This is a genomic window from Pseudomonas sp. TE4620 (assembly GCF_056279045.1).
This window is the reverse complement of sequence record NZ_JBWBQO010000001.1, coordinates 1,526,627-1,636,447: the sequence shown is the minus strand read 5'-3', so window position 1 is coordinate 1,636,447 and position 109,821 is coordinate 1,526,627. Positions and strand designations below refer to the sequence as shown.

111 protein-coding genes and 1 riboswitch (2 of these 112 only partly in view) are annotated in these 109,821 nt (G+C 64.1%); of the genes, 56 read left to right on the top strand and 55 right to left on the bottom strand.

The features are described 5' to 3' along the window. Positions 1–829, top strand: the final stretch of a protein-coding gene (locus tag ACZ9A3_RS07805; protein ID WP_476252333.1) for a TonB-dependent siderophore receptor. It extends 1,589 nt beyond the left edge of the window; the window shows 829 of its 2,418 coding nt (coding positions 1,590–2,418); its start codon lies beyond the left edge, outside the window; its stop codon occupies positions 827–829. A gap of 59 nt (positions 830–888) precedes the next feature. Here the strand turns inward: ACZ9A3_RS07805 and ACZ9A3_RS07800 are convergent, their stop codons facing one another. From ACZ9A3_RS07800 to ACZ9A3_RS07785, 4 genes are all read right to left on the bottom strand, one after another. After that, positions 889–1,368 (bottom strand): VOC family protein, encoded by a 480-nt coding sequence (locus tag ACZ9A3_RS07800; protein ID WP_093384203.1) that lies wholly within the window; start codon positions 1,366–1,368, stop codon positions 889–891. Positions 1,369–1,429: 61 nt separating this feature from the next. After that, complete coding sequence (locus tag ACZ9A3_RS07795; RefSeq protein WP_213601648.1) at positions 1,430–2,794, bottom strand: TolC family protein; 1,365 nt, start codon at positions 2,792–2,794, stop codon at positions 1,430–1,432. Further along, on the bottom strand, positions 2,791–4,926 hold the full coding sequence (locus ACZ9A3_RS07790) for a peptidase domain-containing ABC transporter (RefSeq protein ID WP_476253323.1): 2,136 nt from the start codon (positions 4,924–4,926) through the stop codon (positions 2,791–2,793). The genes ACZ9A3_RS07795 and ACZ9A3_RS07790 overlap by 4 nt, the downstream gene beginning before the upstream one ends. A 44-nt stretch (positions 4,927–4,970) precedes the next feature. Next, complete coding sequence (locus ACZ9A3_RS07785) at positions 4,971–6,224, bottom strand: HlyD family secretion protein (RefSeq protein ID WP_476252332.1); 1,254 nt, start codon at positions 6,222–6,224, stop codon at positions 4,971–4,973. Positions 6,225–6,506: 282 nt separating this feature from the next. Between ACZ9A3_RS07785 and ACZ9A3_RS07780 the strand changes: the two genes are divergently transcribed. Further along, on the top strand, positions 6,507–6,725 hold the full coding sequence (locus tag ACZ9A3_RS07780; protein ID WP_093384216.1) for a hypothetical protein: 219 nt from the start codon (positions 6,507–6,509) through the stop codon (positions 6,723–6,725). A 73-nt stretch (positions 6,726–6,798) separates the two neighbouring features. Here the strand turns inward: ACZ9A3_RS07780 and ACZ9A3_RS07775 are convergent, their stop codons facing one another. Next, positions 6,799–6,972, bottom strand: coding sequence for a hypothetical protein (locus ACZ9A3_RS07775; RefSeq protein WP_176794272.1), 174 nt, complete (start codon positions 6,970–6,972; stop codon positions 6,799–6,801). A 141-nt stretch (positions 6,973–7,113) separates the two neighbouring features. Here ACZ9A3_RS07775 and ACZ9A3_RS07770 point away from each other — a divergent pair, with 141 nt between their 5' ends. Then, positions 7,114–8,139, top strand: coding sequence for a DUF1176 domain-containing protein (locus tag ACZ9A3_RS07770; protein ID WP_093384220.1), 1,026 nt, complete (start codon positions 7,114–7,116; stop codon positions 8,137–8,139). 66 nt (positions 8,140–8,205) lie between these two features. Beyond that, positions 8,206–9,351, top strand: a complete 1,146-nt coding sequence (locus tag ACZ9A3_RS07765; protein ID WP_093384225.1) for a hypothetical protein — start codon at positions 8,206–8,208, stop codon at positions 9,349–9,351. Between the two features lies 1 nt (position 9,352). Here ACZ9A3_RS07765 and ACZ9A3_RS07760 read toward each other — a convergent pair whose 3' ends face one another. The 4 genes from ACZ9A3_RS07760 to ACZ9A3_RS07745 all read right to left on the bottom strand — a co-directional run bounded on the left by ACZ9A3_RS07760 (position 9,353) and on the right by ACZ9A3_RS07745 (position 14,384). Continuing rightward, positions 9,353–9,982 carry a DUF3885 domain-containing protein gene (locus ACZ9A3_RS07760; protein ID WP_213601658.1) on the bottom strand — a complete coding sequence of 210 codons (630 nt, stop codon included), beginning with the start codon at positions 9,980–9,982 and terminating at the stop codon, positions 9,353–9,355. Positions 9,983–10,069: 87 nt separating this feature from the next. After that, positions 10,070–12,067 (bottom strand): peptidase U32 family protein, encoded by a 1,998-nt coding sequence (locus ACZ9A3_RS07755; protein ID WP_258597435.1) that lies wholly within the window; start codon positions 12,065–12,067, stop codon positions 10,070–10,072. A 172-nt stretch (positions 12,068–12,239) separates the two neighbouring features. After that, a complete protein-coding gene (locus ACZ9A3_RS07750; protein WP_123567614.1) occupies positions 12,240–12,620 on the bottom strand; it encodes a RidA family protein in 381 nt (126 codons plus the stop codon). A gap of 51 nt (positions 12,621–12,671) precedes the next feature. Beyond that, positions 12,672–14,384 carry an amidase gene (locus ACZ9A3_RS07745; RefSeq protein WP_476252331.1) on the bottom strand — a complete coding sequence of 571 codons (1,713 nt, stop codon included), beginning with the start codon at positions 14,382–14,384 and terminating at the stop codon, positions 12,672–12,674. A gap of 333 nt (positions 14,385–14,717) precedes the next feature. Between ACZ9A3_RS07745 and ACZ9A3_RS07740 the strand changes: the two genes are divergently transcribed. Beyond that, complete coding sequence (locus ACZ9A3_RS07740; RefSeq protein ID WP_476252330.1) at positions 14,718–15,947, top strand: DUF1444 domain-containing protein; 1,230 nt, start codon at positions 14,718–14,720, stop codon at positions 15,945–15,947. Between the two features lie 93 nt (positions 15,948–16,040). Next, positions 16,041–16,595 (top strand): UPF0149 family protein, encoded by a 555-nt coding sequence (locus ACZ9A3_RS07735; RefSeq protein ID WP_258597430.1) that lies wholly within the window; start codon positions 16,041–16,043, stop codon positions 16,593–16,595. 92 nt (positions 16,596–16,687) lie between these two features. Here the strand turns inward: ACZ9A3_RS07735 and katG are convergent, their stop codons facing one another. Next, positions 16,688–18,958: a catalase/peroxidase HPI gene (gene katG, locus ACZ9A3_RS07730; RefSeq protein ID WP_213601669.1), complete on the bottom strand. Its 2,271-nt coding sequence runs from the start codon at positions 18,956–18,958 to the stop codon at positions 16,688–16,690. Between the two features lie 203 nt (positions 18,959–19,161). Here katG and ACZ9A3_RS07725 point away from each other — a divergent pair, with 203 nt between their 5' ends. Continuing rightward, the gene (locus ACZ9A3_RS07725; RefSeq protein ID WP_213601671.1) at positions 19,162–19,773 is read left to right on the top strand and encodes a M41 family metallopeptidase; all 612 of its coding nucleotides are present in this window, start codon (positions 19,162–19,164) and stop codon (positions 19,771–19,773) included. 108 nt (positions 19,774–19,881) lie between these two features. Beyond that, positions 19,882–21,864, top strand: coding sequence for a GIY-YIG nuclease family protein (locus tag ACZ9A3_RS07720; RefSeq protein ID WP_093384259.1), 1,983 nt, complete (start codon positions 19,882–19,884; stop codon positions 21,862–21,864). Positions 21,865–21,889: 25 nt separating this feature from the next. On the opposite strand, the gene ACZ9A3_RS07715 is transcribed toward ACZ9A3_RS07720, so the two are convergent. After that, positions 21,890–22,393, bottom strand: a complete 504-nt coding sequence (locus ACZ9A3_RS07715) for a GNAT family N-acetyltransferase (RefSeq protein WP_093384263.1) — start codon at positions 22,391–22,393, stop codon at positions 21,890–21,892. A gap of 120 nt (positions 22,394–22,513) precedes the next feature. Next, complete coding sequence (locus ACZ9A3_RS07710) at positions 22,514–22,927, bottom strand: RidA family protein (RefSeq protein WP_093384267.1); 414 nt, start codon at positions 22,925–22,927, stop codon at positions 22,514–22,516. Positions 22,928–23,072: 145 nt separating this feature from the next. Here ACZ9A3_RS07710 and ACZ9A3_RS07705 point away from each other — a divergent pair, with 145 nt between their 5' ends. Continuing rightward, positions 23,073–23,498, top strand: coding sequence for an SUKH-3 domain-containing protein (locus tag ACZ9A3_RS07705; RefSeq protein ID WP_213601679.1), 426 nt, complete (start codon positions 23,073–23,075; stop codon positions 23,496–23,498). 90 nt (positions 23,499–23,588) lie between these two features. Then, positions 23,589–23,918: a hypothetical protein gene (locus ACZ9A3_RS07700; RefSeq protein ID WP_045201294.1), complete on the top strand. Its 330-nt coding sequence runs from the start codon at positions 23,589–23,591 to the stop codon at positions 23,916–23,918. Here ACZ9A3_RS07700 and ACZ9A3_RS07695 read toward each other — a convergent pair. Next, the gene (locus ACZ9A3_RS07695; protein ID WP_093384276.1) at positions 23,893–24,363 is read right to left on the bottom strand and encodes an NUDIX hydrolase; all 471 of its coding nucleotides are present in this window, start codon (positions 24,361–24,363) and stop codon (positions 23,893–23,895) included. The two genes, ACZ9A3_RS07700 and ACZ9A3_RS07695, sit on opposite strands and share 26 nt — an antisense overlap. Positions 24,364–24,420: 57 nt before the next feature. Here ACZ9A3_RS07695 and ACZ9A3_RS07690 point away from each other — a divergent pair, with 57 nt between their 5' ends. Both ACZ9A3_RS07690 and ACZ9A3_RS07685 read left to right on the top strand, forming a co-directional pair. Further along, positions 24,421–24,846 (top strand): GFA family protein, encoded by a 426-nt coding sequence (locus ACZ9A3_RS07690; protein WP_045201292.1) that lies wholly within the window; start codon positions 24,421–24,423, stop codon positions 24,844–24,846. A 31-nt stretch (positions 24,847–24,877) separates the two neighbouring features. Then, positions 24,878–25,270, top strand: coding sequence for a lysozyme inhibitor LprI family protein (locus ACZ9A3_RS07685; RefSeq protein ID WP_213601684.1), 393 nt, complete (start codon positions 24,878–24,880; stop codon positions 25,268–25,270). Between the two features lie 4 nt (positions 25,271–25,274). Here the strand turns inward: ACZ9A3_RS07685 and gstA are convergent, their stop codons facing one another. The 10 genes from gstA to ACZ9A3_RS07635 all read right to left on the bottom strand — a co-directional run bounded on the left by gstA (position 25,275) and on the right by ACZ9A3_RS07635 (position 35,306). Next, a complete protein-coding gene (gstA, locus tag ACZ9A3_RS07680) occupies positions 25,275–25,886 on the bottom strand; it encodes a glutathione transferase GstA (protein WP_195883725.1) in 612 nt (203 codons plus the stop codon). Positions 25,887–25,983: 97 nt separating this feature from the next. Continuing rightward, a complete protein-coding gene (locus ACZ9A3_RS07675) occupies positions 25,984–26,895 on the bottom strand; it encodes a LysR family transcriptional regulator (protein WP_195883724.1) in 912 nt (303 codons plus the stop codon). A gap of 99 nt (positions 26,896–26,994) precedes the next feature. Further along, positions 26,995–28,131, bottom strand: a complete 1,137-nt coding sequence (locus ACZ9A3_RS07670; RefSeq protein WP_476252329.1) for an AAA family ATPase — start codon at positions 28,129–28,131, stop codon at positions 26,995–26,997. A gap of 1 nt (position 28,132) precedes the next feature. Beyond that, a complete protein-coding gene (locus ACZ9A3_RS07665) occupies positions 28,133–29,002 on the bottom strand; it encodes an RNA ligase family protein (RefSeq protein WP_093384299.1) in 870 nt (289 codons plus the stop codon). 401 nt (positions 29,003–29,403) lie between these two features. Then, on the bottom strand, positions 29,404–30,750 hold the full coding sequence (locus ACZ9A3_RS07660) for an MFS transporter (protein ID WP_093384303.1): 1,347 nt from the start codon (positions 30,748–30,750) through the stop codon (positions 29,404–29,406). Positions 30,751–30,822: 72 nt separating this feature from the next. After that, a complete protein-coding gene (gene kce, locus ACZ9A3_RS07655) occupies positions 30,823–31,755 on the bottom strand; it encodes a 3,5-dioxohexanoate:acetyl-CoA acetone transferase (protein ID WP_476252328.1) in 933 nt (310 codons plus the stop codon). Between the two features lie 59 nt (positions 31,756–31,814). Next, a complete protein-coding gene (locus ACZ9A3_RS07650) occupies positions 31,815–32,603 on the bottom strand; it encodes an SDR family oxidoreductase (protein WP_093384317.1) in 789 nt (262 codons plus the stop codon). Further along, positions 32,600–33,319, bottom strand: a complete 720-nt coding sequence (locus ACZ9A3_RS07645) for a GntR family transcriptional regulator (protein ID WP_045201285.1) — start codon at positions 33,317–33,319, stop codon at positions 32,600–32,602. The genes ACZ9A3_RS07650 and ACZ9A3_RS07645 overlap by 4 nt, the downstream gene beginning before the upstream one ends. Before the next feature lie 87 nt (positions 33,320–33,406). Further along, a complete protein-coding gene (locus ACZ9A3_RS07640) occupies positions 33,407–33,862 on the bottom strand; it encodes an N-acetyltransferase family protein (RefSeq protein WP_476252327.1) in 456 nt (151 codons plus the stop codon). Positions 33,863–33,917: 55 nt separating this feature from the next. Then, positions 33,918–35,306: an MFS transporter gene (locus ACZ9A3_RS07635; protein WP_093387591.1), complete on the bottom strand. Its 1,389-nt coding sequence runs from the start codon at positions 35,304–35,306 to the stop codon at positions 33,918–33,920. Positions 35,307–35,429: 123 nt separating this feature from the next. On the opposite strand from ACZ9A3_RS07635, the gene ACZ9A3_RS07630 reads away from it, so the two are divergent. Together ACZ9A3_RS07630 and ACZ9A3_RS07625 are read left to right on the top strand one after the other, a co-directional pair. Beyond that, positions 35,430–36,326, top strand: a complete 897-nt coding sequence (locus ACZ9A3_RS07630; RefSeq protein WP_213601689.1) for a LysR family transcriptional regulator — start codon at positions 35,430–35,432, stop codon at positions 36,324–36,326. A gap of 153 nt (positions 36,327–36,479) precedes the next feature. After that, entirely contained in the window at positions 36,480–37,715 is a 1,236-nt protein-coding gene (locus ACZ9A3_RS07625) for a DUF1835 domain-containing protein (RefSeq protein WP_093384324.1), read from the top strand. 25 nt (positions 37,716–37,740) lie between these two features. Here the strand turns inward: ACZ9A3_RS07625 and ACZ9A3_RS07620 are convergent, their stop codons facing one another. Continuing rightward, positions 37,741–38,496 (bottom strand): SDR family oxidoreductase, encoded by a 756-nt coding sequence (locus ACZ9A3_RS07620; RefSeq protein WP_045201279.1) that lies wholly within the window; start codon positions 38,494–38,496, stop codon positions 37,741–37,743. A 151-nt stretch (positions 38,497–38,647) separates the two neighbouring features. On the opposite strand from ACZ9A3_RS07620, the gene ACZ9A3_RS07615 reads away from it, so the two are divergent. The 3 genes from ACZ9A3_RS07615 (at position 38,648) to ACZ9A3_RS07605 (ending at position 39,656) form a co-directional block, all read left to right on the top strand. Further along, positions 38,648–38,983 carry a hypothetical protein gene (locus ACZ9A3_RS07615; RefSeq protein ID WP_038994655.1) on the top strand — a complete coding sequence of 112 codons (336 nt, stop codon included), beginning with the start codon at positions 38,648–38,650 and terminating at the stop codon, positions 38,981–38,983. A 175-nt stretch (positions 38,984–39,158) separates the two neighbouring features. Then, positions 39,159–39,470 carry a hypothetical protein gene (locus tag ACZ9A3_RS07610; protein WP_093384338.1) on the top strand — a complete coding sequence of 104 codons (312 nt, stop codon included), beginning with the start codon at positions 39,159–39,161 and terminating at the stop codon, positions 39,468–39,470. 3 nt (positions 39,471–39,473) lie between these two features. After that, entirely contained in the window at positions 39,474–39,656 is a 183-nt protein-coding gene (locus ACZ9A3_RS07605) for a DUF1289 domain-containing protein (protein ID WP_045201277.1), read from the top strand. A 4-nt stretch (positions 39,657–39,660) separates the two neighbouring features. Here ACZ9A3_RS07605 and ACZ9A3_RS07600 read toward each other — a convergent pair whose 3' ends face one another. Continuing rightward, entirely contained in the window at positions 39,661–40,572 is a 912-nt protein-coding gene (locus ACZ9A3_RS07600) for a LysR family transcriptional regulator (protein WP_213601693.1), read from the bottom strand. Positions 40,573–40,698: 126 nt separating this feature from the next. Between ACZ9A3_RS07600 and ACZ9A3_RS07595 the strand changes: the two genes are divergently transcribed. Both ACZ9A3_RS07595 and ACZ9A3_RS07590 read left to right on the top strand, forming a co-directional pair. Next, complete coding sequence (locus tag ACZ9A3_RS07595) at positions 40,699–41,439, top strand: SDR family NAD(P)-dependent oxidoreductase (RefSeq protein WP_476252326.1); 741 nt, start codon at positions 40,699–40,701, stop codon at positions 41,437–41,439. A 19-nt stretch (positions 41,440–41,458) separates the two neighbouring features. After that, positions 41,459–41,668, top strand: a complete 210-nt coding sequence (locus ACZ9A3_RS07590) for a tautomerase family protein (RefSeq protein WP_213601697.1) — start codon at positions 41,459–41,461, stop codon at positions 41,666–41,668. Positions 41,669–41,706: 38 nt separating this feature from the next. On the opposite strand, the gene ACZ9A3_RS07585 is transcribed toward ACZ9A3_RS07590, so the two are convergent. Genes ACZ9A3_RS07585 through ACZ9A3_RS07575 form a run of 3 tightly spaced genes read right to left on the bottom strand, consistent with a single transcriptional unit; the run spans position 41,707 to position 45,104 of the window. Continuing rightward, the gene (locus tag ACZ9A3_RS07585; protein WP_213601699.1) at positions 41,707–42,801 is read right to left on the bottom strand and encodes a carboxylate-amine ligase; all 1,095 of its coding nucleotides are present in this window, start codon (positions 42,799–42,801) and stop codon (positions 41,707–41,709) included. Further along, positions 42,798–43,748, bottom strand: a complete 951-nt coding sequence (locus ACZ9A3_RS07580; RefSeq protein WP_476252325.1) for a methyltransferase — start codon at positions 43,746–43,748, stop codon at positions 42,798–42,800. The genes ACZ9A3_RS07585 and ACZ9A3_RS07580 overlap by 4 nt, the downstream gene beginning before the upstream one ends. A 12-nt stretch (positions 43,749–43,760) precedes the next feature. Further along, positions 43,761–45,104 carry an iron-containing redox enzyme family protein gene (locus ACZ9A3_RS07575; protein WP_476252324.1) on the bottom strand — a complete coding sequence of 448 codons (1,344 nt, stop codon included), beginning with the start codon at positions 45,102–45,104 and terminating at the stop codon, positions 43,761–43,763. A gap of 158 nt (positions 45,105–45,262) precedes the next feature. Between ACZ9A3_RS07575 and ACZ9A3_RS07570 the strand changes: the two genes are divergently transcribed. Then, complete coding sequence (locus ACZ9A3_RS07570) at positions 45,263–45,985, top strand: GNAT family N-acetyltransferase (protein WP_476252323.1); 723 nt, start codon at positions 45,263–45,265, stop codon at positions 45,983–45,985. Here ACZ9A3_RS07570 and ACZ9A3_RS07565 read toward each other — a convergent pair. Then, positions 45,982–46,869 (bottom strand): LysR family transcriptional regulator, encoded by an 888-nt coding sequence (locus ACZ9A3_RS07565; protein WP_093384371.1) that lies wholly within the window; start codon positions 46,867–46,869, stop codon positions 45,982–45,984. The genes ACZ9A3_RS07570 and ACZ9A3_RS07565 overlap by 4 nt on opposite strands. Before the next feature lie 111 nt (positions 46,870–46,980). On the opposite strand from ACZ9A3_RS07565, the gene argC reads away from it, so the two are divergent. From argC to ACZ9A3_RS07550, 3 genes are all read left to right on the top strand, one after another. Further along, positions 46,981–47,913 (top strand): N-acetyl-gamma-glutamyl-phosphate reductase, encoded by a 933-nt coding sequence (argC, locus tag ACZ9A3_RS07560; protein ID WP_258597403.1) that lies wholly within the window; start codon positions 46,981–46,983, stop codon positions 47,911–47,913. 179 nt (positions 47,914–48,092) lie between these two features. After that, on the top strand, positions 48,093–50,744 hold the full coding sequence (locus ACZ9A3_RS07555; protein ID WP_476252322.1) for an excinuclease ABC subunit UvrA: 2,652 nt from the start codon (positions 48,093–48,095) through the stop codon (positions 50,742–50,744). Positions 50,745–50,802: 58 nt separating this feature from the next. Next, positions 50,803–52,245 (top strand): SulP family inorganic anion transporter, encoded by a 1,443-nt coding sequence (locus ACZ9A3_RS07550; protein WP_476252321.1) that lies wholly within the window; start codon positions 50,803–50,805, stop codon positions 52,243–52,245. Positions 52,246–52,251: 6 nt separating this feature from the next. Here ACZ9A3_RS07550 and ACZ9A3_RS07545 read toward each other — a convergent pair whose 3' ends face one another. Continuing rightward, on the bottom strand, positions 52,252–53,103 hold the full coding sequence (locus tag ACZ9A3_RS07545) for a CAP domain-containing protein (RefSeq protein ID WP_258597399.1): 852 nt from the start codon (positions 53,101–53,103) through the stop codon (positions 52,252–52,254). Between the two features lie 134 nt (positions 53,104–53,237). Here ACZ9A3_RS07545 and ACZ9A3_RS07540 point away from each other — a divergent pair, with 134 nt between their 5' ends. After that, entirely contained in the window at positions 53,238–53,852 is a 615-nt protein-coding gene (locus ACZ9A3_RS07540) for a cell wall hydrolase (protein WP_093384391.1), read from the top strand. Position 53,853: 1 nt separating this feature from the next. Here the strand turns inward: ACZ9A3_RS07540 and ACZ9A3_RS07535 are convergent, their stop codons facing one another. Further along, entirely contained in the window at positions 53,854–54,549 is a 696-nt protein-coding gene (locus tag ACZ9A3_RS07535; protein ID WP_045201267.1) for a DUF1963 domain-containing protein, read from the bottom strand. A gap of 96 nt (positions 54,550–54,645) precedes the next feature. Further along, positions 54,646–55,236, bottom strand: a complete 591-nt coding sequence (locus ACZ9A3_RS07530; protein ID WP_258716834.1) for a TetR/AcrR family transcriptional regulator — start codon at positions 55,234–55,236, stop codon at positions 54,646–54,648. Between the two features lie 89 nt (positions 55,237–55,325). Here ACZ9A3_RS07530 and ACZ9A3_RS07525 point away from each other — a divergent pair, with 89 nt between their 5' ends. Next, entirely contained in the window at positions 55,326–55,925 is a 600-nt protein-coding gene (locus ACZ9A3_RS07525; protein WP_045201265.1) for an NAD(P)H-dependent oxidoreductase, read from the top strand. A gap of 6 nt (positions 55,926–55,931) precedes the next feature. On the opposite strand, the gene ACZ9A3_RS07520 is transcribed toward ACZ9A3_RS07525, so the two are convergent. Further along, positions 55,932–56,441 (bottom strand): RrF2 family transcriptional regulator, encoded by a 510-nt coding sequence (locus ACZ9A3_RS07520; protein ID WP_045201334.1) that lies wholly within the window; start codon positions 56,439–56,441, stop codon positions 55,932–55,934. Positions 56,442–56,633: 192 nt separating this feature from the next. Between ACZ9A3_RS07520 and ACZ9A3_RS07515 the strand changes: the two genes are divergently transcribed. Then, the gene (locus ACZ9A3_RS07515) at positions 56,634–57,839 is read left to right on the top strand and encodes an NAD(P)/FAD-dependent oxidoreductase (protein WP_195883703.1); all 1,206 of its coding nucleotides are present in this window, start codon (positions 56,634–56,636) and stop codon (positions 57,837–57,839) included. Between the two features lie 5 nt (positions 57,840–57,844). Here ACZ9A3_RS07515 and ACZ9A3_RS07510 read toward each other — a convergent pair whose 3' ends face one another. After that, entirely contained in the window at positions 57,845–58,738 is an 894-nt protein-coding gene (locus tag ACZ9A3_RS07510) for a GNAT family N-acetyltransferase (RefSeq protein WP_176794273.1), read from the bottom strand. A gap of 164 nt (positions 58,739–58,902) precedes the next feature. On the opposite strand from ACZ9A3_RS07510, the gene ACZ9A3_RS07505 reads away from it, so the two are divergent. From ACZ9A3_RS07505 to ACZ9A3_RS07495, 3 genes are all read left to right on the top strand, one after another. After that, positions 58,903–59,409 carry a sigma-70 family RNA polymerase sigma factor gene (locus ACZ9A3_RS07505; RefSeq protein ID WP_045201262.1) on the top strand — a complete coding sequence of 169 codons (507 nt, stop codon included), beginning with the start codon at positions 58,903–58,905 and terminating at the stop codon, positions 59,407–59,409. Then, on the top strand, positions 59,406–60,389 hold the full coding sequence (locus ACZ9A3_RS07500; protein ID WP_045201261.1) for a FecR domain-containing protein: 984 nt from the start codon (positions 59,406–59,408) through the stop codon (positions 60,387–60,389). The genes ACZ9A3_RS07505 and ACZ9A3_RS07500 overlap by 4 nt, the downstream gene beginning before the upstream one ends. Before the next feature lie 86 nt (positions 60,390–60,475). Then, a complete protein-coding gene (locus tag ACZ9A3_RS07495; protein ID WP_093384417.1) occupies positions 60,476–62,926 on the top strand; it encodes a TonB-dependent siderophore receptor in 2,451 nt (816 codons plus the stop codon). A 90-nt stretch (positions 62,927–63,016) separates the two neighbouring features. Here the strand turns inward: ACZ9A3_RS07495 and thpR are convergent, their stop codons facing one another. Further along, positions 63,017–63,556, bottom strand: a complete 540-nt coding sequence (thpR, locus tag ACZ9A3_RS07490) for an RNA 2',3'-cyclic phosphodiesterase (protein WP_045201259.1) — start codon at positions 63,554–63,556, stop codon at positions 63,017–63,019. Positions 63,557–63,801: 245 nt separating this feature from the next. Between thpR and lpxO the strand changes: the two genes are divergently transcribed. The 4 genes from lpxO to ACZ9A3_RS07470 all read left to right on the top strand — a co-directional run bounded on the left by lpxO (position 63,802) and on the right by ACZ9A3_RS07470 (position 68,394). After that, a complete protein-coding gene (lpxO, locus tag ACZ9A3_RS07485) occupies positions 63,802–64,701 on the top strand; it encodes a lipid A hydroxylase LpxO (protein ID WP_476253322.1) in 900 nt (299 codons plus the stop codon). A 165-nt stretch (positions 64,702–64,866) separates the two neighbouring features. Next, positions 64,867–65,211 (top strand): carboxymuconolactone decarboxylase family protein, encoded by a 345-nt coding sequence (locus tag ACZ9A3_RS07480; RefSeq protein ID WP_045201258.1) that lies wholly within the window; start codon positions 64,867–64,869, stop codon positions 65,209–65,211. A gap of 92 nt (positions 65,212–65,303) precedes the next feature. Continuing rightward, entirely contained in the window at positions 65,304–65,861 is a 558-nt protein-coding gene (locus tag ACZ9A3_RS07475) for a GNAT family N-acetyltransferase (RefSeq protein WP_045201257.1), read from the top strand. A gap of 76 nt (positions 65,862–65,937) precedes the next feature. Next, positions 65,938–66,143, top strand: a riboswitch (cobalamin riboswitch). A 109-nt stretch (positions 66,144–66,252) separates the two neighbouring features. Next, the gene (locus tag ACZ9A3_RS07470; RefSeq protein WP_476252320.1) at positions 66,253–68,394 is read left to right on the top strand and encodes a TonB-dependent receptor; all 2,142 of its coding nucleotides are present in this window, start codon (positions 66,253–66,255) and stop codon (positions 68,392–68,394) included. 60 nt (positions 68,395–68,454) lie between these two features. On the opposite strand, the gene ACZ9A3_RS07465 is transcribed toward ACZ9A3_RS07470, so the two are convergent. Beyond that, positions 68,455–69,366: a LysR substrate-binding domain-containing protein gene (locus ACZ9A3_RS07465; protein WP_045201255.1), complete on the bottom strand. Its 912-nt coding sequence runs from the start codon at positions 69,364–69,366 to the stop codon at positions 68,455–68,457. 99 nt (positions 69,367–69,465) lie between these two features. Here ACZ9A3_RS07465 and ACZ9A3_RS07460 point away from each other — a divergent pair, with 99 nt between their 5' ends. From ACZ9A3_RS07460 to ACZ9A3_RS07430, 7 genes are all read left to right on the top strand, one after another. Continuing rightward, positions 69,466–70,557, top strand: coding sequence for a tartrate dehydrogenase (locus ACZ9A3_RS07460; RefSeq protein ID WP_045201254.1), 1,092 nt, complete (start codon positions 69,466–69,468; stop codon positions 70,555–70,557). A gap of 197 nt (positions 70,558–70,754) precedes the next feature. After that, the gene (locus tag ACZ9A3_RS07455; RefSeq protein WP_476252319.1) at positions 70,755–72,353 is read left to right on the top strand and encodes a BCCT family transporter; all 1,599 of its coding nucleotides are present in this window, start codon (positions 70,755–70,757) and stop codon (positions 72,351–72,353) included. Between the two features lie 171 nt (positions 72,354–72,524). Continuing rightward, positions 72,525–73,646 carry an aromatic ring-hydroxylating oxygenase subunit alpha gene (locus ACZ9A3_RS07450; RefSeq protein WP_045201252.1) on the top strand — a complete coding sequence of 374 codons (1,122 nt, stop codon included), beginning with the start codon at positions 72,525–72,527 and terminating at the stop codon, positions 73,644–73,646. A gap of 51 nt (positions 73,647–73,697) precedes the next feature. After that, positions 73,698–75,146 (top strand): NAD-dependent succinate-semialdehyde dehydrogenase, encoded by a 1,449-nt coding sequence (locus tag ACZ9A3_RS07445; protein ID WP_476252318.1) that lies wholly within the window; start codon positions 73,698–73,700, stop codon positions 75,144–75,146. A gap of 57 nt (positions 75,147–75,203) precedes the next feature. Next, the gene (locus ACZ9A3_RS07440; protein WP_093384445.1) at positions 75,204–76,175 is read left to right on the top strand and encodes a PDR/VanB family oxidoreductase; all 972 of its coding nucleotides are present in this window, start codon (positions 75,204–75,206) and stop codon (positions 76,173–76,175) included. A 138-nt stretch (positions 76,176–76,313) separates the two neighbouring features. Continuing rightward, positions 76,314–77,396 (top strand): helix-turn-helix domain-containing protein, encoded by a 1,083-nt coding sequence (locus tag ACZ9A3_RS07435; protein ID WP_093384448.1) that lies wholly within the window; start codon positions 76,314–76,316, stop codon positions 77,394–77,396. 31 nt (positions 77,397–77,427) lie between these two features. After that, positions 77,428–78,117: a YoaK family protein gene (locus ACZ9A3_RS07430; RefSeq protein WP_093384453.1), complete on the top strand. Its 690-nt coding sequence runs from the start codon at positions 77,428–77,430 to the stop codon at positions 78,115–78,117. 6 nt (positions 78,118–78,123) lie between these two features. Here the strand turns inward: ACZ9A3_RS07430 and ACZ9A3_RS07425 are convergent, their stop codons facing one another. Beyond that, on the bottom strand, positions 78,124–78,474 hold the full coding sequence (locus tag ACZ9A3_RS07425; protein ID WP_045201247.1) for a DUF2322 family protein: 351 nt from the start codon (positions 78,472–78,474) through the stop codon (positions 78,124–78,126). A 219-nt stretch (positions 78,475–78,693) separates the two neighbouring features. On the opposite strand from ACZ9A3_RS07425, the gene ACZ9A3_RS07420 reads away from it, so the two are divergent. Next, positions 78,694–78,849 (top strand): YceK/YidQ family lipoprotein, encoded by a 156-nt coding sequence (locus tag ACZ9A3_RS07420; RefSeq protein WP_176794274.1) that lies wholly within the window; start codon positions 78,694–78,696, stop codon positions 78,847–78,849. A gap of 12 nt (positions 78,850–78,861) precedes the next feature. Here ACZ9A3_RS07420 and ACZ9A3_RS07415 read toward each other — a convergent pair whose 3' ends face one another. From ACZ9A3_RS07415 to ACZ9A3_RS07405, 3 genes are read right to left on the bottom strand one after another with little or no spacing between them, the layout of a single operon-like run. Then, complete coding sequence (locus ACZ9A3_RS07415; protein ID WP_213601731.1) at positions 78,862–79,686, bottom strand: methyltransferase domain-containing protein; 825 nt, start codon at positions 79,684–79,686, stop codon at positions 78,862–78,864. A 26-nt stretch (positions 79,687–79,712) separates the two neighbouring features. Continuing rightward, positions 79,713–80,075, bottom strand: coding sequence for a DUF1641 domain-containing protein (locus ACZ9A3_RS07410; RefSeq protein ID WP_195883694.1), 363 nt, complete (start codon positions 80,073–80,075; stop codon positions 79,713–79,715). A 26-nt stretch (positions 80,076–80,101) separates the two neighbouring features. After that, complete coding sequence (locus ACZ9A3_RS07405; RefSeq protein ID WP_476252317.1) at positions 80,102–81,292, bottom strand: NAD(P)/FAD-dependent oxidoreductase; 1,191 nt, start codon at positions 81,290–81,292, stop codon at positions 80,102–80,104. Positions 81,293–81,491: 199 nt separating this feature from the next. On the opposite strand from ACZ9A3_RS07405, the gene ACZ9A3_RS07400 reads away from it, so the two are divergent. Continuing rightward, complete coding sequence (locus tag ACZ9A3_RS07400; protein ID WP_213601735.1) at positions 81,492–81,911, top strand: RDD family protein; 420 nt, start codon at positions 81,492–81,494, stop codon at positions 81,909–81,911. A 1-nt stretch (position 81,912) separates the two neighbouring features. Here the strand turns inward: ACZ9A3_RS07400 and ACZ9A3_RS07395 are convergent, their stop codons facing one another. Both ACZ9A3_RS07395 and ACZ9A3_RS07390 read right to left on the bottom strand, forming a co-directional pair. After that, a complete protein-coding gene (locus ACZ9A3_RS07395) occupies positions 81,913–82,047 on the bottom strand; it encodes a hypothetical protein (RefSeq protein WP_476252316.1) in 135 nt (44 codons plus the stop codon). 21 nt (positions 82,048–82,068) lie between these two features. Further along, positions 82,069–82,311: a hypothetical protein gene (locus ACZ9A3_RS07390; RefSeq protein WP_476252315.1), complete on the bottom strand. Its 243-nt coding sequence runs from the start codon at positions 82,309–82,311 to the stop codon at positions 82,069–82,071. A gap of 139 nt (positions 82,312–82,450) precedes the next feature. Between ACZ9A3_RS07390 and ACZ9A3_RS07385 the strand changes: the two genes are divergently transcribed. Next, the gene (locus ACZ9A3_RS07385) at positions 82,451–84,280 is read left to right on the top strand and encodes an SLC13 family permease (protein WP_093384471.1); all 1,830 of its coding nucleotides are present in this window, start codon (positions 82,451–82,453) and stop codon (positions 84,278–84,280) included. Here the strand turns inward: ACZ9A3_RS07385 and ACZ9A3_RS07380 are convergent. After that, positions 84,252–84,959, bottom strand: coding sequence for a DUF3313 domain-containing protein (locus tag ACZ9A3_RS07380; RefSeq protein ID WP_093384474.1), 708 nt, complete (start codon positions 84,957–84,959; stop codon positions 84,252–84,254). The two genes, ACZ9A3_RS07385 and ACZ9A3_RS07380, sit on opposite strands and share 29 nt — an antisense overlap. Positions 84,960–84,961: 2 nt before the next feature. Then, entirely contained in the window at positions 84,962–85,273 is a 312-nt protein-coding gene (locus tag ACZ9A3_RS07375) for a hypothetical protein (protein ID WP_476252314.1), read from the bottom strand. A 120-nt stretch (positions 85,274–85,393) separates the two neighbouring features. Here ACZ9A3_RS07375 and ACZ9A3_RS07370 point away from each other — a divergent pair, with 120 nt between their 5' ends. The 3 genes from ACZ9A3_RS07370 to ACZ9A3_RS07360 are packed head-to-tail and all read left to right on the top strand — an operon-like array spanning position 85,394 to position 87,896. Continuing rightward, positions 85,394–86,146, top strand: coding sequence for a response regulator (locus ACZ9A3_RS07370; protein WP_093384480.1), 753 nt, complete (start codon positions 85,394–85,396; stop codon positions 86,144–86,146). After that, positions 86,143–87,474, top strand: a complete 1,332-nt coding sequence (locus tag ACZ9A3_RS07365; protein WP_093384483.1) for a sensor histidine kinase — start codon at positions 86,143–86,145, stop codon at positions 87,472–87,474. The genes ACZ9A3_RS07370 and ACZ9A3_RS07365 overlap by 4 nt, the downstream gene beginning before the upstream one ends. Beyond that, complete coding sequence (locus ACZ9A3_RS07360; protein WP_476252313.1) at positions 87,471–87,896, top strand: hypothetical protein; 426 nt, start codon at positions 87,471–87,473, stop codon at positions 87,894–87,896. Before ACZ9A3_RS07365 ends, ACZ9A3_RS07360 begins: the two co-directional genes overlap by 4 nt. Positions 87,897–88,114: 218 nt before the next feature. Here the strand turns inward: ACZ9A3_RS07360 and ACZ9A3_RS07355 are convergent, their stop codons facing one another. The 3 genes from ACZ9A3_RS07355 to ACZ9A3_RS07345 all read right to left on the bottom strand — a co-directional run bounded on the left by ACZ9A3_RS07355 (position 88,115) and on the right by ACZ9A3_RS07345 (position 89,914). After that, positions 88,115–89,380 carry a hypothetical protein gene (locus tag ACZ9A3_RS07355; protein WP_476252312.1) on the bottom strand — a complete coding sequence of 422 codons (1,266 nt, stop codon included), beginning with the start codon at positions 89,378–89,380 and terminating at the stop codon, positions 88,115–88,117. Between the two features lie 3 nt (positions 89,381–89,383). Further along, positions 89,384–89,569, bottom strand: coding sequence for a hypothetical protein (locus ACZ9A3_RS07350; RefSeq protein WP_143013292.1), 186 nt, complete (start codon positions 89,567–89,569; stop codon positions 89,384–89,386). Positions 89,570–89,668: 99 nt separating this feature from the next. Further along, positions 89,669–89,914, bottom strand: a complete 246-nt coding sequence (locus ACZ9A3_RS07345) for a DUF6021 family protein (protein WP_093384492.1) — start codon at positions 89,912–89,914, stop codon at positions 89,669–89,671. A 332-nt stretch (positions 89,915–90,246) separates the two neighbouring features. Here ACZ9A3_RS07345 and ACZ9A3_RS07340 point away from each other — a divergent pair, with 332 nt between their 5' ends. Both ACZ9A3_RS07340 and ACZ9A3_RS07335 read left to right on the top strand, forming a co-directional pair. Next, complete coding sequence (locus ACZ9A3_RS07340; RefSeq protein ID WP_052676555.1) at positions 90,247–90,489, top strand: hypothetical protein; 243 nt, start codon at positions 90,247–90,249, stop codon at positions 90,487–90,489. A gap of 46 nt (positions 90,490–90,535) precedes the next feature. After that, entirely contained in the window at positions 90,536–90,952 is a 417-nt protein-coding gene (locus ACZ9A3_RS07335; RefSeq protein WP_093384495.1) for a glycine zipper domain-containing protein, read from the top strand. A 51-nt stretch (positions 90,953–91,003) separates the two neighbouring features. Here the strand turns inward: ACZ9A3_RS07335 and ACZ9A3_RS07330 are convergent, their stop codons facing one another. Together ACZ9A3_RS07330 and ACZ9A3_RS07325 are read right to left on the bottom strand one after the other, a co-directional pair. After that, on the bottom strand, positions 91,004–91,732 hold the full coding sequence (locus tag ACZ9A3_RS07330; protein WP_093384498.1) for an aspartate/glutamate racemase family protein: 729 nt from the start codon (positions 91,730–91,732) through the stop codon (positions 91,004–91,006). A gap of 22 nt (positions 91,733–91,754) precedes the next feature. Further along, the gene (locus ACZ9A3_RS07325; protein ID WP_045201230.1) at positions 91,755–93,272 is read right to left on the bottom strand and encodes an NCS1 family nucleobase:cation symporter-1; all 1,518 of its coding nucleotides are present in this window, start codon (positions 93,270–93,272) and stop codon (positions 91,755–91,757) included. Positions 93,273–93,726: 454 nt separating this feature from the next. Between ACZ9A3_RS07325 and ACZ9A3_RS07320 the strand changes: the two genes are divergently transcribed. The 3 genes from ACZ9A3_RS07320 to ACZ9A3_RS07310 all read left to right on the top strand — a co-directional run bounded on the left by ACZ9A3_RS07320 (position 93,727) and on the right by ACZ9A3_RS07310 (position 96,667). Continuing rightward, on the top strand, positions 93,727–94,413 hold the full coding sequence (locus tag ACZ9A3_RS07320; protein WP_045201229.1) for a GntR family transcriptional regulator: 687 nt from the start codon (positions 93,727–93,729) through the stop codon (positions 94,411–94,413). A 121-nt stretch (positions 94,414–94,534) separates the two neighbouring features. Beyond that, the gene (locus tag ACZ9A3_RS07315) at positions 94,535–95,734 is read left to right on the top strand and encodes an amidohydrolase family protein (protein ID WP_476252311.1); all 1,200 of its coding nucleotides are present in this window, start codon (positions 94,535–94,537) and stop codon (positions 95,732–95,734) included. Positions 95,735–95,830: 96 nt separating this feature from the next. Further along, positions 95,831–96,667, top strand: a complete 837-nt coding sequence (locus ACZ9A3_RS07310; protein ID WP_195883681.1) for a bifunctional allantoicase/(S)-ureidoglycine aminohydrolase — start codon at positions 95,831–95,833, stop codon at positions 96,665–96,667. A gap of 71 nt (positions 96,668–96,738) precedes the next feature. Here ACZ9A3_RS07310 and ACZ9A3_RS07305 read toward each other — a convergent pair whose 3' ends face one another. Next, entirely contained in the window at positions 96,739–97,572 is an 834-nt protein-coding gene (locus ACZ9A3_RS07305; protein ID WP_258716818.1) for a 5'-nucleotidase, lipoprotein e(P4) family, read from the bottom strand. A gap of 151 nt (positions 97,573–97,723) precedes the next feature. After that, positions 97,724–98,314, bottom strand: coding sequence for a phosphorylase family protein (locus tag ACZ9A3_RS07300; protein ID WP_476252310.1), 591 nt, complete (start codon positions 98,312–98,314; stop codon positions 97,724–97,726). A 162-nt stretch (positions 98,315–98,476) separates the two neighbouring features. Between ACZ9A3_RS07300 and ACZ9A3_RS07295 the strand changes: the two genes are divergently transcribed. Further along, positions 98,477–99,655, top strand: coding sequence for a GGDEF domain-containing protein (locus tag ACZ9A3_RS07295; protein ID WP_476252309.1), 1,179 nt, complete (start codon positions 98,477–98,479; stop codon positions 99,653–99,655). 16 nt (positions 99,656–99,671) lie between these two features. Here the strand turns inward: ACZ9A3_RS07295 and ACZ9A3_RS07290 are convergent, their stop codons facing one another. Continuing rightward, positions 99,672–100,547, bottom strand: a complete 876-nt coding sequence (locus ACZ9A3_RS07290) for a LysR substrate-binding domain-containing protein (protein WP_045201224.1) — start codon at positions 100,545–100,547, stop codon at positions 99,672–99,674. Positions 100,548–100,675: 128 nt separating this feature from the next. Here ACZ9A3_RS07290 and ACZ9A3_RS07285 point away from each other — a divergent pair, with 128 nt between their 5' ends. Both ACZ9A3_RS07285 and ACZ9A3_RS07280 read left to right on the top strand, forming a co-directional pair. Further along, on the top strand, positions 100,676–101,308 hold the full coding sequence (locus ACZ9A3_RS07285; RefSeq protein ID WP_371128682.1) for an ankyrin repeat domain-containing protein: 633 nt from the start codon (positions 100,676–100,678) through the stop codon (positions 101,306–101,308). A gap of 75 nt (positions 101,309–101,383) precedes the next feature. Further along, positions 101,384–104,641, top strand: coding sequence for a dermonecrotic toxin domain-containing protein (locus tag ACZ9A3_RS07280; RefSeq protein WP_476252308.1), 3,258 nt, complete (start codon positions 101,384–101,386; stop codon positions 104,639–104,641). An 11-nt stretch (positions 104,642–104,652) separates the two neighbouring features. On the opposite strand, the gene ACZ9A3_RS07275 is transcribed toward ACZ9A3_RS07280, so the two are convergent. Both ACZ9A3_RS07275 and ACZ9A3_RS07270 read right to left on the bottom strand, forming a co-directional pair. Beyond that, positions 104,653–105,513 carry a LysR family transcriptional regulator gene (locus tag ACZ9A3_RS07275; RefSeq protein WP_045201220.1) on the bottom strand — a complete coding sequence of 287 codons (861 nt, stop codon included), beginning with the start codon at positions 105,511–105,513 and terminating at the stop codon, positions 104,653–104,655. Positions 105,514–105,587: 74 nt separating this feature from the next. Further along, positions 105,588–106,679 carry a DUF3616 domain-containing protein gene (locus ACZ9A3_RS07270; protein ID WP_093384521.1) on the bottom strand — a complete coding sequence of 364 codons (1,092 nt, stop codon included), beginning with the start codon at positions 106,677–106,679 and terminating at the stop codon, positions 105,588–105,590. Positions 106,680–107,651: 972 nt separating this feature from the next. Here ACZ9A3_RS07270 and ACZ9A3_RS07265 point away from each other — a divergent pair. Together ACZ9A3_RS07265 and ACZ9A3_RS07260 are read left to right on the top strand one after the other, a co-directional pair. After that, positions 107,652–107,993: a DUF6124 family protein gene (locus ACZ9A3_RS07265; protein ID WP_476252307.1), complete on the top strand. Its 342-nt coding sequence runs from the start codon at positions 107,652–107,654 to the stop codon at positions 107,991–107,993. Between the two features lie 189 nt (positions 107,994–108,182). Then, positions 108,183–109,055 carry a universal stress protein gene (locus ACZ9A3_RS07260; protein ID WP_476252306.1) on the top strand — a complete coding sequence of 291 codons (873 nt, stop codon included), beginning with the start codon at positions 108,183–108,185 and terminating at the stop codon, positions 109,053–109,055. A gap of 88 nt (positions 109,056–109,143) precedes the next feature. Here ACZ9A3_RS07260 and ACZ9A3_RS07255 read toward each other — a convergent pair whose 3' ends face one another. Beyond that, positions 109,144–109,821, bottom strand: the 3' portion of a protein-coding gene (locus ACZ9A3_RS07255) for a helix-turn-helix domain-containing protein (protein WP_476253321.1). The gene runs 210 nt beyond the window's last position; only the last 678 of its 888 coding nucleotides appear in the window; its start codon lies beyond the right edge, outside the window — the gene reads right to left on this strand; the stop codon is at positions 109,144–109,146.

Below are 109,821 nucleotides of genomic sequence, written 5' to 3'. Positions count from 1 at the left end.
CCAGCGCCTGTTGCTGACCCTGGGTGCGCGCTGGCAGCGGGTCCAGGTCGATGACTGGAGCGATGGCATCAAGGGCGACACCGCCTACGACGAAGAGAAGCTCTCGCCCTCGGGCGGCATCCTGTTCAAGCTCAGCGACCAGCTGTCGCTGTATGCCAACTACATGGAAGGCCTGAGCCAGGGCAAGATCGCCCCGTCGACCTCGATCAACGAAGACCAGATCTTCGCGCCGTTCATTAGCCGCCAGGTAGAAGTCGGCGCCAAGTACGACCTGGGCAACTTCGCCCTGACCGCCAGCGCCTTTCGCATCAAGCAGCCGGCCTACGAGACCAACGCCACTACCCGGGTGTTCGGACCCAATGGCAAGCGTGAGAACAAGGGCATTGAACTCAATGTGTTCGGCGAGCCGCTCAAGGGCTTTCGCCTGCTCGGCGGGGTGATGTACATCGACAGCGAACTGACCGACACCGTCGGCGCCAGCTTCGACGGTAACCGCGCCCCGGCAACGCCGGAGTACAACCTCAGCCTGAGCGCCGAGTATGACGTGCCTGCCCTCGCCGGCCTGACCCTGACGGCCCGGGGCATCCACTCAAGCTCGCAGTACCTGGACCAGGCCAACAGCAAGCAGATCGACGGCTGGGAGCGTTACGACCTGGGGGCGCGCTATGCCTTCAAGGTCGATGACAAGGCCATCACCCTGCGCGCCAGTGTCGAGAATGTGCTGGATGAGCACTACTGGGCTTCGGCGGGCGCCTCGGATGACAGCGAGGCCGGGCTGACGTTGTCGACCCCGCGCACCTACCTGGTGTCAGCGACCCTGGGGTTCTGAGGGCAACGCTGTTGCTGCAACAGGATCTGTGCGGGAGCTGGCAAGCCAGCTCCGGCAATTCAACCCCTGACCGCCGCCGCAATCGCCGCGATATCAATCTTGCGCATGCCCATCATCGCATCGAAGGCGCGCTTGGCGGCGGCACGGTCAGTGCTGGTAATTGCCTCGACCAGCACCCGCGGCGAAATCTGCCACGACAGCCCCCACTTGTCCTTGCACCAGCCACAGGCGCTTTCCTGGCCGCCATTGCCGACAATGGCGTCCCACAGGCGATCGGTTTCGGCCTGATCCTCGGTCGCCACCTGAAACGAAAACGCCTCGCTGTGGGTGAACATCGGCCCGCCGTTAAGCCCCACGCAGGGGATGCCCAGCACGGTAAACTCGACGGTCAGCACATCGCCCTCTTTACCCGAGGGAAAGTCGCCCGGCGCCCGGTGCACGGCACCGACCTTGCTGTCGGGGAAGGTCTTGGCATAAAAGGTCGCAGCCTCCAGCGCGGTGCCGTCGTACCAGAGGCAGATGGTATTTTTAGGGCTCATCCTGGTTCTCCACGGTTGGTGAATGGCAGGTAGAGTCTAGTCAGAAAGACCGCGAACACACTCACAACGCACCATTCAACTGCCCCAGGTCCGCCGCCAGTTGCAACCTGGCGGTGTACCAGTTGACCAGCGATTCCACGCGCCGCTGCTCGGCAAGCGCCAGCTCGTTCTGCGCCCTGAGCAGTTCGATGATGCTGCCCACCCCAGCCTTGTAGCGCCCCAATGCCACTTGATGGGATTGCCCGGCGCTGGCGACGAAGCTGCGGCTGATGGCCAGGGCGCGGGTGCGCGCATCCAGGGCCTGGCGGCTTTTCCAGACGTTGAGGGCCACGCTGCGTTCGGCCTGCTCCAGGGCCTGCTCGCGGGCGCCGGCTTCATAATCGGCGGCGCGGGCACGCCGACGGCTGAGGAAGCCGTCGAAGATCGGCACGGTAATCTGCACGCCCACGCTCCAGGTCTCGATCTGCTGGCGTGTCGACACCTGGTCGATCGGCGTGTCTTCTTGCTGGTAGCTGCTGAACAGCGACACCTTGGGCCGCCCCTCGGCACGCGCTTCATCCGCCCTGGCGCGGGTGGCGAACCAATCGGCGCGGGCCTTTTCGATGGCCGGGTGCCGGGCCCGGGCTTGCTCCATCAAGGCATCGACACTGGCCATGAACTCATCCTCCTGCCCCGCCGGCTCGTTCAAGGCGGTGAGTGTCAGCGGCGCCGAGGGTGACAGCCCGAGTGCACTGGCCAGGGCGCCCTGGGCCGTCGCGTAGTCACCTTCAGCCAGCACCCGTTCAAGCTGCGCCTGGTCGTGAGTCGTCTGGGCCTGCAGACGGTCGCTCTGCTCGCCGGCCCCGGCCTGGTACTTGGCGGTGGCCGCCTTGAGGCTGCTGGCCGCCAGGGACTCGGCGCTGCGCTTGGCCGCGAGCAAGGCGGCGTTGGCCTGGACCTGGTAGAAGGCCTTGCTGGTGGCGAGCACCGTGGCCTGGATTTTCTCCACCCGACTGCTGCTGGCCGCGTTCAACAGCTGGCGGGCGCCCTCGACTTTCGCCGCGCGCAGGCCAAAATCATAGAGCACCCAGTTGAGGTTCAGGCCATAGCTGTTGGTGCGGGTGTTGAGGGTCGAGTCAGCCTCGGGAAAGTTGTCAAAGCGCGTCTTGCGGCTCGCCCGCCCGCTGCTGGCCTGGGCTTGCACAGTCGGCCAGTAGGCCGAGTACTCGGCATCCAGGCTGGCCTGGCTGCTCAGTTGTGACAGCCAGGCTTCGCGCACTTGCGGATCGGCGCACAGGGCGATGGCCACGGCACTGGACAACACCAGTGGCTGTGCAGGGCTTAACCTGCCTGGGCAGGCATCGAGGGCTTCGGCGGCCATGCCCGGTAGCACCGTCCAGGCCAGCAGCAAGGCAGCCAGACACAGCCTGGTCAGGTGACGGTTCATGACGAAGACGCCGTACCACAGGCACGTTCATCTGGCTCGGCTGGCGCTTGCTCATCGGCCTCGATCAGCGGCCCGTCATACACCACCCGGCCGTTGTCCAGCGCCAGCACCCGGCGCGCCGAGCGAATGGTATCGGGGCGATGGGCAACAATGATGCGGGTGATGTTCAGCGCCTGCAGCGCCTGGTTGACCGCCGCCTCGCGGTCGATGTCGAGGTGGCTGGTGGCTTCGTCGAGAAACAGCAGCTTGGGCCGCCGGTACAGCGCCCGGGCCAGCAGGATGCGTTGCTTCTGCCCACCCGACAGCACCGTGCCCATGTCGCCCACCAGGGTGTTGTAGGCCATGGGCATTTGCGCGATGTCGTCATGCACCGCCGCCATGCGCGCGCACTGCTCGACCCAGCGCGGGTTGGCCTCGGCGCTGAAAAAACTGATGTTGTCGGCAATCGAGCCGGCGAACAGCACATCATCCTGAAGCACCGTGGCGCTGATCCGCCGCAACCGCTCCAGGTTATGGCTGTCGATGGCCACACCGTCGAGGAACACGCTGCCGCTGCTGGGGCTGAGAATGCCGAGCATGACATTGAGCAAGGTGCTCTTGCCGCCTCCCGAGGGGCCGACGATCGCCAGCGAATCGCCGGCTTCGATGCGCACCGACACTTCATCGAGCACATAGGGCTCGTGCTCGCAATAGCGAAACTTGAGCTGGCGCACTTCCAGGCTCGGCACGCTGTCGACGGCGTCGTTGTCGTCAGGTTTCTCAGGCGCTCTGGGTTCGGGCACCTGCAGCAGGATATCGGCCAGGCGCTCGCCATGCAGGCGCAGCATCAGCACATCGACCAGCTTGTCGATCAGCCCGGCTACGCGACTGTTGAACTGCTCCTTGTAGGCGTTGAAGGCAATCAGCATGCCGGCGCTGAACTGGCCATCGAGCACCAGCCTGGCACCGAGCCAGATCACCAGCACGGTCACCAGACCGAACAGCAGGCCATTGAAAGCGCGGTAAGCCAGCGCGAGCTTTTGCGGACGCAAGCCGGCGTTGATTTCTTCGACCAGCAGGCTGCCCCAGGCGCTGGCGCGTTGCTCCTGATGGCCGAACAACTTGATGGTGCGCACCCCGCGCACGCTTTCCAGAAAGTAACTCTGCTGGCGGGCGGCATGCACCAGCTCCTCTTCGCTGGCGCGGCGCAGCGGGCCGAACCAGGCCCAGCGGGCCAGGGCATAGATGACCATGGCCAGCAGCGCGATCAGTGCCAGCGGCGGGCTGTAAGCGAACATCAGGCCCAGGGTTACCAGGGTCATCAGGCCATCGAGCAAGGCTTCGACAAACGAGGTGGTCAGGGTGTGCTGGATCGACTTCAACGAGCCAAAACGCGAGACGATATCGCCCAGGTGGCGGCGCTCGAAAAACGCCACCGGCAAACGCACAAGATGGCTGAAGACGTTAATCTGCCATTGCGCGCTGAGCAGGGTGCCCAGGTACATCAACGCCCAGGAGCGCCCCAGCGCCAGGGTTTGCTGCATCACCAGCAGCAGACCGAAACCGATGGCCAGCACCGCCAGCAGGTCGAGATCGGCGCTGACCAGCACCTTGTCGATCACCGTTTGCAAAAAAAACGGGCTGAGCACCATGCACAGCTCCAGCGCCGCCGCCAGCAACAGCACATGGCTGAGCACCCCGCCAAAGCCCTGTACCCGGCCCAGCAACTGGCGCAGGCGCAGCGGCGGATTGGCCGCGCCCTGCTGGAAATCGCTCTGTGGCCACAGCTCCAGGGCCACGCCGGTGAAGGCTGCCGAGACTTCTTCGAACGACAGCTTGCACACCCCGCGCCCCGGATCGTGCAGGGTCACCCCGCGCGGCCCGACCTCCTTGAGCACCACGAAATGGTTGAAATTCCAGTGCAGCACACAGGGCAAGCGCAGTTGCCCGAGTGCTTGCAGTTCCAGGCGCAATGGCCGGCTGGCCAGGCCCAACTGGCTGGCCATGGCCATCAGTTGCTTGAGGGTCGCGCCCTTCATCGACGGCGACAGCTTCTGGCGCAGCGAGAACAGGTCGTGACGCTGGCCGTGAAAGCCGGCGATCATCGCCAGGCAGGCCTGGCCGCACTCGGCGGCTTCGGCCTGGAGCACCATGGGCAACTTGCGGCCAATGCCGAAAGCCAGCGGTTGGCGAATGTTCAAAGGCGTTTCCCTATGCCGCGCAGGGGTTCGAGCAGCCACTCGTAGAGGGGCATGTTCTCCTGCAGGATGTCGGCGTCCAGTTGCATGCCCGAACGCAAGCGCTCGTTCAGCCCGCGTCCGCGCATGGCTTGTTGTTCAAGGGTGACCCTGACCCGATACATCGGGCCTTGCTCGCGCTGCTGCTCGGAGACGCCGCCCACGCTCATGATTTCGTCGGCTGGCAGCGCGCTGCGCGACACCGACGCTACCGTGCCGCGTGCCAGGCCGAAGTGCTGGTAGGGATAAGCCTGGTAGCGCAACAGCACGGCATCGCCGCTGCGCACAAAACCGGCCGAACGGCTGGGCACATAGAGTTCGGCGTACAGCTGGGCATCGCTGGGCACGATGTTCAACAGCGGCCGGTTACTGTCGGCGCGGGTGCCGTTGACCACGCCCACCGCCGTCACCTCGCCACTGGCCGGGGCGGTAATCACCACCTGGCGTTTGACTTCGCTTTCCAGCAGGTTGCCCTGGCTTTGCGACAAGCGCCGCTCAAGCTCGGCCAGTTGCTTGCCCTGGTTGAACGGCAACTCGGCAAGCTCGGCGCGCAAGGTGGCGATATCGTTGCGCAGCGACAGCAACGAACGGCTCAGTTCTTCGCTGCGCAGGCGCACTTCGAGCACGGCGTCCTGCTTTTCCTGCAACTGGTCGCGCGACACGTAGTCCTGGCGCTGCAGGTCGGCATAACGCGCGGCAATGCCTTGGGCCAACCCCAGGCGCTGGCGGCTGATGTCCATCTGCGTGAGGATTTTCTGCTGCTCGCTTTCCAGCACCGCCAGGCGCCGGCGCTTGCCCTCAAGCTCCTTCAGGTGCAGCGCACGGGTGCTGGCAATCTCCTCAGTAAGGCTGTCGTTACGTCGCTTGATCAAGCGGCTGATAGCCACGTGCGCGCCACCGGCCTCGGCATACAGGTCACTGCCCAGGGCCATCAGTGTCGACCCGGCCTCAACGCTCTGACCTTCGACCGCAGCCAGGCCTTGCACCACCCCTGCCTGTGGCGCAAACACCTTGATCAGCCCGCCCTCGGGCACCAGTACGCCGCTCACGGTGGCGCGGCGGGTGTAGGTGGCGCAGGTCAGGAACACGATCAACACCAGGCTGAACAGCAGCGCAGCCAGCGCCGCCCAGCGCAGGGGCACGGGCGACACCAGCAGTACGCTGCCCAACTCCTTGTCACGCCGTGCGTGCACGGCTTCGCTCCTGAATAACATGCCAATCCATGACCCGGCGGATAACGTTAATAACATGAACAGACTGATCGCCTGAGCCTGTTGCAGCATAACGGCGAGTTAATCGACAGGCACTAGCACACTTGTACTATTGCACTTAAAGCGCTGGCATTACTAACTTGGCCGGGGATCGAAACAGCCTGCCACTGTTATTGGAACTGTGATCGATCTCACACTTTTATAGTGCAACACCTTGCGCCCAGGCCCTCTCCTGGGGGGATCAACCTAGGACGAACCCACTGTAGCAAACGAGGTATAGATAACATGACCCATGCACAAAACATCGACATGACCAGCGCGCAACCCTCTGCCCTGCGGGTGCTCGACGATCAGGAAGTGGACCAGGTAAGCGGCGGGTTTTCCGTCAGCGCCGGCTCCTGGACACTGACCGGTGGCTCTTATAACTTCGGCGCGGGTGCCGGCTACCGCTTTGACTTGTACAGAGGCGGTGCGCACCAGGGCAGTTACACCCTGTGCAAGTAAACTCAGCGGATAGATGAGTTGGAAGTAAGCGAAGGGCCGTCATGGCCCTTCGTTCTATATATAGAGATGATAGTTAATTGCCATCAGCGACCTTGCGTTCAATCTCGGCAATCTTGCGGCTAAGTTCTTCAGCGGCCTCAGCCTGAGTACGGTGATTGGCCGGAGTGATCGGCCGGTTGGCAAGGTCTTCATCTTCAGCAGGCTTGTCCGTCTCGTTGGCGGGCGCCTCGCGCTCGTTGCTGGTCATTGCAGTTACCTCCCGTGTCATACCCGTTGGATAGCACAGCAGCCTTGGAGTTCTGATCGGCAACGGCTTGAAGTTGGCCCGGCTTCTGCGATGATGCCCGGCCAGGACGGACGTTCGCTTACCCTGCAGGATTGAAACACCATGGTTGACCCAAGATGGAACTGGCTGTGCTTGATGCTCCTGCCGGCCCTGGCCCTGGCCGCGCCGGAACCGGAGCCGGTGCTCAAGCAGTTCAAGCAATGGGTCGTGGGCTGCGACAACACCCTGCGCTGTACCGCGGTGTCGAGCAGCGTCGATCAAGGCGTGGGCCTTGAGCTGGTGCGCGAAGCCGGGGCCCAGGGGACTACCACCCTGACCCTGTTCAGCGACGCCGGAGTCGAGCTCGGCGCCCGGCTGCTGCTCGACGGCGGCCCGCTGCCAGCGGGGTTTCGGCCAGGCTCGCAGGGGCAGATGCGTTATCACGCCAAAGGTGACGTCGCGTTGCGCTTGTTGCGCCAACTGCGCAACGGCCAGACCCTGACCCTGGACACCAGCAACGGCCAGCACCCGGTATCGCTGCAGGGCCTGAGTGCCTCCTTGCTGTTCATCGACTCGGTGCAAGGACGCATCGATCACCCCAGCGCCTTTGTAAACCCCGGCACACGCCCCGACAGCCAGCTGCCGCCAGCACCGCCGACGCCCACCCTCGCCCCCTTCACTCCGGCGCCAGGGGTGAGCGATGCCGAGCAGAAGGCCATCGCCGACGCCGTCATTGCCATCACCCGCCATGAATGGAGCGAACCCGAGTACGACAACTGGCAAGCCGAAGCCGAGGTCTCGCCGCTGGACGCGACCCATGTGCTGGTAGGCCTGCGCTACGGCTGTGGGAGCCAGGGCTGCATGTACAGCTATTACCGCGCCTTGCGCAGCGCGCCCTATCAACCCACCTCGCTGCACATCGAGGTCCCCAGGCATGATGTGCTGGGCGGCGAGATGTATGGCTTTTTCAAGTTCGACCCGGCCCGCGGCGAGCTCAACCAGTTGCAGCCGGGCGGGCGCTACTGCGGCGCCAATGCAACCTGGCGCTATGACGGCGCGGTGATGCAGCTCAAGGCATTCAGCCGCATGAGCTGGTGCGACAGCGTCGATACTGCCCATTGGCCGCAGATCTGGCGTACCCGGGGCTAGCGCCAGGCATACAGCTTGGCGCAGGCATTCGCTACACTGCGCGCTTTGCCCCAAGAGCCTATGCGCATGGATGCCCTCGCCCGTTTTGCCCTCAAGCCGCTTGCTGCGAGCCTGGCTGTGCTCACCCTGGCCGCTTGCAGCCACTTTCAAGCCGATCCGCCAGGTGCCGGTCAGTTGCCCGAGTACCAGAGTCCGGCCCCCGACTGGCGCGTGCTGAACCTGGACGAGGATCAGGACTGGCTGCTGATCGACCGTAACAGCCTGCAGCATGAGGGCGACATTACCTACGCCTGGACCGGCATCCAGCGCCACCGCTATCCGATGCAATACGGCCACGCGGTGATGGCCCCGCACAGCCGCGAGCGCCTGGCGTTCTATTGCCAGCGCCAACTCATCAGCCGGCAAAGCCAGGTGTTCCTCGACAACGACAATCGCGTAGACCGCACCAGGCTTCAGTGGCAGCCCTTCAGCGCGTTCTACCGGCAGGCCCCTTTGTACTATCAGCAGTTGTTCGACGCCGCCTGCCAAGCGCCGGCCGAGCTTGCCAAGCTTGCCCCGCTCAAAGCCCGTACACCGTTGCCGCCGCCGTTTTTGCCGCCCAGGGCCAGGCCTGAAGTGCTTGCCGCCATCGCCGCCCTCGACCTGCCGACACCACGCCTGAGCCTGCACCGGCTGGATTATCGCTACGACGCCAACCTCAACGACGGCGACAATGCCGTCAACAGGCCGCGCCAGGTATTCCTCAGCACCGACAGCCGCTCCGGCCAAGTGTTGCTACAGGCTGTGGACCCGACGATAGCGCAGCAGCTGCAACTGAGCTTTCGCGGCCTGTTCGATCTGGCCGCACGCGGCATCGACATCATGACCGGGCAGGAGCAGGACGCCAGCGACAGCTTGACCGCGCTGTCATTCAGCGGCGACTGGCAAACCCTGCCCGCCCATGCGCAGCTGAGCTACACCAGCAGCCACGCCGGGCAAACTGCGAGCATTACCCGCACCACCCATTGCCAGGTCGGCAAGGCGCAAGCGGCCAGCGCCCTGCACCCGGCCCTGCAAGGCAGCGCCAAGCCGTTGACCTGCACCTGGCAGAGCCCGCGCGGCAACCGTTGGCGCGAAGGCTACAGCTACCTGGTCGACTACGGCGTGTTCGTCCGCACCCGCGAGGACAACCCGCTGGGCAGCTGGCGCTGGAAAATCGAGTCGCTGCAGTGAGTCAATGCAGGACGGTGGCGAAGCTTGCGTCCATGCGCTCGCGGTCGTAGTCCAGCAGCCACGGCTGGTGCTGGCGGTACAACAGCGCGAGCACGTCGTGGTTGGGGCCCACCACATCCATACCCCGATCGTCATAGGGCAAGGCCATCAACCGCTGGTTGAGGTTGAACAAGTAGACACCGCAGCAAGGGCTCGGGCGTATGGTCCCCGGATTATCAGCCAATGCGCACCAGAGCACCGGTTGCAGCAACGACAGTGGCGCCTCAAAGGCGAGGTGCAGCCAGTACTCGGGCTGGTGCTCTTCGAACCAGTCGTCCGGGTCCAGCCGCTGGCTCCACAGTGAGCGCCGGGCGGGGACGCGAATACCGGCGGCACGCAAGTCGCGCAACACGTCGCGGTGGGCAAAACCGTTACCGTTGGAGTGCACGCGCAGGCACACCACCATCGCTTGCTCACCGGCAAACAGGTCGCGGCACACCGCGGTGGCCTTGCTGACTGCCAGCAGGAAGCGTTCGATGTCGCTGCCGCCTTCGGCCAGCTCGAAGCGCAGGCCTTGCGGGTAGTTATAGAAAAGCGGCCGGGCAAAGGCCAGGCCGCTGAAAATATGCTGGATTTGCAGTTGTAGGTTCACGTTACCTTCCTGGCTGTCGGCCCCGCACAGCTGGGGCCAGAGTCCATTGCGGCCAGCACCCTGAAGGTGCTGGCCGCGGTGTTTCACTCAATGCGGCGCGCGCGGGATGGTCTTGAGCAGGTCTTCAGGGCTGATATGCCCGACCACCTGCTGCACGCTGCCCGGTTGCGGCAGGCCAAGGATGTGGCCTTTCATCTTGCCGATGACGTGCATCTCGCACGGCTTGCAGTCGAACTTCAGGGTCAGTACTTCATCGCCGTGAATCAGCTGCATCGGCGCCACCTTGGTGCGCACGCCGGTCACGCCCTTGGCCTGCTTGGGGCACAGGTTGAAGGAGAAACGCAGGCAGTGCTTGGTGATCATCACCGGCACTTCGCCCGCCTCTTCGTGGGCCTCGTAGGCGGCGTCGATCAGCTTGACCCCGTGACGGTGATAGAAGTCGCGGGCCTTCTGGTTGTAGACGTTGGCCAAAAACGACAGGTGCGACTCCGGGTACACCGGCGGCGGGTTGGTCTCGGCCTTGCGGCCACCGCGCGGGTGGGCCTGGATGCGCGCGGCGGTCAGCGCTTCGATGACCTCGCGGCGCAGGGCCTTGAGCTGCGAGTTGGGGATAAAGTACGCCTGCGGCGCATCGAGCTGAACGTCGGTGGCGTGGTACTCGGTGGTGCCCAGCTGGCCGAGCAGGTCGCGCAGTTGCTCCAGCGCCTGCTCCGGCTTGTTGGCCAGGCCGAACGGGCCGTCCAGGGCGACGCTGGCACTGATGCCCTCCTCGCTGGTGGCGGTCAGGGCCAGGCGCTGTTCGTCAAGCTTGGCCACCCAGGCCAGGCCGATACGGCGCTCGGCCGAGGTCTTTTGCAATGCCTGCTGCCAGTTGTGGTCGAGGTTGCGGCTCAGCGGGTGGTTGGGCCGCAGCTGGTGCATGCCCTTGGGCATCTCGTTGGGCTCGACGCGGTAGCGGTAGCGTTTTTCGCCGTCTTCATCGAACTCGCCTTTCGGCTCGGCGATGTTGGCGCGAAAGCCCACCACTTCGCGCTTGACCAGCACGTTGAGGCCGTCGCCGTTGGACAGCGGCTCGTGGGTGACCACCTGCAGGTCGCGCTTGCCGACTTTCTCGACCACACCCACCGGCAGGCCGGTGAAGGTCGGCGAGTCGAAGGCGCCGATGTCGATCTTGCGCTCGCTGACGAAGTAGTCGGTGCTGCCGCGGTGGAAGGTTTTGTCCGGGTCGGGCAGGAAGAAGTGCGCGGTACGGCCGCTGGAGGCGCGGGCCAGGTCCGGGCGGTCTTCGAGCACGGCGTCCAGGCGCTGGCGGTAGTAGGCGGTGATGTTCTTCACATAGCCCATGTCCTTGTAGCGCCCTTCGATCTTGAACGAGCGCACGCCGGCCTCGACCAGGGCGCGGATGTTGGCGCTCTGGTTGTTGTCCTTCATCGACAGCAGGTGCTTCTCGTAGGCGATCACCCCGCCCTTTTCGTCCTTGAGGGTGTACGGCAGGCGGCAGGCCTGGGAGCAGTCGCCACGGTTGGCGCTGCGCCCGGTCTGGGCGTGGGAGATGTTGCACTGGCCGGAGAAGGCCACGCACAGCGCACCGTGGATGAAGAACTCGATCGCCGCGTCGGTCTCGTCGGCGATGGCGCGGATTTCCTGCAGGTTCAGCTCGCGGGCCAGCACCAACTGGGAGAAACCGGCCTGGTCGAGGAACTTGGCCCGGGCCAGGGTGCGGATGTCGGTCTGGGTACTGGCGTGCAGCTCGATCGGCGGGATGTCCAGCTCCATCACCCCCAGGTCCTGGACGATCAGCGCGTCGACGCCGGCATCGTACAGTTCGTGGATCAGCTTGCGCGCCGGCTCCAGTTCGTTGTCGTGGAGGATGGTGTTGATGGTGGTGAACACCCGCGCGTGGTAGCGATGGGCGAACTCCACCAACTGGGCGATATCGCTGACTTCGTTGCAGGCATTGTGGCGCGCACCGAAGCTCGGGCCGCCGAGGTACACAGCGTCGGCGCCATGCAGAATGGCCTCGCGGGCGATGGCGACATCGCGGGCGGGGCTGAGCAATTCCAGGTGATGCTTGGGCAGGGACATGTTTTTTTAGTCAGGCTGTCACGGTCGAGGCGCGCATTGTAGCGGCGAAACGCCTGAACGGCACCCGTAGCCTGCCCGGTGGTGCGCCCGAGCGCGGGTCAAGTCGAGGCGTCGCACCGCCGCTCCCACAGGTTCGGCGTTGCGATGAGGCCAGCCCAGCCACCGCAACAACTCAGGCCTTGGCCGCCATCGCAGTCACTTCCACACGCATGCCTTCCACCGCCAGCGACGCCACGCCCACTGCAGCGCGCACCGGCCAGGGCTTGGCGAAGAAGCGCTGGTAGACCTCGTTGAACGCCGCCCGCTCGGCCATGTCGGTGAGGTAGATGGTCAGGTGCAACACCCGGTCCATGGAGCTGCCAGCACGCTCCAGAGCGACTTTCAGCGCTTGCAGGGTACATTCGCTCTGGGCGGTGATGTCGCCCAGTTCCAGGCTGCCGTCGGCACGCGTGGGGATCTGGGTCGAAACCAGGATGCCGCCGAAACCGGCGACGTCGGAAGAGATCGACTCGGCGTCCGGGTCGGGGATGAAGCTGATGTCTTGGTTAGCCATGGGTATCTCGTGTCTGGGGAATAAAAAAGGGCGGTTACCCGCCCCTTCTGCTTACTTGCCGCCGGCCAGCGCTGGCGTGCGCGGTGGCACCAGGCGCCTGGAGCCGGTCGACTCGAAGGCAGCCGCCAGGCGCAGCAATGACGAATCGTCGTAGGCGCGACCGGCAAAGGTCAAGCCCACCGGCATGCCGATATCGGCCATCACGCCCATCGGCACGGTCACCGTCGGCACGCCCAGGTGACGGATCGCCAGGTTGCCGTTGGCCACCCACACGCCGTTGCTCCAGGCAATGTCGGCCGATGCCGGGTCGACATCGGCATTGGCCGGGCCGACGTCAGCGACGGTCGGGAAGATCACCACGTCGAGCTTGAGCGCATCCATCCAGTCTTCGAGGTCTATGCGCCGGGTCTGTTCCAGGCCGCGCAGGCCGTCCGGCACAGTGCTGATCTGGTCCCACGGGGTGATGCCGCGCTCGGCCATGCGCACGTATTCGTCCATGCCCGCGGCCAGGTCGCCTTCGCGGTTGGGCAGCGTACCCGGATCATGCGGGAAAATCTTCGGCCCGTCGACATCGACCAGGCGGTTGAGCTTGGGGTCGCCGTTGGCCTGGAGGAAATCATCGAAGGCCCAGGCGGTCAGGTCCCACAGTTCGTGGTGAAGGAACTCCTTGGACACCAGGCCGCGATTGAACACGGTCGGCGCACCCGGGCGATCGCCTTCGCAGTTGGATACCAGGGGGAAATCGACTTCGATGACTTCGCCACCGGCCGCTTCCAGGGCCTTGCGCGCCTGCTCCCAGAGGGCGATCACCGATGGCCGGGTGTTGATCCGCTGGCCGGTCGGGCCACCGATGCCCGGGGCTTCGCTGGTGCCGGCTTCAGGGTCGGCATTGATGTACATGCGCGGCACGCCGAAACGCTTGCCCTTGAGCGTTGCGGCATCGGCTGCAAGCTCGTGGTAGGAGGCCGGGCGCACCGAATCGACGCTGGGGATTGGCACCCAGGGCTGCAGGCGCCACAGATCGCCGCGTTTGTCCGCGTCTTGGGCGACGACGATGTCGAGCACTTCGAGCAGGTCGGCCATGGTCCGGGCAAAGGGCACCACCACGTCCATGGTCGGCGTCAGCGGCCAGTTGCCACGCACCGAGATCACCCCACGCGAGGGCGTGTAGGCGCACAGGCCGTTGTTCGAGGCCGGGCCGCGACCACTGGACCAGGTTTCTTCGGCCAGGCCGAAGGCGGCGAAGCTGGCCGCCGTGGCAGTACCGGCGCCGTTGGACGAGCCGGAGGCAAACGGTGCGGTCAGGTAGTCGGCGTTGTACGGGCTTTCGGCGCGGCCATAAACGCCGCGCTGCATGCCGCCGTTGGCCATCGGCGGCATGTTGGTCTTGCCCAGGCAGATGGCGCCGGCAGCGCGCAGGCGCTCGATGGTGAAGGCGTCGCGATAGGCCACAAGGTCAGCGAAGGCCGGGCTGCCGGAGGCGGCGGTCAGGCCCTTGACCAGGTAGCTGTCCTTGGCGGTATACGGGATGCCGTCGAGCGGGCCGAGGGTCTGGCCCTGGGCGCGGCGTTCGTCAGAAGCCTGCGCTTCGTTCAGCGCTTCGGGGTTGCGCACCACTACAGCATTGAGCTTGGTGGCAGTGTCCGCGCCATCGTAGGCGTCGATGCGCGCCAGGTAGGCCTTGACCAGCTCCACCGCGGTGGTCTGGCCGGACTCGAGCGCAGCGCGCAGCTGGGCAATGGAAACCTCTGTGACTTCGATCATGCTGCTACCGCCGAGGGTTGATGGCTGACTGGGTTAAGGCTTGCACCACACGGGGTCTGGAGCACGGGGATTTCACGGCTTTGAAGATGGGTTCGCATAGTTGTTCTCATTGCACGGCATGACGCTGCAGGGTCTGGACGAATTACCTGAGCGGCCTATTTAGCACCAAAATTGCCCACAGCGGAACGGGGAGCCAGCGGGCAGCGGTGCATTCAGCCGCGTGCGAAGGTGCAAAATCGGCCGCCAGGCCTGGGCGAGGCGCAGGTATTCAGCTTTACCCCTCCCACCACCACGAGCATCATGCGCACTTCGCGTTCACGGAGGATTTCGCACATGTTCAGGGCACTTTTCGACACGCTGTTCAAGCGCACGCCTACCGAGGAAGGCTTTGCCCGTACCTTCATCAAGGCCGCGCGCGCCGGCGGTTATGCCGAGCCACTGGACTATCAGGCCGACGACTTTCGCCTGCGCTACGGCGGTAGCAGCTACTTCAACCTGCACAACGCCTACCGCGACTACCTGAACGCCGACAAGGCGCGTAAAGCCCAGGTGCTCGACAGCTACCTGCGCGGCCTGATCGACAGCCGCAACAGCAGCGCGGTGCAGCCCCTGGAGCAGGTTAGGCCGCTGTTGCGGCCGGTGATCCGCAACCTGGCCATGCTCGAAGAGATCCGCCTGCATCAGGTCCGTAATCACGGCTGGGACTCGCCCTGCCCCATGGCCTGGCAGCCGTTCTGCGAAGACTGCGTGACCTTGCTGGCCATCGACTACCCCGACACCACCTCGACCCAGACCGCCGGCCCGCCACAGGACTGGGGCATCAGCCTGGAGCAGGCGCTGGCGATTGCCCTGGACAACCTGCGCGACGCCAGCCCCGATGCCTTCGAGGCGATCCTCCCCGGTTTGTACCAGGGCGCCTGGAAGGACGGCTATGACACCAGCCGCGTGCTGCTGCCCGACGTGCTGCAGCGCTTGGCGCTCAAGGGCCAGCCGGTGTTCATGATGCCCAGCCGCGATGTGCTGATGGTCACCGGCGACAAGGACGCCGACAATCTGCGGCAGATGGTCGAGCTGAGCTTCCACGCGCTGGAGCACGGGCGCGCGCAGTCGAGCCAGATCTATACCTATCACGACCGCCGCATCGTGCCCTTCCAGGTGCAGGACGCGCACCTGCAAGCGCGCCTGGGCGACCTGCAGCGGCTGCTGCGCCACGGCATCTATAGCACGCAAAAAGAGTTTCTCGACAAGATCCACGAAGCCCATCCCGAGGACATCTTCGTCGCCACCCACAGGCTTTACAGCGACGCCGAAAACGGCAATAGCAGCTTTTCGATCGCGGCCTGGACCGAGGGCGTATTCACCTCGTTGCCGCAAACCGACCGGGTGATCCTGGTCCAGCCCCAGGCAGACGGCTCGGCCCAGACCCAGGTGGTGGCCTGGCACGAGGTTGAAACACTGCTGGGCGGGCTGCTGAGCAAAGACGGCGAGCTCTACCCGCCACGCTTTCGCACCCTCGGTTTTCCCAGCGCCGAGCAGTTGCAGCAGCTGACGCCCATGGGGTGAGGCCCAACTTGAAGCAACGGGGCTGGATTTACACTGCACAAAGCCTCATCCTCCCCGCCTTTTGCCCGCGCCTGAGCGGCCAAGGAGATCCCCATGCACGACCTGCCACTGGCTGCCGCCGACTTCGCGTTCCTCGACGCCACTTTGCAGCAGTACGGCGATGACCACTCGGTGCTCAACGCCTCGGAGCTCGACGGCTACTTCACTGCGCTGGTGTCGAGCCCGGTGCAGGTGGACATCAGCGAGTGGTTCCCGGCGATCTGGGGCGGGCAGATGCCGGAATGGCAAAACGCTGCTGACTGCCAGCGCTTCGTCGAGCTGTGTGCCCGTCACCTGAACAGCCTGGCCACCCAACTGGTTGAAGCGCCGCAGGCATTTGCCCCGCGCCTTGAGCAGACCGAACACCAGGGCCAGCCGTTGCCATTGGCGGAGGAATGGTGCTTTGGTTATTTGCGCGGTATCGCCATTGCCAACTGGCGGGTGCTGCCTGAAGCGCAAATGCAGGCCTTGCAGGTGATTACCGGCTGGGCCGAGCAGGATGAATTCGAGCTGCCGGCGAACCTGGACGTTGCCTTGCATCGTCAGCGGGTGGTGGCGATTGCCCCGGCGGCGCGGGCGCTGCATGACTACTGGCTGGCGCAGCGCTGATTGGCTCTTTGGTGCCTGCATTACCACCGCTGCGCGCTCGATCGCGGGTCAGTTCCGCTCCCTGTGGGAGCGGAACTGACCCGCGATGAGGCTTACTTGAGATCGAACCGGTCCAGGTTCATCACTTTCGTCCAGGCCGCGACGAAGTCCTTGATGAATTGCTCCTTGGCGTCGCGACTGGCATAGAACTCCGCCAGCGCCCGCAGTTGCGAGTTGGAACCAAACACCAGGTCGACCCGGGTGCCGGTCCATTTCACCGCGCCGGTCTTGCGGTCACGCCCTTCGAACGTTTCGTTGGCCGCCGACACCGGCTTCCACTCCACGCCCATGTCCAGCAGGTTGACGAAAAAGTCGTTGCTCAGTGTACCCGGCTGCTGAGTGAAGACGCCGTGCTTGCTTTGCCCGGCATTGGCCCCCAGCACCCGCAGGCCGCCCACCAGCACGGTCATTTCCGGCGCGCTCAAGGTCAGCAGTTGCGCTTTGTCGATCAGCAAGGCCTCGGCCGGCACCCGGTAGCTGTTCTTCAGGTAGTTGCGAAAACCATCGGCATTGGGCTCAAGAAAACCGAACGACTCGACGTCGGTCTGCTCCTGCGAGGCATCCATGCGCCCCGGGGCAAACGCCACGCGGATATCGACCCCGGCGTTTTTGGCCGCCTGCTCGACCGCGGCGCTGCCCGCCAGCACGATCAGGTCGGCCAGGGAGATTTTCTTGCCACCGGCCTGGGCACTGTTGAAGTCGTTCTGGATGCCTTCCAGCACGCTCAGCACCTTGGCCAGCTGCTCAGGCTGGTTGGCCTGCCAGAACTTCTGCGGCGCCAGGCGCAGGCGCCCGCCATTGGCCCCGCCGCGCTTGTCGGAGCCGCGGAAGGTCGAGGCCGCCGCCCAGGCCGTGGACACCCGTTCGGCCACCGACAGCCCCGAAGCCAACAGCCTGGCCTTCAGTGCGGTCACGTCGCTGTCATCGACCAGGGCATGGTCGAGCGCCGGGATCGGGTCTTGCCAGAGCAGCTCTTCGCTGGGCAGTTCCGGGCCCAGGTAACGCGACAGCGGGCCCATGTCGCGGTGGATCAGCTTGTACCAGGCACGGGCAAAGGCATCGCTCAATTGCTCGGGATTGGCCAGAAAGCGCCGCGAGATCGGCTCGTAGATCGGGTCGAAGCGCAGCGACAGGTCGGTGGTGAGCATGGTCGGGTTGCGCCGTTTGTTCGGGTCGTGGGCATCGGGGATGATCCCCGCACCAGCGCCGTTTTTTGGCGTCCACTGGTTGGCCCCGGCCGGGCTCTTGGTCAGTTCCCAGTCGAAGCCGAAGAGGTTTTCCAGGTAGTTGTTGCTCCAGCGCGTTGGCGTGGTGGTCCAGGTCACTTCCAGGCCGCTGGTGATGGTGTCGGCGCCTTTGCCCGTGCCAAAGCTGTTGCGCCAGCCCAGGCCCTGTTCTTCAAGACCGGCGGCTTCCGGTTCCGGGCCGACGTTATCGGCAGGGCCGGCGCCGTGGGTTTTACCGAAGGCATGGCCGCCGGCGATCAGGGCCACGGTTTCTTCATCGTTCATGGCCATGCGTGCGAAGGTTTCGCGGATGTCCTTGGCGGCGGCGACCGGGTCGGGGTTGCCTTCCGGGCCTTCCGGGTTGACGTAGATCAGGCCCATTTGCACCGCGGCCAGGGGGTTTTCCAGGTTGCGGCCCTGGTCGGTGCGGCTTTCTTCGTTGCCGTGCTGCTCGGGCTCGGCCACCAGGGTACCCTCACCAGGCTCCTGCATCGGCTGCGGGCCCTTGCCGTAGCGGGTATCGCCACCCAGCCACTTGTTTTCCGAGCCCCAGTAGACGTCTTCATCCGGCTCCCAGACATCCGCGCGGCCGCCAGAAAAACCAAAAGTCTTGAAGCCCATGGATTCCAGGGCAACGTTGCCGGTGAGCACGATCAGGTCGGCCCAGGAGATGCTCCGGCCATACTTCTGCTTGATCGGCCACAGCAGGCGCCGGGCCTTGTCCAGGCTGACGTTGTCAGGCCAGCTGTTGAGCGGCGCGAAGCGTTGTTGTCCGGAGCCTGCGCCGCCACGGCCATCACCAGTGCGGTAGGTGCCGGCGCTGTGCCAGGCCATGCGGATGAACAGCGGCCCGTAATGACCGAAATCCGCTGGCCACCAGTCCTGGGAATCGGTCATCAAAGCATGCAGGTCTTGTTTCAGGGCTTGAAAGTCCAGGCTCTTGAAGGCCTCGGCATAGTTGAAGCCATCGCCTTGGGGATCGGACTGCGGCGAGTGCTGGTGGAGGATCTTCAGGTTCAGTTGGTTCGGCCACCAGTCGCGGTTCGTCGTACCACCGCCAGCGGCATGACTGAACGGGCATTTCGATTCAGTAGACATGGGTGAGCTACCTTTGTATCCAGCGTTTTAGTTATCTCCACATCAGGTCCGGCCGGCACCCGCCAGCGCATCATCAAGGCTAGTCCCGGCCCCGGCAGTCAGCAAATAGACGCAGTATTGCCCGCCGATAGCCATAATCTCTTATACCAACCCCAGGGAAGGAGCAGATCGTAGCGATAGCCGCCTCACCTGAGGTCATGACCATGAACAGCCGTCCGCGTCGCACCGCCTACCACGAAGCCGGCCATGCCCTGGCCTTCTGGTGGAACGGCCTGGCGATCAGGCGGGTAACCGTGCGCACCCGGGCAGAAGCGCTGATCGGGCCGATGGTGGATTTGCGCGGCAACCTGCAGGCGGTCAAGGGCCTGGTCGAGGCGGACTACCTGGTGCCCCTGCCCGCCTTCGAGCCGCCAGGCATCGCCGAACACCTGCCATCGATGATCGAGCTGATCGAACGCGACCTGCTCAACTGCTTCGCCGGCCCCGTGGCCGAGGCAATCTACCGTCACAGCGCCGATGATCGCTTTCTCACCACCAGTGGCGCCGGCGACCTGCGCCGGGCCCATGAACTGATCGCCCTGCTGCCGGCGCGCCAGGTTGCGCAGGCCGGGCCCATGGCCCTGGGTCGCTGTCACAGCCTGCTACGCGCTTACTGGCCGGTGCTGCGGGTGCTCGCTGAACGGCTGCGCGAGCAAGGCGTACTCGACGGTGAAACACTGATCGAGCTGCTGTGCCAGTTGACCGGCGAGACCCCGCAACGGCTCGGCAATCCGCTGGCAAGCCTGGACAGGCGCTGGCAACAACGGTCGGTGTGAGCTTCAGCCCTGGTGGGCAACTTGCTGTTACCCGGACAACCCGGCAAGCTTGCCGCTCAGCGCGCACTGCATCCGCCGTACACCCCGCAAGCAAGGACCTTGAACCCCATGAGTAATGCCACCCAGGCAAATTTGCCGCAACGCTCGGCAGTCACCAGCAAAAGCCTGGCTCAAGCGACACAAGGAACCTTCAACATCCCGCTTATCGGTGAGCTTGCGGCCTTCACCTACCAGGACGCAGTCAAGTTCCCATCATTACTGCTGGATGATGCAAACAGCGCCTATGTCTACATCCTCAGGCGCACGGACAAGCTCGATACCGAGCACAATGCCCCGCAACCGTTTTATGTGGGTAAAGGCATCAAGCGACGCTACGCCTTTCACTACTATGAAGCGGCGACGACGGCCAAATACGCACCGTCCAAAAACATGCGCAAGATCCACACCATCAACAAGGTCGGCAGGGATAAGGTACTCATCCAGATCATTCCCTGTCACTCAAGCGAGTACGCCAATGACCTTGAAATCAAGCTGATCGCACATTGGGGGCGCAGTTCGAACAATAGCGGTTGCCTGACCAACTTGACCGACGGAGGCGAAGGGGTCAGTGGCCTGCAGATGCCCGAGCATGTACTGGAGCTTCTGCGGGAAAAGGCCAGGCAACCGGTGCTGTTCAACGGCAAAAAGTACGCGGGGATCAAAGTGGCCTTCCAGGCCCATAGCCCACTGGAAATCGCCAACGCCCTGGAAGTCGATATCGAATCCGGGTATTGCACGGACTACAACACATTCAAAGCCTGGTATCACAACTGGGCCAAGCAAGGCTTTTTTCCGGAAGGTTTCAACTATCTGGACGAAGACCGGCCGGTGTATATGGAAAACAGCCGGGCGCTTATCCAGGAGCAGACTCAGGCCAACCGCATGGAGGGCTACAAGAAAGCCTGGAACACCCGTTACGCCTACCCCCGCTATTGGGTGAGAGGCAATGCTTATCACACCATCAGCGAGGCTGCCGCAAAGGAAAGCGTCGGTACCGAATCCAACCTGGCCGCCCTGTTTCGAAGAATGGTATCGAGCAACCTTTTTTATCAAGGCTACAACCTGCTGGACGCCTCCGGGAACAAACTATTCCAGGAAAGCCAACAGGGACTGCTGGACGTTGCTCGCCTCAAAAACGCCGAGTTTCTGATCGACCTGGTGTCCAAGCCTGTTCTGCTGAACGGCATTCTTTACGAAAACCGCATGAGCGCTTTCGGACAATCCAGCCACAGTGAGAACATCACTTACTTTGCGTTCACCAGCCAGATCAATCGTTACATCAAGGCCGGGGTTTTCCCTCATGGGCTGAACGTGCCCGATGCCAGCGGTGCGCCCACTTACCCGGAAATCGATCCCTTCCTGCTCAGGGGCCGCACCCTGCAGCATTACTACAAAGTGTGCAACCGGCTGTTCCCCAGCATGCAGTCAGCCTCGTTGTTTTATGGTCTGAGCCACTCGGTCATCCACCGCTACTTCACAACCTGGAAAAAAGAAGCCGAATCGGCGGCCAACCCTTTGGCATTTCCCACGGGTTTCAACATCTACGACTCAAAGACGCAACAGTCCCTTTACCCGGAAATGGAGATTGTCGATTGTCGTGTACCGGCATCCGGCTACCTCTACCTGGGTAAAAAATTCGCTACCCTGGCTCAGATCGACACCTATAGAAAACGAGCGCGCGGCGTCACCTCAACGTTGTGCCAAAAAAGACGCAAAGCCTATTTCGAAACCCAGGCACCCCTGGATAGCACGCTCAATGTCCTCGGACTGGACGGCACCCCCTTGTACCCCGTCGACCTGAGCCTGAAGATATCCACGCCCATTGCTGCAGCCGACGGCAATGGCCATCGACTGCACAATGCCGCCAAACCGGTATGGATTTACCACGACAGCGGCTGGACCCGCTTTGACTCACACAGCGCGGCGTACCGGGCGTTGCGCTGTCTGCAGCAGAAGTACAAGAACGAGGACAGTTTCACCGCTTCGATTGCTTCACAGGTCAAGGCTGGAAGACGGCCTGACTGGCTGTCGCTGACCGACCCTGAGTGCTGAGGGTTGGCACCTTGCGACCTGGCTGTCAGTGCAAGGCCCGGGTCACGAGGAAGTTCACCAGCTCCGGCTCGTCGTCCAGTTCGATCGAGCGTACCGGCCGCGGCAACTTGTCGAGCACCGCGCGCCAGAAGGCATGGGCGGTTTCGTCCTGGTCGTAGTAACGCACCAGCCACTGGTTCTGCCCGCTCGCCAGCACCTGGCTGGCCAGGGCGCTGGCGATGCCCTTGCGCCGGTAGCGCTTGAGGATGAACAGGTCGGCCAGTTCCAGGGCGTCGAGGTCCGGCAGCTCGCTGCGTTCGATCAGCAGGAAGCCGGCGATGTAGCCGTCGACCAGGATCAGGTTGGCGCTCCACTGCGGCTCTTGCCAGTAGCGTTGCAGGTGCTCGTCATGCACATAGAAGCGGCCATCGACCTCGACGTCTTCCTGTTCCCAGTCCGACGACTCGTAGGCGTAAAACTGGTAGAGGTTGCGGATCAGCTCGATCTGCTCGGGGCCGGTTTGCAGGAGCTCGACAGTGAGGTCGCTCATGGCTGGACCTCATACAGCGGAAGAATCGACGGCATTGGTATCTCGATAAGTGAACGAACAGCGCGTTTTGCGGGCGCTATTGTTTACAAAAGCCGGGGCCAATGCCATCGCTAAAACATGTCACCCGGCAGCTAGCGCGGCGACCGCGTCGATTTCGATCAACATGCCGTCGAGCGCCAGGCGCGGCACCGGGGTCAGCGTGCAGGTCGGGGTCATGTTGCTGCCCCAGGCCCGCTTGGCCTCGCTACCCCAGATACGCAGCCTGGCCTCGTCGTGGTCGACGATCAGCAGGGTCAGCTTGAACACATCGGCCAGGCTTGCGCCTCTGGATGCCAGGGCGATCTGCAGATTGCCCAGGGCCTGGCGTGCCTGCTCGGCAAAGTCACTCGACAAGCGGCCTTCAAGGTCTTCACCACCCTGCCCGGCGATGTACAGCAGCCGGGCATTGGCGGCGACTTCAGCCACATGGGAGTAGGCATTGGCGCTGGGATCATAGAGGCCTTCGGGGTTGGACAGGTGGAAAGCTGCGGTCATGGTGCTGCTCCGAATGATGGGAGCGGCGAGTATCAAACCTCGACTTAAGTAGAGGTCAAGCCTGATGTTGCCAGCGCTGCGCAGGGGGCAATGATGACTGGCGTGTTAATCTGGCCCCTCGCACGGATTCGACCAGAGAGCAGACATGCCAATCGACCTACCTGACACCCTACGCCCACTGTTCATTGCCGCCGGATGGCCGGCCAACAACCCGCTACCGGCCAGTGTGCCGACCAACCATCCGGCGGCCACGCTGCTGCTGAGCCTCAACGGCCTGTGCGTCGGCCACTGCGGCGCCGGTGAAGAATGCGCTGCCGGCGACATCGAGTTCAGGGCCAAGCCCGCCCTGCACGACGACAAAGTCATCGTGAGGATGCAACACAAGCTCAACACCACCCTGGTGTGCATCGGCGATGTCCACCACGGCCATGGCGCGCTGTTTGTCGACAGCCAGGGCGCCTGCTACCTCATGAGCCAGGTTCACGATGCCTTCTGGCTGCTGGGCAGCACCTTCGTCGTTGCTGCAGAAAGCCTGCTGCTGGGCCGTCAGCCACAAGCGCAACTGCTGTGAAATTCAGGCGCAAATAAGGCAAATTGCTGGCCCCCTGCTAGCCGCTTCGTTGGCAAACTCGCTTTCTTTTCAGCAAGTTAGGTAGGTGCTATGCGGGCTTATGGATTAACCCTGGCAGCGTTTTTTCTGCTCGCCCTCCCGCTCGGTGCCCAAGCCAAGGCCCTGGGCAACAATGACCGCTACATGTGCAGTTGGGGTTCGCAGATTGCCGCCGGCGCGCAGCAGTCGAAGCTGTCCGGAGTGACCCTGTACGCCGCGCGCAAGCGCCTGCAGGTGCGTAAGTTCAACAAGCCGTGGATGCGCATGACCGCCATGGGCATCACCGAACAGACCTACAACAGCCAGTCACGCCTCAAGCCCGCAGCCATCCAGCAGACCTACTACGAGCAATGCGTCAGCCATGCGCTGGCGCGGCGCTGAACACCCCGGCCGACTCAAGGGTTTCAATCAGCCGCTCGGGCCACACTATGTCGGTGGTTTGCCGCAGTTCCTCGGCCGACCACCAGCGATGATCGGCCATTACCTCGACCTCCGAAGCCGTCCAGCCCTGGCGGCACAGCTGCTGGTTTTGCGCCTGGATCAGGTAGTACTGCTCGACCGACGTGACCCACTCGCCGCTGGGTAGCTGCATGGTAAAGCGCCGCTCGCTCAAGTGCGCGCCCACGGCGTCGACCTCGATGCCGGTTTCTTCGCGCAGCTCGCGAATGGCGGCCTGTTCGAAGTTTTCGCCCTCCTCCACACCGCCTCCGGGCGTTGCCCAGTAATCGTCACCGGCCAGCGCGCCGTTGCGATGGACGAAGCGAAACAGCAACACGCTGCGGGAGGGGCTGATGACTAACAGCCGGGCTGATTTACGTTCACGCATCGTGGTGTTCCTGTCCTTGGTTTATGATCGCGGGCGAAATTCTACCGGGCTCCAGGGATGAACAACGACAAATCTGCGCCGACAACCAGCGATTTTCACGGCAGCTGCCTGTGCGGCGCCGTCAGCTACCGCATCAACACCCCGCTAAAAGCCGTCAGCCACTGCCACTGCAGCCAGTGCCGCAAAGCCCATGGCGCAGCCTTCGCCACGTACGCCAGCGTGCCGGCTGCGGCCCTGAGCTGCAACGATCCGCAGGGCATGTTGCAGGTGTTCAAGTCATCACCCACGGTCAGCCGCAGCTTTTGTTCAGGCTGCGGCGCGAGCCTGTTCTGGGCCAATGCCAGTGGCGAGTATCCGGACTGGATCAGCGTTGCGCTGGGCACCCTGGATACGCCGTTCGAGCCTGCCCGGCAAAAACATGTGCATGTACAGTCCAAGGCCTGCTGGCTGGTGATTGGCGATACCTGGCCGCAACACCAATAGACTGAAATAACTTCAACGCAAGGACGCCCCCATGTATCGCTTGATTTATGCCGGTTTCAGCGTGCTGATGGTGTTGGCTACCCCGGCCCAGGCAAGCAGCCTGTGCCCCGGCGCCAACACCGAAGTGCAGATGCTCGAATGCATGCAGCGCTCGCTGAAAAAATCCGATCGGCAATTGAATCAGCTCTACCAGGAGCTGGTTACACGCTTCAAGGACGAGGGCGCGTCACCCGGGCGCCCGACCCAGGACGTGGCGCTGAAAAAAGCCCAGCGCACCTGGATTGCCTTTCGTGATGCCAGCTGTGAACTGGAGACGTATGAGTCGGTTGGCGGCAGCGGCTACGCCACCATCCATACCCATTGCCTGTTGAAGCAGACGCAAGCCAGAGTCCAGTACCTGAAGCGGATTAGCGGCATGCCTTGAAGGGTCAGACCGGTGCGCTGGCGTGCTCTGCGTGGACGGCGGCCTGCACCGCCGGCCTGGCCGCTACACGCTCGACATAACCCGCCAGCGCTGGCCATTGCGCTATATCGATGGCAAACACCGGCAACCAGCCCAGCACAGTGAACAGGTAGGCATCGGCGATGCTGAAAGCTCCCTGCAGGTAGTCATTGCTACCGAGCAGTTCGTTCAAATAACCCAGGCGCTTGAACAGCTTGTCGCCAAAGATCACCCTAGCCGCCTCCGGCAGCTCGGCATTGAACAGCGGTGCGCTGCCGGCATGGATTTCGGCGCTGATGAAATTGAGCAGCTCCTGCAGCCGCGAGCGCTCCCAGCTGCCGTTGGCCGGCGCCAATCCGGCCTCGGGCCTGAGGTCGGCCAGGTACTGGAGAATGGCCGGCCCTTCGGTCAGTACCTCACCATTGTCAAGCAGCAGCGCGGCCACGTAACCCTTGGGGTTGATGCTGCGAAAATCACGGCCATCGGCGCAGCGTTTGCTCTGGTTATTGACCCGTACCAGCTCGAATGGCAGGCCCAGTTCGCGCAGGATGATATGCGGCGCCAGCGAGCAGGCATTGGGGGCGAAATAGAGTTTCATCGGGCGTCTCCTGACAGGATCAAGAGGCGCAGGATCAACAAACGCCAGCGCCAGGTAAACTTAGAATTTCACCACCTGATCATTAGCTGCGCTTATGTCAGGCGGTGTGGTCCGCTACATCAAGCCCAACTTCGCCCATAGCCTTGTGCACATGCTTGAGCAGCGCCTGGGCCGCAGGCGACGGCGGGTTTGCCGACGCACTGACCAAGCCGAAACGCCGGTAGATCGGCGGATGCAGGTCATACACGCGCATCGCACGCGGGTCCTTTGGCAACGTTGAGGCCGGCACGATCGACACGCCCATGCCCTCGCCTACCAAGGCAAACGCGGTGCGCCAGTCGCGCACCGTCAGGCGCACGTTGCTCAGGTGCAGCCCTGCCTGTTGCACCAGGCTCTGGCCATGCACATGACAACCACCAGTGGCGACAATGAACGGCTCATCGACCAGCTCTGCCAACTCCACCGGGCTCAGGCTACCGCGCCTGGCCAAGGGGTGATCGAGCGGTATTGCCGCCACCCAGCGGTCACGCCCAAGCATCACCGGATCTCGGCTCGGCAGCGGGTTCATCACCACGCCCAGGTCGGTAGCCCCCGAAGCCAGCCAGCTTTCGACCTCCTCGTCGGTGCCCTCCAGGCAGATCACCTCGATACCCGGGTGCAGGCGCTTGAAAGCCTGCAACAGCGGTGGCAACAGCGAGGCGAACAACGACGGGAAGGTCGCCAGACGCACACGCCCAAGGTGGCAACCGCGGCTGGCGTCGACCAGGTGCTGGATCGACTCCAGCTCGGCGACCATGCGCCGGGCACGCACCAGCACCTGCTCGCCCAGCGCCGTCACGCAAGTGTGCGTGCGCTCGCGCACGAACACCTTTACCCCCAGCGCCGCCTCCATCTGGCTGATCGCCTGGCTGGCGCCAGACTGGGTGATGCCGAAGGCCTCGGCAGCGCGCGAGACATTGCCGGCATCGGCCACGGCGACCAGCAGCTTCCAGTGCATCAGGTTCATCATGATCGTGCTGTTCCCTGCATGGCCTTACATCGACATCGATCTTAGCGCCGTTGGTCAAGCGCACAAAGCCCGTCAACAGTGGCATTAATACCCGCTGATTCACACCTGATATTCAAGCCGATCCGCTTCCACCGGCGTCGGCACTTCCCAGCGAAAGTACATGCGCTCGATGTCCTTGTTGCGCAGCGTGGTGTCGCGACGGGCGTTGCGGCGCATCAGCTCGCGCTCGCTCTGCTCCAGGTACACCAGGCGCACGTCGGCGTCATAGCTGTAGAGCAGGTCGAGGGTCTTCTTGCGCATCTGTTGCGACAAGTGCGTGCTGTTCCACACGAAGGGCTCACGGCGCCGTAGCAAGGTCTTGGCCTTGTCGATCGCGAACTGCGCCACCGGGCCTTTGTCACCATGGCTCAGGCCCAGCTCCTGGCGGGCATCGTCGAACGACACCACGGCCAGATCCGCTGCGTGCTGGTTGACCCAGGTGTCCTTGCCGCTGGCCGGCAGTCCCGCCAGCATGATCACCTGCGAGCCCTGCACCTCGCGGTACAGGCTGTACTGCGGCAGCACCGAGGCACCGCGAAAGTAGCAGCGCCGGGTGTAATCGTCGGCAAAGGCCTTGGGTCGATCCAGGCAGCCTTCGTCTTCGGCCAGCAGGCGAAATACTTCGATGTCATCGAGCAGCCCCTGCTTGCCGGCAAAGCCGCGGCCCTGCATATCGGCGCTGGCCACGGCGCAGAGCATCCACACCGGCAACTCCCACGACAGGCGATGAAGGATCTGCTCGGCCGAACGCCCGCTCTTGTCCCCGGCCAGGGCAAAGAACGGCAACTGGTGCACGCTGATGATCCGGCAGATGCTTTCGCGCAGCTCAAACGGCGCCCCGACCTGCCACAACAGGATGCGCGCATCTACCGCGCCGCGGCGCGAATGCCCAGGCTGGCCGATCTTGCCGGTGACTTCATCGATCACCGTGCACGACGGCTTGGCGATGTCGTGCAGCACTGCAGCGTAAAACAGCACGAACTGCTGCTCTGGCGTGGCGCGCTGGTAGGCAAGGTCGGCGAGCAAGGCATCGACCACCATCATGGTGTGGGTCCAGACGTCGCCTTCCTGGTGGTAGACCGGGTCTTGCGGGGTTGCCGCCAAGGCGCGCAGAGACGGGATCGCCTCGAGCAGTGCCGGGTAGTCGACCGCGCGACCGGGGCCGGGCATCAGCGCTCGCAATGTGTTCATGTCCATATCATTCAACTCCTTGTTCGGCGGCCTGCAGGCTGGCCCAGGTGACCTGGGGCTCGGGCGCATACAGGTCGACACCGGCGGCCAGCAGGTTGGGGATGTAGGGCTGGCGCAGGTGGTGCTCATCGGCTTCGAGGATGGCCTGGACAAAGTCGTGGCGCACCCATTTGATCCGCCCGGTGGTGTGCTCGGCGGTTTCGATTTTCAGGTACAGGCCCTCCATCAGGTCAGAGCGGTCGCCCTGGTTCCAGGCCTTGGCAAAGTCCAGTTGTTGACGGGCGATGACCTCGGCAAACGCGTCTTTCCAGCGTTGCGACTTGGCCTGGGAATGGCCGACCAGGGCGAGCAGGTCCTTCAGCCGAGGCGGCGCGATGCCTTCGAACAGCACCGGTACCGACAACACCGGGCCGCCTGCAAGCAACTGCTGGCGCCGTGCGGTGGAGAGGAACACCTGCGTCTCGCGGTCCCAGATATCGAACTCGAAGAACAGGTGCGGGAGCTGGTCGTAGAACACGCTGTGGCGCTTGCTCATCACCTCGCCGAACAGCACGTAGCGGTCTTCCAGGTGCTCGAGCAGCCAGTGTTCATGGCAGGCCGCCCATTGCTTGAACTGGTTGAACTGGCGCTCGCGGCTACCGCCGGCCAGGTAATGGCCACGGGACTGCAGCAACAGCTCGCCGGCGGCAGAAAAACTGATCGCGGCATTGGCGCCGTCGAGCTTTTCCTCGACCACCAGGTACTGGCCCTTCAGTTCGCTGTAAGGCAGTTGGTCATGGTCGCTATCGCCCGATTGCAGGCGAGAACTTTGCAGGTGTGGGGTGCGCGGGTACTTGAACAGGTCGAGCTGCGCGAGCTCGCGGATATCGAGTGTCATGGGTCTTCTCCAAAAGGGCGAAAACCGACGACAGCGGGCAGGTGAAAGTGCGTGCGCAGGCAGGCACCAACAGGCTTAAACGTCCGTCGTCGGCATCAGGCGTGTTGGTTGGCGTGGGGCACTGGCTTCACCTAAATAATGAGGGGTGGTGGATCTGAGGGGGCGGATTGGAAACGAGATGGGGGTGGGCTGTCAAGCGCTGTGTTGTCTGGGATGGCCTCATCGCGGGTCAAGTCGGGTCGCCGCACCGCCGCTCCTACAGGTACTGCGCCCATCCTGTGGGAGCGGGTCTTGCCCGCGATCGAGCGCGCAGCGGTCGTAATCCAGTCAACACTTCATGTGCTGACTGCATTGGCCTCATCGCTGGCAAGCCAGCGCCCACAAATGTATCGGTGAAAACCTCAGGCAGATTGGCGCTGCGCGTCGTTGAGCGCTCCCCCCTTCGCGCGGTTACGCTCATGCCCCTGGCGCAAGCGCAGCGCCGCCAAGGCCGCCACCACCAGCACTACAGCGATGAACTTCAAACCGTTCACGGCATTGCCGGTGCTTTGCTCGATCATGCCCATCAGCGACGGCCCGAAGAAGCCGCCAAGCAAGCCGCAGGAGTTGACGAAGCCCAGGCCGCCCGCCAGCGCCGCACCTTTGAGGCGCGAGGCCGGATACAGGAAGATGATCGACTGGACCACAAAGAACATCAGCGCCGACAGGCAAAAGCCCAAGAGGCTGAGTACCGGCCCCGCCTGGGAGGCGATGGCCAGGCCCAGGGCCATGGTCAGCAAACCGCTGACCAGGATCCGTCGCGCCCGCTGCGCCGTGCTGGCAAACCGCGGCAGGACGATCGCCCCGGCCGCTGCCGCCAGCCACGGCAACGAGGTGAGAAAGCCGATCTGCAGCACGCTCAGGTCGCCGTACTTGCCGATAATCCCCGGCAGGAAAAAGATCACCGTGTAGATGGTGATCTGGTGGCAGAAATAGACAAAGATCGCCAACAGGATCTGCGGCGTCAGGCACTGCTTGAGCGAGTGCCCGCTGTGGCCGGCGCCCTCCTCGGCCTCGCTGGCCAGTTGGCGTTCGATCTGCTCGGCTTCAGCGCTACTCAGCCACGGCGCCTTGCTCGGCCGGTCGGGCAGCTTCTTCCACACCACGTAGGCGAAGAACACCGCCGGCAAGCCTTCGAGCATGAACATCCACTGCCAGCCATGCCAGCCCATCAGGCCGTCCATCTGCATCAACGCCGCGCCCAACGGCCCACCGATGATGTTGGCAAAACACACCCCGAGCAGGAAGTAGCCGGTAGCGCGGGCGCGCTGTTCGCGGCCGAACCAGTAGGTCAGGTAGAGCATCACCCCGGGGAACAAGCCGGCCTCGGCGATGCCCAGCAACAGGCGCAGCACGTAGAACGAAGTCTCGCCCTGGACGAAGGCCATGGCGGCGGAAATCAGGCCCCAGGTCACCATGATCCGGGCAATCCAGAAGCGTGCGCCGACCCTGTGCATGATCAGGTTGCTGGGCACTTCCGACAGCGCATAGGTAAGGAAAAACAACCCGGCGCCCAATCCGTAGGCGGCCGCGGAAATGCCCAAGTCAACATCCAGTTGATGCTTGGCCAGGGCGATGTTGGTGCGGTCGAGAAAGCTCAGCACATAGGCGGCGATCAGCAACGGCATGAGTTTGACGAACAGCAACCGGTTGAGGGTTGCAGGATCACGGGGCACAGTCAGTTCTTCGGGCGATCTTGTAATTGTCATGGCACGAATCTCTAGTGTGACGACAGCGATGGGAACATCCCCGGCCAGGCTCGGCCGGGGCATGCAGGCAAGCTAGAAATCGACTGCGTAGCGGCCTTTGAGGCTGAGCATTTCCCGCGCCTCGTCGGGGCTGGCGACACGCCCGCCGAGGGCTTCGATCACCGTGCGGATGCGCTTGACCTGCTCGGCATTGGACGCCGCCAGTTTGCCCGGGCCGTCCCACAGCGAGTCCTCAAGGCCCACGCGCACGTTGCTGCCCATGGCCAGGCCCATGGTGCCCAGGGGGATCTGGTTGCGCCCGGCGCCGAGGATCGACCACTCATAGTTGTCGCCAAACAGGCGGTCGGCGGTGCGGCGCATGTGCGCCAGGTCTTCGGGGTGGCCACCGATGCCGCCGCGCAGGCCGAACACCGACTGGATGAACAACGGCGCCTTGAGCAGCCCGCGCTGGAGGAAATGCGCGGCGGTGTACAGGTGACCGATGTCGTAGCACTCGATTTCGAAGCGCGTGCGGTTCTCGGCGCAAGCGTTGAGGATGTAGGTGATGTCGCGGAAGGTGTTGCGAAAGATGCGGTCGTCGCTCTCTTCCAGGTACGGCCGCTCCCAGTCGTGCTTGAACTCGGTGAAGCGCTCGAGCATTTCGTACAGGCCGAAATTCATCGAGCCCATGTTCAGCGAGGCCAGCTCCGGCTTGAGCTGGGCCACCGGCTGCAGGCGCTCTTCAACGCCCATGGTCGGCGCGCCGCCGGTGGTGATGTTGATCACCACATCGCTCTGCGCCTTGATCTGCGGCAGGAACTGGCGAAACAGTTCGACGTCCTGGCTGGGCTTGCCGTCGAACGGATCACGGGCGTGCAGGTGAATGATTGAAGCACCCGCCTCGGCGGCACCGATGGCGGCGTCGGCGATTTGTTGCGGGGTGATCGGCAGGTGCGGCGACATCGACGGCGTATGGATGGCACCGGTGACGGCGCAGGTGATGATGACCGGGCGTTTCTTGGACATGCGTGTTCTCCGTTTTTATTCTTGGCGAGAAAGCAGTGCGGTAAAAGCGCAGGTACAGCTCAGAGGTATTCGACGTTGCCATCGACGCTGATGGCTTGCCCGGTGATGTTGCGGGCAGCTGGCGAGCAGAGGAACAAGGCGGTGGCGGCGACGTCTTCGGCAGTGACCATGCGCTTGAGGGAAATCTTCTTCAGGTACTCCTCGCGCATCAGCGCCTCGGATACCCCCACTTGCGCGGCACGGGCGCGAATCACCCCGTCCATGCGCGGCCCTTCGACGATGCCGGGCAGCAAGGCATTGACGCGGATATCGCTGTCGCCAAGCTCCGAAGCCAGGGATTTCATCAGGCCGACGATGGCCCATTTGGTCGCCGCGTACGGCGTGCGCCAGGCGTAACCGAGGCGCCCGGCCACCGAGGCGATGTGCAGCAGGTGGGCGTTGGGCGAGTCCTTGAGCAGCGGCACCGCGTGGTGGGCGAAGCGGTATTGCGCGGTCAGGTTGATGTCGATGGTGCGCTGCCAGTCGTCGTCGCTGATGGCGTCGATACCGGCGGTAGGCCCGGCGATGCCGGCGTTGTTGACCAGCACATCGAGGCCGCCGAACTGCTCGCGCTGAACCTTGAACAGCGCCTCTATCTGCGCCGCATCGCCGACGTCGGCGCGGGTGGCGACGCTGCCTGGGTAGCGGTCGCGAAACGCCGCCAGGGCTGACTCGCTGACATCACAGACATGCACCCGGGCCCCGGCTTCGATATAGGCCGCCGCCAGCACTTCACCGATACCGGCGGCGCCGCCGGAAATCAACACCCGCAGGCCCGGATACGGCGTCAGACGCTTGAGAACGCTCATGCTTTTTTCACTCCAGAAACAGACCGCGCGCGGTCGTTGTTGACCAGCAGGCGCGCCAGGGAGTCGGCGGCCTGCATGATGTCGTCGGTCACCGCCGCCCGCGCCGCCGCCGCATCGCGGTCGGCCAGGGCGGCGACGATGCGGTCGTGGGCTTGCATCGAGCGCTGCAGGTGGGCTTTGTCCGGGGCGACCAGGGCAAAGCACGGGCCCATGTGCAGCCAGAAGTTCTCCACCGCAGCGACGGTCAGTTCAGCCTGGGCCACGGCATAAATGCGCCGGTGAAAGGCAAAGTTGCCCCACAGGTAAGCCGGCACGTCGACCTTGTCGGCGGCGGCCTGCATCTGCACGCAGAGCTCGGTGATTTCAGCCAGGTCGGCATCGCCCAGATGGGCCACGGCCTTCTCGGCCAGCAAGCCTTCGAGGGCCACCCGCGCATCGCGGATTTCGCGCAGGCGTTCAGTGGTCATCACCCGTACCCGCAGGCGCGAGGTTTCAGTGACTTCAAAGGCATTTTCGGCGCTCAGGCGCTGCAGTGCTTCACGCACCGGCATGGGGCTGGAACCCAGCGCTTCGGCCAGGCCACGGATGGTCAGCTTCTGCCCGGGCTGAAAACGCCCGCTCATCAGCGCTTCGCGGATCTGCCGGTAGACCTGGTCTTGCAGGGTATCGCGGGACACCTGGCGCAGGGCCGGCAACAGGACGGGACGGTCGGTCATGGAAAAAGCCTGTGTTGTCGTTCTTGTGATACGAATATGTGATCACAAATCAAATATGTCAAATTATATTCGACGACAACCCCGTGCTCAACGCGGCACAGCGCGCTCCATGACGATGATCCGCTCCTCCCCCTCCATCACCTCGCGGACCTTGGCGTAGCCGAGCCGGGCATAAAACCCCTCTGCAGTGATTGATGACGGCACCCGCAGCACCATCTGCCCCGCTTGCCGGGCCAGGTTTTCAAGCGCCTGCATCAGCACGCGACCCACGCCGGTGCCCTGCACCCCTGGCGCCACAAACACGCTGCGCAGCACATTGCCTTGCAAGCTGGCAGTGGCAACCAACTGCTGGTCGAGCAGCGCCACCAGCACCTGGCGCTGCTCAAGCAAGGCCAGTATTCGCTCTGCAGTAAAGCTCTGCTCGACCTGGGCGATCAGCGCCGCCGAATAATCGGCGGCGTTGGTCTGCTGCAAGGACTGGATGATCACTGCGCTGATGGCGCTGGCGTCGGCGGGCGTGGCGGGGCGAATGTGCAGGGGCATCGGCTCGTTCCGTGAGTCAGGGTCGGGACGCCAGTGTGCCGTGTGTCAAAGCCGGCTAACAGCCTTGAGCCTCTGTTGAAGTGCTGCGAACCTTGCCAGGCAACGCCAGGGCGATCAGCACACCCAATAGCGCGATCCCGCCGCTGACCAGTACTGCACGCTGCAAGCCCAGCGCGTAACCTTGCTGCCAGGCTGCGCCGCTCAAGCCGTCGAGCCCCTGGTTGGCCAACCCCACCAGCAGCGCCAGGCCCAACGCCCCGCCAATCTGCTGGACGGTAGACGCCATCCCTGACGCCACGCCCTGCTCGGCCGCCGCAACCCCCTGCCCGGCGCACACCCACATGGCCGTCCAGGTCATGCCCTGGCCGATGCTGAGCAAGGCAATCGGCGCCAGCAGGCGGGCAAAAGCGCCATCCCCGGGCAACATCCAGCCGAGCCAGAGGATACCCAGGCCGCCGGCCAGCAAGCCGATAATCAAGGTGCTGCGCAAACCCAGGCGGGCCAGCGCCCGTTCGGCAATGCCGATGCCCAGGGTGCACACCAGGGTCGCCGGCAAAAACGCCAGGCCGCTGGCAAGCACGCTGTAGCCGTAGACCTGCTGGAAGTACAAGGCCAGGAAGTAGTACTGCACGCTGAAGCTGGCCATGAACACTGCGGTCAGGCCCATGGCCGCGCGAAGGCCCGGGGTGCGCAGCAGGCGCAGCGGCATCAACGGGTCGCGGCTGCGGGTTTCGATCACCACAAACACCGCCAGGCAGATGAGTGCGGCCGCCAGCACGGTCCAGAACAGCGGCCGTTGCCAGCCCCAGCTCGGCCCTTCGATCAGCGCCAGCACCAGCAGGCTGCCGCCGAGGGTGATGGTCAGGGCACCGGCCAGATCAAACGAGCGCCCCTGGGCCCGTGGCGGGTCGATCGGAATCCAGTAGCCGGCGGCCCAGGCGCAAGCCCCCGCCAGCGGCACATTGACCAGAAATACCGCCTGCCAGCCCAACCACTGGGTGAGGATGCCGCCGAGCAAGGCGCCGAGGGCCAGGCCCGCGGCCGAAGCGGCGCTCCAGATCGCCAGGGCGCGAGTGCGCGGCGCACCTTCGGCGTACTGGCTGTTGATCAGCGCCAGGGTCGCGGGGAACAGCAAGGCACCCGCCAACCCCTGCAGCGCCCGCGCCAGCACCAGGATCTCGGCCTGATGGGTCAGACCGCCGGCCAGCGAGGCGATGGCGAACAAGCCCTGGCCAAGCCGATACAGGCGCCTGCGGCCGAGCAGGTCGGCGGCGCGTCCGCCAAGCAGCAGGCAGCCGCCAAAGGCCACGCCGAAGGCGCTGATGATCCATTGCAACTGGCGCGGGCCGATGGCCAGGTGCTCGCCAATGGTCGGCAAGGCGACGAAAACAATGGTGTAGTCCAGGGCAATGATCAGTTGGGCGCACGCCAGCAACAGCAGCATCAATGCAGGGTGGCGCGGGGTGGGAGTCGACATGCGGGGCATCCTTGGCAAGAAGGCGCCAGTGTCTTTCATGCGCCAGGCATGATAAATACGCTGCCAGTTCTTTCAGTAATGACTTTAATCATGGATCTGAACACCGTTGCCCTGCTGCTCAAGGTCGCCGAGCTGCGCAGTTTTACCGCCGCAGCCGCCAGCACCGGCTTGACCCAGTCAGGCTTGTCGCGGGCAATCCGCCGTCTGGAAGAGCAACTGGGGGTCAAGCTGCTGCACCGCAACACCCGCAGCGTCAGCCTGAGCGCCGACGGCCTGCTACTGCGCGAGCGTTGCGCCCCCTTGCTGGCCGGCTTCGAGGAAGCCGAGCAACTGCTGCTCGACCGCCGCTGCGAACCCAGCGGCACCCTGCGCCTGAGCCTGCCCTCGGCCTTTGGCCGGATCGTCATCCTGCCGCTGCTGGGCGAACTGACCCAACGCCATCCCCAGCTGGTGGTGGATGCGACCATGACCGATCGCCTGGTCGACCTCGCCGAAGAAGGCTTCGACGCCGCGGTGCGCATCGGCCCGCTCAGCGATGTGCGCCTGGTGGCCCGGCCGCTGGCGCCGATGCACTGGGTGACCGTCGCCTCCCCCGCCTACCTGGCCCGCCACGGCATGCCGCAGACCCTCGAAGACCTGGCCCGGCACAACTGCCTGGTGGTGCATAACCCCTACCTCGGGCGCCGCGTCGACTGGCAGTTCGTCCGGGACGGCAAGCGGGTCGACGTGCAGGTCAGCGGGCAGCTGCTGTTCGATGTCGGCGACCCGCTGATCGATGCCGCGCTGCAGGGTTTCGGCATTGTCCAGGTGATGGATTTCGTCGCCCGCCAGGCCCTGGCCGACGGGCGTCTGGTACCGGTGCTGGAGCCGTTTTCCGGGCGCTGGCGTGAACTGGCATTGGTCTACCCGCCGTCGCGCCAGCACTCGCCGCGCCTGAAGGTGTTCAGCGACCTGCTGCAGGAGTGCTGGCCGCGCGCCTGGAGCTGACGATTGCCTTTTGCCGGGCGCCGGGCCTATAGTCGCAGCCGGCGTCAACCACGCCACCCGTCCGCGGAAAGGGCTGCGCCCAGGCTGTACACCCCACATTTTTGTCTACGACTCCCGGCCTGACAGCGGACAAGGCTCGCACAAGGAGTTCGTATGCCTGCTCGACTGTCGTCGCCGTCCCATGACGGGCGCATCAATCTTGAACAACAACGCAAGCGCGCCAAGGAGCTGCTGCAGCGCCTGCGCAGCGGTACCGCGCCCGAGCAACTGGCGCTACTCGGCCCTGCCTCACCGCGCCTGGCCGATGCCCAGTGGCTGATTGCCCGCGATCTGGGCTTTGCCAGCTGGCCCAAGCTCAAGGCGCATATCGACGCTATCGACTTTGCCGCCCGCCACCCGCAATTTATTGCCGATGACGAAGCCGCCACCCAGCATTGGCGCTGCGGCAACGACATCAGCCACAGCCTGCGCCTGGCCGGCTTTACCGGCGCCTTTCAGATGCTCAGCGACCCGCTGGTGATGGGCCCGGTGCGTGACGTGCCGACAGCGCCTTACCGCGCCCTGCGCAGCGACTACATCAGCCAGGCCTATGGCCTGGAGCTCGCCGAAGTACAGCGCAAGATGGACACCGAATACGCCGACCTGGCCCGCCTCGACGGCTGCCCCAGCGCGGTGCTCTGGTGCGAGGCGGATGCCTATGACCAGCTGTTTTTGATCCGCGTGCTGGCCGGCTTGGCCAAGCCGCCGCAGCGCCTGAAGCTGATCGAGATTGACAGAATGCCCGGGGTCGAGCGCTTTATCGGCATCGGCCAGTTGGCCCCGGACGTATTGGCCTGGTTGTGGCCGCAGCGCCGGGCAGTGGATGGGCCCATGCTGCAACTGGCGCGCGAGGCCTGGGCGGCGTATTGCGCCCCCTCGCCACTGGCCTGGGCGCAGTTGGCCCATCGCCAGGACCTGGCCCTGCCCTTGCTCGCCCCAGCGCTGCTACGCCAGTTGCAGGAGCTGCCGGGCGTGGACGACGGCCTGTCGCTGAGCGAACGCCTGGCGCTGCAGATCATCAACGAGTTCGGCGAGGTGCCGTTCGGCCGGGTGTTTGCCGAACTGATGGGCAAGCGCGAGCCACTGCCTTACCTGGGCGACATGATGTTCCATGCCCTGCTGCGCCCGCTGATCGATTCGCCGACGCCGCTGCTCATCGAAGCGCAGGCCGAGCTGGACTGGCCGCGCCGGCCCCTGAGCCTCACCCCGCTGGGCGAGCAGGTGCTGGCGGGCCAGGCCAACTGGCTTGAGCAGCAGGCCCCCGAGCGCTGGGTCGGTGGTGTGCCCCTGCTGCCCGGGCAAGGGCATTGGGCGCTGGGCAGCGACCTGTGGCCGGTGTGGCGCAGGTAAAGAAGTCAGGTCCCTGTGCAACGGCTCAGCGTTGCACGGCGGTGGTTTTCAACCAGGTCTGAAAGTGCAGCAAGCCAAGGATCGCACCTTCATCCGGGGTCAGTGAGCGGTCGTCGATCGGCGCCCCGAAATAGGTGGCCTCGGGGTCGGCTATCACCTCGCGGGCATCTTGATTGTGCTGCAGGTAGCTGCGCACGAAATCAGCCAGCGGCAGGCGATCAGGGCCGGCGATTTCGAGAGTGCGGTTGGCCGGCGCCTGCTCGGCAAGGTTGGCCAGGGCCAGGGCCACGTCGGATGAGGCCACCGGCTGCAACGCGGCGTTGGTCAGGCGCACGCGGTTGCCGTCGGCACCGGAATAAGCGATGGCGCCCATGAACTCGAAAAATTGCGTAGCGCGCAGGATGGTATAGGGCCTGCCTGAGGCCTTGATCAGCTCTTCCTGGGCCAGCTTGGCGCGAAAGTAGCCACTGTCCTGCATGCGCTCGGTGCCCACCACCGAGAGGGCGATGTGGTGCCGGACCTCGGCCTTTTGCTCGGCGGCCAGCAGGTTGCGCCCGGAGCTCTGGAAAAACGCCAGCACGGCAGCGTCGTCAAAGGACGGCGAGTTGGCCACATCGACCACTACATCGGTGCCCTGCAGCGCTTGCTCCAGGCCTTCGCCGGTGAGGGTATCGACGCCAGTCTTGGGCGAGGCGGCGAGCACCTTGTGGCCGTTGGCGCGCAGGTTGTTGCACAACTGGGTGCCGATCAGGCCGGTACCACCGATCACGACGATTTTCATGGCTGCTGCTCCGCGGGAGGGTCGCAACCCAGTATTTTACGCCGGGTAGCGGTAGGCCGTGCGCCAGCAGACGAGCGTGATCCTGGCTGATCCGGTAAAGTATGCGCCGCTCGAGAGATGGATCCCGGGCCAATTGTCATGGAGTTATGCAGTGAAAAACCTGAGCAAAGTTGTCGCCTGCGGCCTGTTCGTCCTGGCCCTGGCAGGTTGCACCGGCACCCCGATGAAAACCCAGCACTACAACGCCGACCAGTACACCGTGATCGGCCACAGCGAAGCCAGCGCCACCGGTCTGCTGGTACTGGGCGTCATTCCAGTGCGTCAGAACAGCCGCTTCGTGCGCGCCCAGAATGCCGCGATCAAGGCCAAGGGCGGCGACGCGATGATCAACACCCAGGTCCAGGAAAACTGGTTCTGGGCCTGGGTACTGACCGGCTACACCACCCGTGTCTCGGGTGATGTGGTCAAGCTGCACAACGTTCAGTAAGCCCCGCAGCCACCGGTGTAGGAGCGTGCCTGAACCACGTCCGCTTCGCGCTCGATCGCGGGGCAAGCCCGCTCCCACAGGATTGGCGCAAGACCCGGCACCGCTGCGCCCAGTTCCGGGTGGCGCGCTCAGATAGCGTATGATCGCCTCTCCTCCCGCAAAGACCCTTACCGCCATGCCACTGAGCAAACGCGAACAGGCGCAGCTTGACCGCCGTCTGGTCGCCACCCTGACCGAAGCCTGCGAGACCGCCAAGGCCGAAATCGTCGGTTTTGCCTGGCTCACCCACCTGGTCGATTACACACGCTTCCCTTCCAGTTTGCAGGTGATCTGGGTTTTCGAAACCCGGGCTGCCAAGGAACACGCCCTGGCCAGCGGACAAGGTGAGCGGATGATCGAGCTGACGGCCTTGGCTTTGCAAGAAGCCGACGTCGAATTGCATCCGCTCGCACCTCACGTGCAGTTCGACATCGAACAGCGCGGCTGACACATGGCCAAGGACATCGAAAACCCCTGCATCGCCGTGTGCCAGTTGAGCGGCGACCTGTGCCTGAGCTGCGGCCGCAGCAAGGACGACATCCGCAAATGGAAGCGCATGAAACGCCCGGAAAAAATGGCTGCCGTGCAGCGCGCCAAGCAGCGGATGAAAAGCCTGAAAAAAGCCAAGGGCTAGCGTTTCAGCCAGCTGCATCCTGAATCAGGAAATCAATAAAGGCCCGCACCCGCAGCGGCACATGCCGGGCGTGGGGGTAGAGCAAAATGAACGGCCGTGAGGTGCCGCCATAGGGCGCCAGCACTTCTTGCAACTGGCCTCTGTCGAGTTCCTGCTGCACGGTAAAGCGATACGCCTGCATCAGCCCCGCACCGCTTTTGACCAGTGTGGCGGTGGCCAGGAAGTCTTCCAGGCAGGTGATGCTGCCAGTCACCTCCAGCTCCACGCGCTTGCCCTCAAGCATGAACGACCAGGGCACCTTGCGCCCGCTGCTGGGCAGTTCGAACTGAATGCACTCGTGAGTGGCCAGCTCGTGCGGCGTCTGCGGTGTGCCCGCTGCACGCAGATACTCAGGCGTTGCCACGACCACCAGCTCGGCGTCTTCCAGACGCCGGGCGATCAGCCGCGAATCGGCAGGCTCGCGGCCACGAATGGCCAGGTCGTAGCCTTCGTCGGCAAAGTCGATGTTGCGATTGCTGACGTGAAGGTCGATCTGCACCTGCGGATACAGCTGGCGAAACCTGGCCAGTCTTGGTAGCAAACGATAGTGCGCATAGGGTGTCGGTACGCTGATGCGCAGCAGCCCCGACGGCACGGCCTGGCCGCCGCTAAGCGCACGTTCGGCATCCATCAGCTGGCTCAGGGCCTGACGGCATTGCTCATGGTAATTGCGCCCGCCTTCAGTCAGGCGCATCTGCCGGGTGGTGCGCACGAACAGGCGCACCCCCAGGCGCTCTTCCAGGCGCGCCACCGAACGGCTGACCGCTGCCGGCGTGACCCCGGCCAGGGTCGCCGCGCCGGTGAAACTGCTGGTTTCGGCAGCCAGGCAAAATAGCTCGATACTGCCCAGTTGAAGGTCATCGAAATGGCGGGTCATGGCGGCTCAATTGATTACACAAAGTATCAATTCAAATTCCATGCGCAGCATTTTTCAATAGTCGCTTGCAAATTAAAGTCTGCCTCACCTACCCGGCGACCCCGCCGGGCCCACTGGAGACCGACCATGCACACCGCCAAGACTGTCATCGTAACCGGCGCCTCGAGCGGCCTGGGTTTTGCCATCGCCAAGGCTTACCTTGAGCGCGGCGACAATGTCGTCGCCAATGCCCGCACCCTCGCCCGCCTGCAGGAGGCCGCCACCAAGCTCGGCAACCCGGCCAGGCTGCTGCTGGTCGAGGGCGATATCGCCCTGCCGCACACGGCGCGCACACTGTTCGAGCAGGCCATCGACGCGTTCGGCAAGGTCGATATTCTGGTCAACAACGCCGGGATCTTCATCGCCAAGCCGGTCAGCGACTACACCCAGGCCGAGGTCGAAGCCATCGTCGACACCAACCTCAAGGGCTTCTTTTACCCGGCCCAGGCAGCGGCCCGGCACATGGCCGGCAACGGCGCCGGGCATATCATCAACATCAGCGCCTCGATTGCCCTGCAACCGAACATCAAGGTGCCGGCGCTGCTGCCGGTGCTGATCAAGGGCGGCATCAACCAGGCAGTCCGCGCCCTGGCCCTGGAGCTGGCGCCGTCACAGGTGCAGGTCAACGCCGTGGCCCCGGGGATCATCGATACCCCGCTGCATGGCGATGACCCGCAGACCCGCGAAGCCCTCAAGGCCCTCGCCCCCACCGGGCAGGTCGGTTCGCCCAAGGATGTGGTCGATGCGGTGCTATACCTGACGGACTCGACATTTGTCACCGGTACGGTGATGGCCGTCGACGGTGGTTCGGCGACGGGAACCTGGTAAACACACAGAGGGAAAGAACATGCCGTATGTCCATATTCGCGTGACCGACGAAAGCGTCACCCGCGAACAGAAGCAGCAGTTGATCGAACAGACCACCGCGATGCTCGAGCGGGTGCTGAACAAGCCACCGTCGTCGACCTTCGTCGTGATCGAAGAAGTGAACACCGACAACTGGGGTGTGGGTGGCGAGACGGTGACGACGCTGCGCCAGCGAGAGAAAACAAAGTAGGCATCTGTCGCGACGCCTCGACTTGACCCGCGATGGCGTCAACACGATTTGACCTCTTGCAACAACCCCTGCACCACCGCCAACATCCCCTGCTGCGCCATCGCCAATTGCCGGTCGGCACTGCTCCCCTGAGCAACAATCACCTGCGCCCGGGCAAAGCTGCGATCACCGTCAACCCCCTGCAGCGCATCGGCAAACACCGCTTGCGCCCGCGCCAGCCACTGCCCGGCGCTACCCTGCCCTTCATCCTCCAGGCAAATGAACTGCCCATGGCGGCCATGGCGCATGGCCCGCCAGTAGTTCTCCCGGGCAAGCCAGTGGGCCTCGCGGCTCAGGTGCACGGTGGTACGTGGTTGCGCCAGATAATGCTCGACCATGCAGCGAAACAACCCGGCTATGCACAGCGCATCTTCAAGGTTCGGGCACGCATCAGCGATGCGCAGCTCCACCGTCGGAAAGCGCCGCGACGGGCGGATCGCCCACCAGCCGTCATCACCCTCGCGCAACGAACCGGTGCGTCGCAACAAGGCCAGGTAGCGCTGGTATCCCTGCCAGTCGCTCAAGCGTTCCGGCAGGCCCATGTGCGGCCATTCCCCGCAGGCTACCTGGCGATAGCTCATGTAGCCGGTCACCTGGCCTTCCCAGAACGGCGATGAAGTACTGAGCAGCAACAGCAGCGGCAACCAGGGTAGCAACTGGTTGATCAGCTGGATGCGGTCGTGCCCGGGCGGCACCCCGACGTGCACATGCAGGCCGCACAACAGGCTGCGCCGGGCCACCTGCTGGTAGTCGGCGAACAACTGGCGAAAGTGTTCGTCGTCAGCAGGCTGCTGCTTGCGCCAGCCGCCCAGGGGATGACTGCCGGCGCTCAACAGGCCGATGCCTTCCTCGGCCAGTACCTGTGCCAGTTGCATGCGACTGCCGGCGAGAAACTCCCGGGCCTGGGCCAGGCTGCTGAACACTGGCGATGCCACCTCGATCTGGCCCTTGAACATCTCCTGGGCAAAGTGTGCGCCAAGCACCTGGCGGCACAGGTCGATCTGCGCCGCCGACGGCGCGGCGAGCATGCGCCCGCTGGCCAGCTCGACCAGCAGGTATTCTTCCTCGATGCCAAAGCCGCAGGGGCTGTTCATCGGCGGGTGACGCTCAAGGCCACAGCGCCGATGCGTTCGACCTGCTGGTAACCGGGCTCGAGCAGTTGTTCGCCGAACACGTCGGGGTCCAGTTCATGGTAGTGCCAGGCCCAGTCGGCGGACGCCAAAGGCGCTTGCAAGGCTGTCAGGAACGGGTCGCGACCATCAACCATGGCCACCCCGGTGTACAGCAGCAAGGTGCCGCCCGGCGCCAGGCGTGGCAGGGCTTGTTCAACGATCCGCAGCGACAGCCCGGCGCCCAGGGCGCCGCCACCATGCCGGTAGGCGCGCTCACTGGCGTCGAGCATGTACGGCGGGTTGGCGACAATCAGGTCGAAGCTGCCGCTGATGCCCTGGAGCACATCGCTGTGCTCGACCGAGACGTTGGCCAGCTCCGCCAGGGCGACGTTGATAGCGGTCAGGCGCAGGGCCTGCGGGTTGATGTCCACGGCTCTGACCTGCGCATGCCGGCGGGCACGGGCGATCAGCACCGCGCCGACCCCGGCACCGCAACCGATATCCACGGCGTGGTTGATGCTGGCGAAACTCTGCTGCAGGTGGGCTTCGATCAACTGGGCAAAGCGATAGCTGTCCGGGCCGAAAAACACCGCGTCCGTGCTGTCGGTGGGAAAACCGGAATGAACGAAGAGCAAATCATGCAGGCTCGACCAGCGTACCCGGCTGCGCAGCAGCTGTTCATGCTCGTCGAGGATCTGCGCCCGTTGCAGCTGCGCCAGCTCGTCCGCTGACAGCAGCGCGGGCGCAAAGGGCCGGTTCCAGCCGAAAATATCGCGCAGGGTATGAGACTGTTCTGCACCCTCACGCTGGTTATTGCGCCACTGGGTCAAGGGCGTGACGCTGGTAAAGCGATAGCCATCGGCCAACAGCCGCCGCCCCAGTTGCAGCAAGGCCTGATCGGCCTGGCGTTGCGCCTCGGTCAATTGCATGGTCAGCCTCCGTTACTGATTGAGCCCAGTCATCTGCGCGTATTTGCGCGTCGCCGCCAGGCCCTGGGGCAAGGCGTGACGAGCCCCGGCCATTTCGCTGATCAGGTAGGCGATCCGCGCCTGCGGCGGCAGGTCATGGAGCTCGCGCTCAAGCGCGCTCACCAGCGCCTCGTCGTGCATCGACACCTCGGCCTTGGCCGGCCCGTGACGAGGGCGGCGCGGCTGCCAGCTGAGCGCGATCCAGTCATGCAGCAGCTGCTTTTCATAGGGGCTGAAGACGCCGAACATCGCTGCTGCCGGGCCGTCGATCAGTTGCCAGAAACGGCTGTCGGCCGGGTCCTGGCCGCGTTTGATCCAGCCCTTCTCCTGCAGGGCGGCGAGAAACCCCGCAATGCTGCCGGGCTCGGCCAGCCACTGGTTGACCGTGCGTCCTTCGATACGGCAGTAATCGGAATGCATGTGCTGGCCAAAACTGCGCTTGCGCTCGAAGGCGACCAGCAGCTCGGCTTCGAGGTCAAACTCGGCAATGATCGTCGCTGAGCCCGGGCCCAGGTCGTTGAGCCGATAGCCTCGCGCCACCCGCCGATAGAACTCGCTGGCACCCTGCGCCGGCCACAGTTGCATCAGTGCCTGCACCGCCTTGCAGGCGTGGCCGCTGCTGGCGTTGTCGATGGTCACGTGCAGGCGAAAGTACTGCGGGTCGATGCCCAGTTCGTCCAGCTCGTAAGCGCTGATCAGCAAATGCAGGGGCAGTTGCTCATAGCCCAGGTTGTAGCCGATCACTTCGGGCAGGAACGCCTCGGTGTTGAAGCCCAGCGCCAGTTGCAGCGCACCTTGCAGGTAGCGGTCGTCGCCCAGCGGCAGCTGCTCATGGCAGCCCAGTTCGCTGAGCAGGCGCCGGTAGATCAGCACATGGTTGCAGGCCGGGTCGCCATCACCGAGCTCTTCCAGGTAGATGCGGATCAGCCCGTGGTAGCGCGGGTCGGCCCAGTGCCTGAGCATGCCGAACAGCCAGGCACCATCCACCGCCTTGGTCGGGACGACGTGCTGGAGAAAATACAGCGCATGGGCGCGGTTGCTGAAGTAACGCCGGGCAGCGCCGGCTTTGCGCTCGGCCAGGTACTGGGCGTATTGCCCGGCCACGGCAGCAGCGCGCTCGGCGGTCCATTGGCCGAGTTCGACGGGGTTGGCCGGCAGTTCATCAGGCAAGGCCTCAGCCTGTTGCAATTGCTCGCCGAGCCAGGCGGCGCTGTCGCTCAGCTCGCCCTGCAACAGAGCGTGATAACGCGCTGCATGGCCTGCTCGGCTATCGATGACATGCGGGTCAAGCACGGGTGCGGCGGTCATCACGGTCATGGCGGCAGCCTTCGGCAGTCGGGCGAGAAGTGCCCTCTATGCAAGGGAGCGGTGCGCCGCAACTGAAGTTCAGATCATCTGCGCGGCAAAGGGACGGATGGCAGGCCGGCGCGGTAGAATCGCGCCATTGCCGTTTTTGCCTGGAGTCACCCCTGCCGATGCCCGCCCTCCACCACTTCGTCGCGCCGCCCGCCGAGCCGATCAAAAGCCAGATCCTGCAGATGGTGGTCGACTACCTGACCGACATCAGCAGCGTCGCCCTGGCGCCGAGCAACCCGCTGTACAGCCTGTACCAGTACGGCATCGGCTTCGAAGTGCACCTGTACCTGCAGGCAATGGACGGCTCGCGCGGCATCCCGGTCGAACTGATCGTGGCCCTGGACCTCGACGACCCGGAGCAGATGGTGGGCTTTTTGCTGTACCTGCCGCTCAAGGATGACCCGCAGGCCTGTTCTGTGGCCTACCTGGCCGTACACGCCAGCCACCGCCGCCAGGGGATTGCCCGGGCCATGCTGGCACAGATGACCGCGCGCTACCCGCAGGCCGAGCTCGGCTGCGTCGCCAGCAAGGTGCCGGTGTTCGAGGCCCTGGGCTTTCAGGTCACCGGCGCGCGCGGCCCACAGGTGTTGATGAACACCCACACCGAGCCCAGCGCCGGCATGGCGGCGGTGCTCGACGTAGCACCGATCTACCGCACCCTGGAGGTGCAGCAGATCCACAGCTACCTGCTCAAGCAACACGGCAAGCGGGCGATGGTCGATGCCGAGAAACAGCGCGACCGCCACCTCGACCAGCTCAGCCGCAAAGCCCGGGCCCTGGCCCTCGAGCGCCTGGGTCAAGGGCCGTGGCTGGAGGGCGGGCGCGGGCTGCGGCTGGTCTAGTTTTTCACCGCCTGGCTCATCAGCACCTGCAGCACCAAGGCGGTGCCCTGCTCCACCTCGCCCTGGCGGCAGGCGATGCCCAGGTGCCGCCACAGGCCCGGGCGCAACGGGCGCATGCAGATCCGCGGGTCATGCTCCGGCGCTGCCGATTCATGGGGCAGCAAGGTCGCGCCATAGCCCGCCGCCACCAGGCTTTTTACCGCGTCGTTGTAGTTGAGCTGGATTCGCGCTGGCGGCTGCAGGCCGGCGCTGGCAAACCATTCGCTGGTCACCCGCGACAGCTGGGTGCTGCTGTCGTTGAGAATCAGCGCCCGGCTGGCCAGCCACGCTGGGCTGATCCGCGCCGGCGGTGACCAGCTGGCGGGAATGAACGCCATGATCGGATCGCGCCGCCACGGGCGAATCTGCAGGCCCTTGATCGCTGCTTGCGGCAGCGCCACCAGGCCGATGTCGAGGCTGCCGTCGTGCAGGCGCGCCAGCGACTCGCTGGAGGTCAGCACCTGCACCTGCACATCAATGCCAGGGTGCTGCACGCCGAGGATATCCAGCGCCTGCGGCAGCAAATGGGCGATGGCACCGGTGGAAGCGCCCAGGCGCACCCGCCCGGCCAGGCCCTGGACCTGGCGCTGCACATCATCGAGCGCCTGTTCGGCATCGGCCAGCAGGCGCCGGGCGCGTTCTAGCAGGGTTTCACCGATGGCCGTGGGGCGGATCTGCCCGCGCTTGCGCGACAGCAGCGGCGCACCAATGCGCGCCTCAAGGTCGGCAACGTGCAGGCTGACTGTCGGCGGCGCCAGGTTGAGCGCCCGCGCCGCCAGGGCAAAGGAGCCGAGGTCGGCGATCACCACCAGGGTACGCAGCCGGTCGAGGCTGATCTCGCGCATGGGCTTATCGTTCAGAAAAAATGAAGTTGAGCATCATGATATTCAAATTTTCTTTCGTCCAGCCGCAGGTGAAGATGGCTGCACATTTGTCACCTATGTACGAGAGCCCCCATGCACCAGCCCCTGGTTTTTATCGACGGCGACCAAGGCACCACCGGCCTGCAGATCCACGCCCGCCTCAACGCTCGCAACGACCTGCGCCTGCTGACCCTGCCGGCGGGCGAGCGCAAGAACCTGCACCTGCGCGCCGAAGCCATCAACAGCGCCGACGTGGCGATCCTGTGCCTGCCCGACGACGCCGCCCGTGAAGCGGTGGCGGCCATCGTCAACCCGCAGGTGCGGGTGATCGACGCCAGCTCCGCGCACCGCACCACCCCGGGTTGGGTGTATGGCTTGCCGGAGCTGGATGAAGAGCAGGCCGAGCGCATTGCCCAGGCCAAGCGGGTCAGCAACCCAGGCTGCTACCCGACCGGCGCCATTGCCTTGTTGCGGCCATTGATTGGCGCAGGCCTGGTGCCAGCGGACTATCCGCTGACGGTGAACGCGGTATCGGGCTATTCCGGTGGCGGCCGGGCGGCGGTCGAACGTCATGAAGGGCCCGATGCACACACAGCCCAGGGCGTGCTGGTGTATGGCCTGCACCTGGACCACAAGCATGTGCCGGAGATCCAGCAGCATGCCGGTTTGTCGCAGCGGCCGGTGTTTGTGCCCAGCTATGGCAGCTACCGCCAGGGCATCGTCCTGACCATCGCCCTGCAGACCCGGTTGCTGCCGGCGGGCGTGAGCGCCGCGCGGTTGCAGGCGTGCCTGGCCGAGCATTATCACGGCGCCCGTTACGTGCAAGTGGCGCCGCTGCAGTCGGGCGCCTCGGCAGTACAACTGGACCCGCAAGCAGTCAACGACAGCAACGACCTGCACTTGGCGGTGTTTGCCAATGAAGAGCACGGCCAGGTATTGCTGACGGCGGTGTTCGACAACCTCGGCAAAGGTGCGTCGGGGGCGGCGGTGCAGAACCTGGAGCTGATGCTGGCGGCGATGGGCTGAGTAACGGGGCTGCTAGGCCAGTTCCCACAGGTCTGGTGCACACAGGACTATTGTGGCAGCCGGCCTTGCCGGCGATGGAGCGCGAAGCGGCCCCTCATTTGTTTGAAAATCGACGGCACTGGCGCCATGCTCGGCGGTCTGCCACTTACGCGGATCGCTCAGCAGGGAAGAATATCGTCATGTGTGCAAAACCAGTAGTCAGTGCCAACCCCGCCGGTTGTGTGCGGGTGCGCGGCGCCCGTGAGCACAACCTGAAGAATGTCGACGTCGACATTCCCCGCGATGCGCTGGTGGTGTTCACCGGGGTGTCGGGCTCGGGCAAGTCGTCGCTGGCGTTCTCCACCTTGTATGCCGAAGCCCAGCGTCGCTATTACGAATCGGTGGCGCCCTATGCGCGGCGCTTGATCGATCAGGTCGGGGTGCCGGCAGTGGATTCCATCGAAGGCCTGCCGCCGGCGGTGGCCCTGCAGCAGCAACGCGGCACGCCCAGCGCGCGCTCGTCGGTCGGCAGCGTCACCACCCTGTCGAGCCTGATCCGCATGCTCTACTCGCGCGCCGGCAGCTACCCGGCCGAGCAGCCGATGCTGTTCGCCGAAGACTTCTCGGCCAATACCCCGCAAGGCGCCTGCGCCGAATGCCATGGCCTGGGCCGGGTGTTCGATGTCAGCGAGGCGTCGATGGTGCCCGACCCGTCGTTGACCATCCGCGAACGGGCGGTGGCGTCCTGGCCCATGGCCTGGCAGGGGCAGAACCTGCGCGATATCCTCGTGACCCTCGGCTATGACGTCGACATCCCCTGGCGCGACCTGCCCCAGGCGCAGCGCGACTGGATTCTCTTCACCGAAGAAACCCCGACGGTGCCGGTGTACGCCGGCCTGACCCCGGCGCAAACCCGCCAGGCGCTCAAGCGCAAACTCGAACCCAGCTACCAGGGCACCTTCAGCGGTGCGCGGCGCTACGTGCTGCACACCTTCACCCATTCGCAAAGTGCGCTGATGCGCAAGCGCGTGTCCGCCTTCATGCGCGCCAGCCCCTGCCCGGCCTGCGCCGGCAAGCGTCTGAAAGCCGAGGCGCTGACGGTGACCTTTGCCGGCAAGGACATTACTGAGCTGTCGCGCCTGCCACTGCTTGACCTGGCCGAACTGCTCAAGACCGTCGCCAATACCGATTACCTCAAGCAGCCTGAAGAAGCCGGCGCTGTGCTCAGCCACGCGCAAACCCGACAGGCCCGCGAGCAACGCGCCGCCCGCGGCGACAACCCCCATGAAGGCGGTGCGGATGTGCGCCACACGCCCAACCTGTCGGTGGAAAAACGCCTGGCTGCGCAGCGCATCGCCGCCGAGTTGCTGGAGCGCATCAGCACCCTGATCGACCTGGGCCTGGGTTACCTGGACCTGGAACGCAGCACACCGACCTTGTCGTCGGGCGAGCTGCAACGCCTGCGCCTGGCCACCCAGCTCAACTCGCAGCTGTTCGGGGTGATCTACGTGCTCGACGAGCCCTCGGCCGGGCTGCATCCGGCTGATAGCGAAGCGCTGTTCACGGCCTTGCAGCGGCTCAAGCAGGCGGGCAACTCGGTGTATGTGGTCGAGCATGACCTGGACACCATGCGCCGCGCCGACTGGCTGGTGGACGTCGGCCCGGACGCCGGCGAGCACGGCGGCCAGGTGCTGTACAGCGGCCCGCCGGCAGGCCTGGCCAAGGTCGAGGCCTCGCGCACCCGCACTTACCTGTTCAACGAAAATCCCCCCCAGGTTCGCCCGCCGCGCACGCCCCAGGCATGGCTGCAACTTGAAGGCGTCACCCGCAACAACCTCGAGCAACTGGCGGTGGCCTTCCCGCTCGGCTGCTTCAGCGCGGTCACCGGGATTTCCGGCTCGGGCAAATCGAGCCTGGTCAGCCAGGCGCTGCTCGACCTGCTCGGCGAGCACCTGGGCCAGGCCCGCAGTCAGGAGGATGTCGCAGAACAGAGCCTGGAAGACCAACCCGAACAAACCAGCGACGGCTGGATCAGCGCCGGCCTTGAGCATATCCGCCGCCTGGTGCCGGTGGACCAGAAGCCCATCGGCCGCACGCCGCGCTCGAACCTGGCGACCTACACCGGCCTGTTCGATCACGTGCGCAAGCTGTTTGCGGCAACGCCCGATGCACAAGCCCAAGGTTTCGATGCCGGGCAGTTCTCGTTCAACGTCGCCAAGGGCCGCTGCGAGACCTACGAAGGCGAAGGCTTTGTCAGCGTCGAGCTATTGTTCATGCCCAGTGTCTATGCGCCCTGCCCGACCTGCCATGGCGACCGCTACAACCCCCAGACCCTGGCCATCACCTGGCAAGACTTGAACATCGCCCAGGTACTGCAACTGACCGTCGACCAGGCCAGCCAGCGCTTTGCCGAACAGCCAGCGATCAGCCGCGCCCTGCGGGTGCTGCAGGACATCGGCCTGGGTTATTTGCGCCTGGGCCAGCCGGCCACCGAGCTGTCGGGCGGCGAAGCCCAGCGCATCAAGCTAGCCACCGAGCTGCAACGCCTGGCCCGCGGCGCCACCCTCTACGTGCTGGACGAACCCACCACCGGCCTGCACCCGCAGGACATCGACCGTTTGCTGGTGCAACTGCAGCGCCTGGTCGAGGCCGGGCACACGGTGATCGTGGTCGAGCACGACATGCGCGTGGTGGCCCAGAGCGACTGGGTGATCGATATCGGCCCCGGGGCCGGTAGCGCCGGCGGCAAGGTGGTGGTCAGCGGGCCGCCAGCGCAGGTGGCGGCGTGCAAGGACAGCCACACGGCGGGATTCCTCGCCAGGGCGCTGGCTTGCGATCGGCAAATTACGTAGCATCCTGCGCTTTTTGCCCCGGCAGCACCCCGCTGCCGGGCCGCTCTTCAGGTAAGTCATGAGAACAACCCCGCTACGCGCCGATGTCCTGGCAGGACTCACCACAGCCTTCGCCCTGGTGCCCGAGTGCATCGCCTTCGCCCTGGTGGCGCACCTCAACCCGTTGATGGGCCTGTATGGCGCCTTCATCATCTGCACCCTGACCGCCCTGCTCGGCGGGCGCCCGGGGATGATTTCCGGCGCGGCCGGGTCCATGGCCGTGGTCATCGTCGCCCTGGTGGTCACCCACGGCGTGCAGTACCTGCTGGCGACGGTGCTGCTCGGCGGGCTGATCATGATCGCCTTCGGCCTGCTGCGCCTGGGCAAACTGGTGCGCATGGTGCCGTATTCGGTGATGCTCGGCTTCGTCAACGGCCTGGCGATCATCATTGCCCTGGCCCAGCTTGAGCACTTCAAGGCCGATGGCGCCTGGCTCAGCGGTGCACCGCTGTACCTGATGCTGGGGCTAGTGGCCCTGACCATGGCGATTGTCTACCTGTTGCCGCGCCTGACCCGCAGCGTGCCGCCGGCGTTGATCGCCATTCTCGGCGTCGGTGCCGGCGTCTACCTGCTCGACCTGCCGACCCGCACCCTCGGCGATCTTGCCCACATCGCCGGCGGCCTGCCGGCCTGGAGCTGGCCGCAGGTGCCGTGGAACCTCGAAACCCTGCAGGTCATCGCCCCCTACGCACTGCTCATGGCCCTGGTCGGCCTGCTGGAAACCCTGCTGACCCTGAACCTCACCGATGAAATCACCGAGACCCGCGGCCACCCCGACCGCGAATGCGTAGCCCTGGGCGTGGCCAACATGACCAGCGGGCTGTTCGGCGGCATGGGCGGTTGCGCGATGATCGGCCAGACCGCCATCAACCTGAGCTCCGGCGGCCGAGGGCGGCTGTCGGGAGTGGTTGCCGGGGTGATGATCCTGATGTTCGTGCTGTTCCTGTCTCCGCTGATCGAGCGCATTCCGCTGGCAGCGCTGGTCGGGGTGATGTTCGTGGTGGCCCAGCAGACCTTCTCGTGGGCGTCGTTGCGGGTGCTGCACAAGGTGCCGGTCAACGATGTGCTGGCGATCATCGCCGTGACCCTGGTCACGGTGTTTACCGACCTTGCCACTGCGGTGCTGTGCGGCATCGTCATCGCCGCGCTCAATTTTGCCTGGCAACAGGCCCGTGAGCTGTATGCCGACAGCCACGGCGAAAGCGACGGCAGCAAGCTGTACAAGGTCCACGGCACCCTGTTCTTCGCCTCGACCACGCCGTTCCTCAACCAGTTCGACCCGGCCAATGACCCGGCCCAGGTGACCCTCGACTGCCGTCACCTGAACGTTGTCGACTACTCGGCGATCGCCGCGCTCAAGACCCTGCGCGAGCGCTATAGCAACAACGGCAAGCACCTGCGCGTGGTGCACCTGTCCGAACGCTGCAAGCAATTGCTCAAACGCGCCGGGCTTGAGCACTAGGGCGGTTTACGGCGCGCCGAACATCGCTGTCCAGTAGATCCCGGCGTCGCTTTTGGGGTCGACCGCGTAAGCTGCGCCCAGCTCGCTGAACTGCGGGTTCATCAGGTTGGCGCAGTGGCCGGGGCTGGCCAGCCAGCCATCGACCACCTTGCGCGGGGTGTCCTGGCCGGCGGCGATGTTCTCGCCGACCTGCTGGCCGGCATACCCGGCAAGCTCGGCGCGATCCCCCGGAGTGCGACCGTCGCGGTCCTTGTGATCGAAGAAGTTGTTGTTGGCCATGGCCCGCGTGTGGCTTTCGGCGGCGCCGGCCAGGGTAGTGTTCCAGGCCAGCGCCGTGGTCGCATTGAACGCTTGGCCGCCGCACTGGCGGGCCTGGCTACGCGCTGTGTTGATCATCTCCAGGACCTTCTGCCCTTCGGCCTGCCAGTCGCCCAGGCGCCCGGCCAGCAGCGGCCGCGCCAGCACGATGCGCCAGTCGCGGCCCTCGCGGCTGACGCCGACATCAACGAACTGCGGGTCGAGTACCACCTGGCAGAAGCTTTCGCGCACCGCCTGCATCGCCGCCTGCGCATCGCGCGGCCCGGACAGGCTGATGGCCTGGACGTTGACCATCGGGTAGCTGTTTTGCACCAAAGCCTCGCGCAGGTCGCCCATGCTGTTGGCCGGCAGCATCAGGCGCGGGTCGCTGGCCAGCGGCGGCAGCTCCATCGACCCCTGGCCTGCGCAACGCTGGGCCTGGCTGCGGTAGGCGTTGATCGACTCGATCAGCTGCGACTCGTCGCTGGCCTGGGCGGTCACGCTAAACGCCAGGCCCAGCGACAACAACGCCAGCGGTGCAACAGGTGAAGTGACGCGCATGGAAATCTCCCTTGAACGGACTGCGTAGATGATGCCCGAAGTTGCCCGTCGTCTGACAGCGGGAATGTTTTGAGTTCCTTGCGGTCGATCCTGTAACGGGAAGTTCCACTCCCAGGCCAATCAAAGGTTCGAGCATGCGCCTGCTAACAATTGCAACTTGCCTGGTACTGACGTTTTCCAGCGCCCTGACATTGGCGGCCGACTCCAAGGCCCAGGTGGCCGAAGAAAAAGCCCAGGTGCTGGAGCAAAAAGCTGCCAGCAACCCCGATGCCCCACCCGCGCCCAAATCCCAAGCCATCACCAAGACCGAAGTCCAGGCCGTCGACCCGGCTGGTGCAGCCGCGCTGGATGATGCCATCACCTGCCTGGCGCGCAGCATCTACTGGGAGTCCAAGGGCGGCGAATCAGCCGACATGGAGGCGGTGGCCAATGTGGTGATGAACCGGGTTGGCCACGCGGGCTTTCCCGATTCGGTCTGCGGCGTGGTCAAGCAGGGCTCGGAGACCGGCGCCTGCCAGTTCTCCTGGTGGTGCGATGGCCGCTCGGACGCTGTTCAGGAAGAGGTGCGCTACACCCTGGCCAAGGAAATAGCGCGCAAGGCGCTTAACAAACAACTGCCGGATCGCACCGGTGGCGCCCTGTACTTTCACGACCGCCATGTGCGCCCCGACTGGTCGAAGACCTTTGCCCGAACAGCCGAGACCAGCGAGTTTCTGTTCTACAAGCCGCGCAACGGCGAGTCGCACTAGCTCAATAGAAGTCGTAGTAGATCGTCCACTCGCCGCTGTCGCGGTGCTTGAAGAACATCAGGCTGCCGCTGTCGATCACGTTGAGGTTGATCTTGGCATCGGATGAGACCTGGAAGACGAACTCAAAGCCGTCGCCCGGGTCCACGCCCGACTGACAGAACGACGGATAGCCGCCAATCTTGTGCTCGTAGGCGTGGGTGATGACCTCGTAGTAGCACTCGATGTCCCCTGCCTGTTCGAGCTTGACGATCTCGGTGACCAATTCATCCGGCACACCGCCGCCGTCCCACAGCGGATAGTCCTCGGCGAGTTTTTCAGCGCGCAGCGGGAAGGCCTTGAGAAAGGAGTTGGCGACCGGCAGGTCCTTGCGCACCAGCTCGTCGTCGGCGCGGTATTCGCGGATCAGCCAGTTGTTGCCCATGGGCTCGAATTCATCAGGGAACGGGTAACCGACGAACAGGGTGAGAACGCGGATGTCCTTGAGCAGCGGGCTGCTGAACGGCAGGCTCGGCAGGTGGAACTGGGCCACGGGCAACAGGGGCTCGCCAGCGGCGTTGGTCGGTACGCCTTCGTCTGGGCCGTAGAGGAACACCCGGCCGAGCCAGCTTTCTTCATCGCTGTTGGTCGGGCGAAAGCCGCCGGCGAAAAAGCGCATGGCGGGTTTGGCCAGGCGTTGTTTGATTTCTTGAATGTCCATATTTCTCGTCCGCTTAATAAGGCCCTATCGCGGGTCAAGCCCGCTCCTACAGGGGGGTGAGCAGCCTGTGGGAGCGGGCTTGCCCCGCGATGTATTTTAACTGCGCACAACCATAGCCTTGATGGTCTCGAACAACTCCTGCTGCGCCTGCTCCGCCGTAATCTCACCGTTCGCCGCAGAATGAGACAACGCCTCCGCCGCGCCGATCATCGCCCGCAATCCGGCCACGGCAATCGCGCCGCTGGCACTGAACGGCGCCAGCAGCGCCCGGCATTTTTCCATGAACACTGCCTCGTACTCGCGCTTGATCTGTTCAAGCTCTGGCGAGCTGGCCAGCGCAGCAATCACTCCGGGTATCTCCCGGCCCTGGGTCAACACGCAGTCGACGTAGCAATTGGCAAGCACTGCAGCGCTGCTCTCAAGCGTCGGCTCGCAGGCGGCCAAGGCGGCGTCCATCACCGCAGTCTGGCGCTCGTCGTAACACTGGTACAACGCCGCCAGCAAGCCTGAGCGGGTACCAAAATGGTCATACACCACCGGCTTTGTAACCCCGGCCAATTCCGCCAGTCGGCCCAGGGTCAGCGCCTCGGTACCCTCTTCGCGGACCAGGCGCCAGGCCACCTCAAGCAGTTGTTGCTGACGGTCTTCGCGCGACAGACGCCGACGAGGTTGCGGATCGCTTGACATGCTTACCTACCAAAAGTAACTTACCAAAGGTAACTTGTGCTCAGTTTACAAGCCTTATCCTTTCCCCGCAATCCGCAGGAGCCCTTGCCATGCACGCGCTTGTTGTTGTCGCTCATCATGACCCGCAGTCACTCACCCACAGCCTGGCCGCCAAGGTGGTCGAAGGCCTGGCACAAAACGGCCATAGCGCCGAGCTCGCCGACCTGTTCGCCGAAGGTTTCAACCCGGTGTTCGCCGCCGCCGACCACGCGGTTCATCACCGCACCGCAGCACCTGGCGCCGATGTGCTGGCCGAGCAGGCGCGCATCGACCGCAGCGATGCGCTGGTGCTGGTGTTTCCGGTGTATTGGTGGTCGATGCCGGCGCTGCTCAAAGGCTGGATCGACCGGGTATTCAGCAATGGCTGGGCGTTCGACTTCAGCACCGAAGCGCCGATGGTAAAAATGCTGGGCCGCTTGAACGTGCACCTGGTGGGCGTTGGCGGCGCCGATGCGGCAACCTTCAGCAAGCATGGCTACGGGCAGGCGATGAAGACCCAGATCGACCACGGCATCTTCGATTATTGCGGCGCCCGCGTGGTGAGCTCGACCCTGCTGCTGGAATCGGAAAGCGCCGACCCCGGCGCCCACCTGCAGCGCATGTTCGAGCACGGCCGCAGATTGTTCGCCGAGGTCGCCGAACCCGCCTGAAGTGCCTTACTTGCTGTCGCGGCGCTCGTTGATCCACTTCACCACCTGGGTGGAAAACTCCGCCGGTGCCTTGCGCCCCAGGCGCCGCGACAGGTCGAGGATAGTCTGCTGGGCCAGGGCTTCTTCCATGCGTTTTTGTGCGGTGAGCATCACCGCGTGAATGGCGCAGGTGCCATCGATGGCCCAGGCCGGCGGCGCGCCGTCGAACAGCGTGCAGCGGTCACGCACGTCGCGGCAATCGAAGATCGCCTTGTGCCCGTCGATGGCCGTGACGATATCCAGCACGGTGATTTCATCCGCCGGCCGGGCCAGCCGGAAACCACCCCGCACACCCTCGGTGGCCACCACCAGCCTGGCCTTCGCCAGCTTGGTAAAGACCTTGGCCAGGTATTCATGGGGCACCCCCTGCAACTCGGCCAGGTCACGCACACTGGCTTCCCGGCTTTCGCCCAGGTCGTCGACCAGAAACAGCAGGCAGTGCAAGCCGTACTCGACGCCGGCGCTATACAGGGACATGACCATCTCCGACTTGATTTGTCGCCAATACTAGCAGTTCATCCTGACCACCAGCAAATCCAAGGCTTAACGCATAGGCATTAAGAAAATGCTTGCACCATTTAACTACGACCAATACAGTCGTAGTTATCCGGTGCGGGCAACAACACCCTGCGTCCGGCAAACAACAGCCCTTTTTTCTCGGAGCAGAACATGAAACAGCACATCCTGATCATCGGCGCCGGCTTCGGCGGTATGTGGAGCGCCCTCAGCGCCAGCCGCCTGCTGGACCAGCACGGGCGCAACGATGTCACTGTCAGCGTGCTCGCACCGCAAGCCGAACTGCGCATCCGCCCGCGCTTCTACGAAACCGCTGTGCAGCAGTTGAAAGCGCCGCTGGCCGAGCTGTTTGCCGCGGTGGGGGTGAACTTCATCCAGGGCGCGGTGGACCAGATCGATGTGGCCGAAAAGCGCGTCGGCTACCGCGACGGTCAGGGCCGTCCGCAGGTGCTGGGCTACGATCGGCTGGTCATGGCCAGCGGCAGCGGTGTGGTCCGCCCAGCGCTGGCCGGGCTTGAGCAGTACGCCTTCGACGTCGACCAGATCGAATCGGCCAGCCGCCTGGAGCAGCACATCGAAGCCCTGGCCCTGCGGCCTGCATCAAAGGCGCGCAATACCGTGGTAGTGGCCGGCGGCGGCTTCACCGGCATCGAGACCGCCACCGAAATGCCCGCCCGCCTGCGTGCGGTGCTCGGCGAAGATGCCCAGGTGCAGGTGATCATCGTCGATCGCGGCAACAAGATCGGCGCCGCCCTGGGCGAAGGCATCAGCCCGGCGATCATCGAAGCCTGCACGGCGCTGGGGGTGGAGTGGCGCCTGAATGCCTCGGTGGCTGGCGTCGATGCCGACGGCGTGACCCTCGCCGACGGCCAGCGCATCGAGGCCGCCACCGTGGTCTGGACCGTCGGCGTGCGCGCCAGCGCCCTCACCGCACAAGTCCCGGGGCAACGCGATGGCCATGGCCGCCTGCATGTCGATGACAACCTCAAGGTCATTGGCCAAGAGCATGTATTCGCCACCGGTGACGTCGCCTACGCCGCCACCGATGACCTGGGCAACCACGCCTTGATGACCTGCCAGCACGCCATCGCCCTGGGCCGCCACTCGGGCAACAACGTCGCCGCCGACCTGCTTGGCGTCGAGCCGACGCCATACCGCCAGCCCAAGTACGTCACCTGCCTGGACCTGGGGGCCTGGGGCGCGGTGTACACCGAGGGCTGGGAGCGTGAGGTGAAGCTGATCAAGGACGAAGCCAAAGCCCTCAAGCAGCAGATCAACTCGGTGTGGATCTACCCGCCGGCGGCCGATCGGGCGGTTGCTCTGGCGGCGGCCGATCCGCTGATTCCGGTTGTGGCCTGAACGGCTCAGGCGTGTGACAGCAACGGGAACATCAGCCGGGCGTCTTCGATGAATTGACCGGCCTGGCCGAGCACGAACAGGCTGTCATCCGACACCAGCGGCTGCGCCTCGAAGCCGCTGCTATCCAGCGGCGCAAACCCCAGCACCACCCGGGTGGTCTGGGGTGTGCTCAGTTCTGCAATCAGTGCCTGCAGGTCGAGCGCACGCCTTGCGAACACCTCATAGAGCGTCATCACCCCGTCGACGATTTCCATCACCACATAGGCCTGCAGCGCTGGCGAGTAGTGAACGCAGTCTTTGAAAAACGACGTGCAATAGAACATCGTCTGGTCAGGGTTGCTGCGCATCGCCAGGCGTGCAACGGGCACGGCACTGTCAACCGCGCTGATGAAGCGCTGGCGCTCGAGCAGGTCGTCCATGTCGACCCGGTGGAAGCTGCAAGGCCTGTACGCTGGGGTTAGCGCCGCGCTGTATTCATGTTCGAGCACCCGCGCAAAACCGAATTTCGGGTAGTAATCCAGCACCGTGTCGTTGGCAAACAGGTAGACCAGTTCGCACTGGCCCTGCCATCTGTCCAGCACCCGCTCCAGCAACACGCGGCTCAGGCCCTGGCCGCGATACTCCGATGCGACCATCACCGTGCCCAACTGGATGCCACGCCTGGGTTCGCCGAGCACATCAAAATGCATCAGGTTGACCGAGATGTTGGCCACGATGCGCCCGTCATGGGCCAACGCCCACGGCTGGTAGCCTTCGCCCCAATAGCCGTCCTGGTACCACTGTTCGAAATCAAATTCGAAGGTCTGGTGGGTCAAGGCGTTGAAGCTGGCGCGCAGCCGGGTATCGTCCTTGAAGTTTTCCAGCAGGCTGAACTGCTGGCCTGCGATCGACAGGTCCATGCGCATTTCTCTTGGTTTTTGTCTGGCCGCCACCCTATTACTGCGGCCAGGAACAATCTGTAGGTAAATTGTAAAGCGGGCCGGACGCGGGTGATTGCACCTTGCCTCTCCGCACAGGTAAGATTGAGAACGATTCACACTCACACCTTCGGGAACGCCAACCGGTGCCAACCTCTTCCACCCGCAAGCTGGGCTTCTTTTTCAGCGACCATCACCGGTGGCTCCTGCAGCATATTCATAAGCGCCTGCGCAACCGCGCCGACGCCGAAGACACCGCCGCCGAGACCTTCTGCCAGATGCTCGCCGCCCAGGTCGACCCGGCCAGCATCCAGCAGCCGCGCGCCTACCTGTCGACCATCGCCCGCCGGCTGATCTTCGACCGCCATCGTCGGCGCCAGCTGGAGCTGGCCTACCTGGAACGCTTGTCGGCGCTGCCCGAGCCCCTGGCGCCCTCCCCCGAAGAGCAACTGCTGCTGATCGAGGCGCTGGTGAGCATCGACCAGGTGCTCGACGGCCTGCCGATGATCGTCAAGGCCACCTTCCTCTACAGCCAGCTCGACGGCATGAGCTACGTCGATATCGCGCGCAAGCTCGACATCTCCGAGCGCACGGTCAGCCGCTACATGAAGCAGGCCCTGAGCCAGTGCTACCTCAGCGAGCTGGCGCCATGAGCCAGCGCCGCCTCGAGCCCAGCGCCGAAGCCGCTATCGACTGGATGGTGCGCCTGAGTTCGGGCAACACCGACGCCCAGGTGCACAGTGAGTTCAGCCAGTGGCTGGGCAGCGACCCGGCCCACGCCCAGGCCTGGGCGCGCTTGCAGGAACGTCTGGGTGGCGCCTGCCAGACCGTGCGCAACTTCGAACGCCGCGCCCCGGGCCAGGCCGGTGAGGCGCGCCAATTGCTGCTGCAAACCAACGGCTCGCGGCGCGAGCTGCTGCGTGCCTTCGTCGGTATCGGTGTGCTCGGCGGCGGCCTGTGGCTGGGCGCGCGCAGTGAGGTCGGCCAGGAGCTGCTGGCCGATTTGCGCACCGCCAAGGGCGAGCGCCGCGACTTTACCCTGGCCGATGGCAGCCGCCTGAGCCTGAATGCCGGCAGCGCCGTCGACTTGCAGTTCGATGGCCAGCAGCGCTTGGTGATATTGCGCCGTGGCGAGCTGATCATCCAGGTCGCCGCCGACCCGCTACGGCCGTTACGGGTGCGCAGCGCTCAGGGCGAAATGCGCGCGCTGGGCACGCGCTTTCTGGTCAGCCAGCAAGCCCAGGCCACGCGCCTGGTGGTGCTTGAGCACTCAGTGCGCGCGCGGCTGTTCAACGGCAGCGAGCTGGACGTGCAGGAAGGCCAGGCCGCGCTGCTCGGTGGCGAACGCATCGAAGCCCTGGGCAACGGCGAGCGCCAACGCGCCGACTGGCTCAGTGGGCGCCTGAACGTGCTGGATGACTCCCTCGAGTCGGTGGTCGAGGCGCTGCGCCCCTACTACCGCGGCTTTGTCCGGGTCGAACCCGAGGTGCGCGGGCTGCGCGTGCAAGGGGTATTCCCGCTGGACGAACCGCAACGGGCCTTCGCCGCACTGGCTGAAACCCTGCCGCTCACGGTCGATCACTACAGCCCGTGGCTGACGTTGATCGGGGCGAAAACCCCGGCGCAAAAATAATTTATGCAAATCACTCGTATTTGTGTCCGGTTTTCATTTCTCATTGCACCTATCTCCTGACACGCCAACATAATCAGGAGAATTCCGTGCTCAACCCTTGGTCCCACGCCCTTCCTGTCGCCGTGGCCCTGGCCACGCTGGCCAGCGCCGCCCAGGCCCAGGAACAGGCCCTGAGCTTCAACCTGCCCGCCGCCGCCCTGGCCAGCACCGTCAATGCCATCGCCAGCCAGAGCGGGCGCATCGTGTCCCTGGACCCGGCGCTGGTACAAGGCAAGCAGGCACCGGCGATCGTCGGCCGGATGAGCGCCGTGCAGGCCATGCAAAAGGCCCTGGCCGGCAGCGGCCTGCAGTTGCTGGTCACCGAACAGGGCAACTTCAGCGTGCTGCCGAGCATCGACGCCGGCAACGCCCTGGAGCTGGGTGCGACCAATATCAACGGTATCGGCAGCGGTCTGGACCCAGCCACCACCGAGGGCACCGGCTCCTATGCGGCGCGGGCCACGACCATTGGCAAGGGCAGCCATACCCTGCGGGAAATTCCGCAGTCGGTCACGGTCATGACCCGCCAGCAGATGGACGACCAGAACATCGTCGACCTCAAGGACGCGGTCAACCAGACCACCGGCCTGGTCGGCCTGCAAGGCGTGGGCCCGGGCCTGATCATTACCTCGCGCGGTTTTCAGATCGACGACTGGCAATACGACGGCGTGGCGATCCCGCGCAACAACTATTCGCTGGGCAACTGGGCGACCCAGGACCTGATCTTCTTCGACCGCATGGAAGTGCTGCGCGGCTCCTCCGGCCTGCTGCAAGGCACCGGCAGCCCGGGCGGCGCCGTCAACCTGGTGCGCAAGCGCGGCCAGGCTGCGCCCACCGTGACCGTCACCGGCAAGGCCGGCAGCTGGGACCACTACGGCCTGCAACTGGACGCCGGCGGCCCGTTGAACGATGCCGGCACCGTGCGCGGGCGCTTCGTTGCCGACGAGGACCAGAGCGATTCGTTCGTCGACTACGAATGGAGCAAGACCCACTCGCTGTACGGCGCGCTGGACTTTGACCTGAACGAGGCCACCACCCTGGGCCTGGCGATCAGCCAGTCCAATGCCGAGTCGCGGCCGATGCTGCGCGGCCTGCCGCGCTATGTCGATGGCAGCGGTCTGGATGTATCGCGCTCGACCTTCACCGGCTCGCGCTGGAACCACCTGGAGATCGACGTCACCACCCTGTACGCCGACCTCGAGCACCGCTTCAACGACGACTGGAAATTCCACGTTGGCGCCATTCGCATGAGCGAGACCAACAAGTCGACCCACCAGCGGGTACAAAGCACCGGCGACGGCATCAACCTTGACGGCAGCGGCCTCACCTATGCCGACTGGATCACCGATTTCGACTCCACCAAGGTCGGTGTCGACATGAACCTGGTGGGCAAGTTCGACGCCTTCAACTTCGAGCAGGAACTGACCCTGGGCGGCAACTACTCGAAACTGACCACCGATGACCGCTTTGCCCGCGCCTTCAATCCCACCAGCGACAGCATCTTCGGTATCGACCATCATCGCCCGGAAATCAGCACCGAAAGCCTGCTGGCACAACGCACCGGGCGGGGCCTGACCGGCGCCTACGACATTCGCCAGAAAGGCCTGTATGGCGCCTGGCGGGTCAAGCTGGCAGAGCCGTTGACCCTGGTACTCGGTTCGCGGGTCAGCTGGTTCGACTACCGCTATGATTCGAGCGACTACTTTGGCGGCACCGGTGTCGTCTCTGTCAACCCGACCAGCACCATGACCGAAAGCGGCGAGGTTACCCCGTACGCCGGCATCATCTACGACCTGAGCCGCGAATGGTCGCTGTATGCCAGCTACACCGACGTCTTCGTGCCGCAGACCGAACGTGCAGTCGGCGGCGCGGCGCTCAAGCCGATCATTGGCAGCAACTATGAAATGGGCATCAAGGGCGAACTGCTCGATGGCCGCGTCAACACCTCGCTGGCGGTGTTCCGCTACGACCAGGAAAACCGCGCGATCACCGACGTTGCCTCAGGCTTTGCCTGCGATGACTGGTACTGCTCCACCGCCGCCGGCAAGGTGCGCAGCCAGGGTATCGAAGCCGAAGTCAGCGGCGAAGTGCTCAGCGGCCTGCAGCTGTTTGCCGGCTACACCTACAACACCACCACCTACCTCGACGACCCGGACAACAAGGGCAAGGTGTTCAGCACCTGGACGCCCAAGCACATGTTGCGCATGTGGGGTAACTACCAGCTGCCGGGTGACTGGAGCAAGGCCAGCGCCGGTCTGGGCTTTACCGCGCAAACCCATACCCTGGGCTACGAGCACACCTACGACGTGCCCGGCTACGCTGTGTGGAACGCGCGTCTGGCGTACCAGCTGACGCCGGAAGTGGGCCTGGCGCTGAACGCCAACAACCTGTTCGACAAGCACTACTACATCGCTGCCTACAACCAGCTCAACGGCAACAACAACTTCGGCGACCCGCGCAACTTCACCTTCAGCGTGAAGTACACGCCGCAGTTCTAGGTTGTCAGTGCTGGCCCTATCGCGGGTCAAGCCCGCTCCTACAGGTTTGAGGTAATCTCTGTGGGAGCGGGCATCAATCAGGCAACAGCGCTACAACGGCCACTGCGCCAGCGGCCAGTACTGCCCCTTGCGCGATTCGAACAAGCTGAAGTGCCGCGCGCGCAGGATAAATTCTGCCGGCACCAGCGCTTCGGGCTCACTGCCACGGTAGTCGCGGGCCAGTGTCAGGTGCGGGCGGTAGTCCCGTGGGTCCTCGGTAAAACCCAGCGCCAGCATCGCCTGCTGCAGGGCATACGCCAGCTGGCGCAACGCCGCCGGCGTCTGGCTGGGCACCAGCACCAGCGCCTTGGCCGGGCGCCACACCTGCAAACGGTCGAGCACCACTGTCAGGGGTTCGCCCGCCACCTTCACGCCCGCTGCGCCGGCCAGAATCGCCGGTAACTGCGCAGTGCCCGCCGCACCGACGAACATCAACGTCAGGTGAAAGTTCGCCGACGGCACCGGTCGTGCGCTTTTCAGTTCCAGCTCGCTGCGCCAGCGGGCAATCGCCCGGCGCTGTTGCGGTGCGCAATCGAGGGCAAAAAACAGCCGCTTGAACGGCTCACCGGTATCGCCATTGCCTGGGTCCATGCCTCGTCATCCTGTGCGTTTTGGGACTGTTGAGACTCTACCGCCAGTTACGCCATGGCGGCGAGGACTGGAATTCTCACGAACTTATCTGCGTTAGCCACCCGCTGAATCGTTCACGCAAACACTTGCGCCTAGCACTATGGTCGGACACATAACCGGTAACAATTACTACAAACCGTGATCACGATTGTTTATGCTGGCCGGCTTATGCCATGGCGCATCGCCACATCGACAAGTATCCGCCCATGAAAATCTTCTTCGTTTTACTGTTTGTTTTCTCGATTGCCTACGTTCATTTCAGAGGCAAAGTCAGGCACAAGATCACCCGCCAGCTGGGTGATCACTCAAGCTTCCTGGCCCCGGTCAACGTCTTTCTGTACCTGTTCTCCAAGCTGCCGGCCAAACCGTACCTGCCGGTCGAGTCGTTCCCCGAGCTCAAGCCGTTGCAGGACAACTGGCAAGAAATTCGCGCCGAAGCCCAGCAACTGCTGCACGTCGGCGAAATCAAGAGTTCGCAGAACTATGACGACGTCGGCTTCAACTCGTTCTTCAAGAGCGGCTGGAAGCGCTTCTACCTGAAGTGGTACGGCGAGAGCCACCCTTCGGCAATGAAGCTGTGCCCGCGCACCACCGAGTTGCTGCAGGGCATCGGCACGGTCAAGGCGGCGATGTTCGCCACCCTGCCGCCGGGCTCCAAGCTGGTGCGCCACCGCGACCCCTATGCCGGCTCGTACCGCTATCACCTGGGCCTGGATACGCCCAATGACGACGGCTGCTACATCTGTGTCGATGGCCAGAACTACGCCTGGCGCGATGGTGAAGGGGTGATTTTCGACGAGACCTACATCCACTACGCCTCGAACCAGACCGAGCACAACCGCATCATCCTCTTCTGCGACGTCGAGCGCCCGCTCAAGTACCGCTGGGCCACGGCGTTCAACCGCTGGTTCAGCAAGAACGTGATGGCAGCCGCGGCGGCGCCGAACGATGCCGGCGACAAAACCGGCGGCATCAACCGCCTGTTCACCCGCATCTACAAGATCCGCGAACGCGGCAAGGCCCTGAAAAAACGCAACCGCACCCGCTACTACCTGGAAAAATGGGCAGTGGTGGCGGCGTTGGTGCTGGTGTTCATCTACATCTGATTCAGACCGCTGTCGCTGGCAAGCCAGCTCCTTGTAGGAGCGGGCTTGCCCCGCGATGCCCCCCTCCCAAAGTCCTGCCTTTTCCCGACCATCGACCAACGGCGCCCCGCCGGCAAAAAAACTAGCTTCACTGTTCTAGTTGCCAACCACACCAAGGTGAAGACAATGAGCATGATGGACTGGGATGCCTACCGTAAGCAGTTGATGGCCGGCATCGGCGATCTCAAGCAACTCTCTCCCGACACGGTCAACGGCTACATGACCGCCAGCGGCGCCGGGGCCAAGACCAACCACCTGGATGCCAAGACCCGCGAGCTGATCTCGCTGGCCGTGGCGGTCACCACCCGCTGCGACGGCTGCATCGCCGTGCATTCGGCCCAGGCGGTCAAGCACGGCGCGAGCCGCGAGGAAATCGCCGAAGCCCTGGGCGTGGCCGTGGCCATGAACGCCGGGGCGGCGCTGGTGTACTCGGCGCGGGCACTGGATGCCGTGGGCAAGGCCGGGCAGTAAGGCCGACCCTGAGTGCGCGGCCTGCGCCGCGCCTCACCCACTTCCTGGCGTTTTCGCATAAGCTAGCGGGCGAACCGTTTCCAGGACACCCCATGATCCACATCCGCCCCATGACCGCCGCTGACTTCGAGCTCTTCTGGCCGACCTTCCAGGCCATTGTCAGCGCCCGCGAAACCTACGCATTCGACCCGGCCATGAGCCAGGAGCAAGCCCGCCAGCTGTGGCTCGACGCACCGTTGCAGACCCTGGTGGCCGAAGAAGATGGCGTGCTGCTCGGTTCCTACTTTCTCAAGGCCAATGCCGCCGGCCCCGGCAACCATGTCAGCAATTGCGGCTACATGGTCTGCGACGCCGCCCGTGGCCGCGGCGTGGCGCGCTTGATGTGCGAACACTCGCAGCGCCTGGCGCGGCAACTGGGTTTCCTGGCCATGCAGTTCAACTCGGTGGTGTCCAGCAACGAGGTGGCGGTGGCCTTGTGGCAGAAGCTCGGCTTTGCCATCGTCGGGCGCTTGCCCAACGCCTACCGGCATGCGCGCCTGGGGCTGGTGGACAGCCTGGTGATGTACAAGTGGCTTGAGGAGCCGAAGCAGCCAATGCTGATCGGGCGCAAGAACATCGAGGCGGTGGTGTCGCGCAAGCGCGGGCGTTGAATCGATAGTGGCGATGCGCTGGCGAACTGATCTGCTCATTTGCCCAAGCCGTTGACTGCAAAGGTTTTCGGTGTTCAGATGCGCGCCAGTTTCAGGTGTCCTGCGCCGCCGTGCGCAGGGTGAAACGGGAAGCCGGTGCGTCATGTAAATGACTAGTCCGGCGCTGCCCCCGCAACGGTAAGCGAGCGAAGCCTTCGAAACACCACTGTGCCTTGGCATGGGAAGGTGAAGGCCTTCATGACCCTCGCAAGCCCGGAGACCGGCCTGAAGCTTCTGTTTGGCAACCCCGCGGTGGGCGGGCGCAGGCCGGTTGGCGTCCGCCTGCGCGTGCGCCATGCCTCCATGCGTTGTTCCCTCCGGGATTCATTCTTCCTGTTGACTGTGGAACGACATGTCCCGTACTTCCAAGCTTCACACCCTGGCGGCCAATGCCCTGGCCCCCTGCCTGGCCTTCTCTGCGCCAGCTTTCGCCGATGACCCCAGCCCCTCTGCGCTGGCCCTGCCCTCGACGGCCATCACCAGCAGCAGCGACAACGAATCCGTCAGCCTGGCTACCCCGCTGCCCGCCGGCTCGCGCCTGAACCTCAGCGCCATGGACACCCCGGCCAGCACCAGCAGCCTGGGCAGCGAAGCCATCGACGGACGCAACAACCTCACCGTGCAGGATGCCGTGACCCGCTCGCCGGGCATCACCTCGGTGGCCACCCCGGGCAACGGCAACACGGCGCTGTCGGCCCGTGGCTTCAGTGGCCACGGTTCGGTGATGACCCTGTTCGACGGCGCGCGGATGTACACCGGCGCCGGCACCCAGAGCTTTCCGGTCGACCCGTGGATGATCGAGCGCATCGACGTGATCCGCGGCCCGGCCTCGGTGCTGTACGGCGAAGGCGCCACGGGTGCGGTGATCAACGTGATCCCGAAAAAACCCTTTGCCGGCGAGATCCGCAACCACCTGCGCCTGGGCTACGGCTCTTACGACCGCCAGCAACTGGGCCTGGACAGCGGCGGTTCGCTGAGCGAGCGGCTGAGCTACCGGGTGACCCTCAACCGCCAGCAAAGCAACGGCTGGATCGACCGTGGCGACTCGAAGAACCTGGCCATGAGCGCCGCCCTGCGCTTCGATGCCAGCGACGACCTGAGCTTCACCCTGGCCCACGAGCGCGGCGACGCCGAACCGATGAACTACTTCGGCACGCCGCTGATCGACGGCCACTACCGCGACAGCCTGAGCAAGAAGAACTACAACCTCAAGGATTCGGCCCAGCACTACCACGACGAGTGGACGCGCTTTAACACCGACTGGAGCATCAGCGACTCGATCAGCGCCAGCAACCAGCTCTACTACCTCAAAAGCCGCCGGCACTGGCGCAACGCCGAGGACTACAGCTGGAACAGCGGCGTTGGCCAGCTTGAGCGTGGCAGCTACCTGGAGATCAAGCACGACCAGGAACAGCTCGGCGATCGCCAGAGCTTCACCTTCGACCACTCGCTGTTTGGCCTGGCCAGCAAGACCGTGGTCGGCGCCGAGTACAACCGCATTCGTTTCGGCATCGACAGCAACTCGCCGTACAACGACATCGGCGGCGATTTCATCGACCCGTGGCAGCCGGCGCCGGGCTACTTCCACAGCGCCAGCCCGACCCGCGCGCAAACCGACAGCACCACCCGCACCTTCGCCCTGTTCGCCGAGAACCGCACCCAGTTGTCGGAGCGCTGGTCGCTGGTCACCGGCATTCGTCGCGACCAGAACCACATCGACCGCAACAACCTGGTCAACGACACCCGCAGCGACCGCAGCCTCAATGGCGGTAACTGGCGCGCCGGCCTGGTGTTCGCGGTGAATGAGCAACTGAGCCTGTACGGCCAGTACTCCACCAGCGAGGATGGCGTCAGCGACCTGGTGACCCTGAGCCCGACCCAGCAGCAGTTCGACCTGACCGAAGCCAAGCAGACCGAGTTCGGCCTCAAGCAGCTGTTCTGGGATGGCCGAGGCGAGTGGACCCTGGCGGCCTATCACATCGTCAAGAAGAAGCTGCTGGTCGACAACCCCGACACCCACCAGAAAGAACAGGCCGGCCAGCAGACCTCCGATGGCCTGGAAGCGACCCTGGAACTGGCCCTGGCCAACCAGTGGCATGTTTCGGCCAACGCCTCGGTGGTACGCGCCAAATACGACGACTTCGACCAGGTAGTGAACGGCCAGAGCGTTTCCCGCGCCGGCAACCGCCCAAGCAACGTGCCACGGCGCACCGCCAACCTGTGGGTCAGCAAGGGCTTTGGCGACGACGTCGATGCCGGCCTGGGCCTGCGTTATGTCGATGAGCGCTATGCCAACACCGCCAACTCCCAGAGCGTGCCGGGCTTTACCGTGGTCGATGCCAACCTGGGCTGGCAGGTGCTGCCGGATGTGCGCCTGGGCTTGCAGTTGAATAACCTGCTGGACCGGCGTTATGCGGCCACCGCGCATAGCGGCGAGCAGTGGTTGATGGGGCAGCCGCGGTCGTATTTTGCGACGCTGGATTACACGTTCTGAGGTGAGGCCATCGCGGGGCAAGCCCGCTCCTACACAGGCTGTGGGAGCGGGCTTGCACCGCTAATCCGGCAAGCTATAACGCTCGGCAAAGTACTGGCGGAAAAACTCCACCGCCACCCGCACCTTGGCCGAGCTGGCCAAGGGCGAGGTGTACACCGCCCAGATGTCCGCCGGCTGGTGATACTCCGCCAGCACCTGCACCAGGCGCCCGTCGGCCAGGCTGTCGTGCACATCCCACCACGAGCGCAGCAAAATCCCGCGGCCATCCAGGCACCACTGGTGCGCCACTTCGCCGTGGTTGCTTGACAGGCTGCCGGTCACCCGCACGCTCTCCTCGCCATTGGGCCCTTGCAGCTGCCAGACACCAAACGGGTGGTCGCGCTCCTTGATCACCAGGCAATCATGGCTGGCCAGCTCGGCCAGCACCCCAGGCGTGCCGCGCCGGGCCAGGTAGGCCGGCGAGGCACACAGCACCCGGCGGTTCCGGGCCAGCGGCTTGGCAATCAGGTTGGGGGCGATGGCATTGCCGACGCGGATGTCCAGGTCGACGCCCTCTTCGATCAGGTCCACCAGGCGGTCATGCACGTCCAGGCGTACATCCAGGCGTGGGTAGCGCTCGGCCAGCTCCGACAGCGCCGGGGCGACGAAACGCCGGCCCAGGCCCAGGCTGCTGGCAATCCGCAGCTGGCCCACCGGCTCGCGGTGCTGGGCGCTGATGTCGTCGCCCATGCGCTGCACCGCATCGAAAATCTGCTGCGCCCACTGGTACACCCGCTCGCCCTCCTCGCTCACTGTCACCCGCCGGGTGGTGCGGTGCAGCAGGCGCACTTCAAGGGTTTGCTCAAGCACGCGGATGCGCTTGCTGATGAACGCGGCCGACATGCCGAGCTCTTCGGCCACCGCCGCGAAGCTGGCGCGCTTGGCCACCTGAAGGAAGATATTGAGGTCGTCGAGGCTGGGAAGATTATTCACGATACGTGCACTAAGAATCCATGAATCACGAGATTATCTCTGAATCCTGCCCTTATAGCATGAGCCGCACCTGTTCCCTAGACAACGAGTGCGCCCCTCATGAGCAAGACTTTCAGAATCGCCGCAATTCCCGGTGACGGCATCGGCAACGAAGTCCTCCCCGAAGGCATCCGCGTGGTCGAAGCCGCCGCGCGCAAGCATGGCCTGGACATCAGCTTCGAGTTCTTCGAATGGGCCAGCTGCGACTACTACCTGGCCCACGGCAAGATGATGCCGGACGACTGGTTCGAGCAGCTCAAGGATTTCGACGCCCTGTATTTCGGTGCAGTGGGCTGGCCCGACAAAGTCCCGGACCACATCTCGCTGTGGGGCTCGCTGCTGAAGTTTCGCCGCGACTTCGACCAGTACGTGAACATCCGCCCGGTGCGCCTGTTCCCTGGCGTGCCCTGCCCGCTGGCTGGCCGTGAGCCGGGCGATATCGATTTCGTGGTGATCCGCGAGAACACCGAAGGCGAATACTCGTCCCTGGGCGGGCGCATGTTCGAAGGCACTGACAACGAGTTCGTGCTGCAGGAGTCGGTGTTCACCCGCCGTGGTGTCGACCGTATCCTCAAGTACGCCTTCGAGGTGGCACAAACCCGCGAGCGCAAGCACGTGACCTCGGCGACCAAGTCCAACGGCATGGCCGTGAGCATGCCCTACTGGGACGAGCGCACCGCAGCCATGGCTGCCAATTATCCGGACATCACCTGGGACAAGCAGCACATTGATATCCTCTGCGCCCGCTTCGTGCTGCAGCCGGATCGCTTCGACGTGGTGGTGGCCTCGAACCTGTTCGGCGACATCCTCTCCGACCTCGGCCCGGCCTGCGCCGGCACCATCGGCATCGCGCCATCGGCCAACCTCAACCCCGAGCGCAAATTCCCGTCGCTGTTCGAGCCGGTGCACGGTTCGGCCCCGGACATCTACGGCAAGAACATCGCCAACCCGATCGCGATGATCTGGTCGGGCGCGCTGATGCTCGAGTTCCTTGGCAACGACGGCGCCGACCCGCGCTACCGCGCCGCCCACGACGACATCCTCAAGGCCATCGAGCAGGTCATTGCCGCCGGCGACACCACCCGCGACATGGGCGGGCAGAAGTCGACCCAGCAAGTCGGCGAAGCCATCAGCGCGCTGATCGAAGGTTGAGGACCAGGGGCCGATTGTCAGAATTATCTGACAAAACGGCCCCTTGGCTCTTGCGGGTGAAGCGGATTATCTGCAGAATCTGTTAACCAAAAGATTCACGTTAACCATTAGTTAACATAGAAGCAGGGAGTGCTGCCGCAACACCCCCGGATTGCCTGCCGGGTATAGCTAAGAACGCCAACGTCCAGGAGACGATGATGTCGCACAAAAATAAAAAGATAGATGTGTTCCTGATTACCGTGAGTTTGATTGCCGTGCTGCTCACTGTCATCGGCCTTGCAGCCTTCCCGGGCGAAGCCGAGCACGCGGCCAACCAGTTGTTCGAACTGTCGACCCGGACCTTCGGCACCAGTGTCCAGGTGCTGGTGCTCGGCAGCTCGCTGGCGGTGCTGTACCTGGCCTTCAGCAAGTACGGCAACATCCGCCTGGGCAGTGGCAAACCCGAGTACGCCACCGCCACCTGGGTGTTCATGTTCATCTGCGCCGGCATGGGTTCCTCGACCCTGTACTGGGGCGTGATGGAATGGGCCTACTACTACCAGACCCCGGGCCTGAACATCGCCGCCGCTACCCCCAAGGCGCTCGAGTACAGCATCAGCTACTCGTTCTTCCACTGGGGCGTCAGCGCCTGGTCGATCTATGCCCTGGCCTCGCTGGCCATGGCCTATCACTTTCATGTACGCAAGAAGAGCGGCCTGAACCTGGCCTCGATCGTTGAAGCGGTGACCGGCTTCAAGGCCACCGGCCCGGTCGGGCGCAGCGTCGACCTGATCTTTTTGCTGACCATGATGGGCGCACTGACCGTGTCGCTGGCGCTCACCGCCTCGACCCTGACACGCGGCCTGCATGACCTGGCCGGCACCCCGGACACCTTCACCGTGCAACTGCTGGTGATCGGTGCGGTGGCGGTGATGTTCTCGCTCAGCTCCTACATCGGTATCGATGGCGGCCTGCAGCGCCTGAGCAAGATGGTCTGTATCGGCGCCCTGGTGTTTGCCCTAGTGGTGCTGCTGGTCGGCCCGACCCAGTTCACCATCAACAACACCGCCAACTCGATTGGCCTGATGATCCAGAACTACGTGCACATGAGCCTGTTCACCGACCCGGCCGGCGATGGTGCCTTTACCCGCAACTGGACGGTGTTCTACTGGCTCTGGTGGGTGTCCTACGCGCCAGGCGTGGCCATGTTCGTGACCCGCGTATCGCGCGGCCGGCAAATCAAGGAAGTGGTCATGGCCCTGCTGCTCGGTGGCAGCTTCGGTTGCTGGTTCTTCTTCGGTGCGCTGGAAAGCTACAGCATGCACCAGTTCATCACCGGCGCCGTCGACGTGCCGAAGATGCTCAGCGAACAAGGCGGCGAATCGGCGGTGACCCATCTGCTGCTGGCCTTGCCGTGGGGCCAGGTGTTCCTGGGCGTGTACCTGTTCATCATGGCGATCTTCTGCGCCTCGCATATGGACGCCGCCGCCTATGCCGTGGCCGCCACCAGCACCCGCAACCTGCGCGAAGGCGACGACCCGACGCCGACCCACCGCCTGTTCTGGTGCGTGGTGCTGACCCTGGTGCCGCTGGCCATGCTGTTCGCCAAGGCCTCGTTGTCGACCATGAAGACCGCCGTGGTGCTCACCGCCATCCCGTTCATGGTGATCCTGCTGGTGAAGATCTACGGCTTCTTCAAATGGATGATCGAAGACTACGGCCAGGTCCCGGCCTACCGCATCGAGGAAGAAGCGGCGCGCATGGCCGGTGAAGAACCGGCGCAAAAAGCCCCGCGCAGCGCCGCCGCAGTGCACTGATCACACACCTGTGGGAGCGGGCTTGCCCCGCGATAGCGATCTGAGCCTCGTACAGGCCAGATCGCGGGGCAAGCCCGCTCCTACAACAGCAGTAAATTTTTTTGCCTGATTTGTTAACTGATAGATACGCGTTAACCAATAACTAAAAACCGTGCTTGTGAGACCCCGATCATGAATGACTTCAAACGCCTGCCCGCCGATTTCTGCGCCAACGCCGAAGAGGCGTTCACCATCCCAGCGAGCTTCTACACCCAGGCCGCGGTGTTCGAGCACGAGAAAGAAAACATCTTCGCCCGCAGCTGGATCTGCGTCGGCCACCGCAGTGAAGTGGCCGAGAACAACGCCTACATCACCCGTGAAGTGATCGGCGAAAGCATCATCGTCGTGCGCGGTCGCGACAGCATCCTGCGCGCCTTCTACAACGTCTGCCCGCACCGTGGCCACCAGTTGCTCAGCGGCAGCGGCAAGGCCAAGAACGTCATCACCTGCCCGTACCACGCCTGGACCTTCAAGCTCGACGGCGACCTGGCCCACGCCCGCAACTGCGACAACGTGGTCAACTTCGACAAAGAAAACTCGACCCTGGTGCAATTGCGCGTCGAAGAATACGCAGGCTTCATCTTCATCAACATGGACATGCAAGCGGGTTCGGTCGAAGACCAGTTGCCCGGCCTGCAAGCGCGCATGCGTGAAGCCTGCGGCGTGATCGACGACCTGCACCTGGCCGCGCGCTTTGTCAGCGACACCCCGGCCAACTGGAAGTCGATCGTCGACAACTACCTCGAGTGCTACCACTGCGCCCCGGCCCACCCGGGCTTCTCCGACTCGGTCGACGTCGGCCAGTACAGCCACAGCATGCATGGCAACTGGACCCTGCAGTACGGCCTGGCGAAACCTTCGGAGCAGTCGTTCAAGTTCGACGAAAGCGTCAAGGACCCCTCCTTCGCAGGTTTCTGGGCCTGGCCGTGCACCATGTTCAACGTGCCGCCAGGAGCCAACTTCATGACCGTGATCTACGAGTTCCCGGTCGATGCCGAAACCACCCTGCAGCACTACGACATCTATTTCCTCAACAAGGACATCAGCGAAGAGCAGCAAAAGCTCATCGACTGGTACCGCGAAGTGTTCCGCCCCGAAGACCTGCGCCTGGTCGAGAGCGTGCAGAAAGGCCTCAAGTCGCGCGGCTACCGTGGCCAGGGCCGGATCATGGCCGACCGCGAGCGCAGCGGCATGAGCGAGCACGGCATTGCTCACTTCCACAACCTGATCGCCGTCGCCCACCTCAACGACTGATACCGCCCGCCGCAGGCCTGACCGCCTGCGGCGCGCTTCGGAGTGCCTTGCGTGAAACTCAATGACAACAAGCTGTTCCGCCAGCAGGCCTACATTGCCGGGCGCTGGTGCGACGCCGATGACCGGCGCAGCCTGCCAGTAACCGACCCGGCCACCGGCGAGCTGCTCGGCAGCGTGCCGCTGATGGCCGGCAACGAAGCGCTGCGCGCCATCGAAGCCGCCGAAGCGGCCCTGGCCGACTGGCGCGGGCGCACCGCCAAGGAACGCGCCCAGGTGCTGCGCCGCTGGTTCGAGCTGCTGCTCGAGCACGAACAGGACCTCGCCCGGCTGATGACCTTCGAACAGGGCAAGCCACTGCACGAAGCCCTGGGTGAAATCCGCTACGCCGCCTCCTTCGTCGAATGGTTCGCCGAAGAAGGCAAGCGCGTCTATGGCGACGTGATCCCCAGCCCCGCCAACGACAAACGCCTGCTGGTGATCAAGCAAGGCATCGGCGTGTGCACCGCCATCACCCCGTGGAACTTCCCGGCGGCGATGATCACCCGCAAGGTCGCCCCGGCCCTGGCCGCTGGCTGCACCATGGTGGTCAAGCCGGCCAACGAAACACCGTTCTGCGCCCTGGCCCTGGCCGAGCTTGCCGAGCGCGCCGGGGTACCGGCCGGGGTATTCAGCGTGGTCACCGGCGATGCCCCGGCGATTGGCGCGCAGTTCACCGGCCACCCGAGCGTGCGCAAGCTGAGCTTCACCGGCTCGACGCCAATCGGCCGCCTGCTGATGGGCCAGTGCGCCGAGACCATCAAGAAAGTCAGCCTGGAACTGGGCGGCAACGCGCCGTTCATTGTCTTCGCCGATGCCGACATCGACGCGGCGGTCGAAGGCGCCATCGTCGCCAAGTACCGCAACGCCGGGCAGACCTGCGTGTGCGTCAACCGCTTCTACGTGCACGACAGCGTGTATGAGCAGTTTGCCCAGCGCTTCGTCGAACGCGTACGCGCCCTGGAAGTCGGCCATGGCAGCGCCGTCGGCAGCCAGATCGGCCCGCTGATCAGCGACAAGGCGGTGGCCAAGGTCCGCAGCCTGATCGACGACGCGCTCGGCAAAGGCGCCGAGCTGGTGCTAGGCGGCAAGGCCCATGCCCTGGGCGGCAACTTCTTCGAACCCACCGTGCTGGCCAACATTGGCCCGGGCATGGAGCTGCTCGAAGAAGAAATCTTCGGCCCGGTGGCGGCGCTGGTGCGCTTTAGCAGCGACGAGCAGGTCATTGCCCTGGCCAACGCCACCCAGTACGGCCTCGCCGCCTACTTCTACAGCCGCGATATCGCCCGGGTGTTCAAGGTCGCCGAGCAGCTGGAGTACGGCATGGTCGGGGTCAACACCGGGCTGATCTCCAACGAGGTCGCGCCGTTCGGTGGCATCAAGCAATCGGGCCTGGGCCGTGAAGGCTCCAAGTACGGCATCGAGGATTATCTGGAAATCAAATACCTGTGCCTGGCGGTCTGAGCACAGGTTCCGACACGCGGCAGGGCCTGCCGCGTGCTGTTGCAGTCGAGGTGAAACATGGCCAACAAGTATGAAATGTTCAGCGTGCAGGTAACCGAAGTCGAACAGGCAACGCCGCTGATCAAGCGCTTCACCCTGGCCCGCGAAGACGGCGCGCCGATGCCCGCCTTCACCGGCGGCAGCCATGTCATCGTGCAGATGCAGGGCGCCGATGGCAGCCAGTTCAGCAACGCCTATTCGCTGATGAGCGATCCGCGCGACACCCGCAGCTACCAGATCGGCGTGCGCCTTGAAGAGCAGTCCAAGGGCGGTTCGGCGTTCATGCACCAGCAGGTGCAGGTTGGCAGCCGCCTGACCATCTCCTCGCCGAACAACCTGTTCGCCCTCGACCCCAGCGCCGGGCGCCATGTGCTGATTGCCGGCGGCATCGGCATCACGCCGTTCCTGGCCCAGTTGCACGAGCTGGAAGGTGGCGCCACTGATTACGAGCTGCACTACGCCTTCCGCGCCCCGGAGCACGGTGCCTTCCAGCAGCAACTGGAAAGCGGTCCGCATGCCGGCAACACCCGTTTCTACATCGACAGCCTCGAGCGCAAGCTCGACCTCGCCGCGCTGTGCGCGGGCCTGGCTGACGATGCCCACCTGTATGTGTGCGGGCCCAAGCCGCTGATCGATGCGGTGATCGCCACCGCCGCCAAGGCCGGCATCGGCGAGCAGCGCGTGCACTGGGAGCAGTTCGCCGCCGCCCCGGTGACCGGCGCCGCCTTCACCGTGGTGCTGGCCCGTTCCGGCACCGAGCTGCAGGTCGAGGAAGGCATGACCATCCTCCAGGCCATCGAGAAGTCCAAGGCCGCCAAGGTCGAATGCCTGTGCCGCGAAGGCGTGTGCGGCACCTGCGAGACAGCGATCCTTGAAGGCGAGGCCGAGCACTTTGACCAATACCTGAGCGATGACGAAAAGGCCGCGCAGCAGAGCATGATGCTCTGTGTCTCGCGGGCCCGCTCGGCACGCTTGGTGTTGGATCTGTAGGCATCAAGCTCCAAGCTTCAAGCCTCAAGCTGCAAGACAGGTACGCTCAGGCGCCTCTTGCAGCTCGAAGCTTGAAGCTTGAAGCTGCCCCACAGGTATACTGGCAGGCTCTTGGCCCCCGATCAGGACACCCTGCCGATGATGGAAAACAGTTTCGCCTTTCGCCTCAAGGAACTGCTCGAGCATCACAAGCTGACATTGCAAGCCGTCGGCACGGCCCTGGGGATCTCGCGCACGGCGGTACACAAATGGACCCGTGGCGGCGAAATCGACTACGACAACCTGCGCAAGCTGGCCGATTTTCTCAAGGTCAACTGGATCTGGCTGCGCTACGGCGAAGAAGCCCTGCAGAACATCCAGCAGCCGCAAGTGGTCGAGCTGCCGATGACCGACCTGCGCCGGCGCTACACCGCCCAGATCATGGAAAGCGAAACGCGCATGAAGCTGGCCCAGGAAGGTGCGCGCATCGTCACCTGGGAATGGAACCTGATCAGCGACGAAGTCACCTACTCGCCCAACGTCGAGCAGGTCTATGGCTGGCCGGTGCATCGCAACGAAGACTTCTGGGCCCACCTGCCGGCCGAAGACGTCGAGCACATGCAGGCCATGTACGCCCAGGCGGTGGCCGACGGCAGTGGCTGCGAATGCGATTTTCGCATCACCCGCCCCGACGGCGAGGTGCGCTGGATTGCTTCCCGGGCCACGGTGCTGCGCGACAGTGCCGGGCGTTCGGTGAAGATGGTCGGCATCAGCATGGACAACACCGAGCGCAAGGTCGCCGAAGAAGAACTGCGCAACAGTGAAGAGCGCTTCCGGGCGATCTTCGAACTGGCCTGGGGCGCCCTCGCCTACATCGACCCCGACGGCAGCTGGCAGCGGGTCAACAACAGCCTCTGCGAGCTGCTTGGCTACCGTGCCGAAGAACTTTACGGCATGACCTTCCAGCAGATCACCCACCCCGATGACCTGGCCGCCAACCTGCAGTTGCTGCAGGCCATGCTCGCGGGCCAGAGCGAGCGCTACGAGGTGGAAAAACGCGTGCGCCGCAAGAACGGCGAGTACCTCTGGGTGCGCGCGCGCACCTCGCTGCAGCGCCGCCGGGACGGTGCGCCGGAGCACCTGATCAGCGTGTTCGAGGACATCAGCGCCGAGCGCTGCGAGCACGAGCGCCTGCAGGCGCATATCGCCGGGCTCGAAGCACGGCTGACAGAAAAACCCTAAGCCCACTCATCGCTTATCGGGAGCGCCAAGGATGCTGCCAGGTTCCACCTCCACTTCTGCCCGGGTCGCGCGCCTGCGCGGCAGGGTTGGCTTGTATTTTGTCGCCGCGCTGTCGGTGCTGGCCGGCATGACCGACGCCATCGGCTTCATGGCCACCGGCGATTTCGTCTCGTTCATGAGCGGCAACACCACGCGCCTGGCGGTATCGCTGGGTGCAGGTGAGCTGGCGCCGATCCTGCGCATTGGCGCGGTGCTGCTGGCCTTTGTCGTCGGCAATGCCCTGGGCGTGGTGATCGCGCGCCTGAGCGGCCGCCGCCCGTGCCCGCTGCTGCTGATCATCGCCGCGCTGCTGGGGTTGGCGGCACTATTGCCCAGCACCCTGCAACTGCCGGCACTGGTCTCGGCCGTCACCGCCATGGGCATGATCAACGCCGTGGTTGAAGAGGTGAACGGCCTGCCGATCGGCCTCACCTATGTCACCGGCGCGCTGTCGCGCTTTGGCCGGGGCCTGGGCCGGGCGCTGCTGGGCGAGCGCCGGCAAGGCTGGCGGGTGCAGTTGATTCCGTGGACCGGGATGTTCGTCGGCGCCGTGCTCGGGGTGCTGCTGGAGCAGGCCTTCGATCTGGCCGCACTGCTGTTCAGCGCCCTGCTGGCCGCCGCGCTGGGCGTGATCTCGCTGAAGATCCCGCGGCGCTGGCAGCTCAGGTACATGCCGCGCTAGGCAGATTTACAGGCAGGTGGCCAGGGCCGCCATGCGCCGCAGGGCGACGTTGTCGTTGTGCTTGGCGTAGTAACTGACCGCAGTGCTGGCGCCCTGGGCCTTGATGTCGGCAAAGGACTCCGCCTCACGGGTGTAGACGGTGAAGCCGCCTTGCTTGCCAGGCTCGAGGTAGCCGCTGGCATCGACCCCGAAGACGTCCTCGTCCTGCCAGCCGAACTGGATGCACTGGGCAACCACATCCGCCGCCTTGGTCGAGGTGAAGGCCTTGGTCGGCGCCTGGCCGCGCGCCGCCTCCATGGCCGAAGACGCACACCCGGCCAACAACGCTGCAGCGACCATCGCCATTACTACCCGCATGACTCATCCTCGTCAGAAAAAAGACGTGACTGTAGCATTGCCCGGGCGTCAAAGAGACAACCCGCGTGCATAAAGCCGCGGTTTCATCTGCCAAGGAAGCGCACCATCAGAACCCTCGCCTGCCTGCTGCTCAGCAGCACCCTCGCCCTCTCTGCCTGCGGCTCGATCATGGGCCGGGGCTCGGGCTACTACTCTGAGCGCCCCTCCGATGGCGCCTTCATGGGCAGCCGCTCGAATGTGGCGATGCTGTTCGCCCCGACCTACCTGCAGTACTGCTGGCCAACCCTGGTCTGCCCGGCGGCCTTTATCGTCTCGCTGCCGGTGGACGTGACCCTGGACGTGGTGCTGCTGCCCTACGACATCGCCCGGCGCTGATGCCGGGCAAATTCACAGGGTGGCGACAATAAAGGTGCGCTTGAACGGGAACAGCGTGCGGCCGTCGTCCTCCTGCGGGTAGTGCGCGTGCAACAGCTTCAGGTACTTGTCGAGAAAGGCCTGGCGTTCGACCTCGTCCAGGGCAGTGAGCACCGGGCGCAGGGCCGAAACCTTGACCCAGTCGAAGATCGGCGAATTGCCCTCGACCACCTGCAGGTGCTCGGTCTCCCAGATGTCCAGCTCGCGGGTCAGCGGCGCCAGCAAGCGATAGTAACTGTCCAGCGTCAGCACATTGCGCGCGGCCATGAACTTGCGCAGTTCCAGGGTCCCTAACGGCCGGCCACTGGGCCCGGGCTCGCTGAGGGCGCGCAGCATCAACTGGTACCAGGGCGCATCGCGCCAGTTGGGCATGTGCGCAGCCAGGCAGCCGCCCGCCTGCAACTGCCCGAGCAAGCGCGGCAACAGGCTTTCGTGGTCTTCGATAAAGTGCAGCACGGCGGCAGCGAACAGCAGGTTGGCCGGTTTTTGCGCCTGCCACTGGCTGACATCGACATGCAGCCAGTTGACGCTGATCGGCAGTGCCAGGGCCTCCTGGAGCATCTCGACCGAACTGTCGACGCCGAACAGCTCGGCCCGTGGCCAGCGCTCGGCGAGCAGGCGCGTGGCGATGCCGGTGCCGCAGCCCAGGTCATAGATGCATTCGGGTGAGTCCAGGTGCAGGTGGTCGAGCAATTCCAGCACCGGGCGTTCGCGCAGGCGGGCAAACTGCAGGTAGCTTTTGGGGTCCCAGGCGCTGTTGGCGCCGGGTGCGGTGGTGCGTTTACGCGGTTCGAGCATGACGGTGGTCCTCTAGCTCCGTGCGATCAATCCTGTCGTCCAATGACATTCAATACTCTGAGTACCAGGGCAAGCCCTCGACGGGTGTGCGGGTCTCGTAGCAGCAACAGCAGGCCATACAGGCTGGGGGTGGGTTGGTTGCGGGTTTGCGCCGAGGCCATGCGCAAGGCATTGCCCAGGTTCCAGCTCAGGGCCGTGGCCTCCTCGAACAGCCCCGAGAGTTTCTCGACCATGGCCGCATCGAGCAGGTCGACAAGGTCGGCGCTCAGTGACAGCAGGTCGACGACGTTGTCCAGGCGGCCACTGTCGAGCAGCGGCTGGAGTTTGCGCAGCAGGGCGTCCAGGCCCGGGTTGGCGCTCACTACGGCGGGTGAATCGATAGCATCCATGACACTCGGCTCCTCCCGTTGTCGGGTCAAAGCATTCCACGGGCCACGGCCCAGTACAGGCCGCGGTTGAATCCATTGCGCAGCAGGCTGCCAAGCTTGGTCGGCGGCGTCGGCAGCACGTCGTGAAGGTAGTCGTAGCACAGCGGCATGCCCATCCCCAGGCCCATCTGCGCCGCAGCCTGGACCTTGCCGTCGTACACCGCGCAGGTGCTGCCCAGGCGGATTTCGCCGGCGATGTTGTTGGCGATTATCGGTGCCTGGTTATGGCAGGCGCCGCCAGCCTTGCTGATCGGCAGGTCGACGCTGTCGCCGATCACATACACGCCGTCCAGGCCATAGACCTGCAGGGTTTCGTGGTTGGTCGGCAGCCAGCCTTCGTTGTTCGGCGCGCGCGAGGCGCCGCTGTGCAACACGGCATCCACCGCGCGGATTGGCGGCGTGGCCATGAGAATGTCGAACGCCTGCGCGTCGCCCTCTTCGGAGTAGGCAATGCGCTGTTCGGGGTCGACCTTGCTGAGGGTGAAGCCGCGCTGGAAGCGGATGTTCTTCTGCTCGAAAATGCCCGGCAGGATCTCGCCGGTGGGCCGCTGCAAGAACAGGCAATTGCGCAGCAGCTGCGCGGTGCTCGGGTAGGTGTAGATGATCTCGACCTTGTCGCGCACCCCGCGCTGGCGCAGGTAGTCGTCGAGCATCAGGGTGGTTTCCACCGGAGCGATGCCGCATTGGTGCGGCACGTTGGGGGTTTGCGGAAACGACACGGTGATGAAAATCCGCCCCTTCTCGATGCTCGCCAGGCGCCGCGCCAGTTGCCGCGCCGGCTCGTACTGGTAGAAGTGGTCACCGGCCTCCTGCAGGCCCTCGATACGCTCCGGGGCGGGCACGCAGCCGGTGGCGATCACCAGAAAGTCATAGCCGTAGCGCTTGCCTGAGCGGGTATGCAGGGTTTGCCCGGCGAAATCGAAGTGGGTGACTTCCTGCACCTGGAAGTCGATTTCCGGGCGCAGCAACGAGCGCTGCGGGCGCTTGAGCTCGTTTTCGAAGAACTGGTTGAAGGCCACGTACATGAACGCGGGCTTGTAGTAGTGATGAGCGGAATTGGACAGCAGGGTCACGCGCACCTGCTCGCTGAGCACTTCCGGGTAGAGCTTGCTTACCAGTTGATTGGCCAGCATCGTACCGCCGACGCCGCCACCCACAATGACAATATGCCTGGCCATTGAGTCGCATCCCTGCTGTGGATCCAATCCACATGGTTAAAGCACCGGCGACAATAAGCAAATACTCCTTGGCTATAAGTGTTAATCCATTGGTGCAAGAATTGCGAGCGCATCAGGGGGTTGCTGCCAATCCAGGCCGTGCGTTAAAGCGCCAGGAATGCGACCATCGCCCTACCTCGCAAGGATCAGCGCAATCACCATGCACGTCTCCCGCACCACCCTGATCATCCGCCGCATCGGCGCCTGGCTGCTCGATACCCTGTTCGCCCTCGGCGCCTGGTTTGTGCTGGCCGTGCTCGGCTATGGCCGTGGCGAAGACGGCATGCTGCTGATGCAGCTGCTGTACTTCCCGGTATTTGAATACCTGATGCGCGGGCGAACCCCGGGCAAGCTGCTGCTGGGGCTGATGGTGATCAACCGCGCCGGCCAGCCGCCGAACCTGTTGCAGGCGCTGGTGCGCGGCATCACCCGGCCGCTCGAGGCCGCCTTTGGCCTGATCGTCATCTGGCTGTGCGCCGAGTCGCGCCATTGCCAGCGGCCCGGCGACTGGCTGGCGCGCAGCTATGTGATCGACAGCCGCGACCTCAGGGTGCTGCGCCAGCAGGCAGGCACCGGCTAACTTACAAAGCCTCGTCGGCGTCCTCGTCTTCTTCGACTTCACGCTTGTTGGCCATGCCGTTCATCAGCCCTATCACCCCCGCCACGTACAGCCCGGCCAGGCACATGATCACCGAGGGCTCGACGCCGAAGATCATCTGCGAGATACCCGCTATCGCCTACACCAGCAGGCCGCCGAAGACGTTGGTGTCGATGTTGTGGTGATTGAGCAAAAACGTACCCAGCAACGCCAGGGCCACCAGGCTGAAGCAAATGGCGATGTAGGAGTAGGCCTTGAAATCCCAGATCAGAAAGACATTGATCGTCGAGGTGTAGTTGATGATGTAGCCGATCAGCGTGATGCAGCCAATGAAACCGAGGGCCACGGCGGTGCCCTTCCAGTTGCTGGTGTTGTGGTCCAAAACGTTCTTCCTTGAATGAGCAAAAATCGGCGGCCACTCTACCACCGATCCGCGGCAATGCCCCGCACGCTGCAGCACATCAACGAACTGGCGCTGATTTTCTGCCAGACTTGCAGCCTTCAGGTATCAGGATGACTGCATGAACCACGATCTGCTCTGGGTACTCGGCCTGCTGTTCAGCGCCGTGGCCCTGTTCATCGCCAACCGGCCACGCATGGACGTGGTCGCCCTGCTGGTGATCGTCGCCCTGCCGCTGCTGGGCATCATCAGCGTGCAGGAAGCCCTGGCCGGTTTCAGCGACCCCAACGTGGTGCTGATCGCCGCCCTGTTCGTGATCGGCGAAGGCCTGGTGCGTACCGGCATCGCCTACCGCATCGGCGAGTGGATGGCCGACCGCGCCGGCAACAGCGAAGCGCGGCTGATTGTCTTGCTGATGGTCTGCGTCGCCGGCCTGGGCTCGGTGATGAGCTCCACCGGGGTGGTGGCGATCTTCATTCCGGTGGTGTTGAGCATTGCCGCGCGCATGCAGGTCTCACCCAGCCGGCTGATGATGCCGCTGGCCTTCGCCGGCTTGATCAGCGGCATGCTCAGCCTGGTGGCAACCCCGCCCAACGTGGTGGTGCACAGTGAACTGGTGCGCCATGGCGAAAGCGGTTTCAGCTTCTTCAGCTTTACCCCGTTCGGCCTGGTGGTGCTGTTGCTGGGGGTTGGCTACATGCTCCTGACCCGCCACTGGCTGGGCGGCGAAGTGCGCAAGGACGGCAGCGCGCAAACCCGCCGCACCCTGCTCGACCTGATCATCGACTACAAGCTCGCCGGCCGCGAACGGCGCCTGCGCGTGCGCCCCGGTTCGCCCTTGATCGGCCACAGCCTGAGCGAACTGAAACTGCGCACCGAACACGGCGCCAGCGTGGTCGGCATCGAGCGCCAGCACAAGTTCACCACCCGCGTGCTCAGCCCCGATTCGAGCACCACGGTGCACGAAGGCGACGTGTTGCTGCTCGACCTGTTCGCGCCCAAGGACGACCTGCGCAGCCTGTGCCAGAGCATGCAGCTGGAACCGCTGCACTTCAAGGCCGCCTACTTCATCGACCAGTCCCAGGAAGTGGGCATGGCCGAAGTGGCGGTGCCGCCGGGCTCGCAATTGATCGGCAAGAGCCTGCTGGAGCTGACCTTCCGCAGCCGCTGGGGCCTCAACGTGGTCGGCCTGCGCCGCGACCAGAACGCCATCGAAGATCAACTGGTGGAAGAAAAACTCAAGCTCGGCGATACCCTGCTGATGATCGGCACCTGGAAAGCCATTCGCCAGTTGCAGACCCAGCCGCGGGACTTCCTGGTACTGAGCCTGCCAGCGGAAATCGACAACGTCGCCCCGGCCGGCAACCGCGCGCCCTATGCGCTGATCAGCCTGGCGGTGATGGTCGGGCTGATGGTCAGCGGCGTGGTGCCCAACGTGATTGCCGCGCTGATCGGCTGCCTGCTGATGGGCGCCGGGCGTTGCATCGACATGAACAGCGCCTACCGCGCCATCCACTGGCAGAGCCTGGTGCTGATCGTCGGCATGCTGCCGTTCGCCCTGGCCCTGCAGAAAACCGGCGGCATCGCCCTGGCCGTGCACGGCCTGGTGCAGATGCTCGGCAGCGCCGGGCCCTATGTGATCCTCGCCAGCCTGTTCGCCATCACCGCGATCATCGGCCTGTTCATCTCCAACACCGCCACCGCGGTGCTGATGGCGCCGGTGGCGGTGACCACCGCCGAGCAACTGGGCGCCTCGCCCTACCCCTTTGCGATGATCGTCGCCCTGGCCGCCTCGGCGGCGTTCATGACCCCGGTATCGTCGCCGGTCAACACCCTGGTGCTCGGCCCCGGCCAGTATCGCTTCAGCGATTTCGTCAAGGTCGGGGTGCCGTTCACCCTGCTGGTGATGGTGGTCAGCGTGATCATGGTGCCTTGGCTGTTTGCCCTGTGACGGCGCCGCGCTTCTGCGCCTGGAGGGTTTCGGCGGCCTGGCGCCAGTCCCGCGCCCAGCCATCAAGGACCACCTTGAGGTTGTCGGCGGTCATCACCTGATCGTCGTTCTCCAGCGGCAGGCCGGTGCCCTTGCGCACCACCTCGGCAACCACCGCGCGGCTGCCGCCGTCGAGGAACGCTGCTTCGGTGGCGATCACGCTGTCCAGATCGCGAATACCGACGGCGCTGCTGACTCCGGCGGCCACCAGGGTCACCGGCAGGTATTCATAAAAATGCAGCGCCTGGGTATGGGCGCCCACCGAGGTGATCGCCGGGCGCACGATCAAGGTGTGCGGGCCGGGCTGCTCGACCAGGTTGAGGACCTTGCCCAGTTCGCGCTTGAGCGCCGCATCGTAGTAACGGGTTACCGCCTGCAGGGTGCTCGCCGGGATCTGCGGGCTGGTCTTGGGCATCGGGTAGAACTGGCTCGGGGCAATGTACACCTGGCTGTAGCGCTCCATGCGCAGCTTGGGGCTGACCCAGCGCAGCACGGCGTCGCCGGAAGCGGTCTTGTGTTCGCTCAGCTGGTCGTAGTTGCGCAAAAAGCCCGAGTACTCCTTGGGGCTGACCTTGTTCTGGCTGCAACCGGCCAGCAGCAGCGAGGCGCTCAACAGCGGTACGATCAATTGCTTGCGCATGCTCAGACTCCGAAGCCGTCATTGGCCGGGCGCGGCGTGCTGGTCGAGCGGTCCACGTGCAGCTCGCCGTGGCTCATGATCCAGTGCACCAGTTCGCCCACGGGGATCTTGTAGCTGTACTCCATCCACTGGTTGCTGGTCGGGCTGTAGCGCTCGAAGTAATGGCTGAGGAGCATGTGCCTGCCGTCGCTGGACAAACCCAGGCGCGAGTCCTGGTAGCTGAGCAGCGCGTTGCGCCAGAGCTCCTGGGTGCGCAGGTCGAGGGTCAGCGACTGGTTGCTGTCAAAGTCTTGGGTCGGGTGGGTGGCCGGCATGGAAAACTCTCTTGAGTGAACTGGCCACAGCCTGCCCCAGGGCTTTTGCTGGCTGATGTCCGCTTTGTGTCGGCCTTGCAGGAATGTTACGAGATTGAAATAAATGACCGGCAGCGCAGAATGGTTTTAGATACGCACTTTTCACGGCCCGTGGACCACAACGTGAGCAGACTGCTGATCGTCGATGACGACCTGGAAATTTGTGCCCTGCTGAAGAAGTTCTTTGTCCGCCACGGCTATGACGTCGACCTGGCCGGCAACGGCGAGGCCATGTGGGCGGCGATCGAGCAGCAGCGCCCGGACATCATCATCCTCGACCTGATGCTGCCCGGCGAAGGCGGCCTGAGCCTGTGCCAGAAACTGCGGGCCAACACCGGCATCCCGATCATCATGCTGACCGCCATGGACGAGCTCAGTGACCGCATCGTCGGCCTGGAGCTGGGCGCCGACGACTACCTGGGCAAGCCCTTCGACGCCCGCGAACTGCTCGCCCGCCTGCGCGCGGTGCAGCGCCGGGCCGGTGAGCAACTGCGCCCGACAACCGAGGAAAGCCGCCCGCTGATTCATTTCGACCACTGGCAGCTGGACGTCACCCGCCGTGAACTGCGCACCCCCGACGGGGTGATGGTGCCGCTGTCGGCCGGAGAGTTCGACCTGTTGCTGGTATTCCTCGAACACCCGCAGCGCATCCTCACCCGCGAGCAACTGATCGACCTCGCCCGCGGCCAGGGGCACGAGGCGTTCGACCGCAGCATCGACGTGCAGGTCAGCCGCCTGCGGCGCAAGATCGAGCCCGACAGCAAGCGCCCGGAGCTGATCCGCACCGTGCGCAATGGCGGTTACCTGTTCAGCGCCAAGGTCAGCCGCTCGTGATCCGCCTCGACCTGCGCCGCGACAGCATCAGCCGGCGCATCGCCCTGACCATCATCGCGGCGATGCTGACCTCGGTGGCGCTCAATGTGCTGTTCGTGCAAATGGCCGGGGTCTGGGCACGCCCGCCGTTGACCCAGACCGGCCTGCTGGAACAGATCGCCGTCACCACCCGCACCCTCGAAGCGGCGCCACCGGAACTGCGCGCGACCCTGGCCAAGGCCGCCAGCAACCCGCTGCTCGAGGTGCAGTGGAGCCGCCAGCGCGCCGACCTGCAACTGCCCGGGCCGGGCGCGCGGATTACCCTCGAAGAAACCCCGCCGCTGCAGCGCCTGCTGGCCGACAGCCCACGCCAGCTTGAGGGATTCCAGCCCAGCGACTGGCCGGCGGACAGCGCCGACGCCCATTACAAACTGGTCATGCAGATCAGCGACGGCAGCTGGCTGGCCTTCACCCCGCCATATCGCAGCTGGGGCCTGAGCTCGGCCATGCGCTTTACCATCATCGGCGTGCTGGCCCTGGTTGCCGCGCTGCTGGTGGCCTGGGTCGGCACCCGCCAGCTGGCCGGCCCGCTGCAGCGCTTCGCCCGGGCGGCGCGGCGCTTTGGCAGTGATTTTCGCGCACCGCCCATCCGCCTCGAAGGCCCGCACGAGTGGCGCCAGGCGATCACCGCCTTCAACACCATGCAGGCGCAGATCCAGCACTTCGTCGCCGAGCGTACGCAGATGCTCGCCGCCATCTCCCACGACTTGCGCGCGCCCTTGACGCGCATGCGCCTGCGCGGCGAGTTCATCGACGACCCCGAGCAACAGCGCAAGCTGTTCCGTGACGTTGATGAGATGCAAAGCATGATCAATGCCGCGCTGGGGTTTTTCCGCGACGAAACCCGGCTGGAAGAAACCACCCCGTTCGACCTGGCCGAACTGCTGCAAACCCTGATCGACGACTACCGCGACCAGCAGATCGACATCGCTTTCGAAGGCCCGGCCAACCTGGTGTTCCATGGCCGGCCGCTGGGTTTGAAGCGCGCCGTGACCAACCTGGTGGAAAATGCCCTGAAGTACGCCCGCGAGCCCGAAGTGCAGTTGAGCCGCGGCGCCCAGGCCATCATCATCGAAATCCGCGACCGCGGCCCGGGCATTGCCGAGGCCTCGCTGGAACAGGTGTTCATGCCGTTCTTTCGCCTGGAGTCCTCGCGCAACCGTGATACCGGTGGGGTTGGCCTGGGGCTGTCGTCGGCGCGCTCGGCAGTGCGTGAACAAGGCGGCGAACTGCTCCTGAGCAACCGCCAGGGCGGTGGCCTGGTGGCGCGCATCGAGTTGCCGCGATGAACAAATGGCGCCTGCCCCGGCTGCAATGGCGTCACCTGGCTCTTGCTCTGTACCTGCTGAGCCTGGTGCTCCCGGCGGTGCACAGCGAGGAGCACAACTGGCTGCGCGAGGAGTACAGCCACACCATCAATTCCGGCTTCATTGCTTGCATCCTGGGCTTGCCGGCGATGCTGTTCGGCTACTTCGCCTGGCTGGCGAACCCCTTGTTCCTCGCGGCCTACCGCACCCGTAGCGACAGGCGCCGGTTGATCTATGCCCTGCTGGCCTTGCTGGCCGGGTTGTCGCTGCAGTGGCAGCGGGTGAGCCTGTATGACGAGGACGGTCGGTTCACCGTTACCGGGTACACCTATGGGTATTACGTCTGGTTGCTGTCCTTTGTATGGTTGGGTGTTTGCGGCGCCAGGCGAGCAGGCGCCAGGTGATGTGCTAACAGCCTGATCAAGACAGTTGCTCCCACAATAGATCTGCATGCACCGGACCTGTAGGAGCGGGCCTTGCCCCGCGATCGAGCGCGAAGCGGTCGCAATCCAGGCGCTAGCTGATGTGCTGACTGCACCGGCCTCATCGCCGGCAAGCCAGCTCACAGTGGAGCTGTGTCCGCTGGACCAGTGGCTGCCAAGACAGAGGCAGGTTGCCCGTCTCAGCGTTGCAGCGACTCCAAGGTCAAGCCAGCCAGGTAGGCCACCTTCGGGTCAGCATCAGTGAGGCATTCCTGCAGCGCGATCAGGGCCGCTTTCAGCTTGCGCTTGCCCAGTCGACGGTTGTCGAGCACACAGGCGGCATGGCGACGAATGGCGACATGCTCGCCCCCCAGGCCGCGCAGCGCTTCGTCGATATCGCTGCTGCTGATGGTGCAGTAGCTGGAGCCCGGCTTGATCACCTCCTCGGCGTCCGCTGCGCACTGCGGGTAACGCTGCAGCAGGGTTTCCAGCGGCCGGTAGTCAAGTACCGGCGCCTGCGCGCCCTGATCCCGAAAGGCCCGAAGATTGGCGCAGCAACCCGCCACCGCCAAGCTCGCCAGCGCTGCGTCATCAGCCTGCGCCAGCAACCAGTCGAAATCACCCAGGTAACCCAGCGCGTTGGCGCTCCACCTGCGCGTGCTCGGCTCTGTGCCGTTGACCACTTGCAAGCGCAGCGCCGCGATTGCCGCCGGGTCGGCGACCCCGGCAAGCCCCAGGAGCATCGCCGCCCGCCAGCGCTCCGGGCCCTTGTGCAGCATCTGCACCAGCGCCGCCGTGGCACTGGCACCCCGGGCAATCAGCCAGCGGCAGGCCTCTTCAGCGTCAATCGGCATAGGACGGACAAGGCAGCGCAGGTAATAACTCACCTGCTCTTGCTCTGCCAGCGCGGCTACCCGGCGACGCTCCTGGCCAGTGGCGTCCTGCTCGGGGAAGTGCAGCAGAAACTGGCGCGGCGTCAGGCTTTTGGCCGCAAGCTGCGGCCCGCCGCATTCATCATGGAAGAACACGATGAAGTCCTTGGCCAACCGTGGGTCTTTAGCGTAAATGCGGTTGAGCGCCTTGGCAGCGCGCGCTACGGTCTGCACGAACCGCTGCTCGGCCGCCGTCCAGGCATCCGGCCCGGCGCGATTGGCGTAGGCTTGCATCGGCGCTTCGAGGGCACTCAGGGTGGGGTTGGCGTAATCGTCCAGCATCCAGTCCCAGCGCCAGTCCGCCGGGTTCCACTGCACGCCCCAGAAGCCCTCCTGCTTGCGCCGCGGATGATCCTCCTCCAGCGCCGCCAGGCTGTTGGCGGCAAACGACGGCAGGTCGATGACCCGCTCCTCTTCGCGGTAGCTGGCATGGAAGGCGGCGCCATACAGCGGCCCGACACCTTCAGCGAGCAGCGCCTCCAGGGTGGCCCGGGCCGACTCGACCAGGCTGTTCTCCAGGGCTTTCCAGTCCATGGCTCAGCGCACCACTTGCCGCGGGCGTTGCGGGCGCAAAAAATAGCCCATGAAGAACGCGATCATCACCAGCATCGCGCCCAGGTCGGTATTGCCGCCAGGCCCGACGAACTGGAACAGCCCGGTACCCATGACAATCCCGGAGGTAACACACAGGACAAACCACACGGCTTTCTTGAGAAACTTCACGATCGACATCCCTGCCAGAAAAAACAAAAGCCCGACCGAGGTCAGGCTTGAAGGCGGCCAACTTGGCGCAGATGCGCGCGCCTGTCAACTGCGCGGTTGCTATCCACCATCGGTATCAATGTCGGCGTCCTTGCGCGGTTTGTCTTCGGGCCTGGACTTGAAGTCCGGGCTGTAGTCGTTGTCCCGGGCGGCCTGGTCGGGTCGGGGCTGGTTAGGCGCCTTGGCCGGCCCGGTTGGGTCGACCTGCGGATCATCGAGGTCCGGCGAGTCCGGGTCGAAGCCCAAGTCATCCGCTTTGCTGGCGTGTTCAGACGAATTTGCGCCGCTGTCGCTGTGCTTGTTCATGAAGTCCTCCTGATCGCGCCTCCAGAAGCCAGAGGCGTGTTATTGGGAGGCCGGCGCGGGAGAATCGTGCGATTGGATCTGATCAGTGGGCTGCATCAGCACGGATATAGAGGGCAAGACGGGCAACGCGAAAAAATTATAGACCCGGCCCCGCCTTAACGACGGCTTAACCGCCGCGGATTTATCCTCCAATTCCTCCCTTCAGAACGTTTGGCCCACCTCGGTGGGCCTTTTTTGTTGCGGCAAATTACAACGCTCATGGGGAAACAAAATCCCGAAAACACAGTCTGAGTTTGTACCTTCCCTACCGCCCTGCGGATCAAGGACCCTCAGTGCTGAAACAGCTGACGCAAATCGCCGTGATCACCAGCGTACTGGCCGCCTCCGGCTGCTATTACCACGATTACGACCGCGACGATTACCGCCGTGGCGACCGTGACCATCGCTACTCCCGCGACTGGGACGACCGCGACGATCACGACCATCGCAACTACAAGCGCTACCGCGATGACGACCGCTACCGCAACTACGACCATGACCGGCGTCGCGACCGTGACGACGATGATGACGACTGAGCTGCCTGCTGTTCCCATAACCCCCGTATTTCCTGAGGCTAACAACATGCGTATCTCATTACCTGCATTGACGCTGGGTATCCTGCTCTCCCAGGGCGCCATGGCTGCCGGCGACGGCACCGCCGCCATTGGTGGTGGCCTGGGCGGGGCGTTGGGTAACGTGGTCGGCCAGCAGATCGGCGGCAGCACCGGCGCAGCCATTGGCGCCGGCGTCGGTGGCGCCGCCGGTAGCGCGGTCGGCGCACGCAAGGGCAACCGCACCGAAGCTGCGATCGGCGGCGGCCTGGGTTCGGCTGGTGGCTCGGTGATCGGCAACCAGGTGGGCGGGCGCACCGGCTCGACCATCGGTGCCGGCCTCGGTGGCGCGGCCGGCGGCGCCCTGGGCAACAACATCGCCGACGATAACCGTCACGATTCCAGCGGGCATAAACACAAGCACAAGCGTAAGCACAAACACCGCTGAGTAAGAAAGGCCCGCACAATGCGGGCCTTTTTCATAAGTGGACCAGGCCATTCACTCCAACATCGCCCGAGGCCAGCCCAGAATCTGCTTCTGCCGCGGCTTGGCGTAGGTGCGCACCTTCGAGGTACTCAGCTTCAGGCGCACCAGCGACTCCGCCAGCGCCACCGCCGCCGTCACCCCATCGACCACCGGCACCCCGGTACGCGCCTGGATCCGCTCCTCCAGCCCGACCATGCCGCCACAACCCAGGCAAATCACCTCGGCCTTGTCGACATTAACCGCCTCCTCGGCTTCGCGCACCACCGACTCGATGGCCCGCTGCGGATCTTCTTCAAGCTCCAGCACCGCCAGGCCACTGGCGCGCACCGAGGCGCAGCGGCTGTCCAGCCCGGCCAGCTTCAGGCGGTCTTCGATCAGCGGCACGGTGCGGTCCAGGGTGGTGACCACCGAATAGCGATGGCCGAGCAGCATCGCCACGCTGGCCGCCGCCTCGGTGATGTCCACCACCGGTACATTGAGCAGCTCCTGCAGGCCTTCGCGGCCATGTTCGCCGTAACCGGCCTGGATCACCGCATCGAACGGCTGGTCGTAGCTGAGCACCCGCTCCATCACGGCCACCGCCGCCAGGTAACTTTCAAAATTACCCTCCACCGATTCGGCGCCAAAGCGCGGGGTCAGGCCGACGATCTCGGTGCCCGGCGAGGCCACGCTACGCGCCTGGCGGGCGATGGCGTCGGTGATCGACTGCGTGGTGTTGACGTTTACGACCAGAATTCTCATTGCGGTATTCCTTGTGCAGAACTCAGTGCTGGGCGCTGTCGACGGCAAAGTGCTCGCCGGAACAGTCCACGTAATGTTTGTTGCGATCAGAGATCAGGTAGTACACGCCGCCGGCAATGGCGGCGCCGAAGAACCAGGAGAACGGCGTCAGGGCGCTGAAGGCCGGTACCAGCGACAGCACCACGGCGGCAATGGCCGAGGGCACCAGGGCGGCAACTGCCTTGTAGTTGACCCCGCGGGTGTAGTGATAGGTGCCGCTGGCCGCTTCGCTGTAGAGGTCGGGCACGTGCACCTGGGCTTTGCGGATCAGCCAGTAGTCGACCATGATGATCCCGTACAGCGGCCCCAGCAGCGCGCCCAGGCCGGAAAGGAAGTAGACGATCACCAGTGGGCTGTTGTAGAGGTTCCAGGGCAGGATCAGCACCGCCAGGGTGGCGCTGATCAAGCCTGCGCGGCGAAAGTTCAGGCGGCTTGGCGCCAGGCTCGAGAGCACGAAGGCCGGGGCGACGAAGTTGGCCATGATGTTCACCGCCACGGTGACGATCAGGAACGCCAGGCAACCGAGCACCAGGAATACCTTGTCGGGGATCGCCGCGACGATCTGGGTCGGGCTGTCAATCACCCGGCCATCGATGCTGAACTGCGCCCCGGCCAGCACAAAGCTGATCACCGCGAACACCAGTATGTTCACCGGCAGGCCCCAGAAGTTGCCGACGCGAATGGTCTTGCGGCACGGCGCGGAACGGGCGAAGTCGCAAAAGTTGAGGATCAGCGTGCCGTAAATCGCCAGCCACAACGCGCCACCGGCAAACACCTGGGTCCACATCGTCCAGCCGGTCAGCGGCTCGCCGACCGACCAGGCCAGGTTGCCATCGACCCGCAGGTACATCCAAACCGCCAGGATCAGCACGGTGGAAAGAATCACCGGCCCGGCGAAGGATTCGTACTTGCGCACCATCTCCATGCCGAAGGTGAGGATCACCAGTTGCACTAGCCAGATGGCGATAAAACTCGCCCAGCCAAGGCTCGACAGGCCGAGGATCGCGTCCTGATCGAAGCGTGCGAGGTCCGGCGACACCGCCACCAGCAGCACCCGCAGCACCACCGAGGCCAGGTAGGTCTGGATGCCGAACCAGGCGATGGCGATCACCGCGCGGATGATCGCCGGCAACTGCGCGCCATAAATGCCGAAACTCATGCGGCTGATCACCGGGAACGGCACCCCGGTTTTCTGCCCCATGTAGCCAGAAAGGTTCATGAAGAAGTACACCAGCACGGCGCCGATGCTCAGCGCCGCGAGCATCTGCCAGCCGGACAACCCGAGGGCAAACAGGCCCATGGCGAAGGAATAGTTGGCGATGTTGTGCACATCGTTGGTCCACAAGGCAAAGATGCTGTAGCCGCCCCAGCGCCGGCCTTCGGCCTTGGTTGGCGCGAGGTCGGCATTGTGCAGCCTGGGGCTCAGCGCCCCCGGCTCGAGCGGCGCGGCCTGCGGCGGCAGGTAGGCGGTTTGCAGCGGGTTGGAAGTATCCAGTTGCATGTTCCCCGGGCTCCTTCTGCAGCCCCTGAGTCAGGGCGTTGCAGCGAATTATTGTTGGATTTGAAGAGTGGGACCGCAGTGTTGGCGCTGCCCTGCGCCGATGCATACAAAAATTGCATACAATATTTGTCTAACGATTTTCGACGAACAATATGTGTGCCAGATGGGTGGCGAAGTGGTTGAACGTGCATCCTATAAACACATTTAAGCTATTGATTTTTATAGAATTAATTTTTCACCTGAACACTTGAAAAGCGAATAAACCTGATCAAGTGGTCAATCGCCTACAGCGTTACGGTGAGAAAACCAGTAACGCTACGGCTAGTTTTTGTATCCATAAATTTGCTACTAAAGTACACACTTGTGTATTCAGGAACTGTCGCGGGTCATCAGTGGTGCACAGCAGCCCTCATTTACGGCATGCTTATAAGGTCAAGGCATATCGGAGCTGGTAATGACGGAAAAACACCCCGCATCGACGGTAGAGCGCGTCTACCAAGGGGTTCACGAGGCCATCAGAAAACGCACCCTGCGCCCCGGCATGAAGCTGGGCGAGTCGTCGTTGGCCGAGCTGTTCAAGGTCAGCCGCACCTCGGTGCGCGCCGCCCTCAAGCAACTGGAAGCCGACGGCCTGGTGTCCACCGAGCTGAACAAGGGCGCCTGGGTCTCGCTGCCCAGCGACGATGACATCCGCTCGGTGTTCGAAACCCGCCGGCTGATCGAAATCGGCATCGTCACCGAGCTGTGCCGCCGCGCCGATCCCGCCATCCTCGCCCCGCTGCACCAGCATGTGGCCGCCGAAGAAGCCGCCGCCGACGCCGGCGACCATGGCCGCTACGTCCACCTGCTGGGCGAATTCCACCTGCGCCTGGCCGAGGTGCTCGACAACCCGGTATTGCTCGACTGGTTCCGCAAGCTGATCGAGCGCGGCTCGCTGTACGCCTCGACCCTGGATGACGAGCGCCACGAAGCCTGTCGCGGCAACGAGCACCTGCGCCTGCTGGGCTTTATCGAAGCCGGTGACCAAGCCGCCGCCATCGAGCTGGTGTGCACCCACCTGCGCGGCATCGAAGAGGCGATTCTCAAAGCCACGCAAACGCTCAAGGCCGACTATCACCCGCTCAAGCACCTGCTGGGCTGAGCCCGCCTCAGGCCCGGGATTCGCATTCAGAAAGCCACTGCAACCGATTCCAATATTTAATTTGTGGATAGGTGCGGTCTTTCTATAGGGTGTGAATCAGTAGCAGGCAAAGGGCTGGAAAATGATCGATCGAGTATTCGTCAACGCTGTTGCTGCCGATGGCAGCCCGCTCAACCTTGCGGTTGCCGACGGGCGCATTGTCAGCCTGGGCAGCGAACGTGCGCCCAGCGCAGGTGCCGAGGTCGTCGACCTGGCCGGCCACCTGGTGCTGCCCGGCCTGATCGACGGCCACATTCACCTGGACAAGAGTTTTGTCGGCGATCGCTGGCACCCGCATCAAGCGGTGGGCAGCCTGCGTGAACGCCTGGCCATCGAAAAACGCGAACTGGCCGCTGCCCCACCGATGCTCGAACGTGCCGAGGCGCTGATCCGCCAGGCAGTAGCGTTCGGTACCGTGGCCATGCGCAGCCATGTCGACGTCGATGCCACCACCGGCCTGCGCAACCTGCAGGCGGTGCTGGAGGCGCGGGAGAAATGGCGCGGCATCGTCGATATCGAGCTGGTGGCCTTCCCGCAAGCCGGGGTGATGTCCTGCCCTGGCACTGCGCAGGTGCTGGAAGCGGCAATTCGTGAAGGCGCCGAGGTGATCGGCGGCATCGACCCGACCACCCTCGACGGCGACGCCGACGGTCAGCTCGATGTGGTCTTCGGCATTGCCGAGCGCCATGCGGTGAAGATCGACATCCACCTGCACGAGCCCGGCCTGCAAGGCATCGAACAACTGCAACGGATCGCCGCCCGCACCCGCGCCGCCGGCCTCAATGGCCGCGTCGCGGTCAGCCATGCCTATGCCCTGGGCCAGGTCGACGACGACGTCGTGGCGCGTACCGCCACCACCCTCGCCGAGGCCGGGGTAGCGATCATGACCAACGCCCCGGGCGATCATGGTTTCCCGCCGATCTTGCGCCTGCGCGCCGCCGGGGTGAACGTGTTCGCCGGCAACGACAATATCCGCGATGCCTGGTGGCCCTACGGCAACGCCGACATGCTCCAGCGCGCCATGCTGATCGGCTACCGCTCGGGCTTCTACAGTGATGAAGATTTGAATGTGGCACTGGCCATGGCCACCACGGCCGGTGCGGCAGTGCTGGGCAAAAGCAACTACGGTCTGAAGGTCGGCAATGAAGCGACCTTTATCGTGCTCAAGGCTGACAACGGCGCCGCTGCGGTTGCCGCCGTACCGACCGAGCGCCGCCTGGTGCGCCGCGGCCAGTTGGTGCCGGCAGCGCCGGCCCTGCAGTTCGAGGTCCGCGCCCGCTAACAAACAGGTTTCTGCCGGCTTGCGCCGCAGAGAAAGACAATCGCCCACGGGCGATGCAACACAAAACCCCAGAACAACAACGACAGAAGGTGTTCCATGTCGAAGTCCAATTACTACGCTCCCCACGGCGGCCATCCGGCGCAGACCGAACTGCTGACCGACCGTGCCATGTTCACCGAGGCCTACGCGGTCATCCCCAAAGGCGTGATGCGTGACATCGTCACCAGCCACCTGCCGTTCTGGGACAAGATGCGCATGTGGGTCATCGCCCGCCCGCTGACCGGCTTCTCCGAGACCTTCTCGCAGTACATCGTCGAAGTGGCGCCAGAAGGCGGCAGCGAGCGTCCTGAGCTGGACAAGAACGCCGAAGCGGTATTGTTCGTGGTCGAAGGCGAAATCGACATCACCCTGCAAGGCAAGCCGTACACCCTCAAGGAAGGCGGCTACGCCTTCATTCCACCGGCCGCCGAGTGGAGCCTGCGCAACAACAGTGGCAAGAACGTCACCTTCCACTGGATCCGCAAGCACTACCAGGTGGTTGAAGGCCTGGCCCTGCCGGAAGCGTTCGTCACCAACGAAAAAGACATCGAGCCGATCCCGATGCCGGGTACCGACGGCGCCTGGGTCACCACCCGCTTCGTCGACATGGCCGACATGCGTCACGACATGCACGTCAACATCGTCACCTTCCAGCCAGGCGGCGTGATTCCGTTCGCCGAGACCCACGTCATGGAGCACGGCCTGTACGTGCTCGAAGGCAAGGCCGTTTACCGCCTGAACCAGGACTGGGTCGAGGTCGAGGCCGGTGACTTCATGTGGCTGCGCGCTTTCTGCCCGCAGGCTTGCTACTCCGGCGGCCCGGGCCCGTTCCGCTACCTGCTGTACAAGGATGTAAACCGTCACATGAACCTGGTGCTCAACCCGCAGCGCTAAGTTTCACGCTTGCATTGAAAATCCCGCAGGCCTCACGGCCTGCGGGATTTTTTGTTTCAGGGCCGGGGCAATCAGCTGGCCGGCTTCCACGCGCCCTGCTCTGCCGCCTCGCGGAATTTGGCGCGGTTGGCCGGGGTGTCGGCCGGTTCCGACTCGCCGAAAATTGCCTTGAGCCAATGGCCGTCAGTGGGGTTGGGGAAGATGATGTACTGGCCGCCAAACTTGCTGCGGCTGGCGTCCACCAATTGCGCACGCTGCTCGACCTTGTCGACGTAGAAGCTGCGCTCGAAGTCGTTGAGGTTGTCACCGAGCATCAGCAGCACGTTGTACTGCTCGGCGATCTTGTGCTGGGCCGGCTCCTTGTTCGAGCTTTCACGCAGGATGGTCACGTGGGCTTCGTCGGCATACGGCACCTTGAGCGCGCGCAGGTTGTTGAGCGCGTACTCGTAGGTCTTGTCGCCCTGGTCGCGGCTGGAGACGTAGAAGATCTCCACGCCGCGCGACTTGGCATACTCAAGAAACTCCAGCGCCCCCGGGGTCAGGGTCGGGCCATTGGCGGCGACCCAGCGGTCCCACACCGCGTCATCGAAGAACTCCTTGTCCTGGCCGATCAGAAAGCCCCAGTAGGTGTTGCTGCTGAGGATGGTGTCGTCGATATCGCTGATGATCGCAGGCTTCTTGTCGCCCGGCTTCTGCTGGGCCAGGGCCTGGTCCAGGCGCGCCTTGGCGACGTTGAAACCCTGGTAGTACAGGGCGCGGAACTCGGCCGCGGTCTGCCGCCAGGCCACTGCATCGACCAGCAGGTTGGAGCGTACGGTGGTTTCGGGGGTGGTGGCTTGCGCGTGAACCAGAGGGGTGGCCAGCAACAGCAAGGCCAGAGAGATCGCGTTCTTGAGCTGAGGCATTCGGGGCGTTCCTTGTGATCTCCCGCTCTTGGGCGGCGGGAGTCGGCTACTCATACCGCACGCAGGCAGGCGCCACAATCGCCGCGACGCGCAGGCGCAACAATGTGGCGCACCCGCGCATCTTGGCCGGTTTCAGGCCGCCACCACAGGCTCAACCCTGGGGGCTGAGCAGCACCCGCTTGAAGGCTTCGGCGGCCAAGTGCACTTGCACCGACCAGTCGTCTGCGGCGTCGCTGCCCGCGTCATCGGAAATGTACTTAAGGCACAGGAAGGGAATGTCTTCGTTGCGGGCGATCAGCGCCAGCACGTAGGCCTCCATGTCGACGATGTCGTACGGGGCAGCGCCGTGACTGATTTCGAAGCTGTCACCGCTGCCGCAAATGCCCAGCGGCAAGCCCGCAACGCGCTGGCCATGCTCAAGCAGCACCGGGATGTCGGAGAGCGGCGTCTCGTAGCGGGCAAAACCCAGCGGCGTGACGTCCATGTCGCGCTGCACGAAGCCCGTGCAGCACACCAGCGCGCCCTTGCCATGGCCGGCGCTGCCGGCCGAACCGAGGTTGACGATCAGTTTGGGCTTGCGTTGCTGGATGGCCTTGGTCAGGGCAATGGCGGCGTTGACCTTGCCGATGCCGGTGAACAGCGTGTTCATCTCGGTAAACAGCTCGCCGGCCTCCGCCTCGAGGGCGAAGACGAACAGGGTGTCGGCCAGGGAAATATCGGGAAATTGCTGGGTCAGCATCATGGAGCGAAGATTCCGAATGGGCTGCAGATCGGCCATCAGCATAGCCCAAGCCGCAGTTCAAGGCAGCCGGATGCTGACAATGCAACACCGGCTCGGCTAGCATGCCGCTGAAAACCGGCGCTGGCCGGTTGGCCACACGGCCATGAGCGGAGAGCGATACCCTTGCTGCTGAGCATCCCGACCCTGTTGCTGGTGGCCATTTTCATCTTTGCCCTGATGGGCTTGCTGACCCTGCACGCCTGGAGCCGCGGCGTGCGCGAGCGAACCCTGGGCTATTTGGGCAGCATGCTGTTGCTCGCCGCTGGCGGCACGGCGTTGATCAGCCTGCGCGGTAACGCCCCGGACTTTATCGCCCTGGTGCTGGGCAACATGGTGCTGCTGCTCAGCGCCGCGTTGAACTGGGCCAGCATGCGCGCGTTCAGCGGACGCCCGGCGCACCTGCCGGGGATTTTCGCTGGCGCCCTGTTCTGGTTTACCTGGTCGCTGACGCCAGGCTTTACCGATGACCTGGGCCTGCGCGTGACGGTGTATTCCATGCTCACTGCCTGCTACGGCTGCCTGTCGGTGCTTGAGCTGTGGCGCGACCGCAAGCGCCTGGAAGTCGCCTACCTGCCAACCCTGCTCCTGCTGCTGGGCCACAGCGGCTTCTACTGCGTGCGCAGCTTCGCCGACCATGGCGTATCGCTGGAACAGGCGATCGCCAGCGACGGCCACGGCACCGGGTTTTTCTCGTTCATGCTGTTCGAGTCGATGCTCTACGCCATCGGCATCGCCTACGTGACCCTGGCCATGGTTCGCGAACGCACCGAGCTCAAGTTCAAGGCCGCCGCCTACACCGACCCGCTGACCGACATCGGCAACCGCCGCGCCTTCATGTCGCACGGTGCCGAACTGCTGGCCGACTGCGCCCGGCGTGGCGAGCCGGTGAGCCTGCTGCTGTGCGACCTCGATCATTTCAAGCGCCTCAATGATGTCTACGGCCACCAGACCGGCGACCAGGCGTTGATCGCCTTCAGCCAGGTGACCCGCCTGAGCGTGCGCGAGGAAGATGTCTTCGCCCGTATCGGCGGCGAAGAGTTCGCCTGCCTGCTGGCCAACACCGACGAGCACTCGGCGCTGCGCGTGGCCCGGCGCATCTGCAGCAGCTTTTATGAATTGCCGCTGCTTGAGCCTGGGCTGCTCAGCGTCAGCATCGGCATCGTCGGCGCCAGCCGCCCGGGCGAGCACGACCTGTCGCGCCTGCTGTCGATGGCCGACAACGCCCTGTACGCGGCCAAGCGCCAGGGCCGCAACCGCGTCCAGCTGTACCGCCCTGCCGCGCAGCCTGCCGATACGCTGTGAGCCTGGCGAAACCGCCCTACTCGCTGGCCAGGGTGCGCGCCAGTTCCGCAGCCAGTTCCTTGACCATGGCATCGGCGGTTGGCCGATGAATGATCGCCACTTCCATGGCATCGATCGACGGCAAGCCGTGTTCCGAAGTCAGCTTTAAATGCTCGGCGGTAACCGCCCGCAGCGGCAGCAGGCTGATGCCCATGCCGTTGGCCACCGCCGCCTGCAGGCCGCTGAGGCTGGAGCTGGTGAAACTGATGCGCCAACGGCGGCCCATGCGCTCGATGGCGCCGATCATGTCGTCGCGGTACAGGCCGCGCGGCGGAAAGGTCACCAGCGGCACCGGGTCCTGGTCGAAGGCCGGGTTCTTGGCGCTGTCGATCCATTGCAGCTTCTCGGGCCAGCAGGCCACCGCCTCACGGCTGTTGCGCCGCTGCTTGAGCAAAATCAGGTCGAGCTCGCCGTTGTCGTAGCTGGCGCTAAGGTCGCGGCACAGGCCGCTGGTGACCTCCAGCTTGACCTGCGGATGTTTGCGGTTGAAGGTCGAGAGCAGATGGGTGGTGCGCCCGGCGGCAAAGTCTTCCGGCACGCCCAGGCGCACGGTCACCGCCACCGTGGCGCCCGACATCGCCTCAAGCATCTCGTCGTTGTAGGCAAGCATCTGCCGGGCGTAACCGAGCAGCGTCTGCCCGGCGTCGGTGGCCAGCACGTCGCGGTTGCCGCGCTCGAGCAGCTTGTGCCCGACCATCTCCTCCAGCCGCCTGACTTTCTGGCTGACCGTCGACTGGGTTGAATGCAGGCGCGCCGCCGCCGTGGTGAAGCTGCCGCAGTCGCTGACCATCACCACCGCGCGCAACAGGTCAAGATCAAACAGCGGCCTATTCGATTTTTCACTGACAGACATGCTTTTATTTAACTTCTAAATAAGGAGCCCGACTTTTAACATGGCTCGACCCCGCGAGCAATCGCCCACCAGGAGGTACTGCCATGCTCCTTGAGCGCCTGTCCACCCACCTTGCAATGGTGTTCGCCATGCTCACATCGCTGACTGCCAGTGCCGACGGCGGCACCCTCGAAAACCAACTGCGCAGCGCCGCCGAAAACGGCCAGGCCGCCCAGGTACGCAGCCTGCTCGACCAGGGCGCTGTGCTGGAAGCCCGCGACAAAATGGGCCGCACGCCGCTGCTGCTGGCCACCCACAACAACCAGATCGACGCCGCCAAGGTGCTGATCGACGCCGGCGCCGACGTCAACGCCAAGGACTCGATCGAAGACAGCCCCTACCTGTACGCCGGCGCCCGTGGCCACAACGACATTCTCAAACTGACCCTGGCCCACGGCGCCGACCTGAAAAGCACCAACCGCTACGGCGGCACCGCGCTGATACCGGCAGCCGAACGCGGCCACGTCGAAACAGTACGCCTGCTGATTGCCGCAGGTGTCGCGGTTGACCAGGTCAACAAACTGCACTGGACCGCCCTGCTCGAAGCCATCATCCTCGGCGACGGCGGCCAGCGGCATGTCGAGATCGTGCGTGAACTGATCAAGGCCGGGGCGGATGTCAACCTGGCTGATGGCAAGGGGGTGACGCCGCTGCACCATGCGCGGCAGCGGGGTTACAAAGAGATGCAGGCGCTGCTGGAACAGGCGGGTGCGAAAAGCTGAGCGCGATAGATAGTTACCCCAGCCCTGCTCCTACCCCTGATTAGGCTGCGAAACTCCAGAGCGAGGAGTTTCACCATGAGCCAATCAGCGCCTCCCCCGACAACGTCTACAAGCCCCCCCGCAAGCTGGGACCTGCTGCACATCAGCCAACGGCTACAACAGCGTCCGACACTGTCGGACGTTGCCAACAGCCTGGTCCACGCACTCATCCCCGACGCCACGAGGACAGCGGTGGACCCGGCGCCGTTCTATCTCGCACAGCCCTGCGGGCGTTCTACCCCGCTTGCGGATCTGATAATCCAGCGCTACCTGCTCAATATGGCTATTGAGCTTCCAGTGGATAGCGTGGTGACTCAAATCTCCAATGGCACAGAGTCGGGGGCGACCTTGATCAGCCAAGCGGACCTCAGCGAAATCCTTGATATCGGTGGCCCGCGATTGCCAAGGATCTTTGAGTCACAACTGCTCGACTTCTGGAACGCTCAGGATGAGCACGCACTGAACTTGCTGCAGCGAACTTCACTGTTTGTGGCGGGCGACATGCAGGCAGAGGCAAGCAAACTGCCTGACGGCCAACCGCAATGGCTGCAACTGCCGGCCAGCATTGTGTTCTTCAAGCCAAGTCTGAGCGACGGTGCGCAGCAAGGCATCGCCATCAGGCACACCGACCGCTCAGCCAACGCGATGCTGTATACCCTCAACAGCGGGCTAGTTGTTTATCCCAGTGCCGATGCGCTTGAAGCTCATTTGAGCGATCAACTCAGCGGTCCCAGCCCGGGATTTCGTCCTGAGCAGAATGTTTTCGAGGCGTTCGTCACGGGGTTGCTGGAGCAACAACTGCAGGGGTTATCGACCATTGTGCCTGGCGACTTCAAAACCTCGACCGCACTGGCTCAGCACGTCGACCAGCTGATCAACCTCAACGAACTGTTCTGCCGGCTTCGTCCACCGTCACTATCGGCCTCGGCTCATTCGAGCGATCCACTGCCGGCCTGGATGCACCAGGCCAGTACTGCCGACCGGCAACTGATCGCCCGGCAACTCGCCGCGCTGGCAGCGCTTGAGCAGTCAAGCCAGGCCATCGCCCTGCCCAGCCTGGAGCGTTACACCGCGAAAGTACTCGATGCGCAGATGAAGCGCGACCACCCAGGGCAGGGACTACCGCCCGCAGCTGATTTCATCGTGCAGGTCATCGACTATACGCCACCGTTCTTTGACCCTTTGCACCTGACGCCGGGCAGCTCTTCTCATCCGCAAACGCCGCGCTCGCTGATTGAGGTAGCGGCCCTTAACACCCAAGCGCTGCCGCTGGAGCGCTCGCAGATCAGCCTGCACTCGGGTAAAGCGTTGCCGACCTGGGCAACCACTGCCTACTTTCGCCAGTTGATCAGCCGTGTTGATGTGGGCGAGACCTACCCGGCACTGCTGCAGCGCACATTGCTGGACGACGCGCCGCAGGCTGCCCTGCAACAAGCACTGTTTGTTGAACGCTTGCGCATCCTGCTGCCGATTCTGCTGATCACTCCCAGGCCAGAAGGCAAAGGCGCACTCAGCGAACCTGCACGTCGCTGCGTGCACGCCGCCTTCGCCCCAGGCAACGACCCGCTCAGCGACAGCATCCAGTTCGCTCACCTGGCCTTGCAATTGAGCCACAACGCAAGCCCGGCCGTGCCAGCGCAAGGTCTGTTCATTATTAAACCGGCAGGCTCGGCACCCAGCCTATTGGTGTTGTACGCCCCCCAATGCACCCCGCAACTGATGGAGTTCAGTTCGCGCGCGGCGTTGCTATCGCGCCTGAAACAACCTGGGCCATTGCACGATGCTGTGCTCGGCGCCCTGCCCGAAGGGCAGGTCCGTACCGCGCTGCGCCGGGGTGACAACTGGAGCCCTGCGCTGGACAGCAACTACCTTGGCGGCGAGCTTGGCTTGAGGCATGAGTCGATCCTGTTGGCCCAGGCCCCCATCACCAGCCATGCACTGGGTCTTGTCTACCAGGCCAACGCGCGGTCGCTCATCGAACAGGCCCGCCAGGCCACAACCTCCAATGCCGAGCAGCAGTGGTTAAGTGCAGAACAGACCCTCGGTATGCTGCTGTCGGTATTGCTGCCTATGCTTGAGGGACCGCTCGCTGATATCGCCTGGATTGCCCAGTTCTATGCCAGTGTCTATGCACTGCATACAGCGGCGCAGAACCAAGACTCCCAAGCGCAAAAGAGCGCACTGGTGCAAGTGCTGATACAGCTATCGCTTATGCTCATTCATGAGAGCGTGCGCACAGGCAAGGTTGGTTCCAGGCAAGCCCAGCCGGCAAGAGAACTGGGCAATGCCATCCGCAAACGCCGCTCGCTCCTGAACTTGCCCCAACAACCCACCGCCACCTTGCTGGATTTCAGCGGATGGAGTTCCCCTGCCCTTTCCCGGCAAAACCTCGAACGGTTGCGTGCTCTGGCCATTGCACCGATCGACCCTCTGGATGGCGCGTTGAGCGATCAAAATGAACAAGGCTTGTTCATTCATCAGGGGCAACGCTGCGTGCGCCTGCCCCAAGGGTGGTTTCGCATCGAACAAGGCGCGGATGAGGCCTGGAGAATCATTGATCCACACACCTCTGCACCTGGCCCACACATCGCCCGTGGCAGCGCAGGCACTTGGCAACTCGACCCGCGTTTGCACCTGCGCGGCGGCGCGCCGGTTTCCAATGCGGCGCTTAAACGACTGCATACCCAGTTACGCCAAGCCCGCCTGCTGCTCGCGCAGGAAGCGCACGAGATCGCGGCAGGCGAGCACTTTCGCGGGCTGCCGATAGAAGTCGAAGAACAGCTGGAAAGCAAAGCCCAAGCCCGACGAGTCTGCGCCACCGCCCTGGAAAAGCAGATTGCCAACTCACCTGATCAAAGCACCTTGCAAACCATCAGCCAGCTGCGCTCAAGTGCTGGACGCTTGCAGCGTGCGGGGCGACGCCTGCGTATCGAACGCCTGAAACCCTTACCCCCTACTGCCACCGGGATAGACTTTCTGCAGGAGCAAAACGAGATTGTCATCACCCGCCTGGGTGAGCGCACCGATGTATCGGGCGGCAAGGGCACGGACTTTCTTCAGGAGTTCTCGGTACAGGATCGCCGAGGCAAACCCCTGGCCTATGCGCACTTCCACTACAGCTCTGCCAGCAGCGCCGAGTCCAACTACCAGGCCGCTCACCTCAAAAAGCCCGAGCAGCGCTTCATGGGTTTGAGTGGGCAAAAGGTTCAGGCAAGCCGAGGAATGCCGGTAACCGCCATCTACCGTGATCGCATCAGCCCGCTACTGGCGCGCAAACTTTTTTTCAAAGACTGACTTTGCAGTGCTTAGCTGCTTTCCAACAGACGATCGAGCAACCACAACCCCGCCGGCCCCGGCGGGGTCAGCTTCGACCAGGCCACATCCACTGCAATCGGCCGCGGCCAGCCACGCAGCTTGAGCTCGGTGAGCTGGCCATGGCCGTACTGACGGACCAGGCCGTGGGGCAACTCGGCCCAGCCAAAGCCCTCCTCGGTCATCTCCAGCAGCATCAGATAATCCGGCGCCGACCACACCCGCCCCTGGGGTTTGTTGACACTGTCGGTGTAGGTATTCAAATACAACTGCCGATGCCCGGCCAGGTGCGCCTGGGTCGGCTGCGCAAGCTGCGCCAAGGGGTGGCTGCTGGCGACGAAAATGCCCATCTGCGCCTGCGCCGCCAGCCGCGTCGCGGCCACATCCGCCGGGTAGCCGGGTTGCGCCGCGAGCATGCCCAGATGTGCGCGGCCACTCTGCAGCAGGTTCAGCACGTCGCCCGCCTCGGCGATCATGCATTCCAGCTCGATGTCCTGATAGCGCTGCTCGAACAGCTGCATCACCCGGTTGTCCGGGTTGAGCTGATGCATGTCGGAAAACACGATTGTCAGCCGCGGCTCGACCTTGTCCGCCAGGCGAATGCTCAACTGGTCGAGGCGCTCGCTGGCGGCGAGGATCTCCTGCACATGGCCGAGCACCTTGCGCCCGGCTTCGGTGAGCAGCGGTTGCCGGGCCTGGCGGTCGAACAGGGTAACGCCCAGGTCGGCTTCGAGGTTGGCGATGGCGGCGCTGACGGTGGACTGGCTTTTGCGCAGCTTGCGCGCGGCGGCGGAGAACGAGCCGAGGGCGGCGGCTTCGACGAAGGCTTGCAGGGCTTCTGGGGAGTAGCGCATTGGGGTATCGGTTTTTTCGATGGCGGTAGCCATAGTGTAGCGAAAAAAGCGATCGCAATGCCGCGCAGCCGCCGTTAACTTAGGGTAAACAGGTCGCCTTCCACACTGCGGTCACCGTGTTTACGACGCTGCGCTGCGGCGTCGTAGACGATCAGCAAAAGCTCGCTCTGCTTCTCAGCCGACTGGAACAAACACATACCCTCTGCATGATCGTCGCCGTTGCCGAACGGTACCTCCAGCACCCTCTGCAATTGATCGGCAAACACCACCTGCTCTTCATCGGCCGCAAAGCCGCCGAGCCAACGGAACACCGTGACCGGGCCATCCAGGTCCATGGACGGCCCTGCCAGAATCAGCAGCTCGTCGCCGCTGCTGCACAGGTCGCGCACCCCCAGGCCGTTGAGCGCGAAGAAGTGCTTGCGATAGCGGCGCCCGTCCGGGCCGATCTTCTTCAGCACCAGGGTGTCGGTGGAGTCGCCATCGGCTTCAGGCTCGATCTCCAGCAGCACGCTCCAGCCGCGCAGCACCGGCCCCCGCAGCCCCAACAGCAGGCGCGAGCCGATGACGGCCAAGCCCTCGATATCGAAACCGTTGTCTTTGCCCGGGATGCGCAAAAAGTCGCGTAGCTGATCGTCCCTGGCAATTTCCGCCGTGAGGTCGTTGCCGAGCGCATTGCCATGCAACTGCGCCGCCGTACGTCCATCGCCATCCAGCTTGTCGGCAAGCACATAACTGTCGTTCTGCTGCACCACCGGGAGGCGCGCCAACAGAAAGCGATTGCCATCCGCCTCTACCGTCGACAGGCGCTTGATGTTCTTCTGCGCAGATTTGTCGGCGTCCGCCTTCTTGCGCTTGAGGCTATGGGAGCCGACGACCCAGAGATAACCCGCGTCAGCGGCATAGGCCAGGCCCTCGATATCGATCTCGGCATCTGCATCGGGTATGGGCAGGCGCAGATACTTCATCAGCGGGAAGGAGTGGTGCTCATCGCACGTCACCGCCCCACCGGGTACTGCGGGCTGGATGGTCAGGCGTTCGAGGCTGGTGGTTTCGTCGTTGGCCAGCCACAGCGTGTTGCCGATCTGCAGGGCAACTGAAAGGCCATCGCGCAATGAGGCAGATGCTGGATTAAAGCGCAGCATCAGGGTGTTGGCTGGCTTGTTCATGGGGGATTGCCTGGGTTGATGCGAAGGTGTGTGAAGGCTAGTGGCTGTTGGGTAGGAATCAAGGTAGACGGCAGGGGGCTGACTCTGCCCCCCTTTTCGGTTTGAGTGGCCAAAGAGCTTCAAAATGGATGTAATCGGCCAGAAGCAGCTGTTGGTTGTGATCCTTGAATTAGGACGGCTACGCTCTCTAGGAAAACCGGGGCAATCCAGTGGGCCGCCCCTACATCACTACAACGATGACCTTTGCTCGCTTTGCACCGGAGCATTTGAATAAAACGCAGCCCTTATGACATCTCTCTTTCGTTCACTACCCTGCGCGATTGATCATCGTTGTGGTGACGAACAGACCTATTCGTATACATGTAAAAAGCAGCTCTCGAGAGCTGCTTTTGGATCCTACTCCCCCTTTTTATGCTTATGGGGTTTCAGGCCTGGATGATCCTTTTGCTTCTCAGGCGTGACTCTCTGCCTTTTGTCCGGAGTGCCATCTTCGTTTTTTCTTTTAGGGCCAGGTTTGATACTCATTGTCGACTTCCTTTGTCGCTTGGGTTGTTAAATTCTGCTTTGTAATTAGCCCAGTCTTTTGCAGCTGTCAACAGGGAGCGGGCAAGGACCACGTAGTCGCTAACGCCCCAAAAGCGGCCGGTGGCGAACTGTAGAAATTGTAAAGGGCCAAATGCACTCATTCAGAATCCCAGCTTGAATCCCCACCCCAACCCCGTTACCCTCCCCCAGTCGCTGCAAATTCAGCGACTCGGGCTTGGCGGTCCGGAACGAAGGCGCAAAGCGCCCCACAATCACCCTCGCAGGCGCTTTTTTTATGCCCGCGATGATGCTTTATGGCGGGCTGCGCATGGACTTCTTCGGAAGTGCCGGGTTCCTTCGTACCGGTCCGCCAACCTTGCGTAGTCCGTCACCCTTCCCTGCTTGGCGGCAGGCGGTGGCGGATCCTTTCTACGAAGGAGCACCACCATGACCAAACCCGTCCCCGATCCACCCCTCAGCCCCCAAACCAACACCACCTTCGGCTCCTGCAATGGCAGCCACGATCCGCTGTTCGCTGTGCGTGCCGGCGTCTCGTCCGAAGACGCGCTGATCCACACCTCCACCCTGCTCAAAAGCGCCTACCAGACCAACGCCCACGCCTGTGAACGGGTCGATGCCGAGGTGCGCGGATTGCTTTGGGCCACCGAGCAGTCGCTGGAGATGAGCATTGCGCTGGTCGACTCATTGCTGGATGAGGTCGAAGCGCGTTCGGCAACCGCTGCGTTGTTACGCCGTTCGCTGCAAGCAGGGCAAGCGACGGTGGAGTGATCGCCTGCGCTTGTTCTGGGCCGCCGATGCGGCCCGCTTATCCCGAGCTATAGCGTTGCCTTCCCTACTCCTTTGACCCAAATCAAGCCGCCGAGCCTGGTTCGCGAGACGATGGCTGCAAGCAAGGAATGGATCGACACCGGCCTCGGCCATCGATCCCTGTGCGCGGCATTGCATAAGGAGCCCCCCATGAGCCCGCTGAACCACGTTCTGGTCGCCACCGACCTGTCTTCTTCCGCCCGCAACGCGGCAGAGCGCGCTGCACTGCTGTGCAAGGCGCAGCCTGCGGCGCTGGACCTGCTGTATGTGGCCAACCCTGCCCCCTACGAGCGTTTGAAGCAAGTGCTGGTGCCCGATGAAGATTTACTGAACCGGGTACTGGAAACCGCCGGCGAAAATGTTCACGCCCTGGCCACGATGCTGTTCGAGCGCTATGAGATCAGCGCGGGCGTGCAGGTGGCGCCCGGCTCGGTGGTGACTGAAATTACCCGGGTGGTGCAGGACAAACGCAGCAACTTGCTCGTGTGTGGGGCCAAGGGCCAGAGCCTGGCCCGGCGCCTGCTCGGCTCGACCGTGCAGCGCATGCTCAACCGCATGCTCTGCCCGATGCTGGTGGTCAAGCAGGCGCCGCGCGACGCTTACCGCAGCGTGCTGGTGCCGGTGGATTTTTCACCCTCGTCGCTGCGCGCCATCGAACTTGCGAAAAAGCTGGCACCGCAGGCCGAGATCATTCTGTTGCATGTGTACGAAGCGCCCTTTGAAGGCAGCATGCGCTTTGCCCACATCGACCAGGACACCCTCACCCACTACCGCAACGTCATCAAGAAAGATGCCGTGGAGCAACTGGCGGCCTTGAGCGAAACTGCAGGGGTCGGCGATGCCCGGCAAGTCGTGGTGCACGGCGACCCGGCCTGGCGGATTGTCGAGAAAGAGCAGGAGCTGGACTGCGATCTGATCGTCATCGGCAAGCAGGGCGACAGCGCGCTGGAAGAGCTGTTGATCGGCAGCGTTACCAAGCATGTGCTGAATGAATCGCAGTGTGATGTGTTGGTGTCGTTGTAGGTTGCAGGCCGGCATCCACAGTGGACCTGCGTACACCGGACCGGTGGGAGCCGGACTTGCCGGCGATCGAGCGCTCAGCGGTCGCAATTCAGTGAAGTCGAGGCGTCGCACCGTCGCTCCCACAACCCTCGCCACCCTTTTGCTGCTCATGCCTTCGATAGCCCGTCAGCGACACTCCGGTTTGGCGCTTGAAGTAGCGGCACAGGTAGGACGCGTCAGCAAAGTTGAGCTTGTCTGCGATCTGCCCGATCGCAAGGTCGCTGTATGAAAGCAGCGCCTTGATCTCCAGGGTCACTTGCCGGTCGATCAGGCCTTTGGGGCTGTCGTTGAAAAACGCCCTGGTGAGTTGTGACAGGTAGAACGGCGTGATGCTGAGCGCGTCGGCATAGAACTTCACGTCACGGTGGCGCAGGCAGTTTTTGCCGATCAGTTCCCAGAAGCGCCAACTGAGCATCTCCTTGCGGTTGAATTCCCTGCGGCCTTTTTCCAGGCTGGGCAGTTGTTCGGCAATCTTCAAAAAGAAGGTCTGCAGCTGGTTGCGCAGCATGATGTGCCGGTAGCCGGGACAGCTGCGGGCAATATCGCGCATGTGCATCAGCCAGCCGTCCAGCAGCGGCCGCTCTGCCCTGGCCGGTATGCAGTGGGGATGGTCATGCAGAAACACGAACAAGGGGTTGGGCAACGGGTAGGCAACTTCCGACGCAAAGGCTTTGGGCATCAGGCAGTAAAACACCTTGAAGCCGCGTGAACGACACGTGAGCAAGGC

Coding starts and splice junctions, on each gene's coding strand:
- ACZ9A3_RS07260 (WP_476252306.1), top strand. CDS start 108,183: ATGAGCCCGCTGAACCACGTTCTGGTCGCCACCGACCTGTCTTCTTCC.
- ACZ9A3_RS07540 (WP_093384391.1), top strand. CDS start 53,238: ATGCGCCTGCTAACAATTGCAACTTGCCTGGTACTGACGTTTTCCAGC.
- ACZ9A3_RS07725 (WP_213601671.1), top strand. CDS start 19,162: ATGAACAGCCGTCCGCGTCGCACCGCCTACCACGAAGCCGGCCATGCC.
- ACZ9A3_RS07530 (WP_258716834.1), bottom strand. CDS start 55,236: ATGTCAAGCGATCCGCAACCTCGTCGGCGTCTGTCGCGCGAAGACCGT.
- ACZ9A3_RS07590 (WP_213601697.1), top strand. CDS start 41,459: ATGCCGTATGTCCATATTCGCGTGACCGACGAAAGCGTCACCCGCGAA.
- ACZ9A3_RS07285 (WP_371128682.1), top strand. CDS start 100,676: ATGCTCACATCGCTGACTGCCAGTGCCGACGGCGGCACCCTCGAAAAC.
- ACZ9A3_RS07520 (WP_045201334.1), bottom strand. CDS start 56,441: ATGTCCCTGTATAGCGCCGGCGTCGAGTACGGCTTGCACTGCCTGCTG.
- ACZ9A3_RS07525 (WP_045201265.1), top strand. CDS start 55,326: ATGCACGCGCTTGTTGTTGTCGCTCATCATGACCCGCAGTCACTCACC.
- ACZ9A3_RS07360 (WP_476252313.1), top strand. CDS start 87,471: ATGAACAAATGGCGCCTGCCCCGGCTGCAATGGCGTCACCTGGCTCTT.
- ACZ9A3_RS07555 (WP_476252322.1), top strand. CDS start 48,093: ATGTGTGCAAAACCAGTAGTCAGTGCCAACCCCGCCGGTTGTGTGCGG.
- ACZ9A3_RS07770 (WP_093384220.1), top strand. CDS start 7,114: ATGGTTGACCCAAGATGGAACTGGCTGTGCTTGATGCTCCTGCCGGCC.
- ACZ9A3_RS07630 (WP_213601689.1), top strand. CDS start 35,430: ATGGATCTGAACACCGTTGCCCTGCTGCTCAAGGTCGCCGAGCTGCGC.
- ACZ9A3_RS07745 (WP_476252331.1), bottom strand. CDS start 14,384: ATGATCGAAGTCACAGAGGTTTCCATTGCCCAGCTGCGCGCTGCGCTC.
- ACZ9A3_RS07410 (WP_195883694.1), bottom strand. CDS start 80,075: ATGGATGCTATCGATTCACCCGCCGTAGTGAGCGCCAACCCGGGCCTG.
- gstA (WP_195883725.1), bottom strand. CDS start 25,886: ATGAAACTCTATTTCGCCCCCAATGCCTGCTCGCTGGCGCCGCATATC.
- ACZ9A3_RS07795 (WP_213601648.1), bottom strand. CDS start 2,794: ATGAACCGTCACCTGACCAGGCTGTGTCTGGCTGCCTTGCTGCTGGCC.
- ACZ9A3_RS07565 (WP_093384371.1), bottom strand. CDS start 46,869: ATGCGCGAGATCAGCCTCGACCGGCTGCGTACCCTGGTGGTGATCGCC.
- ACZ9A3_RS07430 (WP_093384453.1), top strand. CDS start 77,428: ATGCTGCCAGGTTCCACCTCCACTTCTGCCCGGGTCGCGCGCCTGCGC.
- ACZ9A3_RS07415 (WP_213601731.1), bottom strand. CDS start 79,686: ATGCTCGAACCGCGTAAACGCACCACCGCACCCGGCGCCAACAGCGCC.
- ACZ9A3_RS07470 (WP_476252320.1), top strand. CDS start 66,253: ATGTCCCGTACTTCCAAGCTTCACACCCTGGCGGCCAATGCCCTGGCC.
- ACZ9A3_RS07715 (WP_093384263.1), bottom strand. CDS start 22,393: ATGAGCGACCTCACTGTCGAGCTCCTGCAAACCGGCCCCGAGCAGATC.
- ACZ9A3_RS07315 (WP_476252311.1), top strand. CDS start 94,535: ATGATCGATCGAGTATTCGTCAACGCTGTTGCTGCCGATGGCAGCCCG.
- ACZ9A3_RS07405 (WP_476252317.1), bottom strand. CDS start 81,292: ATGGCCAGGCATATTGTCATTGTGGGTGGCGGCGTCGGCGGTACGATG.
- ACZ9A3_RS07425 (WP_045201247.1), bottom strand. CDS start 78,474: ATGCGGGTAGTAATGGCGATGGTCGCTGCAGCGTTGTTGGCCGGGTGT.
- ACZ9A3_RS07650 (WP_093384317.1), bottom strand. CDS start 32,603: ATGAGCGTTCTCAAGCGTCTGACGCCGTATCCGGGCCTGCGGGTGTTG.
- ACZ9A3_RS07380 (WP_093384474.1), bottom strand. CDS start 84,959: ATGCGCAAGCAATTGATCGTACCGCTGTTGAGCGCCTCGCTGCTGCTG.
- ACZ9A3_RS07330 (WP_093384498.1), bottom strand. CDS start 91,732: ATGAGAATTCTGGTCGTAAACGTCAACACCACGCAGTCGATCACCGAC.
- ACZ9A3_RS07515 (WP_195883703.1), top strand. CDS start 56,634: ATGAAACAGCACATCCTGATCATCGGCGCCGGCTTCGGCGGTATGTGG.
- ACZ9A3_RS07665 (WP_093384299.1), bottom strand. CDS start 29,002: ATGACACTCGATATCCGCGAGCTCGCGCAGCTCGACCTGTTCAAGTAC.
- ACZ9A3_RS07335 (WP_093384495.1), top strand. CDS start 90,536: ATGCGTATCTCATTACCTGCATTGACGCTGGGTATCCTGCTCTCCCAG.
- ACZ9A3_RS07300 (WP_476252310.1), bottom strand. CDS start 98,314: ATGATGCTGACCCAGCAATTTCCCGATATTTCCCTGGCCGACACCCTG.
- ACZ9A3_RS07600 (WP_213601693.1), bottom strand. CDS start 40,572: ATGACCCGCCATTTCGATGACCTTCAACTGGGCAGTATCGAGCTATTT.
- ACZ9A3_RS07720 (WP_093384259.1), top strand. CDS start 19,882: ATGAGTAATGCCACCCAGGCAAATTTGCCGCAACGCTCGGCAGTCACC.
- ACZ9A3_RS07575 (WP_476252324.1), bottom strand. CDS start 45,104: ATGACCGTGATGACCGCCGCACCCGTGCTTGACCCGCATGTCATCGAT.
- ACZ9A3_RS07765 (WP_093384225.1), top strand. CDS start 8,206: ATGGATGCCCTCGCCCGTTTTGCCCTCAAGCCGCTTGCTGCGAGCCTG.
- ACZ9A3_RS07800 (WP_093384203.1), bottom strand. CDS start 1,368: ATGAGCCCTAAAAATACCATCTGCCTCTGGTACGACGGCACCGCGCTG.
- ACZ9A3_RS07270 (WP_093384521.1), bottom strand. CDS start 106,679: ATGAACAAGCCAGCCAACACCCTGATGCTGCGCTTTAATCCAGCATCT.
- ACZ9A3_RS07635 (WP_093387591.1), bottom strand. CDS start 35,306: ATGCTGCTGTTGCTGGCGTGCGCCCAACTGATCATTGCCCTGGACTAC.
- ACZ9A3_RS07370 (WP_093384480.1), top strand. CDS start 85,394: ATGGTTTTAGATACGCACTTTTCACGGCCCGTGGACCACAACGTGAGC.
- ACZ9A3_RS07670 (WP_476252329.1), bottom strand. CDS start 28,131: ATGGACATGAACACATTGCGAGCGCTGATGCCCGGCCCCGGTCGCGCG.
- ACZ9A3_RS07660 (WP_093384303.1), bottom strand. CDS start 30,750: ATGACAATTACAAGATCGCCCGAAGAACTGACTGTGCCCCGTGATCCT.
- ACZ9A3_RS07695 (WP_093384276.1), bottom strand. CDS start 24,363: ATGCGTGAACGTAAATCAGCCCGGCTGTTAGTCATCAGCCCCTCCCGC.
- ACZ9A3_RS07545 (WP_258597399.1), bottom strand. CDS start 53,103: ATGCGCGTCACTTCACCTGTTGCACCGCTGGCGTTGTTGTCGCTGGGC.
- lpxO (WP_476253322.1), top strand. CDS start 63,802: ATGAAAATCTTCTTCGTTTTACTGTTTGTTTTCTCGATTGCCTACGTT.
- ACZ9A3_RS07780 (WP_093384216.1), top strand. CDS start 6,507: ATGACCCATGCACAAAACATCGACATGACCAGCGCGCAACCCTCTGCC.
- ACZ9A3_RS07790 (WP_476253323.1), bottom strand. CDS start 4,926: ATGGTGCTCCAGGCCGAAGCCGCCGAGTGCGGCCAGGCCTGCCTGGCG.
- katG (WP_213601669.1), bottom strand. CDS start 18,958: ATGTCTACTGAATCGAAATGCCCGTTCAGTCATGCCGCTGGCGGTGGT.
- thpR (WP_045201259.1), bottom strand. CDS start 63,556: ATGGACCCAGGCAATGGCGATACCGGTGAGCCGTTCAAGCGGCTGTTT.
- ACZ9A3_RS07460 (WP_045201254.1), top strand. CDS start 69,466: ATGAGCAAGACTTTCAGAATCGCCGCAATTCCCGGTGACGGCATCGGC.
- ACZ9A3_RS07605 (WP_045201277.1), top strand. CDS start 39,474: ATGGCCAAGGACATCGAAAACCCCTGCATCGCCGTGTGCCAGTTGAGC.
- ACZ9A3_RS07345 (WP_093384492.1), bottom strand. CDS start 89,914: ATGAACAAGCACAGCGACAGCGGCGCAAATTCGTCTGAACACGCCAGC.
- ACZ9A3_RS07420 (WP_176794274.1), top strand. CDS start 78,694: ATGGGCAGCCGCTCGAATGTGGCGATGCTGTTCGCCCCGACCTACCTG.
- ACZ9A3_RS07395 (WP_476252316.1), bottom strand. CDS start 82,047: ATGATCTTCGGCGTCGAGCCCTCGGTGATCATGTGCCTGGCCGGGCTG.
- ACZ9A3_RS07325 (WP_045201230.1), bottom strand. CDS start 93,272: ATGCAACTGGATACTTCCAACCCGCTGCAAACCGCCTACCTGCCGCCG.
- ACZ9A3_RS07705 (WP_213601679.1), top strand. CDS start 23,073: ATGCCAATCGACCTACCTGACACCCTACGCCCACTGTTCATTGCCGCC.
- ACZ9A3_RS07640 (WP_476252327.1), bottom strand. CDS start 33,862: ATGCCCCTGCACATTCGCCCCGCCACGCCCGCCGACGCCAGCGCCATC.
- ACZ9A3_RS07755 (WP_258597435.1), bottom strand. CDS start 12,067: ATGTCCCTGCCCAAGCATCACCTGGAATTGCTCAGCCCCGCCCGCGAT.
- ACZ9A3_RS07275 (WP_045201220.1), bottom strand. CDS start 105,513: ATGCGCTACTCCCCAGAAGCCCTGCAAGCCTTCGTCGAAGCCGCCGCC.
- ACZ9A3_RS07750 (WP_123567614.1), bottom strand. CDS start 12,620: ATGGCTAACCAAGACATCAGCTTCATCCCCGACCCGGACGCCGAGTCG.
- ACZ9A3_RS07305 (WP_258716818.1), bottom strand. CDS start 97,572: ATGCCTCAGCTCAAGAACGCGATCTCTCTGGCCTTGCTGTTGCTGGCC.
- ACZ9A3_RS07740 (WP_476252330.1), top strand. CDS start 14,718: ATGTTCAGGGCACTTTTCGACACGCTGTTCAAGCGCACGCCTACCGAG.
- ACZ9A3_RS07355 (WP_476252312.1), bottom strand. CDS start 89,380: ATGGACTGGAAAGCCCTGGAGAACAGCCTGGTCGAGTCGGCCCGGGCC.
- ACZ9A3_RS07320 (WP_045201229.1), top strand. CDS start 93,727: ATGACGGAAAAACACCCCGCATCGACGGTAGAGCGCGTCTACCAAGGG.
- ACZ9A3_RS07400 (WP_213601735.1), top strand. CDS start 81,492: ATGCACGTCTCCCGCACCACCCTGATCATCCGCCGCATCGGCGCCTGG.
- ACZ9A3_RS07685 (WP_213601684.1), top strand. CDS start 24,878: ATGTATCGCTTGATTTATGCCGGTTTCAGCGTGCTGATGGTGTTGGCT.
- ACZ9A3_RS07280 (WP_476252308.1), top strand. CDS start 101,384: ATGAGCCAATCAGCGCCTCCCCCGACAACGTCTACAAGCCCCCCCGCA.
- ACZ9A3_RS07455 (WP_476252319.1), top strand. CDS start 70,755: ATGTCGCACAAAAATAAAAAGATAGATGTGTTCCTGATTACCGTGAGT.
- ACZ9A3_RS07735 (WP_258597430.1), top strand. CDS start 16,041: ATGCACGACCTGCCACTGGCTGCCGCCGACTTCGCGTTCCTCGACGCC.
- ACZ9A3_RS07475 (WP_045201257.1), top strand. CDS start 65,304: ATGATCCACATCCGCCCCATGACCGCCGCTGACTTCGAGCTCTTCTGG.
- ACZ9A3_RS07625 (WP_093384324.1), top strand. CDS start 36,480: ATGCCTGCTCGACTGTCGTCGCCGTCCCATGACGGGCGCATCAATCTT.
- ACZ9A3_RS07310 (WP_195883681.1), top strand. CDS start 95,831: ATGTCGAAGTCCAATTACTACGCTCCCCACGGCGGCCATCCGGCGCAG.
- ACZ9A3_RS07595 (WP_476252326.1), top strand. CDS start 40,699: ATGCACACCGCCAAGACTGTCATCGTAACCGGCGCCTCGAGCGGCCTG.
- ACZ9A3_RS07785 (WP_476252332.1), bottom strand. CDS start 6,224: ATGTTATTCAGGAGCGAAGCCGTGCACGCACGGCGTGACAAGGAGTTG.
- ACZ9A3_RS07480 (WP_045201258.1), top strand. CDS start 64,867: ATGAGCATGATGGACTGGGATGCCTACCGTAAGCAGTTGATGGCCGGC.
- ACZ9A3_RS07500 (WP_045201261.1), top strand. CDS start 59,406: ATGAGCCAGCGCCGCCTCGAGCCCAGCGCCGAAGCCGCTATCGACTGG.
- ACZ9A3_RS07585 (WP_213601699.1), bottom strand. CDS start 42,801: ATGAACAGCCCCTGCGGCTTTGGCATCGAGGAAGAATACCTGCTGGTC.
- ACZ9A3_RS07690 (WP_045201292.1), top strand. CDS start 24,421: ATGAACAACGACAAATCTGCGCCGACAACCAGCGATTTTCACGGCAGC.
- ACZ9A3_RS07535 (WP_045201267.1), bottom strand. CDS start 54,549: ATGGACATTCAAGAAATCAAACAACGCCTGGCCAAACCCGCCATGCGC.
- ACZ9A3_RS07510 (WP_176794273.1), bottom strand. CDS start 58,738: ATGGACCTGTCGATCGCAGGCCAGCAGTTCAGCCTGCTGGAAAACTTC.
- ACZ9A3_RS07570 (WP_476252323.1), top strand. CDS start 45,263: ATGCCCGCCCTCCACCACTTCGTCGCGCCGCCCGCCGAGCCGATCAAA.
- ACZ9A3_RS07550 (WP_476252321.1), top strand. CDS start 50,803: ATGAGAACAACCCCGCTACGCGCCGATGTCCTGGCAGGACTCACCACA.
- ACZ9A3_RS07675 (WP_195883724.1), bottom strand. CDS start 26,895: ATGATGAACCTGATGCACTGGAAGCTGCTGGTCGCCGTGGCCGATGCC.
- ACZ9A3_RS07645 (WP_045201285.1), bottom strand. CDS start 33,319: ATGACCGACCGTCCCGTCCTGTTGCCGGCCCTGCGCCAGGTGTCCCGC.
- ACZ9A3_RS07265 (WP_476252307.1), top strand. CDS start 107,652: ATGACCAAACCCGTCCCCGATCCACCCCTCAGCCCCCAAACCAACACC.
- ACZ9A3_RS07435 (WP_093384448.1), top strand. CDS start 76,314: ATGATGGAAAACAGTTTCGCCTTTCGCCTCAAGGAACTGCTCGAGCAT.
- ACZ9A3_RS07450 (WP_045201252.1), top strand. CDS start 72,525: ATGAATGACTTCAAACGCCTGCCCGCCGATTTCTGCGCCAACGCCGAA.
- ACZ9A3_RS07580 (WP_476252325.1), bottom strand. CDS start 43,748: ATGCAATTGACCGAGGCGCAACGCCAGGCCGATCAGGCCTTGCTGCAA.
- ACZ9A3_RS07290 (WP_045201224.1), bottom strand. CDS start 100,547: ATGTCTGTCAGTGAAAAATCGAATAGGCCGCTGTTTGATCTTGACCTG.
- ACZ9A3_RS07610 (WP_093384338.1), top strand. CDS start 39,159: ATGCCACTGAGCAAACGCGAACAGGCGCAGCTTGACCGCCGTCTGGTC.
- argC (WP_258597403.1), top strand. CDS start 46,981: ATGCACCAGCCCCTGGTTTTTATCGACGGCGACCAAGGCACCACCGGC.
- ACZ9A3_RS07440 (WP_093384445.1), top strand. CDS start 75,204: ATGGCCAACAAGTATGAAATGTTCAGCGTGCAGGTAACCGAAGTCGAA.
- ACZ9A3_RS07775 (WP_176794272.1), bottom strand. CDS start 6,972: ATGACCAGCAACGAGCGCGAGGCGCCCGCCAACGAGACGGACAAGCCT.
- ACZ9A3_RS07700 (WP_045201294.1), top strand. CDS start 23,589: ATGCGGGCTTATGGATTAACCCTGGCAGCGTTTTTTCTGCTCGCCCTC.
- ACZ9A3_RS07620 (WP_045201279.1), bottom strand. CDS start 38,496: ATGAAAATCGTCGTGATCGGTGGTACCGGCCTGATCGGCACCCAGTTG.
- kce (WP_476252328.1), bottom strand. CDS start 31,755: ATGTCCAAGAAACGCCCGGTCATCATCACCTGCGCCGTCACCGGTGCC.
- ACZ9A3_RS07375 (WP_476252314.1), bottom strand. CDS start 85,273: ATGCCGGCCACCCACCCGACCCAAGACTTTGACAGCAACCAGTCGCTG.
- ACZ9A3_RS07385 (WP_093384471.1), top strand. CDS start 82,451: ATGAACCACGATCTGCTCTGGGTACTCGGCCTGCTGTTCAGCGCCGTG.
- ACZ9A3_RS07710 (WP_093384267.1), bottom strand. CDS start 22,927: ATGACCGCAGCTTTCCACCTGTCCAACCCCGAAGGCCTCTATGATCCC.